Origin of the sequence: Microbacterium sp. T32 (genome assembly GCF_001619615.1) — a bacterium.
Classification (GTDB): domain Bacteria; phylum Actinomycetota; class Actinomycetes; order Actinomycetales; family Microbacteriaceae; genus Microbacterium.
The window spans coordinates 1-89,833 of sequence record NZ_LQQP01000045.1; the positions used below are offsets into that span (position 1 = coordinate 1).

At 72.2% G+C, this 89,833-nt stretch carries 73 protein-coding genes; 32 read left to right on the plus strand and 41 right to left on the minus strand.

Annotation, left to right across the window (positions count from 1 at the left end):
• Positions 1–1,485 (plus strand): glycosyltransferase family 2 protein (locus tag AVW09_RS14740; RefSeq protein WP_331709269.1); only part of this gene is annotated, 1,485 nt, incomplete at its 5' end.
• Positions 1,486–1,652: 167 nt separating this feature from the next.
• Complete coding sequence (locus AVW09_RS14745) at positions 1,653–3,293, plus strand: ABC-F family ATP-binding cassette domain-containing protein (RefSeq protein ID WP_063258776.1); 1,641 nt, start codon at positions 1,653–1,655, stop codon at positions 3,291–3,293.
• Between the two features lie 129 nt (positions 3,294–3,422).
• Here AVW09_RS14745 and AVW09_RS14750 read toward each other — a convergent pair whose 3' ends face one another.
• The 4 genes from AVW09_RS14750 to AVW09_RS14765 form a co-directional block, all read right to left on the minus strand.
• On the minus strand, positions 3,423–3,767 hold the full coding sequence (locus AVW09_RS14750; RefSeq protein WP_063258777.1) for a helix-turn-helix domain-containing protein: 345 nt from the start codon (positions 3,765–3,767) through the stop codon (positions 3,423–3,425).
• Positions 3,768–3,919: 152 nt separating this feature from the next.
• Positions 3,920–5,467 (minus strand): GMC family oxidoreductase, encoded by a 1,548-nt coding sequence (locus AVW09_RS14755; protein WP_063258778.1) that lies wholly within the window; start codon positions 5,465–5,467, stop codon positions 3,920–3,922.
• Entirely contained in the window at positions 5,464–6,843 is a 1,380-nt protein-coding gene (locus AVW09_RS14760) for an alpha/beta hydrolase (RefSeq protein WP_063258779.1), read from the minus strand. Before AVW09_RS14760 ends, AVW09_RS14755 begins: the two co-directional genes overlap by 4 nt.
• 266 nt (positions 6,844–7,109) lie before the next feature.
• Entirely contained in the window at positions 7,110–8,012 is a 903-nt protein-coding gene (locus tag AVW09_RS14765) for an SDR family oxidoreductase (RefSeq protein WP_063258780.1), read from the minus strand.
• 208 nt (positions 8,013–8,220) lie between these two features.
• Here AVW09_RS14765 and AVW09_RS14770 point away from each other — a divergent pair, with 208 nt between their 5' ends.
• On the plus strand, positions 8,221–9,270 hold the full coding sequence (locus tag AVW09_RS14770) for a glycosyltransferase (RefSeq protein WP_063258781.1): 1,050 nt from the start codon (positions 8,221–8,223) through the stop codon (positions 9,268–9,270).
• Between the two features lie 4 nt (positions 9,271–9,274).
• Here the strand turns inward: AVW09_RS14770 and AVW09_RS14775 are convergent, their stop codons facing one another.
• The 3 genes from AVW09_RS14775 to AVW09_RS14785 are packed head-to-tail and all read right to left on the minus strand — an operon-like array spanning position 9,275 to position 12,842.
• Complete coding sequence (locus AVW09_RS14775) at positions 9,275–10,063, minus strand: hypothetical protein (protein ID WP_063258782.1); 789 nt, start codon at positions 10,061–10,063, stop codon at positions 9,275–9,277.
• A 60-nt stretch (positions 10,064–10,123) separates the two neighbouring features.
• Positions 10,124–11,335 carry a glycosyltransferase gene (locus AVW09_RS14780; protein ID WP_063258783.1) on the minus strand — a complete coding sequence of 404 codons (1,212 nt, stop codon included), beginning with the start codon at positions 11,333–11,335 and terminating at the stop codon, positions 10,124–10,126.
• 49 nt (positions 11,336–11,384) lie between these two features.
• Positions 11,385–12,842 carry a lipopolysaccharide biosynthesis protein gene (locus tag AVW09_RS14785; protein WP_063258784.1) on the minus strand — a complete coding sequence of 486 codons (1,458 nt, stop codon included), beginning with the start codon at positions 12,840–12,842 and terminating at the stop codon, positions 11,385–11,387.
• A gap of 95 nt (positions 12,843–12,937) precedes the next feature.
• Here AVW09_RS14785 and AVW09_RS14790 point away from each other — a divergent pair, with 95 nt between their 5' ends.
• On the plus strand, positions 12,938–14,197 hold the full coding sequence (locus AVW09_RS14790) for an O-antigen ligase family protein (RefSeq protein WP_156496124.1): 1,260 nt from the start codon (positions 12,938–12,940) through the stop codon (positions 14,195–14,197).
• Here AVW09_RS14790 and AVW09_RS14795 read toward each other — a convergent pair.
• The 5 genes from AVW09_RS14795 to AVW09_RS14815 all read right to left on the minus strand — a co-directional run bounded on the left by AVW09_RS14795 (position 14,171) and on the right by AVW09_RS14815 (position 20,086).
• A complete protein-coding gene (locus AVW09_RS14795; RefSeq protein WP_082823009.1) occupies positions 14,171–15,334 on the minus strand; it encodes a nucleotidyltransferase family protein in 1,164 nt (387 codons plus the stop codon). The two genes, AVW09_RS14790 and AVW09_RS14795, sit on opposite strands and share 27 nt — an antisense overlap.
• Complete coding sequence (locus tag AVW09_RS18070; protein ID WP_063258787.1) at positions 15,321–16,214, minus strand: hypothetical protein; 894 nt, start codon at positions 16,212–16,214, stop codon at positions 15,321–15,323. The genes AVW09_RS14795 and AVW09_RS18070 overlap by 14 nt, the downstream gene beginning before the upstream one ends.
• Positions 16,211–17,422: a glycosyltransferase family 4 protein gene (locus AVW09_RS14805; RefSeq protein ID WP_063258788.1), complete on the minus strand. Its 1,212-nt coding sequence runs from the start codon at positions 17,420–17,422 to the stop codon at positions 16,211–16,213. Before AVW09_RS14805 ends, AVW09_RS18070 begins: the two co-directional genes overlap by 4 nt.
• Positions 17,423–17,630: 208 nt before the next feature.
• On the minus strand, positions 17,631–18,884 hold the full coding sequence (locus tag AVW09_RS14810; RefSeq protein WP_063258789.1) for a D-arabinono-1,4-lactone oxidase: 1,254 nt from the start codon (positions 18,882–18,884) through the stop codon (positions 17,631–17,633).
• Between the two features lie 44 nt (positions 18,885–18,928).
• Positions 18,929–20,086, minus strand: a complete 1,158-nt coding sequence (locus tag AVW09_RS14815; protein ID WP_063258790.1) for an ROK family transcriptional regulator — start codon at positions 20,084–20,086, stop codon at positions 18,929–18,931.
• A gap of 171 nt (positions 20,087–20,257) precedes the next feature.
• Here AVW09_RS14815 and AVW09_RS14820 point away from each other — a divergent pair, with 171 nt between their 5' ends.
• From AVW09_RS14820 to araA, 8 genes are all read left to right on the plus strand, one after another.
• Positions 20,258–20,743 carry a glutathione peroxidase gene (locus AVW09_RS14820; protein ID WP_022879017.1) on the plus strand — a complete coding sequence of 162 codons (486 nt, stop codon included), beginning with the start codon at positions 20,258–20,260 and terminating at the stop codon, positions 20,741–20,743.
• Between the two features lie 162 nt (positions 20,744–20,905).
• Positions 20,906–21,802 carry a lipase family alpha/beta hydrolase gene (locus AVW09_RS14825; RefSeq protein ID WP_063258791.1) on the plus strand — a complete coding sequence of 299 codons (897 nt, stop codon included), beginning with the start codon at positions 20,906–20,908 and terminating at the stop codon, positions 21,800–21,802.
• A 102-nt stretch (positions 21,803–21,904) separates the two neighbouring features.
• On the plus strand, positions 21,905–23,092 hold the full coding sequence (xylA, locus tag AVW09_RS14830) for a xylose isomerase (protein WP_063258792.1): 1,188 nt from the start codon (positions 21,905–21,907) through the stop codon (positions 23,090–23,092).
• A gap of 183 nt (positions 23,093–23,275) precedes the next feature.
• Positions 23,276–24,667, plus strand: coding sequence for a xylulokinase (gene xylB, locus AVW09_RS14835; RefSeq protein ID WP_063258793.1), 1,392 nt, complete (start codon positions 23,276–23,278; stop codon positions 24,665–24,667).
• A 158-nt stretch (positions 24,668–24,825) separates the two neighbouring features.
• The gene (locus tag AVW09_RS14840; RefSeq protein WP_063258794.1) at positions 24,826–25,794 is read left to right on the plus strand and encodes a LacI family DNA-binding transcriptional regulator; all 969 of its coding nucleotides are present in this window, start codon (positions 24,826–24,828) and stop codon (positions 25,792–25,794) included.
• Positions 25,795–26,124: 330 nt separating this feature from the next.
• A complete protein-coding gene (locus AVW09_RS14845; RefSeq protein ID WP_063258795.1) occupies positions 26,125–26,841 on the plus strand; it encodes an L-ribulose-5-phosphate 4-epimerase in 717 nt (238 codons plus the stop codon).
• Positions 26,838–28,409 (plus strand): xylulokinase, encoded by a 1,572-nt coding sequence (locus tag AVW09_RS14850; RefSeq protein ID WP_063258796.1) that lies wholly within the window; start codon positions 26,838–26,840, stop codon positions 28,407–28,409. The genes AVW09_RS14845 and AVW09_RS14850 overlap by 4 nt, the downstream gene beginning before the upstream one ends.
• Before the next feature lie 20 nt (positions 28,410–28,429).
• Complete coding sequence (gene araA / locus AVW09_RS14855; RefSeq protein ID WP_063258797.1) at positions 28,430–29,941, plus strand: L-arabinose isomerase; 1,512 nt, start codon at positions 28,430–28,432, stop codon at positions 29,939–29,941.
• A 540-nt stretch (positions 29,942–30,481) separates the two neighbouring features.
• Here the strand turns inward: araA and AVW09_RS14860 are convergent.
• From AVW09_RS14860 to AVW09_RS14880, 5 genes are all read right to left on the minus strand, one after another.
• Positions 30,482–31,954, minus strand: coding sequence for a deoxyguanosinetriphosphate triphosphohydrolase family protein (locus AVW09_RS14860; protein WP_063258798.1), 1,473 nt, complete (start codon positions 31,952–31,954; stop codon positions 30,482–30,484).
• A 237-nt stretch (positions 31,955–32,191) separates the two neighbouring features.
• Positions 32,192–34,516, minus strand: a complete 2,325-nt coding sequence (locus AVW09_RS14865) for a beta-glucosidase (protein ID WP_063258799.1) — start codon at positions 34,514–34,516, stop codon at positions 32,192–32,194.
• Between the two features lie 5 nt (positions 34,517–34,521).
• Complete coding sequence (locus tag AVW09_RS14870; protein WP_063258800.1) at positions 34,522–35,403, minus strand: carbohydrate ABC transporter permease; 882 nt, start codon at positions 35,401–35,403, stop codon at positions 34,522–34,524.
• A complete protein-coding gene (locus AVW09_RS14875; protein ID WP_063258801.1) occupies positions 35,400–36,422 on the minus strand; it encodes a carbohydrate ABC transporter permease in 1,023 nt (340 codons plus the stop codon). Before AVW09_RS14875 ends, AVW09_RS14870 begins: the two co-directional genes overlap by 4 nt.
• Positions 36,423–36,432: 10 nt before the next feature.
• Positions 36,433–37,719 carry an extracellular solute-binding protein gene (locus tag AVW09_RS14880; RefSeq protein WP_063258802.1) on the minus strand — a complete coding sequence of 429 codons (1,287 nt, stop codon included), beginning with the start codon at positions 37,717–37,719 and terminating at the stop codon, positions 36,433–36,435.
• A 171-nt stretch (positions 37,720–37,890) separates the two neighbouring features.
• On the opposite strand from AVW09_RS14880, the gene AVW09_RS14885 reads away from it, so the two are divergent.
• The 4 genes from AVW09_RS14885 (at position 37,891) to mmuM (ending at position 41,716) form a co-directional block, all read left to right on the plus strand.
• The gene (locus tag AVW09_RS14885; protein ID WP_063258803.1) at positions 37,891–38,892 is read left to right on the plus strand and encodes a LacI family DNA-binding transcriptional regulator; all 1,002 of its coding nucleotides are present in this window, start codon (positions 37,891–37,893) and stop codon (positions 38,890–38,892) included.
• Positions 38,893–39,169: 277 nt separating this feature from the next.
• Positions 39,170–40,282 (plus strand): glycerate kinase, encoded by a 1,113-nt coding sequence (locus AVW09_RS14890; protein WP_063258804.1) that lies wholly within the window; start codon positions 39,170–39,172, stop codon positions 40,280–40,282.
• Between the two features lie 76 nt (positions 40,283–40,358).
• Complete coding sequence (locus AVW09_RS14895; RefSeq protein WP_063258805.1) at positions 40,359–40,868, plus strand: MarR family winged helix-turn-helix transcriptional regulator; 510 nt, start codon at positions 40,359–40,361, stop codon at positions 40,866–40,868.
• Positions 40,865–41,716, plus strand: a complete 852-nt coding sequence (mmuM, locus tag AVW09_RS14900; RefSeq protein WP_063258806.1) for a homocysteine S-methyltransferase — start codon at positions 40,865–40,867, stop codon at positions 41,714–41,716. Before AVW09_RS14895 ends, mmuM begins: the two co-directional genes overlap by 4 nt.
• Positions 41,717–41,726: 10 nt before the next feature.
• Here the strand turns inward: mmuM and AVW09_RS14905 are convergent, their stop codons facing one another.
• Positions 41,727–42,449, minus strand: coding sequence for a TetR/AcrR family transcriptional regulator (locus AVW09_RS14905; RefSeq protein ID WP_063258807.1), 723 nt, complete (start codon positions 42,447–42,449; stop codon positions 41,727–41,729).
• A gap of 85 nt (positions 42,450–42,534) precedes the next feature.
• On the opposite strand from AVW09_RS14905, the gene AVW09_RS14910 reads away from it, so the two are divergent.
• Positions 42,535–43,389 (plus strand): NAD(P)H-binding protein, encoded by an 855-nt coding sequence (locus AVW09_RS14910; RefSeq protein ID WP_063258808.1) that lies wholly within the window; start codon positions 42,535–42,537, stop codon positions 43,387–43,389.
• 33 nt (positions 43,390–43,422) lie between these two features.
• Here AVW09_RS14910 and AVW09_RS14915 read toward each other — a convergent pair whose 3' ends face one another.
• The 3 genes from AVW09_RS14915 to AVW09_RS14925 form a co-directional block, all read right to left on the minus strand.
• Positions 43,423–43,965, minus strand: coding sequence for a hypothetical protein (locus tag AVW09_RS14915; RefSeq protein ID WP_063258809.1), 543 nt, complete (start codon positions 43,963–43,965; stop codon positions 43,423–43,425).
• Positions 43,966–44,023: 58 nt separating this feature from the next.
• Positions 44,024–44,923, minus strand: coding sequence for a hypothetical protein (locus tag AVW09_RS14920; RefSeq protein ID WP_063258810.1), 900 nt, complete (start codon positions 44,921–44,923; stop codon positions 44,024–44,026).
• A gap of 63 nt (positions 44,924–44,986) precedes the next feature.
• Positions 44,987–45,460, minus strand: coding sequence for an Lrp/AsnC family transcriptional regulator (locus tag AVW09_RS14925; RefSeq protein WP_063258811.1), 474 nt, complete (start codon positions 45,458–45,460; stop codon positions 44,987–44,989).
• Between the two features lie 152 nt (positions 45,461–45,612).
• Between AVW09_RS14925 and ald the strand changes: the two genes are divergently transcribed.
• Positions 45,613–46,698 (plus strand): alanine dehydrogenase, encoded by a 1,086-nt coding sequence (ald, locus tag AVW09_RS14930; RefSeq protein ID WP_063258812.1) that lies wholly within the window; start codon positions 45,613–45,615, stop codon positions 46,696–46,698.
• Between the two features lie 153 nt (positions 46,699–46,851).
• Here ald and AVW09_RS14935 read toward each other — a convergent pair whose 3' ends face one another.
• Complete coding sequence (locus AVW09_RS14935) at positions 46,852–47,535, minus strand: response regulator (RefSeq protein WP_063258813.1); 684 nt, start codon at positions 47,533–47,535, stop codon at positions 46,852–46,854.
• Positions 47,532–49,136 (minus strand): sensor histidine kinase, encoded by a 1,605-nt coding sequence (locus AVW09_RS17785; RefSeq protein WP_197462660.1) that lies wholly within the window; start codon positions 49,134–49,136, stop codon positions 47,532–47,534. The genes AVW09_RS14935 and AVW09_RS17785 overlap by 4 nt, the downstream gene beginning before the upstream one ends.
• 133 nt (positions 49,137–49,269) lie before the next feature.
• Between AVW09_RS17785 and AVW09_RS14945 the strand changes: the two genes are divergently transcribed.
• Both AVW09_RS14945 and AVW09_RS14950 read left to right on the plus strand, forming a co-directional pair.
• Complete coding sequence (locus tag AVW09_RS14945) at positions 49,270–50,694, plus strand: cation:dicarboxylate symporter family transporter (RefSeq protein WP_063258815.1); 1,425 nt, start codon at positions 49,270–49,272, stop codon at positions 50,692–50,694.
• Complete coding sequence (locus AVW09_RS14950; RefSeq protein WP_063258816.1) at positions 50,691–51,521, plus strand: aldolase/citrate lyase family protein; 831 nt, start codon at positions 50,691–50,693, stop codon at positions 51,519–51,521. Before AVW09_RS14945 ends, AVW09_RS14950 begins: the two co-directional genes overlap by 4 nt.
• Before the next feature lie 92 nt (positions 51,522–51,613).
• Here the strand turns inward: AVW09_RS14950 and AVW09_RS14955 are convergent, their stop codons facing one another.
• From AVW09_RS14955 to AVW09_RS15020, 14 genes are all read right to left on the minus strand, one after another.
• Positions 51,614–52,162, minus strand: a complete 549-nt coding sequence (locus tag AVW09_RS14955; RefSeq protein WP_063258817.1) for a J-domain-containing protein — start codon at positions 52,160–52,162, stop codon at positions 51,614–51,616.
• A 198-nt stretch (positions 52,163–52,360) separates the two neighbouring features.
• On the minus strand, positions 52,361–53,185 hold the full coding sequence (locus tag AVW09_RS14960) for an oxygenase MpaB family protein (protein WP_442922750.1): 825 nt from the start codon (positions 53,183–53,185) through the stop codon (positions 52,361–52,363).
• A gap of 124 nt (positions 53,186–53,309) precedes the next feature.
• Positions 53,310–53,831, minus strand: coding sequence for a hypothetical protein (locus AVW09_RS14965; protein ID WP_063258819.1), 522 nt, complete (start codon positions 53,829–53,831; stop codon positions 53,310–53,312).
• Between the two features lie 2 nt (positions 53,832–53,833).
• Positions 53,834–54,241 (minus strand): DUF4383 domain-containing protein, encoded by a 408-nt coding sequence (locus AVW09_RS14970; RefSeq protein ID WP_063258820.1) that lies wholly within the window; start codon positions 54,239–54,241, stop codon positions 53,834–53,836.
• Between the two features lie 130 nt (positions 54,242–54,371).
• Positions 54,372–55,127, minus strand: a complete 756-nt coding sequence (locus AVW09_RS14975) for an SDR family NAD(P)-dependent oxidoreductase (protein WP_063258821.1) — start codon at positions 55,125–55,127, stop codon at positions 54,372–54,374.
• Positions 55,124–56,914: a DUF5605 domain-containing protein gene (locus AVW09_RS14980; RefSeq protein WP_063258822.1), complete on the minus strand. Its 1,791-nt coding sequence runs from the start codon at positions 56,912–56,914 to the stop codon at positions 55,124–55,126. The genes AVW09_RS14975 and AVW09_RS14980 overlap by 4 nt, the downstream gene beginning before the upstream one ends.
• Before the next feature lie 15 nt (positions 56,915–56,929).
• Positions 56,930–59,746 (minus strand): alpha-L-rhamnosidase, encoded by a 2,817-nt coding sequence (locus tag AVW09_RS14985; RefSeq protein ID WP_063258823.1) that lies wholly within the window; start codon positions 59,744–59,746, stop codon positions 56,930–56,932.
• Positions 59,743–61,257 (minus strand): glycoside hydrolase family 43 protein, encoded by a 1,515-nt coding sequence (locus tag AVW09_RS14990; protein ID WP_063258824.1) that lies wholly within the window; start codon positions 61,255–61,257, stop codon positions 59,743–59,745. Before AVW09_RS14990 ends, AVW09_RS14985 begins: the two co-directional genes overlap by 4 nt.
• Positions 61,254–62,378, minus strand: coding sequence for a serine hydrolase domain-containing protein (locus AVW09_RS14995; RefSeq protein WP_063258825.1), 1,125 nt, complete (start codon positions 62,376–62,378; stop codon positions 61,254–61,256). The genes AVW09_RS14990 and AVW09_RS14995 overlap by 4 nt, the downstream gene beginning before the upstream one ends.
• Complete coding sequence (locus AVW09_RS15000; protein ID WP_231901859.1) at positions 62,375–64,657, minus strand: beta-glucosidase; 2,283 nt, start codon at positions 64,655–64,657, stop codon at positions 62,375–62,377. Before AVW09_RS15000 ends, AVW09_RS14995 begins: the two co-directional genes overlap by 4 nt.
• A 195-nt stretch (positions 64,658–64,852) precedes the next feature.
• The gene (locus AVW09_RS15005; RefSeq protein ID WP_063258827.1) at positions 64,853–65,686 is read right to left on the minus strand and encodes an ATP-binding cassette domain-containing protein; all 834 of its coding nucleotides are present in this window, start codon (positions 65,684–65,686) and stop codon (positions 64,853–64,855) included.
• A complete protein-coding gene (locus AVW09_RS15010; RefSeq protein WP_063258828.1) occupies positions 65,683–67,545 on the minus strand; it encodes a dipeptide/oligopeptide/nickel ABC transporter permease/ATP-binding protein in 1,863 nt (620 codons plus the stop codon). The genes AVW09_RS15005 and AVW09_RS15010 overlap by 4 nt, the downstream gene beginning before the upstream one ends.
• Positions 67,542–68,483, minus strand: a complete 942-nt coding sequence (locus AVW09_RS15015) for an ABC transporter permease (RefSeq protein ID WP_063258829.1) — start codon at positions 68,481–68,483, stop codon at positions 67,542–67,544. Before AVW09_RS15015 ends, AVW09_RS15010 begins: the two co-directional genes overlap by 4 nt.
• 61 nt (positions 68,484–68,544) lie before the next feature.
• The gene (locus AVW09_RS15020) at positions 68,545–70,071 is read right to left on the minus strand and encodes an ABC transporter substrate-binding protein (protein WP_063258830.1); all 1,527 of its coding nucleotides are present in this window, start codon (positions 70,069–70,071) and stop codon (positions 68,545–68,547) included.
• Between the two features lie 186 nt (positions 70,072–70,257).
• Here AVW09_RS15020 and AVW09_RS15025 point away from each other — a divergent pair, with 186 nt between their 5' ends.
• The 5 genes from AVW09_RS15025 (at position 70,258) to AVW09_RS15045 (ending at position 75,749) form a co-directional block, all read left to right on the plus strand.
• On the plus strand, positions 70,258–70,923 hold the full coding sequence (locus AVW09_RS15025; RefSeq protein ID WP_063258831.1) for a TetR/AcrR family transcriptional regulator: 666 nt from the start codon (positions 70,258–70,260) through the stop codon (positions 70,921–70,923).
• Positions 70,920–73,349 (plus strand): glycoside hydrolase family 2 TIM barrel-domain containing protein, encoded by a 2,430-nt coding sequence (locus tag AVW09_RS15030; RefSeq protein ID WP_063258832.1) that lies wholly within the window; start codon positions 70,920–70,922, stop codon positions 73,347–73,349. Before AVW09_RS15025 ends, AVW09_RS15030 begins: the two co-directional genes overlap by 4 nt.
• 141 nt (positions 73,350–73,490) lie before the next feature.
• Positions 73,491–73,919 (plus strand): YdeI/OmpD-associated family protein, encoded by a 429-nt coding sequence (locus AVW09_RS15035; protein WP_022880531.1) that lies wholly within the window; start codon positions 73,491–73,493, stop codon positions 73,917–73,919.
• Between the two features lie 48 nt (positions 73,920–73,967).
• The gene (locus AVW09_RS15040) at positions 73,968–74,582 is read left to right on the plus strand and encodes a hypothetical protein (protein WP_063258833.1); all 615 of its coding nucleotides are present in this window, start codon (positions 73,968–73,970) and stop codon (positions 74,580–74,582) included.
• A gap of 48 nt (positions 74,583–74,630) precedes the next feature.
• Complete coding sequence (locus AVW09_RS15045; protein WP_063258834.1) at positions 74,631–75,749, plus strand: NAD(P)-binding domain-containing protein; 1,119 nt, start codon at positions 74,631–74,633, stop codon at positions 75,747–75,749.
• Positions 75,750–75,756: 7 nt separating this feature from the next.
• On the opposite strand, the gene AVW09_RS15050 is transcribed toward AVW09_RS15045, so the two are convergent.
• From AVW09_RS15050 to AVW09_RS15060, 3 genes are all read right to left on the minus strand, one after another.
• On the minus strand, positions 75,757–76,092 hold the full coding sequence (locus AVW09_RS15050; RefSeq protein WP_063258835.1) for a hypothetical protein: 336 nt from the start codon (positions 76,090–76,092) through the stop codon (positions 75,757–75,759).
• A 126-nt stretch (positions 76,093–76,218) separates the two neighbouring features.
• Positions 76,219–77,133 carry an alpha/beta hydrolase gene (locus AVW09_RS15055; protein WP_082823013.1) on the minus strand — a complete coding sequence of 305 codons (915 nt, stop codon included), beginning with the start codon at positions 77,131–77,133 and terminating at the stop codon, positions 76,219–76,221.
• On the minus strand, positions 77,130–78,131 hold the full coding sequence (locus AVW09_RS15060; RefSeq protein WP_063258837.1) for a LacI family DNA-binding transcriptional regulator: 1,002 nt from the start codon (positions 78,129–78,131) through the stop codon (positions 77,130–77,132). Before AVW09_RS15060 ends, AVW09_RS15055 begins: the two co-directional genes overlap by 4 nt.
• Before the next feature lie 133 nt (positions 78,132–78,264).
• Between AVW09_RS15060 and AVW09_RS15065 the strand changes: the two genes are divergently transcribed.
• The 7 genes from AVW09_RS15065 to AVW09_RS15095 all read left to right on the plus strand — a co-directional run bounded on the left by AVW09_RS15065 (position 78,265) and on the right by AVW09_RS15095 (position 87,018).
• Positions 78,265–79,149 carry an ABC transporter substrate-binding protein gene (locus AVW09_RS15065; protein ID WP_197462661.1) on the plus strand — a complete coding sequence of 295 codons (885 nt, stop codon included), beginning with the start codon at positions 78,265–78,267 and terminating at the stop codon, positions 79,147–79,149.
• A gap of 72 nt (positions 79,150–79,221) precedes the next feature.
• On the plus strand, positions 79,222–79,632 hold the full coding sequence (locus AVW09_RS15070; protein ID WP_063258839.1) for a hypothetical protein: 411 nt from the start codon (positions 79,222–79,224) through the stop codon (positions 79,630–79,632).
• The gene (locus AVW09_RS15075) at positions 79,629–80,576 is read left to right on the plus strand and encodes a carbohydrate ABC transporter permease (RefSeq protein WP_063258840.1); all 948 of its coding nucleotides are present in this window, start codon (positions 79,629–79,631) and stop codon (positions 80,574–80,576) included. Before AVW09_RS15070 ends, AVW09_RS15075 begins: the two co-directional genes overlap by 4 nt.
• Positions 80,569–81,528, plus strand: coding sequence for a carbohydrate ABC transporter permease (locus tag AVW09_RS15080; protein ID WP_082823014.1), 960 nt, complete (start codon positions 80,569–80,571; stop codon positions 81,526–81,528). The genes AVW09_RS15075 and AVW09_RS15080 overlap by 8 nt, the downstream gene beginning before the upstream one ends.
• 47 nt (positions 81,529–81,575) lie before the next feature.
• The gene (locus AVW09_RS15085) at positions 81,576–82,649 is read left to right on the plus strand and encodes a LacI family DNA-binding transcriptional regulator (RefSeq protein WP_063258841.1); all 1,074 of its coding nucleotides are present in this window, start codon (positions 81,576–81,578) and stop codon (positions 82,647–82,649) included.
• A 152-nt stretch (positions 82,650–82,801) separates the two neighbouring features.
• Positions 82,802–86,026, plus strand: a complete 3,225-nt coding sequence (locus AVW09_RS15090) for a glycoside hydrolase family 3 C-terminal domain-containing protein (protein ID WP_082823015.1) — start codon at positions 82,802–82,804, stop codon at positions 86,024–86,026.
• The gene (locus tag AVW09_RS15095; RefSeq protein ID WP_063258842.1) at positions 86,023–87,018 is read left to right on the plus strand and encodes a hydroxyacid dehydrogenase; all 996 of its coding nucleotides are present in this window, start codon (positions 86,023–86,025) and stop codon (positions 87,016–87,018) included. The genes AVW09_RS15090 and AVW09_RS15095 overlap by 4 nt, the downstream gene beginning before the upstream one ends.
• A 157-nt stretch (positions 87,019–87,175) precedes the next feature.
• Here the strand turns inward: AVW09_RS15095 and AVW09_RS15100 are convergent, their stop codons facing one another.
• Entirely contained in the window at positions 87,176–89,602 is a 2,427-nt protein-coding gene (locus AVW09_RS15100; RefSeq protein WP_063258843.1) for a hypothetical protein, read from the minus strand.
• Between the last annotated feature and the right edge of the window lie 231 nt (positions 89,603–89,833).

The window sequence follows — 89,833 nt, forward strand, 5'->3', positions numbered from 1 at the left end:
ATCCATCCCGTCCCCGTCGGCCCCGTCGACGTCGCCCGCGCGTACCTGGAGTGGTGGGCCGGTCTGCCCGCCCCCGCCGCGGCCGCCGCCGCCCCCGCCCCCGACGCAGCGCCCGCCGCTGCCGAGTGTCCAAGACACGCCGTTGCGACGCACCCGGATACGGCGTGTCCTGGACACTCGACGCCGGGCGATGCCCGGTGCGTCGTCGGGAACCGCTGGGACCTCGTCGCGGGACGCGAGCCCGAACCGCCGCGGGTGAGCGTCATCGTCACGCACTACGCGCAGCCCGCGGAACTCGCGCGCACCCTGGCCGCTCTCGCGCGCCAGGACCACCCCGCCGACCGCCTCGAGATCGTGGTCGCCGACGACGGGTCGCCGGAGGCGCCGGTCGTGCCGGACGGCGTCACCCTCGTGCGGCAGGAGGATCGCGGATTCCGCGCCGCCGCCGCCCGCAACCTGGGCGTCGCGGCCAGCACGGGCGACGTCCTGTGCTTCCTGGATGCCGACACGACCCCCGAACCCGGATACATCCGGGCACTCACGCGCCTCCCCGCGCTGCTGCCCGAGGCCGTGACCGCCGGGCGACGTCGGCACGCCGACTTCGCGGGCCTCGGTTCCGAGGTCCCGGTCGCCCAGGCGGGCCCCGCGCGCGAGCTCCCCGAACCCGCCTGGCTGCGCGAGGAGTACGCGCGCACCGAGAATCTGCTGCGCGCCGACGACCGCGCCTACCGGTTCGTGATCGGCGCGGTCCTGTCCTGCTCCCGCGCGTTCTTCGACGAGGTCGGCGGCTTCGACGAGACGTTCCGCGCCTACGGCGGCGAGGACTGGGAGTGGGTGCACCGCGCGTGGCAGGCCGGAGCCGTGCTCGCGCACGTGCCCGACGCCGTCGCCTGGCACGACGGTCCGGACTGGTCCGGCCGCGACCTCGACCGCGCGCGCGAGGGCAACCGGCAGACGCTGCGGCTCGCCGCAGACATCCCCGTCACCGGATCCGCCGGCCGCGGGCTCCTCCCCGCCACGCCCGACCTCGTCGTGCACCTCGCCGGCGCGCATCCCGAAGCCGCCGTGTTCGTGTGCGTGGATGCCGTGCTCGCGGCGTTCCCGCGGGCGACGGTGGTGCTCGATGAGCCCCCGTCCGCCGCGGCGCTCGCCGCTGACCCGCGCTTGCGGTCCGGGGCCGTGCCCGACGCCCGCGTGGTCTGGCATCTGGACCGTCCGATCCTGATCGAGGAAGCGGAGCCCCTGGCCGCGCGGCTCGCCGCCCTCGGCCAGGGCGAGGAGGGTCGGCTGCACGTGCGCGCCGCCGACGGAACGCCCCTCGGTACCGCCGTCGCCCGCCGCGCCCGCCGTCGCGCCGAGCGGTGGGGCGCCGAGGTCGGGTTCACGACCGGCGAGCTCGTGGCATCCGGGATCCACGTCCTCCGCGACGAACCGCACCTCGAAGCATGGGTGGGCGGCTGGGGCGGTCTCGAGCGCTTCGTCTGACGCGGACGTCGCGCCCTCCGGCGCCCGCCCCTGTCCCGCATAAACGCTTCGGCTCGGCGTAAACGCACGGAGGCGGCGTTTATGCCGAGCGCGAGCGTTTACGGACTTCGGGGCAGGTCGCCACAGGGTGAGCGGGCTGCCCGACCGGTGCCTGGGAGAATCGAGGCATGACCGCCACGCTCGTCGCCCAGGGACTCGCGGGAGGCTACGGCCACCGCACGCTGTTCGAGGGCGTCGACCTCACCGTCGCGCCGGGGGACGTCATCGGCGTCGTCGGGGCCAACGGCGCGGGCAAGTCGACGCTCCTCCGGCTGCTGGCGGGCGTCGACGAACCGCTCGCGGGCACGATCGCCCTCGCCCCGGCCGACGCCTTCGTCGGCTGGCTGCCGCAGGAGCACGAGCGCCTCGCCGGCGAGACCGTCGCGGAGTACATCGCGCGCCGCACGGGCTGCGCCGAGGCGACGAGGGAGATGGATGCCACGGCCGCCGCGCTCGGCGACCCCACGGTCGCGGGAGCCGACGACGCCTACGCGACGGCCCTCGAGCGCTGGCTCGCCAGCGGTGCGGCCGACCTCGACGAGCGGATGCCGGTGGTGCTCGCCGACCTCGGCCTGGAGGTGGGCCCCGATGCGCTGATGACCGGGCTGTCCGGCGGGCAAGCGGCGCGCGTGGGACTCGCGGCGCTGCTGCTGTCGCGCTTCGACATCGCGCTGCTCGACGAGCCCACGAACGACCTCGACCTCGACGGCCTCGAGCGTCTCGAGACGTTCGTGACAGGCCTCCGCGGCGGGGTCGTGCTCGTGAGCCACGACCGCGAGTTCCTCGCGCGGTCGGTCACCCGCGTGCTCGAACTCGACCTCGCGCAGAATTCGCACCGCGTCTACGGCGGCGGGTACGACGCGTACCTCGAGGAGCGCGCGACGCTGAGCCGCCAGGCCCGCGAGAAGTACGAGGAGTTCGCCGAGACCAAGGCCGACCTCGTCGCGCGCGCGCGGACGCAGCGCGAGTGGTCGAGCCAGGGCGTCCGCAACGCGATGAAGAAGGCGCCCGACAACGACAAGATCCGCCGCAAGGCCTCGATGGAGTCGAGTGAGAAGCAGGCGCAGAAGGTGCGGCAGATGGAGAGCCGCATCGCGCGGCTCGACGAGGTCGAGGAGCCGCGCAAGGAGTGGAAGCTCGAGTTCACGATCGGCGCCGCGCCGCGGTCGAGTTCCGTCGTCTCGACGCTCTCCGGCGCCGTGTTCCGGCAGGGCGACTTCACGCTCGGACCGGTGTCCCTCCAGGTCAACGCCGGGGAGCGCATCGGCATCACCGGCCCGAACGGTGCCGGGAAGACGACGTTGCTGCGTGGCATCCTGGGCCGACAGACGCCCGACGAGGGCTCGGCATCCCTCGGGTCCAGCGTCGCGATCGGCGAGATCGACCAGGCCCGATCGCAGCTGGTGGGGGAGCGGCCGCTGGCCGAGACGTTCGAGGCGCTCGTGCCCGAGATGACCTCGGCCGACGTCCGCACGTTGCTGGCGAAGTTCGGCCTGAAGGCCGACCACGTGACGCGCCCCGTCGACGGACTGTCGCCGGGCGAGCGCACCCGCGCCGGACTCGCGCTGCTGCAGGCCCGCGGCGTCAATGTTCTCGTGCTCGACGAGCCGACCAACCACCTCGACCTCCCCGCGATCGAGCAGCTCGAGCAGGCCCTCGAGTCGTACACCGGCACGCTGCTGCTCGTCACGCACGACCGCCGGATGCTGGATGCCGTCCGGACCGACCGTCACTGGCGCGTCGAGGCCGGGCGGGTGACGGAGCGGTAGCGCGTCCGGCGCTGAGCCACGTGCCTGGCATCCGCCATAAACGCTCAACCTCGCCGGAAACGCTCTGTTGCGGCGTTTCTCCCGAGCCCGAGCGTTTATGGGGAGGCACCCCCCCCGCGTCGGAAGCGGTCAGCGCCCCTGACGCTTCTTGTACGGCTTGGGCTGCCCCTTGACGATCGGCGCGCGGCCCTTGCCCTTGGATGCCTTGGCCTTCCCGCCCTGCGCCTTCGGCGCCGCGGTCGCCTGCGGCGGGGCATCGGCGATCCGCGCGTGCGCTTCGTCGAGCAGCAGCACGCCCGCCGGAGTGAGGCGGGTCGGGGGCGTGCGCGACACGAGCGGCTGCCCGACCTCCTCCTCGAGTTTGTCGATCGTGGTGTACAGCGACGCGAGCGGGATGCCGAGCTTCTCGGCCGCGCGCGGAAAGTGCAGCTCCTCGGCGAGGGCGGCGAACCGGACGAGGTGCACGAGCTTCATGGCATCCATTCTCCCGTGTCGGCCCGGTCGCGTCCGCCGGGTCGGCAGTCCAGCGCGCACGATCCGGCCGAGCGCCCACCTCCGGGTCGCCCCGATCGTGAGCGTTCGACCCGATCGTGGGCGCTCGACCCCGCGCCCCGGCCGAGGGGCCGTCACCCCGCCGCGAGGAACCGGTCCGCCGTGCGCAACGACAGCGCCATGATCGTCAAAGCCGGGTTCGCGGCCAGGGCCGAGGGGAAGACGCTGTTGTCGCAGATCCACAGGTTCGGGATCTCGTGCGAGCGGCCGTCGCCGTCCACCACGCCGTCCGCGGGGTCCGCCGACATCCGGGCGGTGCCGATCGTGTGCGCCGAGCGAGCGAGCACCATCGTCTCGCGAGCGCCCGCCGCCTCCATCACCCGCAGCAGGAACGCGGTCGCATGCCGGTCGAGAGCCTTCTCGTTCGGCCCCGCGGTGAAGGTCACCCGGGCGCGAGGGATGCCGAACTCGTCGGTCTCGTCGGAGAGTTCGAGCCGGTTGTCGTCCGACGGCAGGCAATCGCCGTTGATGCCGATGCCCGCCATGTGCTGCGCCTGATCGAGGCGCTGCATGAGCTCGCGACCCCACAGGCCCCCGCCGCGGGTGAGCGTCGTGGCGAAGGTGAGCGGCATCACGCCGAGGCTCTGCACGAGGTAGCCGCCGGCGAAGTCGGCGTCGTCCGGCCGCATCATGTCCTCGGTGATCAGCGACGACGGGTACCCGCGGTGCCCGCGCACCGGCTCGTCGAAGCGTCCCCACACCTGCGTCGCGCCGTGCGCGAGGAAGTTGCGGCCCACCTGCCCGGAACCGTTCGCGACACCCGTGTGCAGCAGCAGGCGCGGCGTCTCCACGCCGCCCGCGGCGAGTACCAGCGACCGACACCGCTGCCGCACGTCGACGCCGTCCTGCCGGTACACGACCGCGGCGACGTGTCCGCGCGCGTCGAGCTCGATGTCGTGGACCATCGCGCCGGTGCGGATCTCGGCCCCGTGGGCCACCGCGACCGGGAGGTAGGTGTTGGCGGTGGTGGCCTTGGCATCCACTCGGCATCCCTGGTGGCAGGCGCCGCAGTTGATGCACGCGCGGCGTTCGCCGTGATGGTCCTGCAGCCGGGCGCGGGTCAGCACCGCGGCCGGAGCGTCGGCGTACCGGATGCCGAGCGCCTCGCATCCGCGCGCGACGAGGTTCGCCGGCGCATTGCGCGCCGCCGGGCCGTAGGCGTAGGAACGGTCGGGGTCCCACGGGTAGGGCGTCTGGCCCGAGACGCCGATGTCGCCCTCGACCCGCGCGACGTACGTCAGCAGCTCGGCGGGGTCGAGCGGCCAGTCCCGGCCCTCCCCGGTCTCGGTGCGCAGCCGGAGGTCGCGGGCGTCCGGACGCGGCGTGAACGCGCCCCAGTGCAGGGTCGAGCCGCCGACGCCGCGGCCGCTGTTGTTGGGGCCGAAGGCGGTGGCATCCGTCCCCCCGCTGAGGCGCTCGGACATCCAGTTGATCTCGACGGCCTCGGTCTCGTCCGGCGTGAGGTCGTCGAGCGCGAAGTTCCGCCCGGCTTCCAGAGCCACGACCGACAGCCCGCGCCGCGCGAGCTCGGCGGTCAACGGAGCACCGCCCGCGCCCGTGCCGACCACGACGACGTCGACGATGTCGTCGGTCCCGTGCGTGCGCATCCCGTCGAGGTTCATGCGGCGTCTCCCGTCGCGATCGTGCCGCCGACGTCGGCGGGCTCCCAGTCCTCGCGCCGCCCGAGGGTCAGCTCGACGTACCCGCGGATCGGCGCGCGGCCGCCCGTGGCGAAGCCGTCGAATCCCGTGCGCGCCATGCTCGCGGGGTGCGCGAGCCACTGCCGCACCAGGTCGACGCGGGCGTCCTCGAGCCAGGCCGCGAGCAGGTCGGCATCCAGGGGTCCGTCCGCCGGACCGTGACCCTCGATCGCGGAAGCGAGCACCGTCTCGCGCTCGGCGGGGTCGGTCGGCCACGCGGGCGCGAGCGCGTCGAGCCCCGCGCGGTACGCCTCGGGGTCGGGCGGCAGGCCGTCGCGGCGCCATCCGTCGCCCTCGCCGCGGGCGAGCTGCGCGTCGATGCGCGCGGCGATGTCGATCGCGGGTCCGTCCTGCGGCACGACGAGATCGGCGATCTCCCGCAGCAGCGTGAGCTGCGCCAAGTCGAGCACGCGCGGCGCGTACCCGCGGTCGTCGGGCACCGCCCGGCGGTTCAGGATGCCGCGCACCCGGTCGTCCACGCGGTCGCCGGCGATGAGCCGCGCCCAGTCCTCGGGCACGACGGGGCCCGCGAGCACCTCGTCCGCCGTGAACGCGGCGATGAGGTCGGCGGCCTCGGCCGGACGCTCGAGCGGGATCATGTGCCCGGTGTCGGCGAGCGTGTGGAAGCGGGCGCGCGGGTAGACGTCGACCAGCAGCCCGGGCTGCGCGGCGGCACCGAGGTCGGCGTCGTCGTCGCCCGCGAGCACCAGAACGGGGAGGTCGAGCGTCCCCACGTCGGACCGCGCGTCCACGCGGCTCCCCTCCTCGAGCCACGCGCGCCACGCCGACGGCGACGTGCGGCGGAGGTCGGTGAGCGCGAGGCTCTGCGCGCCGGGGTCGAGGGGCCGCGCGGTGTTCTGGTCGATGAAGGTCTCGGCATCCGCCTCCGAGATCGCGCCGTCGGCGACCCACGACAGCATGCGCGCGCGCCGCTCCTCGTCCATCGGTTCGGGTCGCGGCGGCGACGGCGCGAGCAGGACCAGCCCCGCGAGCCCGGTCAGCGGAGCCTCGCCGCCCAAGACCTTCGCCGCGACGAGCCCCGCGATCTTTCCGCCCATGCTGTGCCCGCCCAGGATCCAGCGACCCCGCGCCCGCTGATTCAGGATGCCGATGACGTGCGCGACCGTGGCCTCGAGCGACGTGTCCGACGCGGCCGTCTCCGAGCCGAAGCCCGGCAGGTCGATGCCCTGCACGTCCACGCGGCCCGCGAGGGCGTCGCCGAGCCGCTGGAACGACCCCGCGCTCGCCCCGAGGGCGTGCAGGAAGTACAGGGTGGGGACGTCGTTCGGGCTCGGCATGTCTTCACGCTTTCGCACCGCCGTGGCCGGAACGGGCCGCTTGCGCCCCGAGCCGTTTTGCGCAAGGCGGCGGGGGCAGGGCACAACTCCTGCACTTTCGGCTGCGTGACGTCAGGGCGGCGGCGGGATGCGGCATCCGCCGGAGTTGTGCGCGTCGGGTCGCCGACAGCGCAACTCCTGCAGATGCGGTCGCGGGACTTTCGCGGGATGGGGGACGGCGGCATCCGCCGGAGTTGTGCCAGAAAGGCGGATGCCACGCCCCGGCGTTACGGCGTGACCATGCCGCCATTCACGTTCAGGGTCTCGCCGGAGACGTAGCTGGACTCGGCCGAGGCCAGGAACACGAAGGCGGGCGCGATCTCGGCGGGCTGTCCGGCGCGCTGGTAGGTGCTCTCGTCGTCGAAGTGCTCCATCTGGTCGTCCGAGACGCCGTCGCTCACCTGGAGCGCCGACCACGTGGGCCCCGGCGCCACGACGTTGACCCGGATGCCACGGGGCGCGAGCTGCTGCGCGAGGCCCTTCGACAGGTTGTTGATCGCGGCCTTCGTCGCGGCGTAGTCGAGCCGGTCGGGGGCGGGGACGTACGCCTCGAGCGACGCGGTGTTGATGATCGTGGCGCCCTCGGGCAGGTGCGGAAGCGCGGCCTTGGTGATCCAGAACGGGGCGAACACGTTCGTGCGGAACGTCAGTTCGAACTGCTCGTCCGACAGGTCGTCGACCTTTTCGACCATGATCTGCTTCCCGGCGTTGTTCACCACGATGTCCAGGCCTCCGAGCGCCTCGACGGCCTCGGCGACGAGGGCGCGGCACGCGGCGGGGTCGGTGATGTCGGTCGCGATCGAGACGCCGGTGCGGCCGGCATCCCGGATCTGCTCGAGGACGTGGTCGGCATCGCGCTGCTCGGCCGGCAGGTGCACGATCGCGACATCGGCGCCCTCGCGCGCGAACGCGATCGCGACCGCGCCCCCGATTCCCGAGTCGCCGCCGGTGATGAGGGCCTTCCGGCCGGTGAGGCGCCCGAGGCCGCGATACGTCTTCTCGCCCAGGTCGGGGACGGGTGTCATGTCGGCCTGCACGCCCGGTTCCGGCTGGTGCTGCAGCGGCGGTTCGACGCGGGAGTAGCGCGTGACGGGGTTGTCGAAGGTGAACTGGTCGCGATCGGTGGTCATGCGCCCGACGATAGACAGGCGGCCTGGACCCCTGCGGGGCCTTGACGATTCCGGATGCCGCGTCGCAGGCGACGTGAGCTCGCGAGGCGAACATTCAGCGAGTGCGTCCGCGGATTCGGGTGAGCGCACGGACGAATCGAGCCGAATGTGGCACCGCCTGGACCGGCGCGGTCCCCAGGGCTGCGATCGAGGCACCTAGCCTCGCCCCGTGAGTCGCCCCGCATCTCCTCGGGTCGTCGCGCACATCGTCGATCGCCTCACCGGGGGCGTTCCGGTCGCCGTGCGGACATACGTCGAGAGTTCATCGTCGGCGTACACCCACACCGTGGTGGCGCCTTTCGTGGACGGTGCGCCCGCCCCGATCTGGCAGGGGCTGGACGTCCGGCACATCCGATGGGATGCCGCCTCGCCGGTCACGGCTCTGCGTGACCTGCGCCGAATCCTCGGAGCGCATCGCTTCGACGTGATCCACGCACATTCGAGCTACCCGGGTGCATACGTTCGCCTTCTGCGGGCCGGGCGGCGCACGCGTGTGGTCTACACCCCGCACTGCTACGCCTTCCTGAGGACGGATGTCTCGCCCGTGCTCCGCTCCGCCTTCCGCCTCAGCGAGCGGCTGCTCGCCGGAGGCGCGTCGATGGTCGCCGCGTGCGGTCCTGGAGAGCGCATTGAAGCGCTCGCGCTCGGCGTGCCGGGCGAGCGGACGACGGTGGTGCCGAATCTGCCGTCCATCCTCCCCGGGGAGGACCGCGCACGTCGCGGCGCAGGCGACCCATCCGTGCTGCGCGTCGGCATGCTCGGACGGTGGGCCCCGCAGAAGGACCCGGACTACTTCCTCGGCCGTGTGGAGCACCTGCGTGCCGCGCTGCCGGCGGTCACGGTGGCCGCGACCTGGATCGGTGACGGCCCGTCGTCGGCCCCGCGGGTCCGGGTCACCGGGTGGGCCGCTCGCGACGACGTCCGCGCGGAACTGGCCGAGCTGGACGTGTACTTCCACACCGCCGCGTGGGAGGGATTTCCCATCGCGATCCTGGATGCCGCGGCGATGGGCCTCCCGATCCTCGCGCGCCGCATCCCGGCCCTGCCTGACCTGCCCGACGAAGTGACGCTGGAGGGCGGCGCAGGGTCCTTGATCTCGGCCGTGCGATCGGGCGGGTTCGCGCCGTGGAGCACTCGAAACCGAGCGATGTGGGCCGACTATCTCGGTCCGCGGGATCCTATTTCCCAGCGTCGGGCCTTGGAACGGGCGTGGGGCTGACCGCTCACTCGTAGGCGAGTTCGCGGGCGATGTCGCGTGGATCGCTGTCCTGGTCGTACGGGTGGTCCGCGGTGGCGAAGCGTGCGCGCAGGCGCGTGCCGAGCCGCATCTTCCAGAGCTTCCACGGCACGCGTTCGAGTGGCGCGATGAGCGTCACCATCGGCAGGCGGGCAGCCCACTTGATCCGCACGTACCGGTGGCTCTCCGCGTATCCGCCTCCCAGCGACGTGAGGGGTTTCGCGTGGTGGACGATCTCGAGCGGCACGGCATATGACTTCCGCCCCTGCAGCCGACCCATCTGGACCAGATCGACCCCGTACAGGTGGAACCCGGGGAGTCCCAGGTCGACGAGGGACAGATCCCCCGCGCGGAGGATCAGGAGGCATTCGTCGAGACACTCCACGGGCGCGGGCGCGTCGATCTCCTCACCGACGACCTGGCCCCGATCGGTGCTCCACACCGTGCCGTGTGTCGCGTGCTCGGCATCCCTCCCGATCGCGCCCGCGACGGCCCACGTCGGATCGATCTCGGTCAGGCCAGAGAGAGCACGCGCGAGGCGTTCGAAGAAGCCCGTCGGAAAGTACACGTCCTGGTGTGCGTAGACGACGAAACCGTGGGCCCGCGAACGGAGCGCGTGCGCGATCACCTCGTTCGCGGAGCGGGCCCCGCGGACGACGTGCAGCTCGACGGCTCCCGAGACCATGTCGGGCGACGCGGCGAGGCAGCGGAGGAGGGTGCGCTCATCGTTGACGGGGGAGACGACGAGGAAGTCGGCGAGCTGTGGGTCGGGCACGGGCGCTCCTGGGACGAGGGACGGATTACGACGGGGAGGGGGCCGGGGGGTGCTCGCCGATCAGGCGGGCGAGCCGGTGGTGGAAGGTCTCGTCGGAGAACTCCTCTCGGGCCCAGATCTGCGCGGCCCGGGCGACGCGCGCGGCCCCCTCGGGATCGGCGGCCGCGGCCACGAGGCCCGCGGCGAGACCGGCCGCGTCGTCGGCCTGCCTCCAGATGAGTTCCGGACTGTCTGTGATGCCTTCGACCCCCACGCTCGTCGAGACGACAGGGACCCCCACAGCATCGCGAGAACGGTCTTGAACTTCACTCCCGCGCCCTGGCGAACCGGGATCACCGCCGCATCCGCCCGTGCGTAGAACTCGTCGAGGCTCTCCCGGTATCCGGTGATCGAGACGGACGGGTCCATCGCGGCGGCCTCGGCCATGGTGGCGGTCGGGTCCGCCCCCGCGAGGATGAGACGCGCGTGCGGGTACACGTCGCGGACGGACGGCCAGATCTCGCTGCACAGCCATTCGGCCGCCCGCGCGTTGTCGGGACGGCGGAACCATCCCACGTACAGCACGGTGAACGGCCGCGGACGTCCGTCCTCGAGTTCCGGCTCGCGGGGAGGGGCGTCGATGTCGGTCCCCGCGGCGAGGGGCGGCCGCAGCACCCGGACCTCCGCGGTGCCCGCCGCCAGGGCCGTGGCCGCGATGGCATCCTTCTCGCTGAAGACCACCGCGACGTCGACGGCCGCGATGGCGCGTCTCTCGGCGCGGCGGACCGCGAAGACCTTGAGCGAGCGGACGATCCGCGCCGCCGCACCGCCCGCGGCGGTGTCGCGCTGCCGTTGCACCTGCTGGGTCATGACGTCGTAGAGCACCACCAGGCGGCGTGCGTGCGGGGGAGCGTGGCGGGTGACCACGCGGCGGAGATCAGCGGCCTGCGTCCAGTGGAATTCCACGAGCTCCGCGCCGGCCAGAGCGACGTGTGCGCGCGAGGAGCGAGCGAGCGCCCGACGCTCCGCGGCGCTCACCCGGGCGGGGGACAGCCTCCGCCGCAACCGTTCGAACGGACCGGGATGCTCGAGCGTCGGGTCGCCGTAGAGCACGACGTCGCCGTGGTGCCCTCCGCGCTCGACGGCTCGGCGGTTCTCCTCGGTGTCGGGGGCGATGAACGTCACCTCGTGCCCCAGTTCGTGGAGCGCACGCGCGTGCCGCAGCGCGTATTCTCCTCCGGCATGGGGGATGCCGTCGAAGGGCACGGTGCGCGTGACGCTGACGATTCGCATGTTCTCCCCTGTTCCGCCCTCTCGAGGATGCGGCCTCGATGCCGCCGCCTCATCCGACGGCGACGCCCCGGGCGCGGATGAAGGAGGCCAGGACCGCCACGTCCGGACGGGCGATCACGGCGCACGCCACGGCTGCGGTCGTGATCCAGATCGCCACGAGAGCGGCGAGACGCGGAAGGGGATCCCACGCGGCTCCGACCGTCACATCGACGGTCGTCGTCGCCGCCCACGCGATCAGGAAGACGGCGACGCTGCGCCCCGCCGAGCGCGCCAGGAGGATGCCCGAGACTCCGGCGCGAGGCAGGAAGACGAAGGTCGACGCGAGCCACACCACGAGGTGGCCGACGCTGATCCCGACCGCCACCCACCCGGGCCCACTGCTCGCCCAGAGGATCGCGAGGACGATCATCGTCGTCCGGCCGATCGCCTCGGCCCCTAGCAGGAGACCGGGGCGTCCTTCGGCGACGAACGCCCAGTACCCGACGTAGCCGATGGTCTGGAAGACCGCGCCGACCGCCAGGATCGGGACGAACGCCGCGGCGGGTTCCCACTGCGCACCCAACACGACGTGGATCGCGGGGGCGGCGACCGCCGTCAGCAGGCTCACGTAGCCGAGGACCGGGTAGCACAGCAGGGTCTGGAACCGGCGGAGACGGCGCTGGACCTCGACGGTATCGCCGGCGACGGCGAGCGAGGGGATGACGATGCGGGTCAGCGGATTGGCGAGCTGATCGAGAGGCAGATTCACCAGTTGATTCGCCCGGCTGAAGAGGCCCAGTACCGACGACCCCGAGACGGCCCCTACGGCCATCGTGCCGATGTTGGCCGAGGCGTAGTTGAGCAGATGCACGGCGAAGGTGTTCCCGCCGAACGACAACAGCGAGCGGATCGGCACACCGCGTCGAGGCAGCCGTGGTGCCCAGTGCGCGCACGCGACGGACGCGGCGAGGGTGATCGCGGCCGCGACCGTCCCTTGCAGAGAGAGTCCGACGACGCCCCACCCGCTCAGCGCCAGCACCGCCGCGACCACGAGTCCGAGTGCGTCGCCGACGAACTCCACGACGGCGAGCGTCCCCCAGCGCCCTCCCCGGTTGAGTTCGACGCGGTACTGCACGCTCGCCGAGCGGAGCGCGAAAGCGGGAGCGAGCAGCGCCATGACCAGGACGAGCCGGGGGTCGCCGTAAGCGACGCTCAGTGGGAAGGCCGCGACGACGATCACGGCGGTGGCGACGACGCCGACGAGGGTGTTGATCCAGAAGAGCAGGTCGCGCTGATCGGCCGAGAGGGTCGGCGCCCGCAGCGCCGCAAGGCTCAGACCGAGATCGCCGAGGACCGCGGCGAAGCCCGACAGTGCGAGGCCGAGCGAGACGAGGCCGAAGTCGGCGGGGTCGATGAGTCGGGCCAGCAGGATGATGCCGCCGACCTGCACGGCGTACTTCCCCCACTGCGCGCCGAGCAGAGCGAGGGCGCCGCGTCGCCTGGGGGTCGTCGATCCGAGGGTGGACAAGCGCGTACTCCTCGCTCTGTAGCGTCTGGGCGATGAGCACGCTAACGACTTCCCGCGCGCGTCCGGACAGCCGCCGCGACAGACGGCGGGGGTTAGTGCGTGACGCGAGGTGGCGCCGCTCGGCCGTGCTGCTCCTGGCCCTCGCCTCGCTCGCGGAACCGGTCGTGGAAATGCTCACGACCGACCGTGCGCATTACGTCGAAGGCGCCGTGACCGCGCCACGTCCGCTCGTCGAAGCGACCACGGGGCTGTCCAACGCCCTGATCCCTCTCGTGGCGGTGAGCGTATTGCTCGCTGCTCTTCTCTGGTCGCGTGTGGACGGCGTCGCGCTCCTGCTCGTGAGCCTGCCGTCGCTGGTGATGACGGCCAATGAGTTCGTGCACGGTCGAACCGTAGGTCCCTCGCTCCTGCTGCCGGCGTTCGCCGGGGTGCTTCTCGTGACCGCGCGGGTGAAATTCGAGGATCTGAGGCTGCTGGGCCACCTCGGTGCCGTCGTGGCCGTGGGATCGATGCTGGGGTGGCTCGTCGCCCCCGCGATGGTTCTCATGTCCGCCGGTCTCGCGCACGCCGAGAAGTCGGTCACGGGAGCACCGCTCCTCGCGGGGATCTTCTCCCATTCCAATCTCCTCGGCCTGTTCCTGACCGCCTCCCTCCCCTTCGCCTTCCTCGAACGGCGCTTTCTGCTGCGTTGGGGGATGGCCCTGTCGATCGCTGCGGCGCTGGTGCTGACGTCCTCGCGTACCGCCCTGTTCGGTGCGGGGGTCGTGCTCGGCGTGATCCTCGTGGGCTGGCTCCTGCCGCGCCTCGCTTTCCGCGTCGTGATGGCGGGGGGACTCGTCGCTCTGGCGATCGCGCTCGTCCAGGTTCCCTTCACGGAAACCGATCCGTCCGCATACACGGAGCGCGGCGGGATCTGGATGTACAACATCGGCCTGCTCCCGGGGCACTGGCTCACCGGGCGGGGTGCGTGGTACTACTCCGACAATTACGCGCAGTTCGAGGCCGCGTTGTCGAGCGCGGCCAGCCACGCGCACAACAGCCTCTTGACCCTTCGCGTGATGGGTGGTCTCGTCCTCATCGGCGCCGTGCTCGTCCTGCTCCTGTGCGTGTGGCGCGGAATCGACGGCATGGAGGATCGACGGCACATGTTCGTCGCCGGAGCATTCCTCCTCGGGCTGCTGGCCCTCGGCGTGACGGAGACGACGATGCGGTTCGCCGCCTGGGGGCCTCTGTCGGCCTGCTTCCTCGTCCCGTTGTTCGTCCTGGTGTCGGAGTGGCGCGCACGTGTGGCGGGCGGTCGAACGGCGAGCGCCGGCCCCGTCGCCACGTCAGCCCTTGCGGAGCAGCCAGCCTGAGAGGAACGGGACGAGTCCGCGCCGCAGACGGCGAAGCCGTGCCGCGAGGGGGCGGTCGGTCTCCTCGCCGGCTCGGCGAGCCGATTCCCTGGCGACATCCGGTGCGGGCCAGACCAAGCGGAGAGCGACACGGAATCTGTCCGCGAGGTCGAGCTCACGCAGCGCGGCGGCGTACGCGCGCACCCGGTCGGGCTGAGCGCGCCAGAACCAATCCCGGGGGACGCCGTCGTCGACGAGAGTGACGCCCGGCCGACAGACGTCGAGCTCGTGGCGGAGTGCGGGGACGGCCCCCAGTCGTCGACAGGCCGTGACGGGGTCCGGCAGGCGCTGGAGCAGGTCGATCGCCACCCGTGACGGCGAGTCGGCCTCTCGAGGGCGTCCGATCTCGGGTCGTGCCGCGTGGAGCGCGGCGATCACGGCGTGCGACGTCCGCGAAGGGACGAGGACGGGAATCCCGGCCATGCGCACCGCGACCGTGTCGGCGACGACGAGTTCGAAGGCCGACTCGTCGTCGAACGTCATGCCTGGCATCCGTCGGTGGACGTCGATCTGGCAGCCCCACCCCGTCGGGGAGAGAGTCGCGGAGTGCCCGATCGGTGTGCCCCACCAAGGGTCGGGTTCTCGCTGCCATCCGCACTCCTGCAAAGCCTCGATGAGCTCCACCCACCGTCGCGGGTCGCACCACACGTCGACATCACCGGAGTGCTCGCGATCGCGAAGGCCCTGATCGTGCAGGGTCGGGCCTTTGATGAAGACGCACCGGATGCCGCGCTCCTCCGCCACGCGAGCGACGAGGGCCCACACGAGTTCGTGCAGAGGCGAACTCAGGTGGGGCGGTTCCAGGGTCCTCACGGCCGACGGGTGGTGCACGCCGAGAGCGACCAGGCCCGAAGCCGCGAGCTGTCGAGCGATGACGGCCTGCTCCGGGCTCAGGTCTCCGGTGGGGACGGGCATTGGGCCGGCGAGCCGTCGCCACACCTCCGCGCCGTCGCCCAGGAGTCCGAGGGGTTCGCTGCGATCGGTGGGCAGGACGATCACCGAAACGGGGGGGTCGAAGCCTTCCGTGTGACCCGTATCGAGCGCGGCCGTCGCGACCGCCATCCATCCCGCCGCGGGCGAGGGCTCAGAGGAGCTCATAGGGCGGGAGGGAGGGTTCGCGACCGGAGACGACCGCCCGCGCGGCGCGGACGATCCCGAGAAGGTGGGCGCGCGGCGGAGCGGAGGCGAACACGACGAGGGGAAGACGCACGATGAGGGCGGCCACCACGATGGCGCCGGCGAGACGGCCCGGGGTGCCGAGGACCTCCAGGTACCTCCTCGCCGAGAAGGCGACGGCCGGAAGGACCCGGGCGATGTGGTGGGAGGTGGTCGTGGATTTCTCGTGAGAGATGCCGACGTCGATCGAGACGGGTTCTGCTCCTCCCCGAGCCCGGTGGTTCCGGACGAACAATGCATCCTCGAAGCAGAAGATCAAACGCGCGTCGAGGCCGCCCGCCCGTGTCCAGGCGTCACGGTGGATGGCCACCGCGCTGAAGGACTTGTAGCCGAGCCGTGCGCGGGGGCGGACACGAACCCGCCGAGCGAAGCGCACGCCCAGGGCTTCGAGCAGCGAGACGGAGACGAAGACGCCCCACCGGCCGGGGAGGGGGCGCATCGGCTCCGGGTCGAAGTAGAGGAGGTCGGCCGGATTGTCGCGGCGGTCGGCTGCCCCGGCGATGGCGCTCCGCAGGTGCGCGGCCACCCCATCGCCCAGGATCAGATCGTCGTTCAAGAGGACGACCCAGTCCCACTCGTCCACGGCGGCGAGTGCGGCGAGGATGCTCCGGGCGAAGCCCGGGTTGGCGCCCGTGTCGATCACGGGTGCGTCCAACTCGGTCGCGGCCGCGGCGACGGATGCGGCGTTGGCGACGATCCGCACGTCGATGCCCTCCCGACGCAAGGCGCGAAGCCAGGGCGAGGCTGCCACGACCCGCGATCGGCTGATCGTGGGGACGAGAGCCAGGACGCGGGGAGTCATCGCAGGCCCGGTACGTGTCGGTAGAGGTCGAGGTGCTGCTCGACGACGGCCGACCAGGCCCAGCGGGGATGCACGTGCTCACGTGCCCGATCGCGGAGGGCGTCCAGATCGGGATCGTCGAGGACCCGGACGATGGCGTCGGCGATATCGGTCGGTGCGGCGCTGCGCGCGACCAGCGCGGGGGAGAGTCCGTCGACGACCTCGGGGTTGGCGCCGATGGGAGTGACGACCGCGACCGTCCCGCACGCGAGGGCTTCGGCCGTGGACAGCCCGAAGCCTTCCAGCGCGGTGGTCGGGGTGATGGCGAGATCGGCCTCCCGGTACCGTTCGCGCAGTTCTTCCTCGGGGATGCGGCCGAGCAGTTCGATCCGCGAGCCGAGACCGAGATCCGCGATGCGCTGGGCGAGTGCTTCGCCGAGGGGACCGGAGCCGGCGATGTGCAAACGGGCACCGGGGATTCGCGAGAGCACCGACGGCATGGCATCCACGAGAGCGTCGACTCCGGTGCGCTCGACGAGCCGTCGGGCGGTGAACAGGACGGGGGAGAGACGGTCGAGGCGGTGAGCTGGGGCGTCGCCGTCGGGGCGGAACCACTCCGTGTCGAGTCCGCCCGGTATCTGCACGACGCGCTCGCCGGTGCGGCGGTCGAGCGTCGCGACCTCCGACCGGACGAACGCGCTCAGCGTTACGACCGTGTGGGCGCGGCGCAGGACGTGGCGCTCGGCGCGGCGGAGGCCGCCGACGGCCGCGCGCCGGAACGGGGCCGGGAGTGCGTAGGAGCCGCGGCGCTCGGAGAGCAACTCGCGATACACGGGCGCGTGGCAGGTGTAGACGTAAGGCGATCGAGACAGGGCCGGCTCGATCATCGGAACGGGGAAGTGCCCGTGCAGGAGGACGCGCCGGGTTCCCCCGTCGCGCACCGCCCGCGCGATGCGATCCCGCACGCCGCGGACGATGTCCAGTGGATAGCGCACGGCGAAGAGCGGGTCCGTCTTGCGGGGTGGGTCGAATCGGCGGATCAGGACGCCGTCGGCTCCGCGTTCCTCATCCGGCTGCTCCGGAGCCGTCCGCTTGGCGATCACCGTCACGCTCGCCTCGGCGGCGACGAGGCCCGCGGAGAGCTCGCGGACGTACCGCTCCAGACCGCCGAGCTTGTCGGGTGCCACGGCGTTCGTGACCATGATCACGTGGGGCGGGGTCCCGTTCACCGGTGGCCCCTCTCGACGACGAGCGCGGCCGCGCACGGCGGGACGAGGCGGGGGCAGGACGGGACTCGTATCGCGTCGGTCATCGGATCGACTATCCCGCGCGGATCCGCAGTCACGACCCGTGTGTGCGCTCAGGAACGGCCTAGGCGGCGCTAGTTCGCCCGACGATTCACCCCTGGGACACTCGGGCTCCGTCGTGCTATCGGTGTCACAACCCGAGAGTGCGCCGCAGGTACGCGTTGCGGAAGACCCCGCGGGGGTCGGCCTCCCGCGCCGCGGCGAGGAAGTCATCGGCGTGGGGGAGGGTCGCGCGGATCGTCCCGCCGGGCATCGTGAACGCCTTGCCCCAGTGCGGGCGGGCGTCGAAGGGGGCCAGTGCGGCCTCGATCGTCGGTAGCACCGCGGCCACCCCGGCGTTGTCGTTGCGCCACGTGAAGTGGATCGCCAGCACGTCCCGCCGGTACGCCGGGCTCAGCCACAGGTCGTCGGCCGCGACGGTCCGCAGCTCCGTCACGAGTAGGACGGGATCGATCGTGGATGCCACGGCCCGCACCGCCGCGAGCGCCTCGGCCGCGGCATCCAGGGGGACGAAGTACTCGGACTGGATCTCGTCGCCGTCGCTCGGGAGGGCCTCGGCGCGGAAGTGCGGGAGGCGCGTGTGCCACGGGCCGGGGGTGCCTCGCTCGGTGGTGTTGCCGACCGTGCGGATGCGTCCGAGGTGCAGGTCGTCGCCGATCGGACGGCCGCCCAGGTCGGTCACGTAGCCCGGTTCGACATCGGCATCCGTCGTCTTGATCCACACGAGGTCGTGCGCGGGGTCGCCCCACGTCGTGAAGACGCTGACGCTGCGCGCACTGGCGAAGAGGCGCCGCGGGTCGGCGACGATGTCGTCCCACGCGACACCCGTGTACGCCTCGGCGGTCACGGTGTAGGTCGGGACGGTGTGCAGTTCCACGGCCGTAACGACCCCGAAGGCGCCGAGGCCGAGCGCGGCCGCCGGGAACCACGGGTGCTCGGCGTGGACGAGGTGGCGGTCGCCGTCGGCATCCATGATCTCCAGGGCCGTGACGGCGCTCGAGAGGTTGCCGTTCGCGGTGCCGGAGCCGTGCGTGCCGGTCGCGGCGGCGCCGGCGACGGAGATGTGGGGGAGCGAGCCGAGGTTGTGGAGGGCGCGTCCCTCGGCCTCGAGCACGGGCGCGAGCCGCGCGAACGTGACCAGCCCCTCGACGCGGACGCGGTCGCCGTCGACCTCGATCGCCACGGGCATGTTCTCGAGCGACAGCAGCGCCCCGTCGGTGTCGCCGACGTCGTTGAACGTGTGCCGGGTCGCCTGCACGCGGAGCGACTCCGCCCCCGTGATTGCGGCCGCGAGCTCGTCGAGGTCGGCGGGCAGCAGGGTCTCGGCGGCGCGGTAGCGGTGGTTCCCGGACCAGTTCGTGCCGGAGGGACGGGTGTGGGTCATGGGGTCCATCCTGCCCCGCGCGGGTCGCGGCGGGGCCGTCGGGATCAGGGCGTCGGGAAGAGCTCGGCCTCGAACACCGCTTCGGCCGCCCCGACCAGCAGGCGGTTCTCGCCGAGTTCGGCGACGCGCAGCCGCAGGCCTTCCGCGCACGCGGGCATCGTCTGCGTGCGCACGGCCGCGTCGAGGCCGTCGAGGTCGAGAGCGGCGAGCGTCGCGAGGAACCCGCCGAGCACGACGACCGCGGGATTGAGCACGTTCGCGGCGTTCGCGAGCGCCGTGGCGAGGATGCGCCGCTGTCGGGCGGTCTCGGCCCGCACGTCCGGATCATCGGTGGATGCCAGCGCCTCTGCGAGCGCGGAATCGTCCACCGCATCCAGGCGCAGGGCCGACAGGAGCCGCGCGCGGCTGACCTCGTCCTCGAGTACACCGTCGGCGGCCCGGCGGTCGGTGGCATCCACGATCCCGGGACGGTTCTGACCGAATTCTCCCGCGTAGCCGCCCGCTCCGCCGAGCGGGACTCCACCGACGATCACGGCCCCACCGATGCCGCTCGCGCCGCCGTTGAGGTAGACCACGTCGTGCGCGCCGCGGGCGGCGCCGAAGAGATACTCGGCCAGCGCGCCGAGCGCGGCGTCGTTGCCCACGCGGGCGGGGAGACCCGTCGCCCGGGTGATGAGGTCGCCGATCGCGGCATCCGTCCACTCCAGGTGCGGCGCGGTGCGGACGAGGCCGTCGGCGGCGCGCACCGGTCCGGGCACGGCGACGCCCACACCGACCGTGCGGCGTCCGCGGAGGGGGCCGTCGGCCCACCCGGTGAGGCGCTCGTGGACGAGTTCGGCCGTGCGCTCGGGCGTCAGCAGCTGAGCCTGGGGGAGGCGCTCGCGCGCCACCGGGGTGCCGTCCAGGGCGAAGGCGCCGATATCGAGCGCATCGACCTCGGGGTTGACGCCGATCGCGACGACGCGCGGATCCGGGGCCACCGTCGGCGAGGGGCGGCCGACGCGTCCGACCGGGTCGGGGGCGCGCTCCACGACGAGGCCGTCGCCCACGAGCTCGCCCACGAGGTCGGCGATCGTCGAGCGGTTCAGACCCGTCGCTTCGGTCAGTGCGGCGCGGGAACGCGGGCCCTCGCGATGCACGGTGCGCAGCACGAGCGCGAGATTCGCGCGGCGCATGCCGTCGCCCCTGCTCGCGGTGACCATCCGACCACTGTGCCACGGCGGCGGGTTCCGTGCCGGGAGCGCCCCCGCGTCCCGTCCGCGCGCCATAAACGCTCCCGCTCGGCGGAAACGCCCTGAGACGGCGTTTCCGCCGAGCGGCGGCGTTTATCGACCGTTCACGCCACGCATAGCACCCGGTGCCAGAATCGGAGCATGGACCTGTCTGGCATCCCGATCACCACCATCCGTGGCGAGCAGACCACCTTCGGTGCCCTCACCGAGGGCAAGGCGGCGCTCGTCGTCAACGTCGCCTCCCGCTGCGGCCTCGCGCCGCAGTACGAAGCGCTCGAGGCGCTGCACAAGAAGTACGCCGACCGCGGTTTCACGGTCATCGGCTTCCCGAGCAACCAGTTCCTGCAGGAACTCAGCGACGAGGAGAAGATCGCCGAGTACTGCTCCGCCACGTGGGGCGTGACCTTCCCGATGTCCGAGAAGGTCAAGGTCAACGGGCGTAGCGCGCACCCGCTCTACCAGGAGCTCACCCAGACCCCGGATGCCGAGGGCAAGAAGGGGCGCATCTCCTGGAACTTCGAGAAGTTCGTCGTCTTCCCCGACGGTCGCGTCGTGCGCTTCAGCCCCCGCACGCAGCCCGACGCCCCCGAGGTCGTCGCCGCGATCGAAGAGGCGCTGCCGAACTGACGCGGCGGCGCGCGGCGCGGTGGACGCCGCGTCGCGTTTCGGTGTCCAAGACGCGCGGACCGCACGCCGTGGCATCCGCGTGTCTTGGACACTGAACGGCGACCGTATGGGCGCGGGGCGTCTCGATAGTCTGAGCGCGCACCCGAACCCGAAAGGCGCCCCATGGTCGATGCCGTCGTCCTCGTCTCCGGCGGAGCCGCCGTCACCCCCTTCACTGACCCGGACCACGCGGCCGCGACGGGTCTCGCGGCGGGCAACACGATGACCGCCCTCCGCGCGCACTTCCTCGCCCGCGGCATCCGCGTCTTCACCGCTCCCGCCCGCATCGGTGCGGGAGAAGTGCGGGAGGATGCCGGATGGCAGGGCTTCTCCGACGTGCCGGTCGTGCTGCCCGCCGAGGTCACGATCAATGCCGTGGGCCGTGTCGACGACGCCGGCGTCGCGCTCGCCGGGTTCTTGCGGTACCTCGCCGCGGAGGAGGGCGTCGGCAGCGTCGCGCTCGTCGGGCATTCGATGGGCGGGCTGTTCTCGCGGGCGGCGATCCGCGAGCTGGGTTCCGGCGCTCCGCGCGTCGAGCGCCTCGTGACGCTCGGCACCCCGTGGGACGGCTCGGTGCTCGGCGACCTCCTCGACGACGAGATCTCCGAGGCCGACGCCCACGGCGACCCGGCGACGCTGAAGATCTTCGCCGAGGCGCGTCCGTACGCGGATGCCAACTCCCAGGGCGCCGCGGCCGAGGTGTCGCGGCGGTTCCTGCGGAACTGGAACGATGCGCAGGCCGGGGTGCTGGACGGCATCCCGGTGACCGCGATCGGTGCCGGCTACTTCGCGGCGGCGGCCGAGCCGGTGCAGCTCTGGCCGCACGACGGCCTCGTGTCGATGACCAGCGGACGCGCGGACGAGGTGCCCGCCGCGGTGCTGCCCGAGGTCGAGCGGCACTCCTTCCCCGACCACGTGCACAGCATCTTCTTCGCCGACGCGTTCGGCCTTCCGTGGGAGCGCGCGCTGACCTGGGACCCCGCCGTGTTCGCGGTGGTGGACGGAGCGCTCGGGCTCTGACGCGGGGGCTGGACGCCGCGGCATCCGGGGTATATGTTGTGAGAACCAACAAAACCTCGTGCGGCGGCGAACCACCGTGCGCATCCATGCGAAGGAGCAGGAATGCCCACCCCCACCCGTGACGACAAGTTCTCGTTCGGTCTCTGGACCGTCGGCTACAACGGCACCGACCCGTTCGGCGGACCCACGCGCAAGCCGCTCGATGTCGTCCACGTCGTCGAGAAGCTCGCCGAGCTCGGTGCCTACGGCCTGACGTTCCACGACGACGACCTGTTCGCCTTCGGCTCGACCGATGCCGAGCGCCAGACCCAGATCGACCGCTTGAAGGGTGCCCTGGATGCCACGGGCCTCATCACCCCGATGGTCACCACCAACCTCTTCTCGGCCCCGGTCTTCAAGGACGGCGGCTTCACGTCGAACGACCGCCAGGTGCGCCGCTTCGCGCTCCGCAAGGTGCTGCGCAACCTCGACCTCGCCGCCGAGCTCGGTGCGAAGACGTTCGTCATGTGGGGCGGCCGCGAGGGCGCCGAGTACGACTCCGCGAAGGACATCCGCCAGGCGCTCGAGCGCTACCGCGAGGCCGTCAACCTCCTCGGCGACTACGTCACCGACAAGGGCTACGACATCCGTTTCGCCATCGAACCGAAGCCCAACGAGCCCCGCGGGGACATCCTGCTGCCGACCCTCGGTCACGCGATCGCGTTCATCGACTCGCTCGAGCGCCCCGAGCTCGTGGGCCTCAACCCCGAGGTCGGGCACGAGCAGATGGCCGGTCTGAACTTCGCGGCGGGCATCGCCCAGGCGCTGTACCACGGCAAGCTCTTCCACATCGACCTCAACGGTCAGCGCGGCATCAAGTACGACCAGGACCTCGTGTTCGGCCACGGCGATCTGCACAACGCGTTCGCGCTCGTCGACCTCCTCGAGAACGGCGGCCCCGGCGGCATCCCGGCGTACGACGGCCCGCGTCACTTCGACTACAAGCCCTCGCGCACCGAGGACGAGTCGGGCGTGTGGGACTCGGTCTCGGCCAACATGAACACCTACCTGCTGCTCAAGGAGCGCGCCGCGGCGTTCCGCGCCGACCCCGAGGTGCAGGAGGCCCTGGAGGCCGCGAAGGTCCTCGAGCTCGCGCAGCCGACGCTCAACGAGGGCGAGTCGTACGACGACCTCCTCGCCGACCGCTCGGCCTACGAGGACTTCGACACCGACGCGTACCTCGGCGGCAAGGGCTTCGGCTTCGTCCGTCTGCAGCAGCTCGCGACCGAGCACCTGCTCGGCGCACGCTGATCCCGGGAGGGGCCTGGATGCCAGGCCCCTCTCCTCAGCGTTGAGTGTCCAAGACACGCGGACGCGGTCGCGCGCGATCCGCGTGTCTTGGACACTGAACGGTGGTGGGGCGCCGACCCGGCGGGGCGGTGACGGAACGGAGTGCCGACGCAGAGCCGGGCGGCGCGAACAGAGGGAGTGAGCATGGCGCTCGTCGTGGGAGTCGATTCGTCGACGCAGTCGTGCAAGGTCGTCGTGGTCGATGCCGACACCGGGCGCGTGGTCCGCGAGGGGCGCGCGTCGCACCCGGCGGGAACGTCGGTCGACCCCGAGGCCTGGTGGATCGCGCTCCAGGATGCCATCGCGCAGGCCGGCGGCCTCGACGACGTCGCGGCGGTCTCGATCGCGGGACAGCAGCACGGCATGGTCGCGCTGGATGCCGACGGGCGTGTGATCCGCGACGCGCTGCTGTGGAACGACACCCGCTCGGCGCAGGCCGCGGCCGACCTCATCGCCGAGGTGGGAGCGGAGGCGTACGCCGGCCGCACCGGCGTCGTGCCCGTGGCATCCTTCACCGCGACGAAGCTCCGGTGGCTGCGGGATGCCGAGCCCGAGAACGCGGCGCGCGTCGCCGCGGTGGCGCTCCCGCACGATTGGCTGACGTGGCGGCTGCGCGGCTTCGGCCCCGGCAACGCCGACTTCGCGGAGCTGACCACGGACCGCTCGGATGCCTCGGGCACGGCGTACTGGGGTGCCGACGGTTACGACCGCGAGCTGCTCGTGCGCGCGCTCGGGCACGACGCGGTGCTGCCGCGCGTGCTCGAGCCGTGGGAGAGCGCCGGGACGCTCGCGAGCGGCGCGCTCGTCGGCCCCGGTGCCGGCGACAACGCCGGAGCGGCGCTCGGCCTCGGCGCGGGCGTCGGCGACGTCGTGGTGTCACTCGGCACGTCCGGCACGGTGTTCGCCGTGACCGACCACGTCGTCCGCGATACCTCGGGCGCGGTCGCCGGATTCGCGGATGCCACGGGCCGGTTCCTCCCGCTGGTCGCGACGCTCAACGCCGCCCGCGTGCTCGACGCGTTCGCCGGGCTCCTCGGCGTCTCGCACGACGAGCTCGGGGCGCTCGCGCTGCAGGCGGAGCCGGGTGCCGACGGCGTCGTGCTCGTGCCGTGGTTCGAGGGCGAGCGCACCCCGAACCTGCCGCATGCGAAGGCCTCGCTGACGGGTCTGACCCTGGCATCCACGAACCGCGCGAATTTCGCCCGCGCGGCGATCGAGGGGATGCTCAGCGGCCTGGCCGTGGGGCTCGAAGCGATCCAGACGCAGGGCGTCGAGGTGCGGCGCGTGCTGCTCATCGGCGGGGCCGCGGCGAACGAGGCCGTCGCGCGCATCGCCGCGCAGGTGTTCGACGCCGAGATCGTCGTGCCGGCCGCGGGCGAGTACGTCGCGCTCGGCGCCGCGCGCCAGGCCGCGGGGGTGCTCGCCGGTGGTCCGGTGGACTGGACCGTGGCGACAGCCCGCGCCGTCGATCCGGACTTCCGTCCCGGAATCCGCGCGCGCTACGACGAGGTCGCCGCGCTCCGCGCGCGGGAGTGACGCCGCCCTCCGCGGTGGCGGACTACGAGACGGCAGCGGGCTGACCTCCGTTGCCGCAGCCTGCAGCGGTCTTCTCAACTGGGTGCAGTCTCGGCGTCCACGGTGCGCGAGCCCATGGGTGCTCGTCGGTGCTCTGCGCGCCGCTACTGTGAGGGACCATGAGCGGCGACGGCGGGGTGAAACGCATCGGCATGCGTGACGTCGCCGATGCCGCCGGCGTCTCGACGCAGACCGTGTCGCGCGTGCTGAACGACTATCCCGGCATCCGGGATGCCACCCGCGAACGCGTGCTCGCGGCGGTCGCCGCGCTGGACTACCGCGTCAACAACGCCGCGCGCGCCCTCGGCACGAGTCTCACGCGGACCGTCGGGGTCGTGGCATCCGATGCCGTCCTGCACGGTCCGTCGGCGGGAATCGCGGCGCTCGAGCGGGCGGCGCGGGCGCGGGGGCGGTGGATCTCGACCGCATACACCGACTCGGACGACCCGGCCGACATCGACGCGGCCGTGCGCCATCTGCTCGACCAGGGGGTCGACGGGATCGTGCTCGTCGCCGCTCATGGAGCCACTCCTCTCGAGGGATACGACGTTCCGCTCGTCCCGCTGTACGGCGAGTCGGGGATCCGCCAGCGGGACGCGGCCGCCCGCGTCGTGGATCATCTCGCCGACCTCGGACATCGCCGCATCGTCGAGGTCGCCGGCCCCGCGGATTGGCGCGAAGCCCTCGCCCGCACGGCCGGTGTCGCCGATGCCATCGCCCGGCGCGGGCTCGCGCGGGAGGGGCGCGTCGAGGGGGACTGGAGCGCCGGCTCCGGTGCGGCCGCCGCCGACGCGGTCGCCGCGCACGTGCGCGCGGGCGCCACCGCGGTGGCCGTGGCCAACGACCAGATGGCGCTCGGACTCATGGCCGGGCTCGCCGCACGCGGGCTCGCGGTTCCGGCCGACGTCTCGGTCGCCGGATTCGACGACAACCCGGATGCCGCCTTCTACACGCCCGCGCTCACCACCGTGCGCCTCGACGTCGAGGGCGAGGCCGCCGAGGCGGTGGCGCGCGTGCTGGGCGATGAGCCGACGCTCCCCGCCGATCCCGTGCTGGTGACGCGCGCGTCGACGGCCGCGCCGCGCTGAGGCCCGGTGCCCCGTGGCGGCGGGCACAACTCCGGCGATCCGGGCCGGTCGTGGAGGGTGTGGCATCCGCGGACCGGTTCTGCAGGAGTTGTGCGGGGCCGCGACGCGGGCCGGGATCGGCCACGCGCCGAGCGAAACTCCGGAGATTCCGCGCCGGGCGGCCGTGTGCCCCGCGGAAAACCGGGCACGGGTCGGCCCACCCTCCCGAAAACTCAGGAGTTCGGCCCGCGCACGGCCCCGAGGCAGTGGCATTCGCCCCTCGCGAACGCGGGATGTTACCGGTAACATGACTCGGGAACCCGCCACCGACAGAGTCGAAGGAGACCCCGCGTGTCCGATGCCGTCACGTTCACGCCCGAGGTGCAGGAGGCGATCGACGCCGTCCGCGCCGACGTCGCGAAACTGCACGCCGAGCTCGTGCGCTACAACCTCATCGTCTGGACCGGCGGCAACGTCTCGGGCCGCGTCCCCGGGGCCGACCTGTTCGTCATCAAGCCCTCCGGCGTCTCGTACGACGACCTGGCTCCCGAGAACATGATCCTGTGCGACCTCGACGGCAACGCGATCCCCGGCACCCCCGGCTCCGAGCGCAGCCCCTCGAGCGACACCGCGGCGCACGCGTACGTGTACCGCCACATGCCCGAGGTCGGCGGTGTCGTGCACACGCACTCCACGTACGGCGTCGCGTGGGCGGCCCGCGGCGAGGAGATCCCGTGCGTCATCACGGCGATGGCCGACGAGTTCGGCGGCCCCATCCCCGTCGGCCCGTTCGCGATCATCGGCGACGACTCGATCGGCCGCGGCATCGTCGAGACCCTGCGCGGCCACCGCTCGCGCGGCGTGATCATGCAGAACCACGGTCCCTTCACGATCGGCGCGAGCGCGAAGGACGCCGTGAAGGCCGCCGTCATGCTCGAGGACGTCGCCCGCACGGTGCACATCGCGCGCGAGGCCGGCCCCCTCATCCCGATCCCGCAGGACAAGATCGACGCCCTCTACAACCGCTACCAGAACGTCTACGGACAGAGCACGGACGACCGCCGATGAACGCCCTGATCACCGAAGGCCGCGCCTCGCTCGGCATCGAACTCGGTTCCACCCGCATCAAGGCGTGCCTCATCGGCCCGAACGCCGAGGTGCTCGCGGTGGGCTCCCACGAGTGGGAGAACGTCTACGCCGACAAGCTCTGGACCTACTCGCTGGATGCCGTGTGGTCGGGCCTGCAGGCCGCCTACGCCGCGCTCGTCGCCGACGTGCAGCAGAAGCACGGCGTCACCCCCGAGCGGTACGCCGCGATGGGCGTGTCGGCGATGATGCACGGCTACCTCGCGTTCGACGCCGACGGGGAGCTGCTCGCCCCCTTCCGCACGTGGCGCAACACCAACACCGGCGTCGCGGCCGCCGAGCTCACCGAGCTCCTAGGCGTGAACATCCCGCTCCGTTGGTCGATCGCGCACCTGCACCAGGCGGTCGTGGATGCCGAGCCCCACGTGCCCGAGATCCGCTTCCTCACCACGCTGGCCGGGTACGTCCATTGGAAGCTCACCGGCGAGAAGGTCCTCGGCGTCGGCGACGCGTCGGGCATGTTCCCCATCGACTCCGCGACCCGCGACTACGACGCCGAACTGGTCGCGCGCTACGACGGCCTCGCCGCCGGACGCGTCCCGGCGCTCGCCGACCTGCTGCCCGAGGTGCTCGTCGCGGGGGCCGCGGCCGGGGAACTGACCGAGGCCGGCGCGGCCCTGCTCGACCCGACGGGCGCCCTGCGTCCCGGCATCCCGTTCGCTCCGCCCGAGGGCGACGCCGGAACCGGAATGGTCGCGACGGGTGCGGTCGCGCCGCGGACGGGCAACGTCAGCGCCGGCACGAGCATCTTCGCGATGGTCGTGCTCGAGCGTCCGCTCGGCGAGGTGCACCACGAACTCGACCTCGTGACGACCCCCTCCGGCGACGCCGTGGCCATGGTGCACTGCAACAACGGCGCGAGCGAGCTGGCGGCGTGGGCGAACATGTTCACCGCGTTCTCGGCCGCGGCCGGCATGGAGCAGACCCCGGATGCCACGTACGCGGCGCTCTTCGCCGCGGCGCTGGAGGGTGAGGCCGACGCCGGCGGGCTGCTGGCCTACAACCACCTCGCCGGGGAGCCGATCGCGGGACTCGACGAGGGCCGCCCGCTCGTCGTCCGCACACCCGACAGTCGCCTGACGCTGTCGAACTTCATCCGCGCGCAGCTGTACGGCGTCTTCGGAACGCTCGCGCTCGGCATGGACGTCCTCCACCGCGAGGGCGTCGGCCTCGACAAGATGTACGCGCACGGCGGCATGTTCCGCACCGCGGGGGTCGCGCAGCGCTTCCTCGCGGCGGCGCTCGACGCGCCCGTCGCCGTCGCCGAGACGGCGTCCGAGGGCGGGGCGTGGGGCATGGCCGTGCTCGCGGCGTACGTCGCCGACGGCGCCGGCCGCGACCTCGACACCTACCTCGGTGAGGTCGTGTTCGCCGACGCGGCGCTCGTCACCGCCGACCCCGTCCACGCGGACGTCGTCGGATTTTCGGCCTACCTCGACCGTTACCGCGCAGGCCTCGCCGTCGAGGCCGCCGCCGTGGCATCCCTCTGATCACCCGAAAAGGAACAGTCATGACCCGCACGAAGCTCAAGAACGACCTCGACGGCTACGAGGTCTGGTTCGTCACCGGCAGCCAGAACCTCTACGGCGAGGAGACCCTGAAGCAGGTCGCCGAGCAGTCGCAGGCCGTCGTCGACGGCCTCGCCGGCCTGCCGGTGAAGGTCGTCTGGAAGCCCGTGCTGAAGGACTCCGACAGCATCCGCCGCATGGCCCTCGAGGTCAACGGCCGCGACGACGTCATCGGCGTCATCGCGTGGATGCACACCTTCAGCCCCGCGAAGATGTGGATCGCGGGCCTCGACGCGCTGCGGAAGCCGCTGCTCCACCTGCACACGCAGGCCAACGTCGAGCTGCCGTGGAACGACATCGACTTCGACTTCATGAACCTCAACCAGGCCGCGCACGGCGACCGCGAGTTCGGGTACATCCAGACCCGCCTGGGCGTCGCCCGCAAGACGGTCGTCGGTCACGCGTCGAACCCCGCCGTCCGCCAGCAGATCGAGGACTGGGAGCGCGCCGCCGCCGGCTGGACCGCCGCCCGCACCCTCAAGCTCGCGCGCTTCGGCGACAACATGCGCTTCGTCGCCGTCACCGAGGGCGATAAGACCGAGGCCGAGCTGCGCTTCGGCGTGCAGGTCAACACGTGGGGCGTCAACGAGCTCGTCGAGGCCGTCGAGCAGGCGGCGGATGCCGACATCGACGCGCTCGTGCAGGAGTACATCGACAGCTACGACGTCGTCGACGAGCTGCTCCCCGGCGGCGCGCGCCACCAGTCGCTCCGCGACGGCGCCGCGATCGAGCTGGGCCTGCGCTCGTTCCTCGAGGAGGGCGGCTTCGGCGCCTTCACGACGTCGTTCGAAGACCTCGGTGCGCTGAAGCAGCTCCCCGGTCTCGCGGTGCAGCGCCTCATGGCCGAGGGCTACGGCTTCGGCGCCGAGGGCGACTGGAAGACGGCGATCCTCGTGCGCGTCGCGAACGTCATGGGTGCGGGGCTCCCCGGTGGCGCCTCGCTCATGGAGGACTACACGTACGACCTCGTCCCCGGGAACGAGCGGATCCTCGGCGCCCACATGCTCGAGGTCTCGCCGTCGCTCACGAAGAAGAAGCCCCGGCTCGAGATCCACGAGCTCGGCATCGGCGGCAAGGAAGACCCGGTGCGTCTGGTCTTCACCGCCGACCCCGGCTCCGCCCTCGTCGTGGCGCTGAGCGACATGCGCGACCGTTTCCGCCTCACCGCGAACGTCGTGGAGAACGTCGAGGCGCCCGACCTCCCGAAGCTTCCCGTCGGCCGCGCCGTGTGGAAGCCGGCGCCGGACTTCGCGACCTCGGCCGCGTGCTGGCTCGCCGCCGGTGCCGCCCACCACACCGTCATGACGACGGCGGTGGGCATCGAGGTGTTCCGCGACTTCGCCGAGATCGCCAAGACCGAGCTCGTCGTCATCGACGAGGACACGACGGTCCGCGGCTTCCAGAGCGAGCTGCGCTGGAACCAGGCGTACTACCGCCTGGCCCAGGGCATCTGATCCCCGCCGCCCCGGGCTGCCCTTCGCCGGCCCCGGGGCGGTGCGGCACTCGCGCGCCTCGCTCTCTCGGGGCGCGTGCCGTGCATCGGTTCTCCCGGCGCACGAACCGTGCCCCGGGTCCGCGTCGGTGGTGGGACGCCTGCGGGTCCGGGGCATTCGTGCGCCTCGTCCCGCTTCTGCCGGGGCGTGTCCCACTTTGTGCGGTTTTGGGGGCGCGGCGTCGCACGAAGTGGGACACGGCTGCTGTGGCATCCGTCGCCTCGTCCCACTGGTGACGAGGCGTGTCCCACTTTGTGCGGCCTGAGGCTGTCGCACGCAGCCGTAAGTGGGACATGGATGCCGTGGCGTGAGTGCTGCGGCGGGCGGCCGGGTGCGCGTGTCCCACTTTGTGCGGTTTTGGTGGCGCGGCGTCGCACAAAGTGGGACATGGATGCCCTAGCGGCGGCGCCGCGGCGGGCGGCCGGGTGCGCGTGTCCCAGGATGTGCGGTTCGGAGCGTGCTCCATCGCACGAAGTGGGACATGGATGCCGGGCCGGCGCGCTACAGCCGCTGGCCCAGCGACCACAGGCGGTCCGCGCGGCCGGAGATCGCCTCCGACAGCGTGAACGCCTGGGCGTCGGTGAGGGATGCCACGTAGTCGACGATTCCGCGGGAGCGCGCGAGCGTCTCGGCTTCGGCATCCGTGGGTCGACGGTCGGCGGGGAGGGCGGCGTACTGCTCGCGGGCGAGCGCGATGAGCTCGCGGAGGCGGCGCGGGGTGCGCGCGCGGTCGAGGTCGTCGTCGAGCCACTCGCCGAGCGCCCGCACCGAACGCGCGAGGATGCGACTCATGCCGCGCTGCTGAATCGCGAGGTCGGGGCGGCTGAGGACGAACCGCTTATGCACGAACTTCAGCACCTCGACGTGGTGCCAGGCCGACGGCGACAGCGCGACCGGCCCCGACCGCGGGGTGTCGAGCGGCCGGAGCTGCGCGGATTCCTGGAACCGGCGGATCCACCGGTCGGTGAACGACGCCAGACGTCGCTCGGCCGTCAGCGACCCGTCGAACGGTCGAGCGAGCAGGTCGGTGACGAGTTCGGCATCCACGTCGCTGACCGCGGCGAGGAACGCCTCGTCGTCCGCGATCCACGGGTCGTCGCGGCGCATCTTGCGGCGCAGGCGTTCGAGCGCGGCGCCGGGCACGAGCTCGGCGCGCACCTCCGCATCGTCGCGTGAGCGCCACTCGAGGACGTCGTCGAGCCACCCGCGGAACTCCGCCGCGATGGGGGCGTGGTCGAGGATCCCGGCGCGGTAGAAGTCGTCGACGTCGTGCACCGAGTACGCGATGTCGTCGGCGAGGTCCATGACGGCGCCCTCGATCGTCTGGCGGAGGGGCTCGGCATCCATCCCCTCCCGCGCGTGATCGAGGTCGTCGACGTCGAGGTCGTACACCGAGTACTTGTGCACCCGGTAGGCGCCGTCAGGTGCGCGACGGATGCCACGGGGCGGGCCGATCCGCTCGATCTCGGCCGCGGACACCGACGGCGACCAGGGGTATTTCGCCGACGCGGCGCGCACCGCGGCGGTGAGGTTCAGCCCGCGCGGCGCGTTCTCGACGACGTCGAGGGCGGTGAGGATGCGATACGTCTGGGCGTTGCCCTCGAAGCCGTCGGGGAGGCCCAGCTCGGTGCGGGCGAGGCGGTCGAGCGTCGTCTCGCCGAGGTGTCCGAACGGCGGGTGGCCGAGGTCGTGGGCGTAGGCGGCGGCCTCGACGACCGTCGGGTTGCACACGTCGCGGCCGGCGCGGGTGTTCAGCTGCAGCGCGACGACCCGCGCGATCGCGCTGACCTTCAGCGAGTGCGTGAGGCGGTTGTGCACGGGTGCGCCGGAGATCGACGGCGACACCACCTGCGTCACGGCCGAGAGTCGCGAGAAGTACGGCGAGAACTGGATCCGCTCCAGGTCGATCGACCAGGGGTCGGCGCCTTCGGTCTCGCGTTCGTCGTACACGCGGGAGGCGGTGGGGAGCGTCATCCGTCCACGCTATCCGCCGCGGGCCGTGCGCGCGGCGCGGCGCGTTCCGCAGGTTCAGTGTCCAAGACACGCGGATGCCTCGAGGCGCGGTCCGCGTGTCTTGGACACTGAACGTGGGCGGAGCCGCTGCCCGCGGAGCCGCCCCGCGGTTGCTCAGACTTCGGTGTCCAAGACACGCGGACGCCGACGCGCGTGGTCCGCGTGTCTTGGACACTCAACGGGGGGAAGAGCCCCGGGTCAGCCCCGGCGCACCTCGACCCCGACGATCCGCGCGTCGTCCGGGCGCAGCTCGTACGCGGGGCCTGTCAGGTGCAGCGTGACGGCCTCGTCGGTGTCGGCGCACGACGGGCCGACGCGCAGCTCGACCTCGCCGGGTTCGACAACGCGGCGGAGCGTGCGGTCGCTGTACGCCAGACGGGATGCCGGGATCGTGAAGCGCACCTCCGCGCTCTCGCCGGGCTCCAGCTCCACGCGGGCGTAGGCGACCAGCTGCGCGACGGGCCGGGTCACGCTCGCGACCCCGCGGTGCGCGTACAGCTGCACGACGTCGGCTCCGCGCACGGCGCCCGTGTTGGTCACGCGCACCGACGCCGCGAAGGCGTCGCCCGCGCGCACCTCGATCGTCCCGGATCCCGCGCCCCCGGCGTCCACCTCCAGCCCCTCGCGGACGAACGCCGTGTACGACAGCCCGAACCCGAACGGGCGCACGGGCGTCGGATCGGTGCTCGTGACGTCGCTCCGGCCGCCGAGGATCGGGTGCAGGTAGGAGTACGGCTGCGCGCCGGACGACCGGGGGAGCGAGACGGGCAGGCGCCCCGAGGGCGTGGCATCCCCGGCCAGGAGCGCGGCGAGCGCGGTCCCGCCCTCCTCGCCCGGGAAGAACGCCTGCATCACGGCGGCCGGACCGGCAGCCGCGTCCAGCGCCCAGCCCAGGGCGTACGGGCGTCCGGTAAGCAGCACCATCACGACGGGGGTGCCCGTGGCGATGATCTCCTCGACGAGCCGGCGCTGCAGGCCGGGCAGCTCGAGCGAATCCGCGTCGTTGCCCTCGCCGACCGTGCCGCGGCCGAAGAGCCCCGCGCGGTCGCCTACGACCACCACGGCCACGTCCGCGGACCGCGCGAGTTCGACCGCGGCAGGGATGCCGTCGGCATCCGTCCCCTCGACCGTGACCCCCTCGGCCTGCACGACGTCGCCGAACCGCGCCGCGAGCGCTTCGCGCACGGTCGGGATGGCGAAGCCCATCGGCGTGCCGGGGTGGTGCGCGAGCACGTGGTTCGCGAACGAGTAGCAGCCCATCAGGGCCTCGGCGCTGTCGCCGTTCGGGCCGATCACCGCGATGCGTCCGGGCGCGGCCGCGAGCGGCAGCACCCCGTCGTTGCGCAACAGCACCGCGCTCTCGACCGCGAGCCGGTAGGCCAGCGCGCGATGCTCGGCGTCGTCGAGGTCGACACTCGACGGGGGCGTCGAGAAGTCGGCATCCAGGAGTCCCAGGTCCTCCTTCTCCGCGAGCAGCCGCGCGACGGCTCGGTCGATCAGGGCCTCGGAGAGATCCCCGGATGCCACCCGCTCGGCCAGGTGCGGATACGCGTCGGCGCCGGGGAGCTCGACGTCGATCCCGGCCTCGAGTGCGATCTGCGCGGCTTCGCCCGGTGTCGCGGCGAGGCCGTGCATCGAGCGGAGGAAGTCCACGGCGAAGTAGTCCGACACGACCGTGCCGTCGAAGCCCCACCGCCGGCGCAGCAGATCGGTGAGCAGGTCGCCCGACGCGGCCACGGGGACCCCGTCGATCTCGGCGTACGAGTTCATCACCGAGCGCACGCCGCCGTCGCGGACCGCCATCTCGAACGGCGGGAGGAACACGTCCTGCAGCTCGCGGGGACCGGCGTGCACCGGGGCGTGGTTGCGGCCGGCCTGCGAACCCGAATACCCGACGAAGTGCTTCAGCGTCGCGTGCACCCCGGCGGACTGCAGCCCCCGGACGTACGCGGTGCCGATCGTGCCGACGACGTACGGGTCCTCGGCGATGCACTCGTCCACCCGTCCCCACCGCGGGTCGCGCACGACATCGAGTACGGGCGCGAGGCCCTGGTGCACGCCGACCTCGCGCATCGAGCGTCCGATGGCGGATGCCACGAGCTCGACGGTCTCCGGGTCGAACGAGGCGCCCCACGCGAGCGGGGTCGGGAAGGTCGCCGCCTTCCACGCCGCGAAACCGGTGAGGCACTCCTCGTGCACGAGCGCCGGGATGCCCAGCCGCGTCTCGGTCTGGAGCCGCCGCTGCTCGCCCCACAGCCATGCGGCGCGCTCGACCGGGTCGACCGGCCGGGTGCCGTAGACGCGCGTGAGGTGGCCGAGGCCGTGGACCGTGGCATCCGCGTATCCGGTCGAGGTGACCTTCTCGCCGGACAGGGGTGCGACGACCTCGTCACCCTGGTCGACCCAGTACCCCACGAGCTGCGCGAGCTTCTCGTCGAGGGTCATCTCCGCGACGAGCGCCTGCACGCGGGCCGAGACCCCGGGGGTGAGCGCGGCGCCGACGTCGGTTCTGTGGATGGTCATGCGGGTCAGCCCTTCACGGCGCCGGTGAGGCCGCCGACGATCCGTCGCTCGAACAGGCTGAAGAACACCAGAGCGGGGATCATCGACAGCGAGGTGAACGCGAGCACGCGTGCGGTGTCGACGGAGTACTGCGACGCGAACGCCTGCGTCCCGAGGGGCAGGGTGTACGTCGCTTCGTTGTTGAGGATGAACAGCGGGAGCATGTACGAGTTCCAGCTGTTGACGAAGGCGAGGATGCCGACGGTCACGACCGCGGGGACCGCGAGCGGCAGCACCATGCGCCAGAAGAACCCGAGGCGTCCGAGCCCGTCGATCGACGCGGCCTCCTGCAGCTCGCGGGGGATCGCGGAGAGGAACGGCGACAGGATGATCACCGTGATCGGCAGGGCGAAGGCGATCTGCGGAAGGATCACGCCGACGAGGGAGTTCGTCAGCCCGAGGTTGCGCACGAGGATGTACAGCGGGGTGATCGCCACGGTCATGGGGAACATCAGGCCCGCGGTGAACAGCGCGTAGAGCGCTCCGCGTCCGCGGAAGCTGTAGCGCGAGAGCCCGTAGGCGGCCATGAGTCCGAGAGCGACGACGAAGAGGGTCGTCGCGATCGCCGCGATCGTCGAGTTGACGACCTGCCCCCAGAAGGTGCCGCTCGTGAGGACCTCGGTGTAGTTCTCCCAGTTCCAGCGCGTCGGGAACCCGGCCGGGTCGACCGTGATCTCGGAGTTCGAGCGGAAACCGCCCAGGATGATGTAGATCACCGGCCCGAGCATCAGCGCGATGAGGACGAGCGCGATGAACCCGACGACAGCGCCCGAGAAGCGGCTGCGACCGGCCGGGCGGCGCGGCGCTTTCGCGGCGCGGGGGGCGACGAGGGTGGCGGTGGCGGTCATTTGGTGCCTCCCGTGAGGGCGCCGGCGGTGTCGCGGCGGAGCACGAAGCGCTGGTAGAGCAGCGCGACGGCGAGCGAGATGAGGAACATGACCACGGCGACGGCGCTGCCGTACCCGTAGCTGCCGGCGTTGCGCCCGTTGGCCACCATGTACGTCGCCATCGTCGAGGTGCCGGCGGTGGACGCGACGTACTGGCCCCAGATGATCCACACGAGGTCGAAGAGCTGGAGCGACCCGATGATCGACAGGAACGCCCAGATGCGGATCGTCGGTCCCATGAGCGGCAGCACGATGTGACGCTGGATCTGCCAGTACGACGCGCCGTCGATGGCGGCGGCCTCCGACAGCTCCTCCGGGATGCCCTGGAGTCCGGCGAGGAAGAGGATGACGGCGAAGCCGATGTACTTCCACGTGATGATGATGAGCAGGGTCCAGATCGCGAGCGCCGGGTCGGAGATCCAGTCGGCGCGGAGGGCCCCCAGCCCGATCTTGTCGAGGGCGCCGTTGAGCGCGCCACCCGACTGCAGCATGAGGCCCCAGCCGAGGCCGACGACGACCTCGGAGATGACGTACGGCACGAAGATCAGCACGCGGATGAGCGACTGGAACCGCATCTTGCGGTTCAGCAGCAGCGCGAGGCCCAGGGCCAGCGGTCCCTGCAGCACGAGGGAGCCGACGACGATGAAGGCGTTGTGGCCGAGGGCCTCGTGGAAGGCCGGGTCGGTGAGGATCGTGACGTAGTTCCGGATGCCGACGAACTCCGTCGGCGTGCCGAAGCCCGACCAGCTGTAGAAGCCGTAGAAGGCCGCCAGGGCCACCGGCAGGATGACGAACGAGACGAACACCACCAGGGCGGGGCCCAGGAGGATCGCCAGTTCCCCGCGGATCTTCCAGTTCTCGCGGCGCCGCCGAACGGGCGACCGCCCGGCCGAGGAGGAGCGGGGAGCTCTCTCCTCGGCCGAGCGGCGACCGACGACGTCGTCCGACGCGGTGGCGACGGGATGACGCACGGTGGTCATGTCGGTTCCCTCAGGAGCGCGCGGCGGCCGCGTTGACGGCGTCGACGATGCTCTGCGGGGTGCCCTTGCCGGCGAACATGTCGACCACGGCGACGTTCAGCGCGTTGCCGACGTTCTGGCCGTAGAGCGTGTCGAGCCACACCGAGACGTACGGCGCCTTCGAGTAGGCCTCGAGGACCGACTGCAGTGCGGGGGTGGTCACGGCATCCGTCGCCTCCGAGGACGCGGGGAGCGTCTGGAAGGCCGTGGCGTAGGCCTCCTGGTTCTCCTTGTTCACCAGGAAGTTCAGGAAGTCGGTGCACTGCGCGGGTGCGTTGACCCAGCACGAGTACCCGTCGACGCCGCCCATCATGGCGCCGGGCTCGCCGTCACCGCCGGGGACCTCCGGGAAGGGGAACCAGCCGAGGTCGGGGAGCGGCTTCTGGTCGGGCGTGAGCGAGGCGATCACGCCCGGGTCCCACGCGCCCATGAGCTCCATGCCCGCCTGCTTGTTGGCGAGGAGACCGGCGGACGAACCGGCGCCCTGCTGCGCGGCGGTGGTGAGGAAGCCGTCGTTGAACGGCTGCGTCTTGAGGAACGACTCGAGGTCCTCTCCGGCCTTGAGCCAGCAGGGGTCGTCGAAGCTGCGGCTCGCGGCCGCCGCGTCGAGCACGTCCTTGGAGCACGCGCGCAGCGCGAAGTTGTAGTACCAGTGCGCGGCAGGCCAGGCGTCCTTCGCGCCGACGGCGATCGGGGCGACCCCGGTGGCCTTGATCTTGGCGTTGGCGGCCTCGAGCTCGTCGATCGTCTTCGGGGCCGTGGTGACGCCCGCGGCGGTGAGGACGTCCTGCGACGTGAAGATGCCGGACGGCAGCACCGCGACCGGCATCCCGTAGTTCTTCCCGTCGATCTCGAACGCCGACAGCGACGAACCGAGGGCGGTCTTGGCATCCGAGGAGATCTTGTCGGTCAGGTCCATGACCTGACCCGCCTTGACGATGTCGGCGAGCTTGCCGCCGCCGCGCGCCATGAACAGGTCGGGGGCGTCGCCGGAGTTCAGGGCGGTCTGGAGCTTGCCGTCCATCTCCTCGTTCTGCACGGCCTGGATCTCGATCTTCACGTTGGGGTTGGCCTTCTCGAAGGCCGCCGCGGTGTCCTCCCAGTACTTCTTGCCGTCGCCGGTGGTGGAGTTGTGCCACAGCGTCAGCGTGACGCTCCCGTCGGCGTTCTGTCCGCCTCCGCCGCCGGCGCAGCCACCGAGGGCCAGGGTGCCGGCGACCGCGAGGGCGGCTGCGGCGAGGAGTTTCCTCGTGTTCATGTGATTCCCGTTTCTCTTCGTCGAGGTGCGTCCCGTGCGGGATGCTCCGGTGTCGGCATCGGTGCCGGTCGTTCACGTCCGGGTGTGCGGCCCGGGTGGGAGCAGTGTCACCCGGGCGCGAAGCGTCGTCAAACGTTTTCGAAAATGATTTCCACGCTAGGGTCGGATGCCATGACCCGGCGTTCCACCATCCGCGACGTCGCCGCGGCTGCCGGTGTGTCGGTCGCCACGGTGTCGAAAGCCGTCAACGGCCGCTACGGGGTGGCGCCCGAGACCGTGGGCCGCGTCCTGGATGCCGTGCGCGCCCTCGGCTACGAGTCGAGCCTCGTCGCCAGCAGCATGCGGTCGCGGCGGACCGGGGTGATCGGCGTGCTCGTCGCCGACATCGAGCCCTTCTCGGCCGAGATCCTCAAGGGCGTCGGGGGAGCGCTGTCCGACACCGGATACGACCTGCTCGCCTACACCGGCGCGCGCCGTGACGGCGAGGGGTGGGAGCGGCGGTCGCTGAGTCGCCTGAGCGGCACGCTCATCGACGCCGCGATCCTCGTGACCCCGACCGTCGTGAACGTCGCCGCCGAGGTGCCCATCGTCGCGATCGACCCACACACCGGCCGCGCCGACCTCCCCACCGTGGAGTCGGACAGCTTCACCGGCGCGCAGCAGGCCGTCCACCACCTCGTACAGCTCGGCCACCGCCGCATCGGCTTCATCGCGGGGCGTCCCGATCTGCGGTCCGCGGTCGCCCGCGCCTCGGGGTATCGCGAAGCGCTGTCGGCCGCCGGCATCCCGTTCGATCCTGCACTCGTGGGGCAGGGGCACTACGAGCAGGACGTCGCGCGCGAGGCCGCGCAGGCGATGCTCTCGCTGCCCGACCCGCCCACCGCGGTGTTCGCCGCCAACGACCTGTCGGCGCTGTCGATCGTCGAGGTGGCCGCCGCCCGCGGGCTGCGCGTGCCCGACGACCTGTCGGTCGTCGGCTTCGACGACGTGCCCGAGGCGGCGCGGGCGCAGCCGCCGCTGACGACCGTGCGCCAGCCCATGAAGCTCCTCGGCGCGGAGGCCGTGCGCATCGTCCTCGCGCTGCTCGCCGGCGAGGAGCTGCCCGAGACGCACCTGCAGCTCGCGACTCGTCTCGTCGCCCGCGGCACGACGGCGCCCCCGCCGCAGCGCTGAGCCGGCGTCGAACCACGGCCGCGCGCCGGTGCGGCCCGGTCCCCGTCCGGCTGGGCGTTGAGTGTCCAGGACACGCGGATGCCGCGCGGCGCGGTCCGCGTGTCTTGGACATCGAAGAGGAACGGAGCCCTGCCCTGGCCCGATGCCCGTCTCGCTCTGAGTTGAGTGTCCAGGACACGCGGATGCCGCGCGGCGCGGTCCGCGTGTCTTGGACACCGAACGCTCGGATGACGGAGGTGACGAGGGCCGGCGCACACCGGCGCGGTAGGGTCGGCGCGTGACGCGCGTGCTGCTCGCCCCGGACGGGTTCAAGGGATCGATCTCCGCGGCGGCCGCCGCCACTGCGCTCGCCGCGGGGTGGCGTGCCGTCCGCCCCGGCGACGCGATCGTCGAGCTCCCCGTGGCCGACGGCGGTGAGGGCACCCTCGACGCCTTCCTCGTCGCCGTGCCGGGAGCGCGACGGATGCCGGTGACCGTCACCGGTCCGCACGGGCGTGGAGTCGTGGCATCCTGGGTCCTCCTCCCGGCGACGGCGGACGCGCCGCACGGGACCGGGGTCGTCGAGCTGGCGTCCACGTCGGGGATCGAGCTGCTCGCCGGCGATCTGCGCCCCTTCGACGCCGACACGCGCGGGTTCGGGCAGGCGATCGCCGCCGCCCTCGATCACGGCGTTTCCCGGCTCGTGCTCGCGATCGGGTCGAGCGCCTCGACCGACGCCGGTTTCGGCCTGCTCACCGCCCTCGGCGCGCGGATCGTGGATGCCGAGGGCCACGACGTTCCGCCCGGATTGCGCGGCGTGCAGACCGCCGCGCGCATCGAACGCGACGGGCTCCGCGCGCTGCCGGCGGGCGGGGCGCTCGTGCTGACCGACGTGCGCAGCCCTCTCACGGGCCCGACCGGCGCGGCCGCGGTGTTCGGGCCGCAGAAGGGGCTCGGCGCCGAGGACATCCCCGCGGCGGATGCCGCCCTCGCTCGCGCGGCGGACCTGCTCGCCACCGACGCCGCCTTCCCCGGCACCGGGGCGGCTGGCGGCACCGGTGCGGCCCTGGGGGCCTGGGGCGCGGAGCTGGTTCCCGGAGCCGAGCGCATCGCCGACCTCCTCGGTCTCGCCGACGCCGTGGCCGCGGCCGAAGTGGTCATCACGGGGGAGGGGTCGTTCGACGCGAGCTCCGCGACCGGCAAGGCTCCCGCGCGCGTCGCGGCCCTCGCCCGCGCGGAGGAACGCCGGGTCGGACTCGTCGCCGGTCGGATCGCTCCGGATGCCGACACCTCCGGGTTCGGCGCGGCGGTGGCGCTCGTGCAGCTCGCCGGGTCGACCGAGGCCGCTCTGGCCGAGCCCGCCCGATGGCTCACCGCCGCGGGAGAGGCGCTCGCCGAGCGCCTCGGCTGAGGCGCGCGAGCCGGATTTTCGCGGCAGAAGCGCCGTCGGGGGCCGAGGGGCATCGCGGCTCCGGTACCGTCGTGGTGTGTCCACACTCTCCAGCAACAAGGACGACGAGGTCGATCTCCTCATCGACGCCTGGTCGCAGTTGCTGCCCGAGGTCGACCTGACCCCCCTCGACGTCATGTCGCGGCTGCGCCGCGCGGCGTTCCACCTGTCGAAGCTGCGCGCCCGCGCGTTCGCCAGTGCCGACATCGCCGTGTGGGAGTTCGACGTCCTCGCCGTCCTCCGCCGGGCCGGGACCGAGCTCAGCGCGACGCGTCTCATCGCGGCGACGATGATCGGCAGCGCGGCGATGACCAACCGTCTCGACAAGCTCGCCGACCGCGGGCTCGTCAATCGCCGCCCGAACCCGTCGGACGGCCGCGCGATCCTCGTCGCCATCACGCCCGAGGGCATCGAGCGCGTGGATGCCGCCATGACCGAGCTCGTGCGCCTCGAAGCCGATGCGCTGCGCGACGTCAGCCGCGCGGATCAGGCCATGCTCGCCCGGGTGCTGCGGGTCCTCGCCGCCGGCGAGACCCACGAGGCGTGATCGATCTCACCGCCGGGCCGCTGGTCCTGGACGGCGGCCTCGGCACGCTGCTCGAGAGCCGCGGCAACGACGTGGCGTCCCCGCTGTGGTCGGCGCGCGTGCTGCGCGACGACCCCGACGAGGTGCGCGCCGCCCACGCGGAGTTCGCCGCGGCCGGTGCGGACGTCCTGATCACGGCCTCGTACCAGGTGGGCTTCGGCGGTCCGATCCCGGATGCCGAGGTCGAGATGCTCCTCCGTCGTTCGGTGTCGCTCGCCCGGGAGGCGGGGGACGGCCTGGTCGCGGCATCCGTGGGGCCGATCGGCGCACTGCGCGCCGACGGCAGCGAATACACCGGCGCGTACGGACTCGACGTCGCTGCGCTGCGCGCGCAGCACCGGCGGCGTCTCGGCGTGCTCGCGGACGCGGGGGCCGACCTGCTCGCGGTCGAGACCGTCCCGTCGCCGCTCGAGGTCGAGGCGCTCGCGCTCGAGCTCGCCGACCTGGGCGTCCCCGCGTTCGTGAGCCTCTCAGCGGACAGCACGGGTTTCGCCGCGCCGGGGTCGCGGGCCGCGGCGCTGAGGACCGCGGCATCCGTCCCGGGTGTCGTCGCGGTCGGCGTGAACTGCTGCGCTCCCGGCAGCGTCGGGCCCGCGCTCGCCGAAGCGCCCGCCGTCCCGCTCGTCGCCTACCCCAACACCGGGGAGCGATGGGATGCCACGACCCGGACGTGGCACGGGGGCGCAGCTCCGCTCGCCGAGGACGCGGCGGGGGTAGCCGCGGGCGCACGGCTCGTCGGCGGATGCTGCCGTTCGACCCCGGCCGACATCGCCGGGATCGTCGCGGCCGTCCGGCCGCATCGGCCCTGACGTCGGATCGTCACTGGGGAGCGTCGATCACCCGATCGAGCCACTCGGCCAGGAGCGCCCGCTCGGCAGGGGAGAGGGGAGCGAGGTCGCTCACGGCTGCCCGGAGGGTGACGGCTGCGACGCGGGTCGGCGCATCGGTGCCGCCCTCGCGGGGCGTCGCGTCCGTGAGGATGCGCGCGAGCACGGCATCCAGGAGGGGTTCGGCGAGGTCGTCGCGGCGAACCGCGGGATCCTGTTCGAGGAGGGCGAGCACGGCTCCGGTGCCGGCGGCGTGGACCAGGGTGACGGCGTCCGCCTCGGGAATCCTGAGTCGCCCCGCCGCCGCGACGCGGCGGAGGCGCTCCTCGAGCACCCTCGTCCCCGCGACGAGGGCGGGGGAGTCGTGCCCGCGTCGAGGGTTGCTGATGATGAGGAAGATGTCGGGGTGGGCGAGCCCGAAGCCCACGACCTGGTGCCAGCTCGCGCGGAGTTCCTCGATCGGGTCCACGGCGTCGGCGAGAGGGGACAGTGCGGACGCCTTCGCGGCGCTGAAGTGCGCCATCGCGTGTTCGGCGACGGCGTCGAGGAGCCCGTCCTTGTCGCCGAAGAGCCGGTAGATCGTGGGGGCCTGCGTACTCGCGCGTTCGGCGACGGCCCTCGTCGTGACCGCTGCGGTGCCCCCGTCCTGCAGCAGGTCGGCGGCGGCGGCGATGATGCGCTCGCGCACATCGTCGCGCGACCCGGAGGATGCCATGAATCAACGATAACAGTCCATTGCTAACGTCGTGTATCGGTGATAACTTCTAGCTGTTTCCAACGATATCAACAGGAGGTCCGCCATGATCACCATCACCGGAGCAACCGGCGCGCTCAATGGGCGCACCGTCGAGCATCTGCTTCGCCTCGTGCCCGCCTCGGAGCTCACGATCGTAGCGCGGGACCCCTCGCGCGCCGATCGATTCGCTCGCGCCGGGGTCGCGGTGCGCCGGGGAAGCTACGACGATCCCGCGCGTCTCCGCGAAGCGTTCGCGGGGACGGATCGTGTGCTGCTGGTCTCGTCCAATGATCGCGGTGCCGACACCGTTGCGCTCCATCGGAACGCGATCGAGGCCGCGGTGGCCGCGGGCGTCGGTCACGTGTTCTACACCAGCCACCAGGGCGCGCACGAGGATTCGCCGTTTCCCCCGGCCCGTGTCCACGCCGCGACCGAGGCGATCCTGGCGGATTCCGGAGCGGGCTGGACGTCGCTCCGCAACGGCTTCTATGCGCACAGCCTCGACTGGCTCCTCGGGCCGTGGCGTTCGAGCGGCGTCATCTCGGTGCCGGCGGACGGACCGGTCTCGTGGACGTCGCGCGACGACGTCGCCGAGGCTGCGGCGCTGCTTCTGCTGGGCGCGGCCGTTCCGGACGGACCCGTGACCCTCACGGCCCCCGAGGCCCCGCGGTTCGTCGATCTCGCGGAGCGCGCATCCGACCTCGCTGGGAGGTCGATCGCGTACGAGACCCTCGATGCCGAGGAGTGGGTGCGGCGCGCGGTCGAGGCGGGTCAGCCGGAGCCGCAGGCCCGCTTCTCCCTGTCGATCTTCGCTGCGGCCGAGCGGGGATTCTTCTCCGGCACCGATCCTCTTCTCGGCGAGCTGCTCGGAAGGGCGCCGATGGCGGCACGCGACGTGCTCGCGGTCGAGGGCCGGTAGCGAAGCGTCGCGCTCGTCTGGTCGCCGCTGCCCCTACGCCTTCGCGGCGTCGGAGGGCCGTGCGGCCGGGCTCGGCGACCGCACCGGTCGCGCGAGGGGCTCCGGCGTCCGCAGCAGCGCGAAGTGCTCGGGTCCCCATCCGTACGTCTCGCGCAGCACCCTGCTCACGGTGGGAAGCGCCGAGGGGCACGGCACGTCCACGCCCCGGTGCACGTCGACGGACGCGGGGTCGAGGTCGCGCGCGGCGCTGCGGAGCTCGGAGACGAGCGCGAGTGCGGTGGGCGTGCCGTGGGCCCGGATCGCCGCGCGCCAGTCGCCGACCACAAGCCGTGTCCAGGATGTGCCGCCGCCGGTCAGGGCGGGGTGCGGGGAGCGACGCACCAGGACGACGGCGACGCCGATCAGGAGAACGCACGCCGTGGCGACTCCGGCGCTGGCGGCGGGCGAGAACACCGTTTGAGCGACATCGGACGTCGCCGCGGGGCTGAGGGCGACGACCGTCCGGGCCAGGGAGTACGCGGCGTAGGTGGTCAGCGACACGACGATCGTGGCAGCCGACCGCCGCGGGACGGTCACCGACGCGTCCGAGTCCCCCTCGCCGTCCCCGGGGTCGCGTGTGTGCGGCGGGGCGCCGTCAGTCGTCGTCGGTGCGTGCGCGCGCGGCCGCGGGTTCGGTGAGGAGGGCGATCTCCTCCGGGTTCCACGCGAAGGAGTGCTGCATCTGATGCTCGAGCGTCGCGAGGGCCGAGGGGAGGGCCGTCGCGACGCCGTGGCGGACGTCGAAGGCGTGGTCGTCGAGGGCCCGCGCGGCGGCGCGCAGTTCGTCGACGAGGGAGCGCAGACGCTCGTTGCCGTAGGCCTGGGCCAGCAGCCGAGCGTCATCCATGACGACGACGGAGAGCGCGTTCGGGCCGTCCGCGGCGACGCGCCGCGCGGGGTGGATCGTGACGATGACGGCCGCACCGCACACGAGGACCGCGAGGGTTGCCACCGCCGTGGCGAGTTCGGGGGAGAAGAGCGCAGAGGTGTGCCCGCCGAGCGCCCGTGCTCCCGAGTAGAGCGCGTACCCACCCATGGCGCCGGCGATCAACCGCGCCGGAATCGGAGCCACGGTGGTCGTGACGAGTGCGGCGATCGCGCAGCCAGCGCACACGAACGTCAGAATCGCGGATTTGATGACGAGCGCCGCGTCCGGGTCGGACAGCGCGGTGCAAGCGCCGACCGCGGCCGCGACCGTGACCGCGAGGCCCGCGGCGACGCGCCGCGCGCGGGGAGAGAACCCGCGGACCCCGACCGCCATGAGGGCCGGCGAGAGCGTCATCGCGCCGTCCGCGACGACGAGCGAGCCGCGTCCGCCATCGGAGGCGTGGACCGCGTACATGACGATCGAGCCCACGGCCAGGACGCCCGCGATGGTGGCGTAGCGGAGGAAGGGGGTGAGGGGGACGGGCATGGACACGCGGGGCAACGCGACACTGACGATGCCGACGGCCACGCCGAGGCACATCGCCAGCAGCCCGATCGTCAGCAGCAACGGGATCTCCGGGGTTCGCGGTTCGCTTTCCGGCTGAGTGTATCGTTTCAGCCTGGGGCTCTATCAGTCGAAATCCGCAGCGAGCGCGTTGCGGTGGTACTCGAAGATGATGCTCGTGCGGGTGGATGCCACGCTGTTCCGCGCGGAGAGCTGATCGACGACGAACCGACGCACGGCCGAAGAATCGTCGACCGCGATGTGTACGAGGAAGTCGTCGGAACCGCCGAGGAAGAACAGCTGGATCACGTCCGGGTGGCGCCGGATCTCCTGCGCGAACGCGCGGATGCTCTCGTGTCGCTGCCCCGGGCGGAGCGTCACGCCGACGATCGCCTGGAGTCCGCGGCCGAGCCTGCTCTGGTCGACGGCGGCGTGGAATCCCGTGATGAGTCCGCGGTCGACGAGGCCCCGGACGCGGGTGTGAGCGGTGGATGCCGCCACCCCGAGCGCGTCGGCGAGGGCGGCGTTCGTCATCCGTGCGTCCGCCGAGAGCAGTTCGATGATCCGGGCGTCGAGTGGGTGAAGGTCGTCGTCGGACATCGTAGATCCTTCGGTTTCGCGATCGGGTGCGGCGTCTCTCAGCCGACGATACCGGGGAATTTGGCATCCATTCCGAAGGATCTGCGGGTTTACGCCACGGAAACATGGATTCCTGCGATTCTTCCTGCCACCAGCATTCCGAGGAGAGACCGATGCGCGTCGCCGTGCCCACCGAGATCAAGAACAACGAGAACCGTGTCGCGATGACGCCCGCGGGCGTCGACGCTCTGGTCCACCGCGGCCACGAGGTGCTGGTGCAAGCCGGCGCCGGCGAGGGCAGCGGCTTCTCGGACGAGCAGTACCGCTCGGCCGGCGCCGAGATCGTGGCGACCGCCGACGAGACATGGGCGCGCGCCGAGCTGCTCGTCAAGGTCAAGGAGCCGATCGCGTCCGAGTACGGGCACCTGCGTCCCGACCTCACGCTCTTCACGTACCTGCACCTCGCGGCCGACCGGCCGCTGACCGACGCGCTCATGGCCGCGGGGACCACCGCCGTCGCGTACGAGACCGTGCAGACCACCGACCGTGCGCTGCCGCTCCTCGCCCCCATGAGCGAGGTCGCCGGGCGCCTGTCGATCATCGAGGGCGCGCACCACCTGCTGCGGGCCTCGGGCGGTCGCGGCCTCCTGCCCGGCGGCGTTCCCGGGACGCCCAAGGCGAAGGTCGTCGTGATCGGCGGCGGTGTCGCGGGCGAGCACGCCGCGGCGAACGCCCTCGGCCTCGGCGCGAACGTCACCGTGATCGACATCTCGCTGCCCAAGCTCCGTCAGCTCGAGGAACGCTTCGGCGGGGCCATCCAGACGCGCGCGTCGACCCGCCTCGAAATCGCCGAGCAGCTCGCCGACGCCGATCTCGTCATCGGCTCGGTCCTGATCCCGGGTGCCGCGGCACCCAAGCTCGTCACGGACGACATGGTCGCCGCGATGAAGCCCGGCTCAGTGCTCGTCGACATCGCGATCGACCAGGGCGGCTGCTTCGAGGGCTCGCGCCCGACCACCCACGACGCACCGACGTTCCGCGTCCACGACTCGCTGTTCTACTGCGTCGCGAACATGCCCGGCGCCGTGCCGCACACCTCCACGCGCGCGCTGTCCAACGCCACGCTCCCGTACATCACCCGCATCGCCGACGCGGGCTGGGAGGCCGCGGCATCCGCCGATCCGGCCCTCGCGAAGGGCCTGAACGTGCGCGCCGGCGTCGTGGTGAACGAGGGCGTGCGGGCCGCTTTCGACCTCTGACGCGGCCGCGCGCCGCTCCGCCCGTTCACGCGGCGCGGCGGGCCCCGGCGTACCGGAGTTCAGTGTCCAAGACACGCGGATGCCGGCGCGTCACGTCCGCGTGTTCTGGACACCGAACGGGGGAGGGCGCCGCGGCGCGGCGCGGGCCGGGCGTCAGCCGCGGACCCAGGCGTACGTGATCTCGGGGCGGCCGGGGCCGCCGTACCGCGGCTCGCGGCGCACGCGACCGACGTCGGCGAGGTGCTCGAGGTACCGGCGCGCGGTGACGCGCGACATGCCCTCGCGCTCGCCGACCTCGGTGGAGGACACCGCGGTGGATGCCGTGCGCACGCGTTCCGCGACCGCTTGCAGCGTCTCATCGCTCAGGCCCTTCGGCAGCGCGGGGGCCGCGACGGTGCGCAGGGTCCCGAGCAGCGCGTCGACCTCGGACTGCGTGGCATCCCCGGCGGCCCGGTCCAGCCCCTCGACGTACGCGCGGTACGCCTCGAGGCGCTCGCGGAACGCGGCGAACGTGAACGGCTTGATGAGGTACTGCACGACCCCGGTCGACACCGCGGCGCGCACGGTCGCGGCATCCCGGACCGCCGTCACGGCGATGATGTCGACGCCCGCGCCCATCGCGCGCACGCGTCGGGCGACGTCGAGGCCGCCGCCGTCGGGCATGGTCATGTCCAGCAGCACGAGGTCGATGGGGCGGGCCGGATCGGCGATCGCCGTGAGCGCCGCGCGCGCCCCCGCCGCCTGCCCGACGACCTCGAACCCCGGGACGCGTCCGACGTACGCGGCGTGCAGCTCGAGCGCGAGGGCGTCGTCGTCGACGACGAGCACCCGGATCACGCGGGCACCGCCTCGACGGGCGCGGGCAGCATCACGCGCACCGTCGTCGGTGCGCCGCTGACCGAGAGCGTCCCGCCGTGCGCCGCGACGATGTCCCGCACCAGTGCGAGGCCCACGCCCCGGCCGCCGGGAGCCGCCGCGGGCTTGGTCGACGCGCCGAACGCGAACGGGTCGGCGAGGTCGGGGTCGAACCCCGCGCCGCTGTCACTCACCTCGATGGCCACGTCGGGTCCCTTCCGCGTGAGGGAGACGCGGACCCAGCGCGGCTCGTCGCCGGTGGCCGCGGCATCCATCGCGTTGTCCACGAGGTTGCCGACCACCGTGACCGCCTCGGCGGCGGCCAGCGGGAGCGCGGGCGTCGGTTCGGCGACGTCGAGGTCGAGGGCCACGCCGCGCTCGGCGGCCTCGTCGAGCTTGCCGAGCAGGAGCGCGACGACCACCGCGCCGTCGTTGCCGGACACGATGCGGTCGGCGAGATCCTGGCGGCCCTCGGTGGATGCCGCGATGAGCCGCCGCGCGTCGTCGATGCGCCCGAGTTCGAGCAGGGCGAGCAGCGCGTGCAGCCGGTTGCCGTGCTCATGCGTCTGCGAGCGCAGCGTTTCGCTGAGGGTGCGGACCCCCTCGAGCTCCCCGAGCAAGGCCTGCAGCTCGGAGCGGTCGCGGAGGGTCATGACGCGCCCGCGCTCGGGGGCGCGGCGCCCGTTCAGGTCACGCGCCTCCTCCTGGTTGACCAGCAGCACCCGATCGCCGGTGGCCACGGTCTCCTCCACCATGCGGCGTCCGGTCGCGATCGCTTCGGCGAGAGCGGCATCCATGTCGGTCTCCCGCGGGTCGAGGTCGACCTGGCCCTCGGTCGCCGGAGGGAGGCCGAGGAGGTCGGCGGCTTCGTCGTTGTAGAGCACGATCCGCCCGCGGCCGTCCGTGACGACGAGCCCCTCGCGCAGCGAGTGCAGCACGGTCTCGTAGCTCTCCACGAGCCGGGCGAGTTCGCGCGGCGTGTACGACCCGGTGACGCGGCGCGCACTGCGCCGGACGTACAGGGCACCGAGGATGCCGATGCCCACGATGCCGGCCGCGGCGGCGACGATCATCGGGACGCGGGCGGCGAGGTCCGCCTGCACGGCGCCGAGGGTCACACCGACCGAGACGAGCCCCGCGATCTCGCCGGCGTCGGTGCCGCCGTCGCGGATCGGCGTGATCGTGCGCACGGACGGTCCGAGCGTGCCGTCGTACACCTCGGTGTACGTCCGTCCCGCCAAAGCCTCCTCGCGCGAGCCGAGGTACGGCTGGCCGATCTCGGAGCGATTGGGGTGGGTGAGTCGGATGCCGTCGGGCGTCATGATCGTGACGAACGACAGATCGCCCTCGGCGAGGATCGCCTCCACCATCGGCTGCAGCGTGTCGGAATCGCGCGCCCGGACGAGCGCCGCGACGTCCGGTTCGTGCGCGAGCGTGTCCGCCACCGAGCGGGTGACCTGCTCCGCCTGGCGCTGCCCGGAATCGGACAACTGCACCGACAGGAGCGCCGCGAGTACCCCCGCGACCAGCAGAACGACGCCGAGCGACACGATCGCCAGTCGTCCGCCCACGCTCAATCGCACGTCGCTTCCTCCTTCGGCCTGCCGTGAACAATACGACCACAAATCGCCCCGTGCGCCGCGCTCCCGCAAAGTCGTCACATCTCCGGCGGCCCCGCCGGACTCAACAAAGACGTTAGAAAAGGGGAAGTCGCGAATGTCTCTCTCACTCCGCACCACACGCGACGGTCGTCCTCGCAAGAAGGTCGACCGCAACCACTGGCTCTACATCGCCGTCATCGTCGCCGTCGTGGCGGGTATCGTCGTCGGCCTTGCCGCCCCGCAGTTCGCCGTCGGCCTTGAGCCCGTCGGCAAGGGCTTCGTCAACCTCATCAAGATGATGATCGCCCCGGTCATCTTCTGCACGATCGTCGTGGGCATCGGCTCGATCGCCAAGGCCTCCACCGTCGGCAAGATCGGCGGCCTGGCGCTGGTCTACTTCCTCGTGATGTCGACCTTCGCGCTCGGCATCGGCCTGCTGGTGGGCAACATCATCCACCCCGGCGAGGGCCTGAACATCGCGGGCGCCCAGTACGACGCCGTCCCCGAAGCGACCACGACGCAGGACTTCATCCTGGGCATCATTCCGACGACGTTCTTCTCGGCCTTCACCGGCGGCAGCATCCTCCAGGTGCTCTTCATCGCTCTCCTCGTCGGCTTCGCTCTGCAGGGCATGGGCGAGCGCGGCGCGCGCATGGTCGAGGGCATCCGCAACTTCCAGGTGCTCGTGTTCCGCATCCTCGGCATGATCCTCTGGCTCGCCCCGATCGGTGCCTTCGGTGCGATCGCCGCCGTCGTCGGCAAGACCGGCTTCGGGGCCGTGATCAGCCTCGGCATCCTGATGGGGTCGTTCTACCTGACGTGCTTCCTCTTCATCGCCGTGGTCCTGGGTCTTCTCCTGTTCGCCGTTACGCGGGTCAACATCTTCTCCCTCATGAAGTACCTCGGCCGCGAGTACCTCCTCATCGTCGGCACGTCGTCCTCCGAGGCCGCGCTGCCGCGCCTCATCGCGAAGATGGAGCACCTCGGCGTCTCGAAGCCGGTCGTCGGTATCACCGTCCCGACCGGGTACTCCTTCAACCTGGACGGCACCGCGATCTACCTCACGATGGCGTCGCTGTTCATCGCGACCGCCATGGGCGCCCCGATGTCGATCCCCGAGCAGATCGGCCTCCTGATCTTCATGATCATCGCCTCCAAGGGCGCGGCCGGCGTCACCGGTGCGGGCCTCGCGACGCTCGCCGGCGGCCTCTCCGCCTACCGCCCCGACCTGGTCAACGGCGTCGGCGTCATCGTCGGCATCGACCGGTTCATGTCCGAGGCCCGCGCGGTCACGAACTTCACCGGCAACGCCGTGGCGACCCTCCTCATCGGAGCGTGGACCAAGCAGTACGACCGCGAGCGCGTCGGCGAGGTCCTCGCGGGCCGCATCCCCTTCGACGAGACGCTCCTCACCGGTCACGACCACGCCGCCACCCCGGCGGCGGACGCCGCGCCCGCTCTGGCGTCGGTGGACACGCAGGCGCTCAACGCCTTCCGCGCCCAAGCGGAGGCGGAGGCGGCGGCCCGGAGCCGTTCGTGAGTCTGACGCAGCACTCAGCGGGGGCGGCTTCGGCCGCCCCCGCCCCCGCGCGCGTGGACCTCGCCCGCACCTGGCTGCTGCGCTCGCCGTTGGCGTCCGGCGGCGACAGCGCGGCCGATGTCCTGGTCCTCGACCTCGAGGACGGTCTGCCCGCCGCGCGCAAGACCGAGGGTCGCGAACGCGCCCGCCGCGCCGCCGAGACCGCGCCCGTGTGGCTGCGGATCAGCGCCGCGGGCACGCCCGACGGCGAAGCCGACCTGGAGCTGTGCCGCGAGCTGGATGATCGTCTGGCTGGCATCGTGCTGGCGATGTGCGCCGGACCCGCCGACGTCGCCCACGTCGCGGCATCCCGACGGGTGGGTGTGCCGATCGTCGCGATGATCGAATCGGCCGCGGCACTGCTCGCGGCTCCCGCGATCGCCGCGCACCCCGCGACGCGGCGCCTGGCGTTCGGCACCGGCGACTTCCGTCGCGACACCGGCATGGCGGACGACCGCACCGCGCTGTCGTGGCCCCGGGCGCAGCTGGTCGTGGCGTCGGCGGCCGCCCGGATCGCCGGACCGATCGATGGTCCGTGCGGTTCGGTCGAGCAGGCTCGGGATGCCGCCGAGCACGCCGCCGCGATGGGGTTCACGGGCACGCTGGCGCTGCGGGATGCCGCGATCCCGGGTGCCCACGCCGGCTTCACACCCGCGCCGGCCGAGGTCTCGGAGGCGCGCGCCCTCCTCTCGGCGGTTCCCGACGGCCCGGTCGACGGCTCGTACGCCCCGGCGCTGGCGCGTGCCCGCGCGCTGGTGGCCCGCGCCGAGGCGCTCGCGCGGCTCTGACCGCTGCCGAACGCCCACGATCGGGTCGAGCGCCCACGCTCCGGTCGACCCGACCGTGGGCGCCCGACCGGATCGTGGGCGATGGCCGCAGGTCAGCGCCCGAACCACCGACGACGACGCGGCGGGGGCGCAGCGGCGGAAGCTGCCTCGCGAGCGCGGCGACGGGACGCCCACGCCGAGAGCTCGGCATCCACGTCCACCGTCGGCGTGACCACGGGCGGTCCGCCGAGCAACTGCCGGCGGGCTTCGATGACGCGGCGGTTGAAGTCCTCGAGCGCTTCGCGGACGTCGGCTTCGCGCGAGATCGCGTCCATCCGCTGCGCGAGTTCGGCGTGTTCGACCCGCAGCGTCAGCGCGGGCGGCCCCAGCCCCGACAGCTTCTCCGTCTCGATCTTGCGGCGGATCCACCAGTCCGGGTCGTGACTTCCGCCCAGGTCGGGCAGCGGTTTTCCGGCCCCGGGCAGGTTGTCGAAATCCCCGCGGCGGATCGCCTGCTGTATCGACGTCTCGACGAACGCGGCCCGCTCGGCGGCCGTCGAGCCGCGCGCCGGCGCCTTCGCGGATTCCGGTTCCAGACCGGCATCCCGCATCCGCCGGTCCAGACGGTACTGCTCCGCCGCCTGTCTCGGGTCGTCGCCCATGTCGCCTCCGCCGTGTGCTCGGGTGATTCCAGGCTACGTCGGGGTGGGGCGGGTGGCGCCGGACGCCGTCGCCGATCGAGGGATGCCAGGGCGTCCGGCCGTGTCCTCCCCGGTTGAGTGTCCAAGACACGCGGATGCTCTGCGAGCGCGTCCGCGTGTCTTGGACACTGAACCTAGAGGGACGCGCACCCCGCCGGGCTACAGACCGAGGCGCCGGAGGCGCAGCCGCGCCATGTCCTGCGCGCACGGGCCGGAGCCGAGCGCCCGCTCGGTGATGCGGAGGATCAGGCGGGTCGCGGTCTTCACCGGCAGCCAGGAACGCCGCACCCCGAGGAGCCGCCGGAAGCGCGGCGGGAACGTCGCCACGGCGGCGGCGAACAGCACGCGGTACGCCACGCCCATCATTCCGGGGAACGGGGGCTTCCGCAGGAACCGCACGACGTCGTCGACGCGCTCGTCGCGGCGCAGCTCGCCGCGGTCGAGGAACCCCTCGAGCTCGGCCCGGAGCTCCGCCTCGGTCAGCGGCGGGTCGGGGATCCGCATGAGCCGTCCGGCCGTGGCCCAGTCGGCGACGTACGCGTCGGCGCCGCCCGGGATCGGTCCGCCGTACGCCTGGTGGCTGCGGAGGAACGCGTCCGTGAAGGCGATGTGCACCCACCGCACGAGGTCGCGGTCCTCGGCGGTGTAGCTGCGCTCGGCGCCGTCGCCGGCGACGTACGACCCCTGCACGCGCCGGTGGAAGCGGCCGACGCGGGCGGTCTCGGCATCCGCTTGGCTTTTCGATCCGTACGTGAGGGTGATGACCCACCGGACGGTGCCGGTGAGGCGTCCGATCGGGTCTTCGCGGTACCGCGACCAGTCGTGCACGCCCGCGAGCGCTCCGGGGTGCAGCGCCTGGAGAAGAAGGGCACGGATGCCGGCGACCAGGGTGCCCATTCCGGCATGGACGGTCCACGCCGGACCGTTCTCGACGAAGTAGCCGCTGTCGTCGCCCTCGGCGATCGCCCGGACGTACGGCGCCATGCCGGTCGGGTCGCCCGCGAGGGCGGTGAGGAGCTTCGCACGCAACCGTGCGACGGGCGCCGGGACCGGAGGTGAGGACGTCACGCTGTCCAGCGTGCCATCTCCGGTCGGCGCGAGGGCCGGATCAGTGGCCCTCGTGGGTGATGACCGGCACGGATCCGTCGTCGCGGATGAGCACGGCATCCTGGGTCGCGCCGAGAGCGGGGGTGACGACGACCGCGATGATCGACGCGGCCACCAGCAGGCCGATCACGCTCATCGGCTGCGCGGTGCGCGGGGCCGTGTCGGCTCGCCGCACCCGTCCGGCGACGGAGGCGCCGACGACGATGAGGAGGAGCGCCGCCGCGGCGATCGCGATGACGCTCGTGTGCGCGGGCAGGACGAACATGAGGGCGGCGGCCAGCACGATGCCGGCGAGGACCCCCACCAGCGTCGCCCGGGGAGCGATGAGCCGGCCGAGGGCGAGGACGGCCCCGCCCCAGACCAGCGCGCCGACACCGAGGACGACCAGACCCGCTCCGAGGCCGCGCGAGGCGGCCCCGGAGCTCGGTCCCACGATTGCGCCCGCACCGAGGGCAGCGAGGATCAGCCCGGCCCCCCATGCGGACACGGAGGGCCACGACCGGACGAAGGTCGCGGCGTTCACGGTCAGACCGCCGCGGTGCGCGGGATGTTGCGCTCGGCGCCGAGGCCGACACCGAGGAGCACGACGGCGCTCGCGAGGTGCAGGAAGTGGTCGGGCACGTTGAGCGCGAGGATGTTGGCCGGACCCGTGAGGAAGAAGCCGACGATACCGAGGAGCAGGTAGACCGCACCGACGGTGGTGTTGACGCCCTTGGCAGCACGCGCGTTGGCGAGACCAGCGACCAGCAGCGCGGCACCGATGAGGAGGTGCGCGATGTTGTGCAGCGGGTTGACGGCGAAGATGCCGAGCAGCAGGTTGCCCTCGCTGCTGGCGAAGCCGACGCCGCCGGTGACGGCGAAGCCGAGCAGACCGACGAGCAGGTAGACGGCACCGAAGACGGTGGCGACGATGCGGTTCGGTGACGAGCTCATGATGAACCTCCCAGAGTTCTTGCAGCGACCACTCGGCCGCCTTTGACACATCTTCGGAGACACTGGGTGTTTCGGATTGGGCTTTGCACGCCGGGATGCCATGCGGTAAGCGCGTGCGCTCTGCCCGGAATCAGAGCGTCGTCATTCCGCCGTCCACGACGAACGTGCCGCCGGTGGCGAACGCCCCCTCGTCGCTCGCGAGGTAGACCATGATGCCCGTGACGTCGTCGGCGGTGCCGGCCCGACCGACGGGGATACGTCCGACGATCGCCGACCGCGCCGCCGGATCGTCGGAGATCGCGCTCACCAGCGGGGTCTCGGTGTAAGCGGGTTGGACGGTGTTCACGCGGATGCCGCGGTCGGCATATGCCGCGGCGGCGGCGCGCACCAGTCCGTGCGCTCCGGCCTTCGACGCGCTGTAGGCCGTGAAGTCCTTGCCTTCGCCGCTGACGGCCGTCGGGCTGCCGGTGAGGATGATGGCGCCGCCCCCGCGAGCGAGCAGGGCGCGCACGGCGTGCTTTACCGTGAGAAACGTGCCGGTGAGATTCACGTCGACCGTGCGCTGCCACACCGCCAGGTCGAGGTCGGCGATGGGGGCGTCGCTGCCGAAGAGCTGCACGGCGGCGTTCGCGACGACCACGTCGGGGGTCCATCCGGCTGCCGCCAGGTCGGCGAACGCCGCCGCGACGTCGTCCTCGGCGGTGACGTCCATCGCCACCGCCCGGGCCCGCGGACCCAGGCGCGCCGACTCCCGCTCGACCCCCGCGGCATCCCGGTCGGCGAGCACGACGCGCGCTCCCTCGGTGACGAAGCGGCTCGCGACCGCGAGCCCGATCCCGCGGGCGGCGCCCGTGACGAGCGCGGTCTTGCCCTCCAGCCGAGTCATGCGTCCACCCGCGTCGCCCGCACGGCCATGTACTGCCGACCGGGAAGGTCGACGCGCACCGTCCCGGAATGGATGCCGTCCACCCGGTCGATCGTCATGTTCCACGTGTCGATGACGTCGACGGTCCACTCGCCGTCGCCGAGGAGCACGGTCCGGAAGCGCGGGCGGTTGAAACCGAAGTAGGCCACGCGCACCGTGGCATCCGTCGACTGCGCCCACGGCACGTCCCAGTCCGACGGCGCGGGGTCCAGCACGCCCCCGGGGACGTCGGCGAGGACGCGCTCGAGGAAGCCGATCCGCGCGGGGGAGGAGCCGTGCAGCACGCCGCCCTTCGCCCACCACAGCACCTCGTCGTCGGAGCCGGCGGCCGCGGGCATGATCGCCTCGCCGACCGGCGCGGGCAGGTAGGTCTCGCCATGGCCGACGTACCCGCCGCGGACCGCGCCCTCCCAGAACCGGCGGGTCATCTCCTCGCCGGTGACGTTGCCCCAGCCCTGGTCGATGTCGCCCTCGTAGGCGCACTCGTCGATGACGACGGGCTTGCCCCACCGCTCGCGCCACTCGTCGGTGTTCTCGGCCGTGCGATAGACATCGACGCGCTGGACGCTCGCGTGCGTGATCCACGGCCGGCCGTAGTCGTAGAACGGGCGGCAGTTGTGGATCGAGAGCAGATGATCGAAAGGGTCCTCCTCGCCGACGATCGCGGCGAGGCGCTCCCAGTCGTCCTCGTCCTTGCTCCAGACGAGGTCGTACTCGTTCGCGAGCGACCACCACACGTTCGAGAACGCCGCGAGTCGGCGCACGACGTGCCGGACGTACCGGTCGTCCACGGCGGGACCGAGGTCCGCGAATCCCCAGCGGTCGTAGGCGTGGAACAGGATGAGGTCGGCCTCGATCCCGAGGGCGCCGAGCTGAGCGATGCGGCGCTCGAGCCGGCGGAAGTGCGCCGGATCGAAGCGTTCGAGGTCGAAGCCGTCGGCCAGCGATCCGGGGAAGACGAAGTCGTCGGGCTCGTTGGCATTGAACAGGTACGACTTCGGGAACAGGCACATGCGGAGCTTGCGGAACGGTCCGTCGGCGAGCGTCTCGAGCGTCCGCTCCTGCAGCGCCTCCGGCTGGTGCGTCCACGCGTACGCCGTCGTCCCCAACGGCCGGTGGCGCTCGCCGTCGGCGTGTCGGAAGTGGAAGCCGTCCACGCGCACCGGACCGTGGGCGCCGGATGCCGGGCCCCCGACGTCCGCGCTTCCGGTCAGGCCGTCGAGCGAGGGGGTCGTGGCATCCGTCTCGAACGACCAGGTGCCCTCGGCGTCCGCCAGTGCTCGGAACACCCACTCACCGTCGCCGTCGTAGAACCCGCCGACGCGGACGGCCGAGCCGTCGGGGCGGCGGAAGGTCGCGTGCGCGTCGACGTCGACGAACGGGTTGCCGTGCGAGGGGCCGTCGACGCGTACCTCGAGGACGCCCCATAGGGTCGTCGCGGCGACGGGACGCACACGCGCGGAGCCGCGCGCGACCTCGTCGCCCTCGTAGGTCGGCGAGGGCGCGATGGCCGGGGCGTAGGGCGGCCGCTCATCGCCGTCGCCGATCTCGGCGAGCGCGGCCCAGAACCGTGCGCGGTGGTCGGGGTCCTCGAGGCTCGGCACGATCGCGACGAGCTGGCCGAGGCGGCCGCCCCGGAACTGCGTCGCCATCGGGGAGGCGGCGACGCCGGGGAGGAAGCGCTCGAGCACGGCACGGGCGCCGGGGTGGTCCAGGGCTTCGCCGAAGGTGGAGCGGCGGTCGAACATTTCGGTCCTTGCGGGTCAGACCGCGCCGGTGGCGGCGCGGACGGCGTGATCGACGCGGTCGAGCACGTCCGGCGGGGTGAACATGAGGGCGCTGGCGAGCGGCCGGTTCGCGCCCCAGACGGTGTCGGCACGCACGGCCGCGACGCGTTCGGGGGCGCTCTCGGCGAGCGTCTCGAGGAGCGCGGCGTACGCGCGCGGGTCGTCGATGACGGCCGCGAGCGGCGCCTCGAGACCCGGGAGCGGGGGAGCGGGTGGAGCGGCGGGCAGGACGACCGTCCAACGGTGCGTTCCCGAACCGACGGCGGCCGGCACGGTCGTCCCGTCCGCCGGGACGCCGGGGAGGTCGACGTCGGCGGTCGTGTTCGGGGGCACCACGGCGGTGATGCGCACGGCATCCCCCTCCCGACGCCACTCGACCGCGGCCTCGCCGTAGGGCGTCTCGTGCCGCGCGGAGGCGTGCTCGAGCGACGCGAGCGGGCGCGGGGCGATCCGCACGCGACGGTAGCCGGGCGCGGCGGGGGCGAGGCCCGCCACGGTGCGGTGCAGCCAGTCGGCGACGGCGCCCAGGGCGTAGTGGTTGAACGAGGTCATCTCGCCCGGGTTCACCGACCCGTCCGGCAGCATGCTGTCCCAGCGCTCCCACACGGTCGTGGCCCCCATCGTCACGGGGTACAGCCAGGACGGACACTCGGTCTGCAGCAGCAGGCGCTCGGCGGCGGCGAGGTGGCCGCCGTCGGTGAGCGCGTTGGCGACGAGCGGCGTCCCGACGAAGCCGGTGCCGATGCGATACCCGCCCTCGCGGACGAGCGCGGCGAGACGGTCGCTCAGGGCCTGCCGGGTGGCGGGGTCGTCGACGAGGTCGAACGTGAGCGCGAGCGCGTAGGCGGTCGGTGCGTCGCTCATCATGCGTCCGGCGGGCGTGACGTACTCCGCCCGGAACGCGCGGCGGCTGCGATCCGCCAGGTCGCCGTAGAGTGCGGCGTCCTCGTCGAGACCCAGGATGCCGGCCGCCTCGGCGACGAGCCGCAGGGACCGCGCGAAGCACGCGGTCGCGACGATGTCGGCATCCACCTTCGCCTGGCCCGGCTTGTCGGGCGGGGCGGCCGGATCGAGCCAGTCGCCCAGCTGCATGTGCCCCGCCCACAGTCCGCTCTCGCCGGCGTCGCGGCGGACGGCCTCGACCCACGCGCGCATGCTCGGGTACTGCGCGGCGAGCACCTCCCGGTCGCCGAAGCGGTCGTAGAGCACTGACGGGACGACCGTGGCCGCGTCGCCCCACGCCGCGACGGGACCGCCGCCGGCGAAGGACGGCAGCGCCGCCGGGATGACGAGGGGGACGACGCCGTCGTGTCGTTCCTGTTCGAGCGCCAGATCGCGCAGCCAGGACGTGAGGAACCCCGCGCTGTCGTACAGGAAGCTCGCGGTGGGCGCGAACACCTGCAGGTCGCCGGTCCACCCGAGGCGCTCGTCGCGCTGCGGGCAGTCGGTCGGGATCGACAGGAAGTTGCCGCGCAGGCCCCACACGACGTTCTCGTGCAGGCGGTCGAGCAGCGCGTGCGACGACGCGAACCAGCCCGTGCGCACGAGGTCGGTGTGCAGCACGACCGCCTCGACGTCGGCATCGTCGACGTCGACCCCGTCGATCTGCGCGTACCGGAAGCCGTAGAACGAGAACCGGCTCTCGAGCACGTCGTCGCCACCGGAGAGGAGGAAGGATGCCTCGGCCCGGGCGTTGCGGAGCGGGCGGAGCGCCAGCTCCCCGTCCTCGAGCACCTCGGCGTGGCGGATCGTGACGCGGGTACCGGCGGCGCCGCGCACCCGCAGCTGCAGACGCCCGACCAGGTTCTGCCCGAAGTCGAGGATCGTGCCGCCCGACGGCGCGGTGAGGCGCGCCCGGACGTGCAGCGTCTGCGTGCGACGGACCGGCGGGGCGATCCGCGCCTCGGGCACGGGCACCGTCTCGTAGCCCGGGCGCGCGACGGCGCCCACGCGGGCCGGTGCCCACCGCGAGCCCGCCGTGACGGTCTCGCCGGTTCGGCCCAGGTCCTGTTCCTCGCCGGCGTAGATGCCGCTCGCGCGGACGGGCCCGTCCGGGGACGCCTCCCACCCCGCGCCGGTCGCGGCGAGCGTCGCGACCTCGCCGTCCTCGTACGTCACGCGCAGTTGCGCGAGGAAGGACGGCTGGTCGCCGTAGACGCGGTCGGTGAACGTGAAGAAGCCGTACTTCTCGGTGTACCAGGCGCCCGCGATCGTGGCACCGAGGACGTTCTCGCCGGCGCCGACGAGGGCGGTGACGTCGACCGTCTCGTGCACGAGCCGGTCGCGGTACGACGTCCACCCGGGCGACAGCACGTCGTCGCTCACGGGCGTCCCGTTGATCTCGGGCTCGGCGACGCCCAGGGCCGTCCAGAACAGCACGGCGCTGCGCACCGGCCGCTCGAGGTGGAACGTCGTGCGCACGAGGGCGGGCTGCGCCGGCACCGAGGCGTCCGCGAGACCGATCGGTTCGGCGACCCACTCGCCGTCACCGAGAAACCCCGCGACGACCGGCCGGGGCGGGCTCCACGGGCTCGTCCCGCCGTCGGTTCCCGTGACGCGGACGCGCACGTCGCGGCGCTCGCCCGGGGCGAGCGGGCGGAACGGCCAGTCCACGAGGACCGCGTCGTCGCCTTCGGCGGCGATCGTGTCGATGCCGTCCGTCAGCTCGGCGCGGACCTGACGCCAGTCCGGCGTCTCCGTCCGCACGCGCCACGACAGGCGGGGGCGGGCGACCGCGACGAACACGGTGTCCTCCCGCAGCTCCGCATGGAGCGTCACCTCTGCCTCGCTCATTCGTCGTTCCCCTCGGAGATCCAGTTCGTGGCATCCACTCGTCCCTCGCGGGCGTACACGCCGATGACGCGGCCGGTGAACGACTCCGCCGTCTCCGACGACAGGAACCTGCCGTCGACGTCGGCGAGATCGATGCGGCGGCCCGCCACCGTGGCCGCGAAATGGAAGACGTCGCTCGTGCGGGCGAAACCCTGTTCGGTCTCGGGCCGGCGCGAGTCGATGTGCAGCGTCACGCGGTCGGCGTCGACGGATGCCACCCACTCCTGGACGAGACCCGCGACGTTCGCGCGGGCGACGACGCGACCGCCGCCCGCCTCGACCTCGACGTGGAAGTCCTCGTCGTAGCGGACGGCCAGCCCGCCGATTCCGGCGGTGCAGTCCAGGTCGACGGAGGTCGACTGCGTCAGGTGCTCCTGGCGACGACCGACGAACACCGGTCGCGGGTCGTCGAGCGTCGACCCGTCGGCGCGCAGGACGAGCCACCCGGGGCGGGTCGTGCGGTCGGACACCTGCTCCGGCAGCCGGCGCGGGGTGATCCACTCGCCGTCCAGCGGGGTGTCGGGCGAGAACGTCGCCTCGACGTGCGTTCCGGGACGCGGGTTCAGCCCGACCGGTTCCATCGTGGGCCAGCCGTCCGCGTGCCACCGCACGCGGGTGACGAACGTCTCGCGTCCGAGCGCGGAGAACGCGCGCGTCATGCTGCGCGGGCGCACGCCCAGCAGCACGCACAGCCACTCGCCGTCCGGGCCGATCACGAGGTCGCCGTGGCCGGTGTTCTGCACGGGGCGGATCGTCGACCGCGCCGACACGATCGGGTTCGCGGGTCCGGTCTCGAAGGGCCCCTCGGGGCGGTCCGCGCGGGCGATGGACACGCCGTGTCCGCGCTCGGTGCCGCCCTCGGCGATCAGCAGGTACCAGCGCCCGTCGATCTCGTAGAGGTGCGGCGCCTCGGGGAACTGCCCGCCGGTGCCCGACCACAGCGACCGCGGCTCCTCGAGCGCGCGGTGCGTACCGAGGTCGACCCGGGCCTGCAGGATGCCGAGGTGCCGGCCGGCCCCCTCGCCGCCGAGGATCAGCCCCGAGTACGTGATGATCGCGACGCCGTCGGCATCCCACGCGATGTCGGGGTCGATGCCGTCGAGCGAGGCCCGGCCCGCCGAGTCGGTGATCAGGTCGCCGTCGCTCCACGGCCCCGCGGGGTCGGTCGCGGTGAAGTGCAGCATGCCCCGGCCCATGGCATCCGTCACGACGAGGTGGAAGACGCCGTCGCGGTGGCGCAGGGTCGGCGCCCACGCGCCACCCGCCGTGCGCACGTCCTCGACACCGAGCTGCCCGGGACGCGTGGCGACGTGGCCGATGAGCTCCCACGTGACGAAGTCGGTGGACCGGTGGATCGGGATGCCGGGAAGGTACTCGAACGTCGAGGTCGCCAGATACCACGCGTCGCCGACGCGCACGGCCGACGGGTCGGGGTGGAAGCCGGGGATCAGGGGGTTGGGGTAATCGGTCATGCGCCGGCTCCCAGGACGCGCCCGATCTCCGCTGCTAGGGCGATCGCGCGCGGATCACCGCCGCCGGGCCACGGGCCGCGCACGATCGTCCACGCGAACGCGACGCCGGTGTCGGGGTCGACGCACGCGAAGCAGCCCGCCGCGCCGTCGTGCCCGAAGGCCCGCGGTCCGCCGAACGGCATCGCGGCCGAGGGCTTCTGGAACACGATCCCGTGGGCGCGGTCGTGCTGGCCGAGCACCTCGTCGAAGCCGCGCACCTGCTGCTGCCCGATCGCCGCGACCGTCTCCGCGGAGAGGAACGGCGCCACTCCCTCGACGCCGGTGACGGCGGCCGCGAGCAGGCGCGCGATGCCGCGGGCGCTCCCCGTCGCCGAGGTCGCTGGGTGCCCGTAGCCCCAGCTGCGGCGGTCGTTCGCCATGTCGACGCTCGAGCGTCCCGGGCCGAACACGAGGGCGCCGAGGGGCGTGGCGCGGCGCTCGCCGACCCCGGTCGCGGGCGGGATCATCGGGAGGACGTCGACGCGCCGCGCCTCCTGGTCGGCGGGGAGGCCGAGGAAGAAGTCGACACCGTGCGGCGCGCGGATCTCCTCCTCGTAGAAGGCGTGCATCGACCGGCCGCTCGCACGCTGCACGAGTTCGGCGCCGAGCGTTCCGATCGTCGTGGCGTGGTAGCCGAAGGCGCTTCCCGGATGCCAGAACGGCACGCTCGCCGCCAGGCTCGCCGCCGCGGACTCCTGGTCGAGCATGTCGACGAAGTCGAGCGCCGGGGTGGCCTGGGGGAGTCCGGCCTGGTGCGAGAGCAGCTGGCGCACCGTGACGGCGGCCTTCCCGGACGCGGCGAACTCCGGCCAGTACCGCGCGACCGGGGCGTCGAGGTCGAGCAGCCCCCGTTCCACCAGCAGGCCGACGGTGATGCCGATCGTGTTCTTCGACACCGAGTAGGGCACGAGGACGCTGTCCTCACCGAGGTGCGGTCCGCCCCACACGTCCAGCACGGGCGTGCCGCGGTGGAACGCCGCGGCCTGGAACGACAGGTCCGGGTCGGCCGCGAGCGCGGCCTCCAGGCGGTCGCGCGCGGCCGCGAGGCGCGGGTCGATGGAGCCGTGCAGGAGGCCGGTCATCCCTCGACCTCCCACGCCACGGAGAGCGGCGTCTCCGCGACGGACGCTCCCACGCGCAGCGTGTAGGTCCCGGATTCGACCTCCCACCCGGCATCCCAGTGGGCCAGTCGGCGACGGGGCACGGACACGCGCGCGGTCACCGTCTCACCGGCATCCGCGCGGACGGCGGCGAAACCGACGAGCCACCGGACGGGACGGTCGACCGTGGATGCCGCGCGCTCGGCGTACACCTGGACGACCTGGCCGCCGGCGCGCGCCCCGGCGTTGGTGAGCGTCACGACGACGTCGTCGCCGTCGCGCTCGGCGCCGTCCCACGCCCAGGTGGTGTACCCCAGGCCGTGACCGAACGGGAAGGCCGGACGGACTCCGGACTTCAGCCACGCGCGGTATCCGATGTGAATGCCTTCGCTGTAGCGCAGCACGCCGTCCCGGGGCGTCACGTCCTGGACGGGGACGTCCGCGAGCGTGGCGGGCCACGTCGTGGGGAGGCGTCCGCCGGGCTCGGCGGCACCGGTGAGGACGTCGGCGAGGGCGGTGCCGAACTCCTGGCCGCCGAAGTAGCCCTGGACGATGGCCGCGACGTCGCCCGCCCACGGCAGCACGACGGGGGAACCGGCGTTGACGATCACGACGGTGCGCGGATTGGCGGCGACCACGGCGCGCACGAGGTCGTCCTGCCGCCCCGGGAGGTCGAGCGACTCGCGGTCGTAGCCCTCGGACTCGACCTTGGAGTTGGTGCCGACCACGACGACGGCGACATCGGCCGCGGCGGCCGCGGCGGCCGCGCGGGCGATGAGCTCGTCGGCATCCGTGTTCTCCGGGGCGATGCCGAGCGTGACGCTCATCGCGCCGGGGATGCCGGCCTCGTCGTTCCGCGCGAACTCGGCGCGGACGGCGATCTCGCGCCCCGCCTCCGTACGGACCGCGACGGTGAGCGACGGCGGGTTCAGGAACGCGGCCCCGAGATCGGTCCCGGCGAGGACGGGGGTGTCGTCGAGGACGAGGGCGCCGTCGAGGAAGAGACGGCCCGCGTTCGCGCCGGCGAAGCCGAGCTGGATCTCGCCGCTCGTCTCGGGCGTGTAGACGGTCTCGAGAACGACGGTGCGCGACTGCGCGATCGGGGCGTCGCCGCCGAACCACACCAGCGCGGTCGCCCGGCGGTCCTCGGCGTAGAGGTCGCGACCGTCCTCGCCGACGAACGTCACCCGCATCCCGGGGTCCCCGGTCGCGGGGTTGCGCAGCTGCGCGAGCGGGATCTCGGCCACGCCCTCCTGCACGACGGCGCCGAGCTCGTAGGTGACGCGGTCGGATCCGTAGGCGCGGCGCAGGCCGTCGAGGGGCGAGACGATGCGCTCGGGCACGACCGTCGCGCTGCCGCCGCCCTGCGTGCGGGCGTCGCGGGCGTTCTGGCCGATGACGGCGATCGAGCCGATCGTCGAGGGGTCGAGGGGCAGGATGCCGTCGTTGGCGAGCAGCACCGTGCCGGCGACCGCCGACTCGCGCGCGAAGGCCGTGGCATCCAGGGGAGCGGGCTCGATCGCGGGGGCGTCGCCCAGCGCTCCGACGCGCTCGGCCAGGAGCAGCATGCGCAGGACCTTGCGGTCGAGGTCGGCCTCGGGGACGCGTCCGTCGCGGACGGCGTCGGCGAGATCCGCCCACGCCGGAGCGGGGCCCGGCATGGCCAGGTCCTGCGAGGCGGTGGCGGCGTCCAGCGAGCGCACTGCGGTCCAGTCGCTCATGACGACGCCGTCGAAGCCCCACTCGGAGTTCAGCGGCGTCTCGAGGAGGTCGTTCTCGGTCATCGTCACGCCGTCGACGGAGTTGTACGCGCTCATGATCGACCAGGCGCCGGCTTCCACGGCACGTTCGAACGGCGCGAGGTACAGCTCGCGCAGAGCGCGCTCGTCGACCTGCACGTCGACCGTGAAGCGGTCGGTCTCGGAGTCGTTCGCGACGTAGTGCTTCGGCGTGGCGGCGACGCCGTTGTCCTGCAGGCCGCGGACATAGGCCGCACCGAGTTCCGCGGAGAGCTCCGGGTCCTCGCTCAGGCACTCGAAGTGTCGGCCGCCGAGCGGTGAGCGGTGCAGGTTGATCGTCGGTCCGAGCACGACGTCGACGCCCTTGCGACGCGCCTCCGCGGCGGCGGCCGCGCCGTAGCGGTAGGCGAGCTCGACGTCCCACGAGGCCGCGAGGGCCGAGCCGGACGGCATGTTCAGCGACGGCTCGCGCTCGTCCCACCGCGGCCCGCGCACCCCGGCGGGACCGTCCGACAGGGTCATGGCCCGCAGACCGATCTCCGGCAGCGGAACCGTCGTCCAGAAGTCGGCGCCCTGCACGAGGGCCGCCTTCTGCTCGAGGGTCAGCTTCTCCAGGAGGGGGAGGAGGTGGGCGGTCGTGGGCGCGGCGACAGAAGGCAGGGTCACGATGTTCTTTCCGGGTGCGAAGGGGAGGAGTCGGGCAGGATGCCGGGGCGGTCAGGCCGATGCGGCGAGGAGCGCACGGCGGGCGGAGCGGCGCTCCTCCTGCCGGTCGGGGTCCGGGACGGGCGCGGCCATGAAGAGTCGCTGTGTGTACGGGTGCTCGGGCTGGGACGTCACGCGGTCGGCGGGACCGGTCTCGACGATCTCGCCCTTGTACATCACGGCGACGCGGTGGCTGATGTGCCGCACGACGGCGAGGTCGTGCGTGACGAAGAGGTAGGCCACCCCGGTGCGGTTCTGGATGTCGATGAACAGGTCGAGCACGCGCGCCTGCGTCGACAGGTCGAGAGCGGAGACGGGCTCGTCGCACACGATGAGCCTGGGCCGCAGGGCCAGCGCGCGGGCGATCGCGATGCGCTGACGCTGTCCGCCGGAGAACTCGCGCGGGAGGCGGCTGCGCGCGTCCGAGGGGAGACCCACCTGATCGAGCAGGTCGCGCACGCGGGACCGCGCCTCCGACCCGGCCACGCCCGACGCCGTGAGGGGCTCGGCGAGGATCTGCTCGATCGTCATCGACGGGTTGAGCGACGAGTACGGGTCCTGGAAGACGACCTGGATCTCCGAGCTCAGCGCGCGCCGCGCGGCGCGGCCGAGGTGCGAGATGTCGCGGCCGTCGTAGGTGACGGTGCCGCCGCTGACCGGGGCGAGTCCGAGGACCGCCCGCCCGAGCGTCGTCTTGCCCGAGCCGGACTCGCCGACCAGGCCCATCGTCTCGCCGGGCAGGATGTCGAGCGACACTCCCTTGAGCGCCCGAAAGGGCTGTGCGCGGAAGCCCTTGCCCGGGTACTCGACGACCAGGTCGTCGACCGTGAGCAGCGGAGCGGTCATGCCCGTACTCCTTCCTCGGCGCCCAGCGGCGGCCGTGCCGGACCCTCGTCGAGGATCGCGTCCAGCAGCGCCCGTGTGTACGGGTGCTGCGCTTCGGTGAAGATCGCCCGAACCGGGCCCTGTTCGACGAACACGCCGTTCTGCATGACCGTCACGCGGTCGCAGAGGTCGGCGACGACGCCGAAGTTGTGCGTCACGAGCAGCATCGCCATGTGACGTTCCTCCTGGAGGTCGCGCAGCAGGTCGAGGACCTCGGCCTGCACGGTGACGTCGAGGGCGGTGGTGGGCTCGTCGGCGATGATCAGCTCGGGATCGGTCGAGACGGCGCCGGCGATCAGCACGCGCTGCGCCATGCCGCCGGAGACCTCGAACGGGTACGCGTCGAACGTGCGCGCCGGGTCGGGGATGCCGACGCGGGCGAGGAGCGCGAGCGCGCGCTCGCGCGCCTCCTTCTTCGACAGCCCCAGATTCTTGCGCAGCGGCTCGACGAGCTGGCTGCCGATCGTGAAGGACGGGTCGAGGTTGCTCATCGGCTCCTGCGGGATGTAGGCGATGCGCTTGCCGCGCACGCCGCCGTAGACCTTCTCGTCGGCGTCCGCCAGGTCGGTGCCGTCGAAGAGGATCGAGCCGGCGGTGACCGAGCCGCCCCGCGGAAGGAGGCCCAGGACGGCGAACGCGGTCTGCGACTTGCCCGAACCGGACTCGCCGATCAGGCCGTGCACCTCGCCGCGGCGGACGTCGAGCGAGACGCCGTGGACGACCTCGATGTGCGAGCCGTCCGCCTGGTCGTACCCGACGTGGAGATCGCGGACGCGCAGAAGCGTGTCGGTCGCCTTGCTCCGCGTGTCGTCGGCGTGGACGATCACGTCGCTCTCGACGATCGGGAGTTCGTCCGGGTCGACGACGTCGCCGCCGCTCAGCGAGACCGAGGTGGTGACGGCCGCGATCGAGCCGGTGCGGCTCGACACCGCGCGACGGCGGCGCCGACGCACCGTGACCGTGCGCTCGAGTTCGTCGCGGAGGACGTTGGCCAGCAGCGTCAGCGCGATGCAGGTCAGGGCGATCGCGAGCGAGGGCCACACCAGGCCGACGGGGTTCTTGTAGATGTTCTTGAAGGCGTCGGTGAGCATCGATCCCCAGGTGGGGACGTTCGCGTCGCCGAGCCCCAGGAACTCGAGCCCCGACTGGATCGCGATCGCGATGCCCGAGACGATCGCCGCCTGGATGATGATGGGCGCCCGCACGACCGACAGCACGTGCCGGCCGATGATGCGCGCGTCGCTCAGTCCCGACACGCGGGCCGCGTCGACGTAGAGCTCGCCGCGCACGGCCGTGACCGAGGCGAAGACGAGGCGGAAGAAACCGGGGGAGAGCAGGATGCCGAAGATGACCATCGACAGCCACACCGAGGGTCCGAGCACGGCGCGCGCGGCGAGCAGCACGACGATGCCGGGGAGGGCCATGGTCAGCTCGGTGACCCACGTCGCGACGGTGTTGAACCAGCCCTGGTAGTACCCGGCGACGAGGCCGCTGACCACGCCGATCAGGACGGCCACGGCGACCGCGACGAGGGCGGCCGCGATGCTCGTCTGCGTCGCCGCGAGCAGGCGCGACAGCACGTCGCGACCGCTCCCGTCGGTGCCCAGGAGGTGCGCGGGGCTCGGTCCGGACAGGATGCTGCGGATGTCGGCGAAGTTCGGGTCCTGCGGGGCCACGAGCGGACCGATGAAGGTCAGGACGACGACGATCGCGAGGAAGACCAGGGACACCAGGCCGACCGGCCGGCGGACGAGCCGACGGAACAGCGCGACCCGGACGGGGGCGACGGGAACGGCGGGAGGGACGGCGATGGCGGTCATGCGAGTCGCACCTTCGGGTTGAGGGCCGCCTGGGCCAGGTCGATGAGGAGGTTGACGACGACGACGATGATCGCGAAGGCGATCACCAGGCCCATGACGACCGGGATGTCGCCGAGGGTCGTCGCGCGGACGCTCAGCTGCCCCATGCCCGGGATCGCGAAGATCTGCTCGACGATGACGGCGCCGCCGAGGAGCCCCACGAACTGCACGGCGAGGACCGCGAGCGCCGGACCGCCGGCGTTGCGGAGCACATGCGTGTAGATGACGGAGCGCTCGCTGAGACCGCGGGAGCGGAGCGTGCGGACGTAGTCGCGCGACGTGGCATCCAGGACGGACCCGCGGACCTGCTGAGCCACCGTCGCGATCGCGCCGATCGAGAGCGCGGCGATGGGGAGGATCACGGAGGAGAGCCAGCCGGTCACGGAGGTCGTGATCGGCGTGAAGCCGGTCGCCTTGAACCAGCCGAGGTTCACCGCGAAGACCAGGACCAGGACGAGGGCGATCAGGAAGCCCGGGACGGCGAAACCGACGAGCGAGAGGAACTGCACCGTGGCATCCACCGCCCCTCCGCGGCGTGCGGCGAGGACGCCCAACAGCACGGAGAGGATGGCGGACACGAGCGTGGCGCCGATCACGATCGAGAGCGTCACCCCGAGGCGTCCGGAGACGCTCGTCGAGACGAGCTCGCCGTTGAACCAGCTCCGTCCGAGGTTGCCGGTCAGTGCGGAGCCGACCCAATCGGTGTATTGCGTCCACAGCGGCCGATCGAGACCGAGCTCCGCGGTCTTCTTGGCCACGGTCTCGGCGGTGGCGGTCTCGCCCAGGATGCGGCGGGCGATGTCCCCGCCCGCGGCGTAGAGGAGCGTGAAGGCCAGCAGGGAGATGACGGCGACGAGGACGACGCCGGACAGGAGCCGGCGCACGATGAATGCGAACATGTGTGGTCCCTCGGGGCGGACCGGGCCCACCCGATGCGTGCGGGTGGGCCCGGTCGGTGGGTCAGTTCTTCGGCGAGAAGTCGAAGATCGACGGGTAGGCGTTGGTCGGCCAGAACTCGAGGTTCGTGTTCGGGTCGGTGGCGAAGGTGCCCTGCACGCGGAAGAACGGGGCGAACCAGGCCTGGTCGACGATGTACTTGTTGAGCTCCTTGAGGGCGGCGTCGGACTCCGCCTGCGAGCCGGTCTGGATCGTCGAGATGAGCGCGTCGACCTTCGGGTCCTCCGACTTGAAGGGGTTGAAGGTGGCGTTCGGCGCGATCATGAAGTTGATCAGCTGCCAGTCCGGGTTCTGCTCGAGCGCCATCCACGTCGCCGGGAACTTCGGCGCGAGCATGTCCGCGATGAAGTTGGCCGCACCGGGGTCGGTGTAGTTCACGGTGATGCCGATGTCGGACAGCTGCTGGGCGACCAGGTCGAACGTCTGCTGGAACGCCGGGGTGGTCGGCATGCTCAGCGTGAACCCGTTCGGGTAGCCGGCGTCGGCGAGGAGCTTCTTCGCCGCGGCCGGGTCGTACTTGTACGTCGAATCGAGCGACGCGTCGTACGCGACCGAGGTCGCGGGGAAGACCTGCTCGGTGACGGTGCCGTAGCCGGTCTGCAGCGACTGCAGCAGCGCGTCGCGGTCGAACGCCATGTTGATGGCCTGGCGCACCTTGACGTTGCCGAGCTCGGGCGCCATGGTGCCGGCGCGGTCGAGCAGCAGGAGTCCCTGGAAGTCGAGCTCGTTGGACTCGATGGTCCAGCCGGCGCCCTCGACCTCGGTGATGGTGTTGTTGTCGGCGACCTTCGCGCCGTTGAGCTCGCCGGCCTTGATCGCGTTGATCATGGCGGTGGTGTCGTCGAAGACGTTGATCGTGAGCTTGTCGTACTTGACGGCGTCCTTGTTCCAGTAGTCGGGGTTCGCCGTGTAGTTGTACGTGGTGCCCGTCACCGAGGAGGCGGTGTCGAGGATGTAGGGGCCCGAGCCGACGGGGTTCGTGGACACGTCCGGGTTGTCGAACGAGGACGGCGCCTCGACCAGGCCGGGCGCGATGGACAGCAGGTTGATGAGCGAGGGGTCCGGCGCCGACTGGGTGATGGTCACCGTGGTGGCATCCGGGGCGGCGAAGGTCTTGCCGGCGAGCGTCGCGGCCTGCGGCGAGGTGCCGTCGCGGAAGCGCTCGAGGCTCTTGACCACGGCGTCGGCGTCGAGCTTGGTGCCGTCCGAGAAGGTCACGTCGTCGCGGAGTGTGAGGGTCAGGACGGTGTTGTCCGCGTTGTACTCCCACTCCGTAGCGAGCCAAGGCTCGATCTCGCCCTGGGCGTTCTTCTGCAGGATCGTGTCGAACACGGCCTGGAAGAACGGGCTGCGGTTGCCGTACTCGGCGCCGGCGCCGATGTCGTAGCTGGTCGGCGCGGCGATCGCGCCGAGCGTCAGCTGTCCGCCGCTTCCGTTGCCGCTTCCGCCGCCGGTGTTGTCAGCGGCGCATCCGCTCAGGGTCAGCGCGGCGACGACGGCGAGGGCTGCTGTGGCCTTCCATCGGAACATCCTTGTCCTCTTCTCTCTGGCTGGGCTCGGGTGAGTGGCCCTGCCGCGAGAACGTAACACCAAATACGAGCGGTCGCTAGATTTTCAGACCAAAAAACTAGCGACCGCTAGAAATTCGTTGTAGAACGGTTCGTGAGAGGGCTCCCACGCGTCGCGACCGCGGCGGTGGGGCGTTACGGTGATGCGATGACGGAGACGGCGCAGACTCCCCGCCGACAGCGGGGCGAGTATGCGAAATCCGAGGCGACTCGGCAGGCGATCCTGGATGCCGCCCTCGAGGTCTTCGCCGAGGCCGGATATCGGTCCGGGTCGCTGCGCGAGATCGCGCAGCGGGTCGGCATGAGCGAAGCGGGTCTGCTGCACCACTTCCCGCGCAAGAGCGCGCTTCTGCAGGCGGTGCTCGACCACCGCGACGAACTCGCCCGGTCGATCGTGGACTTCACGAAGGACGACGGGGTCGAGACCCTGCGCAACCTCGTCGACCTCGCGCGCCACAACGCCTCGGTCCCCGGGGTCGTCGAGCTCTACTGCACGGTGTCGGCCGAGGCCACCGCGCCCGATCACCCCGCCCACGACTACTTCCGCCGACGCTACGAGCAGGTGCGGCAGAGTACCCGCGAAGCCTTCGAGCGCATCCAGGCCGCCGGTCGACTGGCCCCCGGCCTCGACCCCGGCCGTGCGGCGGTCGCCACGATCGCACTCATGGACGGCCTGCAGGTGCAGTGGCTGCTCGAACCCGCGTCGACCGACATGGCCGAGGCGCTCGCGGAGTACTTCCGGACCATGGTCCGTGGATTCGACCTGACCGCGTTGGAGGACCTTCTCGACACCGTGGCCGAGGACGCCCGGTGATCCGCGAACACTTGCTCGACGGCTGGACCGTCGGGCCGAAGCTCGGCGCGTTCGAACGGCGCGACGCGGCCACCGCCTTCGTCCCGGTGCTGCTCCCGCACGACGCGCTGCGGGATCTGCCGCGCGACCCCGCGAGTCCGCAGGGGGTGACGTCGGGGTACTACCCGGGCGGGGTGTTCGAGTACGTCCGCGAGCTCGACGTGCCCGAGGAGTGGCGCGAGAAGACGGTGCTGCTGGAGTTCGAGGGCGTCTACCGGGACGCCGTCGTCTTCGTCAACGGCGACCGTGCGGCGCACGAGGCGAGCGGGTACGCCGCGTTCGCGGTGCGCCTCGACGCCTATCTGCGCTTCGGGCGCACGAACCGCATCACCGTCGAGGCGCGCGTGCACAAGGACTCGCGCTGGTACACGGGGGCCGGCATCCATCGTCCGGTGCACCTCGTCGTCGCCGATCCCGTGCATCTCGGCCTGGATGCCACGCGCGTGGCCACCCCCGACATCGACGACGAACGCGCGGTCGTCGCCGTCTCCTCGACCGTCGAGAACGGCACCCGCCACACCCGCACCGTCCGCGTGCGGTGGGAGGTCGAGGACCCTGACGGGGCGGTCGTCGCCGCGGGCGATTCGCCCGTGTCCGTCCTGCCGGGGGAGAGCGCCGTCGCCCGGCAGCGCCTCCTCGTGCAAGACCCGCGCCGGTGGGGGATCGACGACCCGCAGCTGTATCGCCTGCGCACGACGCTCCTCGACGAGGGGCGTGCAGAGCCGCTCGACGAGGAGACGGTGGCGTTCGGCATCCGGTCGCTCCGGCTCGACCCGGTGCATGGCCTGCGGATCAACGGCGAGAGCGTGACGCTGCGCGGAGCCTGCGTGCACCACGACAACGGCCCCCTGGGCGCCGTCGCACTGCCCGCCGCCGAGGATCGGCGGGTCCGGCTGCTCAAGGAAGCCGGGTTCACCGCGATCCGCAGCTCCCACAATCCCGCGAGCCGTGCGCTGCTGGACGCGTGCGATCGCCACGGCATGGTCGTGATGGACGAGCTCGGCGACGTGTGGACGCGCGCGAAGAGCGGCTTCGACCACTCCGTCGGCTTCGCGGACCACTGGCGTCGCGACGTCGAGGCGATGGTGGCGAAGGATGCCAATCATCCCAGTGTCGTCCTGTATTCGATCGGCAACGAGATCCTCGAGCTGGGCAGCGCGCACGGTGCGATCTGGAGCCGTCGTCTCGCGGAGGCCGTGCGCGAACTCGACGACACCCGGTTCGTCACCAACGGCATCAACGGGATCATCGCCAACCTGGACCGCATGGCCGAGGCGCAGGCCGAGGCGGCGGCGACCGACCCCAACACGCTCATGGCCACGATGGGCGAGCAGATGGCGCTCATGAACGCGTCGGAACTCGTCACCCGCTCCATCGAGGAGTCCGCCGCCGTCCTCGACGTCGTCGGGTTCAACTACGCGGAGTCGCGGTACGTCCTGGACGCCGAGCTGTTCCCGAACCGGGTCATCGTCGGGTCGGAGACGTTCCCCGAGCGGATCGGCGCGCTGTGGCCGCTGGTCTCGAGCCTGCCGCACGTGATCGGCGACTTCACCTGGACCGGCTGGGACTACCTCGGGGAGGCCGGGATCGGGCGGGTCGATTACACCGACGCGCCAGGCTACGTCCCCACCGGCACGGCCGGACCGTACCCGTACCTCGCGGCCGAGTCCGGCGATCTCGACATCACCGGCCACCGGCGCACCGTGTCGTACTTCCGCGAGATCGTCTACGGCCTGCGCACCGAGCCGTTCCTCGCGGTCCACCCGCCGCGCCATCACGGCAGGCCCGTCGCGGTGACGCCCTGGTCGTGGGATGACACCGTCGCCTCGTGGAGCTGGGACGCGGCGCCCGGAGCGCCCGTGACGGTCGACGTCTACGCGGATGCCGACGAGGTCGAGCTGTTCCTCGACGGCGTCTCGCTCGGTGTCGCGCCGGTGGGGACAGTGCGCGAGTACACCGCGCGCTTCGAGACCGCGTACGTCCCCGGCGAGCTCATCGCGATCGCCCGACGCGGCGGCGCCGAGACCGGCCGGACGACCCTGCGGACGGCGGGAGACGGCATCCATCTCGTCGCCCGCGCGGAGGAGCCGACGATCGGCGCACATCCGGACGCGCTCGCGTTCCTCCGGATCACCCTGGAGGATGCCGCGGGCATCGTCCCGTGCGATCGCGACGTCCGCGTCACCGTCGACGTCGATGGACCCGCTGTGTTCGCCGGGCTGGGAACGGGCCGCGCGGCGACCGAGGAGCCGTTCTCCGCGGCATCCGTGACCCTGTTCCACGGGCGGGCGCTCGCGATCGTGCGTCCGACCGGCGTCGGGGACATCCGGGTGCGGGTGTCGGCCGAGGGGTTCGACGACGCGGAGGTCTCGGTCCGAGCGGACTGACCCCGGATACGACAGAAGGCCCCCGAGTACTCTCCGAGGCCCTCCGCAACGAATCCGACCCTACGGAGGCGAACGGGGCGTGTCGGGGGGATTGCGGATCCGGCGCTGTTCCCCTACGCGTGTCTCTGGCACACTCACCGCATGAGGTTCGAGACGACGCTGTTCCAGATGGGCAACAACACCGGCATCGAGGTGCCGCCCGAGGTCGTCGAGGGGCTGGGCGGCGGCAAACGCGCCTCGGTCACCGTCACCGTCAACGGGTACGTGTACACCAGCACGCTCGCGGTGATGGGCGGGCGGCAGCTCATCCCGTTCTCGGCGGACAAGCGCAAGGCCACGGGACTCGCGGGCGGTGACCCGATCACCGTGGAGCTGACCCTCGACACCACCGAGCGCACGGTCGAGCTTCCCGAGGACCTCGCCGCCGCCCTCGACGAGGCGGGTGTCCGCGCCGCGTTCGATGCGCTCGCCCCCAGCACCCGGAAGGCGCACGCCGGCAGTGTGGCGGAGGCGAAGGCGGCCGAGACGCGGGCCCGTCGCATCCACAAGATCGTCGCCGCCCTGGTCTGAGCGGGGTCGCTCGCGCGGCGCGACCGATAGCCTGGAGAGGGAGGTCGCGTGGGCCGGACGAAGGATGCCATCGCCGAGGGGCTGTCGATCGCGACGGCCGCGGCGCGGCTCACCGTACGCAACCGCATCCTCGTCGAGACGATCGCGCGCGGGGGGCAGTTCGACGGCGAGGTGTTCGCGGACTTCGCCCGCGAAACGCTGCGCGCCCTCGCGGAGGAGCAGGATCAGGCCGCCGACCGCGTGACGGCGCAGCGCAAGCGCGCATGGGGGCGGTTCTCCGACTCTTCGGGCACCCACGACTACCGGGACCGCGACACACGCAACCTGCGCCGACGCGCCCGCCAGTCCCGCGGCGTCGCGAAGGAGCTGCGCGAGTTCGCTGCCGACCCCGAGCGCGTCGGCATCCTGGTCGCCGCGGCGCGCGAGGCCGCGTGGGGGGACGTCGAGGCGAACCTGTCGCAGCGGCTGGACGTCGAGGGGATGACGGCGGATGCCGACCCCGACTACGCCACGATGCGGCGCGCGCGCATGGATGCGCTGCGCATGGTCGATCTCGCGCGTCTCGCCTCGCAGGCGAAGAAGCGGGCGAAGGAGCAGGCCGCGGCCAGGGGCGACGATTCGGAAGCCCCGGCGCCCAAGAAGAAGAAGTCCTCCCCGGCCTGACGGCTCCCAGCCCCACCGACCCCGGGTGATCGGTGCCGATAATCGAGGGTGACGAATTTCGCGGGTGATCGGCGTCGGGCGAGCGTCGTGGTCATCGGCGCGGGGCAAGCGGGGCTCTCGGCCGCCTACCACCTGGCCCGGTCCGGCTTCGTGAGCGCCCTGGACCCCTCGCGTGACATCGACGCACCGTCGTTCGTGGTCCTGGATGCCGAGCCCGAGCCGGGCGGCGCGTGGCGGCATCGGTGGGAATCGCTGACGATGTCGACGGTCAACGGGATCTTCGACCTGCCCGGTTTCCCGAAGCCGCCGATCGACGCGACCGCGTCGAGCCGGGACGCGGTGCCCGCGTACTTCGCCGCTTACGAAGCGCACCTGCGGCCGCCGATCCTGCGCCCGGTCACGGTGACCGCGGTGCGGTTCGCGGATGCGGCCCCCGACGGCGACCTGCTCGTGGAGTCGAGCGCGGGGGTGTGGGAGACGCGCGCGGTGATCAACGCGACCGGCACGTGGAACAACCCGGTGCTCCCGCGGTACCCCGGGCAGGACACCTTCCGCGGTCGGCAGCTGCATACGCGCGACTACGTCTCGCTCGACGAGTTCGCCGGGCTCCGCGTGGCGATCGTGGGCGGCGGCATCTCGGCGGTGCAACTCCTGGAGGAGATCTCCCGCGTGGCGACGGTGTTCTGGTACACGCGGCAAGAGCCCGTGTTCTGGGAGGGCGAATTCACCCCGGAGACGGGGCGGGACGTCATCGCGAAGGTGGTCGCGGACGTCGAGGCCGGGAATCCCTCCGGTAGCGTCGTCTCCTACACGGGACTGTCCTGGCTGCCGTACGCGGTCGCGGCGCGGGAGCGCGGTGCTCTCGTGCGTCGTCCGATGTTCACCGCGATCGAACCCGACGGTGTGCGGGAGGCGGACGGCTCGTTCACGGCGGTCGACGCGATCCTCTGGGCGACGGGTTTCCGGGCGGACCTCCACCACCTCGACCCGCTCCACCTTCGGAACGCGCGGGGCGGCATCCGGATGACCGGGACGCAGGTCGCCGAGGAGCCGCGCGTGCACCTGATCGGGTTCGGTCCCTCGCAGTCGACGGTGGGCGCCAACCGCGCCGGTCGCGAGGCGGTCCGCGTCCTGCGGAAACGCCTGATCCCGGCGCCCGCGGCCTGAGAGTGGCCTACCAGGACGCCGGCTGCGCGGCCACGGTGCGCGATCGTTCCTCGGTGGAGGCCCGCATCGCCCGCGACTTCTCCCCCCGACGCGACAGGATCTCGGGCGGGGCGGTGCACACGGCGTCGTGACCCTCGCGGTGCGCCCGCCACAGCGCCCGCTTCGCGTCCTCGACGTCGGCGAAGACGCCGAGGGGACGGGCCTCGTCGTCGAAGGCGGACCACGCGCTCTGTGCGCATCGCGTGGCGTACCCGAAGATGCGGCGCGAACAGCTGCCGAGCAGGAAGTCGCCCTCGATGGACTTCCACGTGATCTCTGGCGTGGTGCGAGTGAAACCGAACATCGGGAGCCCCTTTGCTGACCCGTGTGAGTGTGACCGAGAAGCTACCCGGATGCAGCGGGGCAGGGGAGGGACCAAAGTCCCCTTTTGCGCGAATCGGCCGAAAGTCGCCGCTCCGGGCACCGGCGGCTACGACCCCGTCGCGGCGAGCACGCTCGCGATCGCGTCGAGCGTGCGCGCGACCTCGGGCAGGGTGGCGACGGGCGGGATGTTGAGGTGCCCGTGCGGCATCCCCGCGGCGACCTCCACGCGCACGGGAACGCCGGCGTCGCGCAGTTGCACCGCGAACAGCTCGCCGGAGCCCCGCAGTTCGTCGATCTCGCTGAGCGCGAGGAGTGTGGCAGGGAAGCCCTCCGGATGCCGGCTGCCCGGCACGGCATCCCCGGGAAGGTCATCGATCCGGCCGACGTACGCGCGCATCACGTCGATGTTGTGCGCGAGGCCGAAGCGCAGGATGTCGGGCAGGTCGTCGACTCCGTCGATCTCGACGCCCGGGACGGGGAAGTGGAGGAGCGGGTACCCCAGCACCAGGGCGGCGGGCTGCGGACCACCCCGGGCGACGAGCCGGGAGGCCGTCGCGGCGGCGAGGTTGCCGCCGGCGGAGCACCCGCCGAGGCTCAGGCGCGCCGGATGGATGCCGAACTCCCGCGCCCGTTCGGAGAGCCAGGTCCACGCGGCATCGACGTCGTCCAGCGGGGCGGGGAAGAGCGTGGTGGGGCCGGCGAGACGGTAGTCGACGCTCGCGACGACCGCGCCCGCCCGGGCGGCGAGCTCGCGCGCCACGACGTCCGACTCGGCCATGTCGATGTCGCCGGCGGTGAAGCCGCCGCCGTGCACCCACAGCAGTCCCGGTGCATCGGTCGGCGCCTCGAGCGGCCGGTAGACGCGGACGCGCACGGGTCCGAGAGGGCCCGTGGCGGAGTGCTCCGACACGTCGACCGGCGGCGCGACGTAGGCGGCGGTCAGCTCGGCGACGGCGACGGCGTAGTCGTCCCAGTCGAGCACGTCGCGCAGGGCGTGGGCCATGACGGCATCCAGGCTCATGAGCGGGGCTCCCGGACGATGAGCTCCACGGGAAAGACCTGACGCACGCGGGCGCGGCGGGGGTCCTTGCGCTCGGCGAGGAGGATGTCTGCACCCTGGTAGCCGATCGCCGTGAGCGGCGTCCGGATGGCCGGGATGCCGAGGGCCTCGGTCACGTCCGAGTCGTGACCTGCGATCACCAGCGCGCGTCGCCCGCCGTTCGCGTCGCCGTCCTCGGCCAGTCGTCGCCAGGCTCCCGCGGCGGTGCGGTCGTCGGGCAGGATGATCGCGTCGAAGCTCATCCCGCGCTCCCCGAGGAACTCCACCGCCGCGCGCCCGGCGGCGCTGTCGTGACCCAGGGCGTCGTGCTCGCTGAGCACCTCGGCCGGATCGAACCCGGCCGCGCGGACCGCGTCCCGTGCTGCCGTGCGCCGCAGCTCGGCGCCGGTCCGATCGTGCGGCGGGTGGACCAGGACGATCCGCCGGCGCCCGCTGTCGAGGGCGTGCGCGACCGCGAGGGCGACCGCGGCCGCGTGGTCGGCGGCGACGGAACTCAGCTCGGAGGTCGCGGGCGAGCCGATCACGGCGACCGCCACACCGCGCTCCGCGGCCTGCGCGGCGACGGGCTCGGCGCCGGCGGTCAGCTCCAGCAGGATGCTGCGGACGCCGGCCCGCTCGAGGGCGCGGACGGCGTCGTCGAGCCCGGTGGGCTCGTCGGTGGGGAAGGTCACGAGCGGGTGCGCGCCGCCGACGGCCAGTCGGCGACGGATGCCATCCAGGAGCGCCGCCCGGTGCGGTTCCGCGCCCGCGAGCACGACGCCGACGAGGTCCGGACCCGCGGGGGCGCGCCGTCCGCGTCCGGTCGGGCGCCACCCGAGCTCGTCGATCGCCGATCGCACGCGACGCAGCGTCGGTGGGGCCACGATTTCAGGCTTGTTCAAGACGTTGGAAACCGTCCCGATCGATACGCCTGCGACGCGGGCTACGTCGTGCATCGACGGAAAGTCCTGGTCTGTCATCGCTCGCCCTCCTTCCTTGGTGGCTGAGATCCATTATGTTCATCCTTGCACGAATTGAAATATTTCAACTAGCATCACAGCGTCGCGATCCGAAGATCCGATCCAGCACTAGAGAGAGCTCGAGGTTTCAATGATGAATCTCCGTACCCGCGTCGGTCTCGGCGCGATCGTCGTGGGCGCGCTCGCCGTGTCCGCCACGGGGTGCGCCGGCGCACAGCAGCAGCCGACCATCGATCCCAGCGCCAGCGTCACCATCACCGTCGGTGACCTGCCCAGCACGAAGGCCGAGGCGGCTCGCAAGAACTTCCTCGACGCCGTCGACCAGTTCGAGAAGGCGAACCCCAACATCACCATCGAGCCCAGCGAGACGCGCTGGGACAACGGGTCGTTCTCCGCTCTCGTCGCCGGCGGCACCATGCCCACCGTCATGGGTGTCCCGTTCACCAACACGCAGCAGGTCATCGCGAACGGTCAGGTCGCCGACCTCACCGACGTCGTGAACCAGCTCGGCATGCTGGACCGGCTCAACCCCGACACGCTGAAGCCCGCGCAGGCCGAGGGCAAGACCTATGGCATCCCGACCACGGTCGACACCGTCGCGTTGATGTACAACCGCGACCTGTTCAAGAAGGCCGGCCTCGACCCCGACAAGCCGCCGGCCACGTGGGACGAGGTCCGCACGGCGGCCAAGGCCATCACGAAGGCCACGGGCAACCCCGGCTACCTGCAGATCACGCAGGAGGGCCAGGCGGGCTGGATCTACACCGCGTCGGTCTACTCGCGCGGCGGCACGATCGAGAACGAGGCCGGTGACCAGGTCACGATCGACAACCCGGCGTCCATCGCCGCGCTCCAGGGCCTGCGCGACATGTTCTCGACCGACAAGTCCATGGGATCCTCCGTGATCATGGACCTGAAGACCATCATGCAGGAGTTCGCCGCCGGACGAGCGGGCATGTTCGTCGCCCCCGTGGCGTCGTACGAGTGGCTGAACAACGTCTACGACATGGACCTGTAGGTCATCGGCGCCTCGCACCTCCCGCAGGGGGACACCGCCGGATCGGGCACCCCGCTCGGCGGCACCGTGCAGATGACGAACCCGAAGTCGACGCCCGAGCAGCTGCTCGCGGCGGCGAAGTGGGTCGACTTCTACTACTTCGGCAAGTTCACCAGTAAGGACACGGCCACAGCCAACGCCCAGGCCCTCATCAAGGACGGTGGCATCGTCGGTCTCCCGGGCCTCTCGCCCCTCAGCGCGGACGTCTACAAGCAGTACCGCGAGTGGATCGCCGACGACACGAACGTCGACGCGTCGCACTTCACCAGCTACACCGACTCGCTCACCAAGATCCCGTTGATCCCCGAGCCCACCACGCGGGCGCAGGAGGTCTACGCCGATCTGGCGTCGACCGTCCAGGCGGTGCTGACCGATCCCTCGGCGCCGATCGAGCCCCTCGTGAAGGACGCCTCTTCCCGCATCGAACGGATCATCTCGCAGTGACTCGAGTCCTCTCGGTACCGGTCGGGGTCCCCGCGCGCCAGGCGCGCGGGGGCCTCCTCCCGCGTGTGCAGCGCTGGGTGCGCGGCGGGGGACTGTGGTCCATCGCCTTCGGCGCGCCCCTGGTGCTCGTCTTCGCCTACTTCTCCTGGGGTCCGATCGTGCGCGGTCTCGTGCTGTCGTTCCAGAAGACGAACTTCCTCACCAGCAAGTGGGTGGGCCTGACGAACTTCGAGTACGTGCTGACCGATCCCGTGCTGCCCCGCGCGATCCTCAACACGGTGCTCTTCACCGCGATCGGTCTGCTCGTCGGTGCCCCGCTGCCGCTCGCGCTCGCCGTCGTCATGTCGGAGCTGCGCCGGTGGAAGGGGCTCTACAGCGCGCTCGCGTATCTCCCCGTGGTCATCCCCCCGGTGGTGGCGATCCTGCTGTGGAAGGTGCTCTACATGCCCGGCCCCAGCGGGCTGTTGAACTCGCTGCTCGGGACGGTGGGTCTCGGGCCCTTCGCGTGGCTGGACTCGGAGCAGCTCGTCATCCCGTCGATGGTGCTCGCGGCGACGTGGGCGGGCGCCGGCACGTCGGTCATCATCTACCTCGCCGCGCTCGGCGGCGTCCGGCCCGACCTCTACGAGGCGGCGGAACTCGACGGCGCGGGCGTCTGGAGTCGCGTGTGGCATGTGACGCTGCCGCAGATCCGGGGCGTCATCCTCGTCCTCATCCTCCTGCAGCTCATCGGGACCATGCAGGTGTTCAACGAACCGAAGCTCCTCACCGGCGGCGGCCCGAACAACGCCTCGATCTCGATCCTGATGCTCATCTACCAGTACGGGTTCGTGAACTCGAACTACGGAGCGGCGGCCGCGCTCAGCGTGATGCTCGCCGTGGTCCTGGCGATCGTGTCGATCGTGTACCAGTTCGCGACGCGGAGGCTCAACGACAATGACTGACACCTACACCCTCACGCAGCCTCCCGTGGCGCCGTCGTCGCGGCGGCGCCTCCGCCGGGAGGAGGAGCCCGAAGAGGTCCCGCGCTCGGTCTCCTCCTGGGGTGACCGTCGCCGCCCCGTCGTGCGCTGGACGCTGCGGATCGTCCAGACGCTCGTCCTCATCGGGCTGATCGTCGCGGCGGTGCTTCCGCTGGTGTGGTTGGCCAAGGCATCCGTCTCCACGACGACCGAACTCGTGACCGACCCGCTGACGTTGATCCCCTCGGTCTTCGACTGGTCGAACTACGCCGCGGTCTGGAACGACCTCGGGATCTGGCGCTACCTGCTGAACACGCTCCTCATGGCGCTCGGCAGCGCGGCCGTCACCCTGTTCGTCTGCGTGACCGGTGCCTACACGCTGTCGATCCTCCGCCCGCGGTGGGGCAACGTCGTCTACTGGGCGGTCCTGGCGACGCTGTTCATCCCGGGGATCGTCTCGCTCGTGCCGCTCTACTTGACGGTGCTCGATCTCCCGGGCCTCGGGATCAGCCTCCTCAACACGCTGTGGGCGGTCTGGCTCCCGGCCGGGGCGAGCGCCTTCTCGCTCGTGCTCGCCAAGCGCTTCTTCGACTCCATCCCGCGCGAACTCATCGAGGCCGCACGCATCGACGGCGCGGGTCCCGTGCGGGTGCTGTGGTCACTGGTCATCCCGCTGTCGCGCCCGATCCTGTCGGTGCTCGCGCTCCTGAGCGCCGTCGCGGCCTACAAGGAGTACCTGTGGCCGCTGCTCGTCCTGCAGGACCCGGGGGTGCAGCCGATCTCGGTCGCCCTGCCCCGGATCGAGCCCGCGCTGGAGTACTCGGTCATGATGGCCGCGCTGTTCCTCTCGATGGTCGTCCCGATCGGGCTGTTCCTGATCTTCCAGCGGCAGTTCCTGCGGTCGGTCGGTCTCGCCAACGGCATCAAGGGCTGACGGAGACGGCCCTGAGCTATCTTCGGAGGTATGGAGCGCGAGACTCGATGAGTGCGCCGGACGACACGGGTGTCCGCCGGGCGAATCTCCGCGAGGTCGCGGCACTGGCCGGGGTGTCGGTCTCGACGGCATCCCGCGTGCTGTCGGGGACGTACCCGATCGCCGAGGCGACCCGCGGGCGCGTGGTCGCCGCGATGCGCGAACTCGGATATTCCGAGGCCCGGGCCCGTCGGCGCGAGGCGACGCGGACCATCGGCGTCATCGTCCCGGACGTGCGCTCGTCGCTGGTCTCGGGGGTGCTGGGCGGTATCGACGCCGCGGCCGTCGAGCACGGGCGCATCAGCATGATCTTCCCGACCGAGGGGGACGTGGATCGCGAACGCGACATCGTCCGCCTCGTCGCGCGTCAGCGAGAACTGGATGCCGTGGTCTTCGTCGGCGGCGTCTACGCTTCGGCCGACTACGCCGACCGGCTGGGCGACTACGCGACGATGCTCGAGGAGATCGACGCGCGTCTGGTGATGTGCGCGCGTCCGGGCCCGATGCCGGCGGATCGCGCGCTCGCCGCGGGCTACGACAACTCCGGCGGGGCGTTCGCGATCACCAGTCACCTGCTCTCGCGCGGTCACACGCGCGTGGCGTGGGTCGGCGGCATCGAGGAGTACTCCACGACGGAGGGGCGTATCGCCGGCATGCGCGCCGCGCTCGCCGCCCACGGGTTGGATCCGGCCGCCGTCTACACCGACCCCTCGCCGCGGCGGTCGCGTCGCAGCCCCGCGCCCGATCAGGCGTACGCCCACACCGTCACGCTGCTGCGCGAGCATCCCGACGTGACCGCGATCGTGGCCAACAGCGACTTCCACGCCCTCGACGTGGTGCGTGCGCTGACGGATGCCGGGTTGTCGGTGCCCGAGGACATGTCGGTCGTCGGCTACGACGACGACCGCGTCGCGCAGCGCCTGCACCCGCCGCTGACCACCGTGCACCTGCCGGTGTTCGACCTCGGGTGGGAGGCCGCGCGCCTCGCGGTCGAGAAGCCGCTCCCCGGCCACGCCGGCTCGGTCGTCGAGCTCGGCACGCACGTCGTCGTGCGCGATTCGGTGGCCGCCCCGCGCCGCTGACGCCCCCGCGCTGAGAAACGAGCCCCGCCGTCCTGGCGGGGCTCGTTGCCGTTTCGTGGCCTGTCCGCGCTTGCGTTCGCAACTTGTTTCTGTAATGTTGCTACGCGAGAGCAGCATTGTTGCTGTCCCGCCGGCTGCCGAAGGAGTCCTCGATGATGCGACGACGCGCTTTCTCCACGCTCGGAATGACCGAGGCCTCCCTCGTCGAGGTGGTCGCGGTCGCGATGGAGTCCGGCTGGACCGGCGTCGAGGTCGGCTCCGCCGAAGACCGCGCGGTGAACGTCCACCTCTCCGCCGCGCAGCGCGCGGACGCCCGTGCCGTCCTCGCCGAGGTCGATCGGGTGTGTCTCGCCACCTACGTGAACGTCGCCGACCCCGCCGCGACGGACGCCGACGTGCTGGCGCGCGTGCGTGCGGAGGCCCTCCTCGCCCGCGACCTCGGCTTTCCGGCGATCCGGGTGTTCCCGGGTGGCGCGGACGACGCCGTGCTGGCGCGTCGCCTCCGCGCGGCGACCAGCGTCGCGCGCGAGACCGGGGTGGACGTCTGGCTCGAGACCCACGACTCGCACCCGACCGGCCTGGCCGTCGCGCGGGCCCTCGACGCCGTCGACGACGAGCACGTCGGCGCGATCTGGGACATCGCGCACCCGTGGGTCGCGGGGGAGCCCGTCTCCACCACCGTCGCGCTCCTCGCGCCCTGGCTGCGGCACGTCCAGGTGAAGGACGTCGTCGGACGCGGCGACGGACGCCCGGTGCTGCCCGGGCAGGGTGGCATCCCGCTCCACGAGATCCTGCTGCAGCTCGACGCCCGCGGGTACGACGGCCACCTCAGCCTCGAGTGGGAGCGGCGCTGGCATCCCGAGCTCCCGCCCCTGCGCGACGCGCTCGCGGCGGCGACCGCGTGGCTCGATGCGCACCCCGTGCCCGAGCGGGTGCCGGTCGTCGGCGTCGAGGGGGCGCTCGCCGCCCTGACGCTCGACGAGAAGATCGCGCTCGTCACCGGCCGTGACTTCTGGTCCACCGCCGCGGTGCCGCGGATCGGTCTGCGGCCTCTCGTCCTGTCCGACGGGCCCGTCGGGGTGCGCGGCCCCACGATGGACGAGCGCCAGCCGTCGGTCGTGTTCCCGTCCGCGGGCGCCCTCGCGGCGACGTGGGATCCGGCGCTCGCCCGCGACGCCGGAAGCGCCCTTGCGGACGAGGCGGTGCGCCACGGCGTCGACGTCGTGCTCGGCCCCACCGTCAACCTGCACCGCAGCCCGCTCGGCGGCCGCACGTTCGAGTCGTTCTCCGAGGACCCGGTGCTGTCGGGCGAGATCGCCGCCGGTTACGTCCGGGGGCTGCAGGACGGCGGGGTGGTCGCGTGCCCCAAGCATTACGTCCTGGGCGACTCCGAGACCGAGCGCATGACCGTCTCCGTGGATGCCGATGACCGCACGCTTCACGAGCTCTACCTGGAGCCGTTCCGCGTCGCCCTGGAGGCGGGCGCGGGGGCGATCATGAGCGCGTACAACGCCGTCGACGGGGTCACGATGAGCGAGAACCGTCTCCTCGACGACCCGCTCGTCACGGCGTGGGGTTTCGACGGCGTGGTCGTCTCCGACTGGTCGGCGGTGCGGTCGGTGGCGGCTGCGGCGGCGGGGCAGCACCTCGAGATGCCGGGGCCGCGCGGCGCGTGGGGCGACGCGCTGCGCGCCGCGGTCGAGGCCGGTGAAGTGCCCGAAGCGCTCATCGATGAGAAGGTGCGGCGCATCCTGCGTCTCGCCGAGCGCACGGGCGCGCTCGGGGGCGGGCTCCGGCCGCGGCTCTCGCCGCTCGATCCCGGCATCCTGGCCCGCACCGTGCTGACCCGCGGCGCCGTGCTGCTGCAGAACGACGGCATCCTTCCCCTCGCCGTAACGCCCGAGGCGCCGCTGCGGGTTGCACTTCTCGGGCCGGGCGCGACGCGTCCGCGGGTGCAGGGCGGCGGGAGCTCCGAGGTGTTCCCCGTGCGCGTGTCGACACCGGCCGAGGCGCTCGCGGGGGAGGCCGGCATCCATCTCACCGTCGTCGACGGGACCGTGCCGGATCGGGTGGAACCGTTCGAGCCGGGCGAATTGCGGGCCCCCGACGGGACCGTCGGGGCCGTGCGCGCGCGACTGTTCGACGGCGAGGGCGCGGTGTTGTCGGACGAACGACGCTCGACCGCGCGCGTCATCTGGCTGGGCGATCTGCCCGACGCCGCGCGAGCGCTGGAGATCGAGTTCGACGTCGTCCCGTCGCGTTCGGGGAGGCTGCGTCTGGGGATCGACGTCCCGGCCGCGGGCACGCTCTCGATCGACGGCGTGCCCGTGGCCGCTGCGGACGGCGGAGCACGCGTCGAGGGGGCGCACATCGCGCACGCCGATCCGCTCGCCGCTGTGGTCGACGCGGTCGCGGGGCGGGCCATCCGCGTCCGCGTCTCGGCGGAGGCGCCGGAGGATCTGCCGCTGCGCATCCTCGATGTCCGCCTCGGCCGCGCGTACGAGGTCGACCCCGCGTCCGCGCTCGAGGCGGCCGTGGCCGCGGCGCGGGACGCCGACGTCGCGATCGTGTGCGTGGGCACCCCCGCCGGAGGAGAGTCCGAGGGGCACGACCGCACCGACCTGAAGCTGCCGCCCGAGCAGGACGCGCTCGTCGCCGCGACCCTCGCGGCCAACCCCCGCACGATCGTCGTCGTGGCCGCGGGTGCGCCGGTGGAGACGCCGTGGCGTCACGACGCGGCGGCGGTCCTGCTGACGTGGTTCGGCGGGCAGGAGCTCGGCACCGCGCTCGCGGACGTCCTCCTCGGCCGCGAAGAGCCCGGCGGTCGCCTGCCCACCACGTGGCCCGCGCGCCTCGAGGACGCCCCGGTCTCGGACGTGGTCCCGCGCGACGGCATCCTGAGCTACCGGGAGGGCCTGAACATCGGGTACCGCGCGCGGGCGACCGCGGACACGGCCCCCGCCTACCCGTTCGGGCACGGACTCGGCTACACGGCGTGGGCGCTCGGCGCCGTGCGCGTGGAGGAGGTCCGCGACCGTCTCTTCCTCGTGGCGGACCTCACCAACACCGGGCGCCGCCGCGGGCGGCACGTGCTTCAGGCGTACCTGTCCCGCGGCGAATCCGACGTGCAGCGCCCGCCGCTGTGGCTCGCGGCGTTCGCCACCGTCGAAGCGGACGCGGGGGTCCGCAGCACGGTCCGCATCGAGATCCCTTCGCGCGCGTTCGCGCACTGGTCTGCGGACGCCGGATGGATGACGGAACCCGGGGAGTTCACGGTGTCGCTCGGCTTCTCGGCCGAGGACCTCCGCTGGACCGGACGCGTGCAGCCCACCGTGCGTGCCGTGCTCGGCGGCGTCGTGACGGGGGCCGGCGCGTGAGCCGGCGCCCTCGGGTCCTGCTGTCGATGTGGGAGAACGTCGTTCCGGAGGTGTTCCCGCCGCGCCTCCAGGCCGCGCTCCATCGCACCGTCGACCTGCTCGACGAACGGCCGCTGCACTCCCTCACCGACCCGGTCGCCGAGCACCTGCCCGAGGCGGAGCTGCTCATCACGAGCTGGGGTGCCGTCCACGTCGACGAGGCCCTGCTCGCGCGGGCGCCGCGGCTGCGCGGGGTGTTCCACGCGGCGGGCTCGGTGAAGAGCGTCGTGGGGGAGGCCGCGTGGCGCGCGGGGCTCGACGTGACGTCGGCCGTGCGGATCGGTGCGGCGCCGGTCATCGACTACACGGTCGCGATGGTGATGCTGAGCGCCCATCGCGCGCTGCCGCTCGCCCAGGAGTACCGGGTCGCCGGGTTCCCCGCCGTGCGGGGCCGCCGCGGGCGCTTCGGTCTGCGGATCGGCGTCGTGGGGGCGTCGGCGATCGGCCGCGGCGTGATCCAGCGACTCGTCGCCGACGGCTGGGACGTCGCCGTGTACGACCCGGTCGTCGATCCCGCCCTCGTGCAGGCGCTCGGGGCGCGGCAGCTCGAGCTCGACGAGCTCTGCGCGCACAGCGACATCCTCACGCTCCACGCGCCGAGCCTCCCCGCCACGCGCGGCATGATCGACGCGCGGCGCCTCGCGCTGCTGCCCGACGGAGCGACGCTGATCAACACCGCGCGCGGTGCCCTCGTCGACCACGACGCTCTCCGCGCCGAATGTCTCAGCGGACGCCTGGATGCCGTCCTCGACGTGACCGAACCCGAGCCGTTGGAGCCGGGAGACGTGCTGCTCAGCCTCCCGAACGTCGTGTGCACACCGCACGCCGCGGGCGTGCAGGGCGGCGAGATCGGCGAGATGGGGGCTTTCATCCTCGAGGAAGTGCAGCGCTACCGCGCCGGCCAGCCCCTCACCGGGGCGGTCGATCCGGGGCTGCTGCCGACGCTGGCCTGAGCCGGGGCTTTCGCGCCCCTGCCCCCTCCACCGATCGCGTTTTTCGCTGAGCGGGTGCCCTCATCGCTGCGCGGCGCGCCCGGCTCCCGGCATCCGTCCCGCACACGGAGGAACTCCCGCCCGCGCACCCCCGGTTCGGCGCGGGCGGGAGTTCCGGTCAGGGGCGCGGGACGAGAACCTCGTGCCGGTCGGCCGGCGTCAGCGTGACCGTGACCTTGCCGTCGCCGCCCACCGTGAGGTGTCGGACCGTTCCATCGACCGTGATGTCGATCGCGCCGGGCGTGAGCTGCCCGAGCACGAGGTCGGCCCCCGGCAGGTCGTCCGGCAGTACCCCGGCGAGAGTGATCCGGAGGTCGCTCGTCTCGACCGTGAGGCGGAGGTTCCGACGTCCGCCCTGCACGGCGACGCTGACTCCCGCGACGACGGCGGAGGCGGCATCCACGACGGTCAGGACGCTGGGGTCCGCCGAGGTGGAGGCGCGGCGGACGACGAGCGCGCGGGCGTCCGCCTGGGCCCCCGGCACCGTGAGGGTGCCGCGGCCGTCGGTGGTCGACGCGACGGCTACCGTGTCGATCCGCCCGGGGCGGGCGAGGTCGGCGCTCAGCTGCCCGGTCGCGGTGGTCGAGGCGAGGGTGGCGGCGTCGGCCGCCGACCGCTGCGGGACGAGCGCCGCGGCGAAGTGGGCGGCGGTGGTGGACGGGACGGTCGACCGCCACGTCGTTCCGAGCACGGCCAGCGTGTCGGCCGCGTGCGAGAACGTGGCGCCGCTGTCGGGCGACGACTGCAGGTACCGTGCCGTCACCGTGCTTGAGCCGATCGTCTGCGCGATGTCCGACCCACCGGTGACGTCGGTGACCGTGCCCTTGCTGTGGAACAGCGAGTGGATGTCCTTCGCGGTCCCGGCCGTCACGTCGTCGAGCACGATGGCGGCCTGCCGATCGAGGAACGCGATCGTCCGGCGCGCGCGGGTGATCCCGGACGTGCTCGGCGAGGCGTACAGCCCGGAGACGTCGGCCGCGATGATCGTGTCGGCCCCGAGGCTGCTCACCGCGGGGATCGACGCGCGGTCGCGCATGTCGGCGTACGGCTGGGTGAATCCGGTCGCGCGTTCGCCGGCCTGCCCGACGTCGGCGCCCGCGACGATCGCGTTCGTCTGCTTCGTGAGGTACGCACCGTACGGGGCGTACGCGCCGAACACGGCCCCGCCGAACGACATGCTGAAGTGCCCGCCGTCGGGGTGGTCGTGACCGACGTTGATGTACGTCGCGTTGGGGCCGAGCCGGTCGCGCCACTGGTTCAGGCGCCGACCGCCCATGACCCCGGCCTTCACGTGCAGCGAGACGTCGGTGCTCGCCCATCCGGACCGGGATGCCACGATCCCGAGGTCGCTGTACAGGCGTGTGGTCGGCCGGTCGTCGAGTCCCGTCGCGGCGAGCGAGTCGTCGAACCACAGCAGGTTCCACGCGTTGTAGAAGAAGGAGGTCGCCCCCGCGCTGCCGGACGTGTAGAGCCGGTGCAGGAAGTCCTGCAGCTCCCCGTCGCCGTACTTGCCCGCGATCCGCCACAGGAACGGGTTGAAGTAGTACTGGCTGCCGTCGGTGTCGCCGTACCAGAACTGCGCCGGGAACCCCGGCAGGGACATGTCGACCTTGAACGAGCCCATGCCCGGCAGCTCCGGCTCCGCCCACAGGTCGCCCCCGCCGATGCCGTCGAAGACGTCGACGGCGCGGATGATGTGCTCGTTGCCGTAGACCGCGTAGGTGATGCTCTCGTGCTGCGACCCGTCGGGCGAGATCCAGTTCAGCACGTGGCGCAGCTGGGAGCGCGCGAACTCGAGGCGGTAGTCGTCGCTCTCGCCGGAGTCCGCCGCGCCGTCGCCGTGGATCGCGGCGGCGGCCGCCGTGATTCCGTCGACGCGGAAGTGGCGGTGGTTGGGCTGCGGGTCGTTCTTCCAGTAGGCATCCGTCGCGACCGAGGTGTTGCCGAACTGGTCGATCAGACGATCGGCCTGCAGCGCGAGCTTGTCGCGGATGGTGGCGCGCTCGGCGGGGGAGAAGAGGTCGTAGCACCAGTCGTACGCGACGGAGACGCCGATGAGGCCGGCGGCGTTGCCCATCGACCCGCCGTTCTCGCCGCCCCACTGGGGGCGGGTGGTCGGGTCGCAGACGTACAGCGTCCAGTTGCGGAGCTTCGTCGAGTACGTGGAGTTGCCGGTGATGAGGTACGCCATCGCGAGCTCGGGGAGGGCCCAGTAGACCGACTGCCACTGGTTGTCGTCGCCGTTGCCGGTGATGGTCGGCAGGGCGGCGCGGCCGTTGGCGTAGTTGATGAGGGTCGTGACGAACGGGGCGTAGGCGGGTGCGGCGGCTCGGCGCTGCAGTTCGGTGAGGGACACTCGCGTGCCCAGGATCAGGCGCGGGTGCACGCCCGCCAGGGCCGGGTCGATGAGCCCGGTGGCGGCGGGAACGGTGCCCACGGCGGGGCGGGTGAGGCCTCCGCCGAGCGCGGCGCCGGCGGCAGCGGCGCCGACGAGCGACCCGAGCAGCATGGAGCGCCGCGAGAAGGCACGACGGGGAAGGGGCATGGACGGCTCTGTCACATCAAGTCCTTAGTCGCAGAAACAATAGGAATTTGTTGCGCAAACTAGCGCGAACACGCCGCGCGGGTCAAGAGTGTGGTGCGTCCGGTGGCGCACAACTCCGGCGGCAACGCCTCGCACACGTCGGCGGGTACCCGTCCGGTGCGGATCTGCAGGAGTTGTGCCCGGCCGAGGGTCGCAGAGCGGGGGTTATAGGCAAGAACGTGTGGATGGGAT

Bases quoted from the DNA above. Each gene is read 5' to 3' on its own strand.
- AVW09_RS14745 (WP_063258776.1), top strand. From the start codon at position 1,653: ATGACCGCCACGCTCGTCGCCCAGGGACTCGCGGGAGGCTACGGCCAC.
- AVW09_RS14750 (WP_063258777.1), bottom strand. From the start codon at position 3,767: ATGAAGCTCGTGCACCTCGTCCGGTTCGCCGCCCTCGCCGAGGAGCTG.
- AVW09_RS14755 (WP_063258778.1), bottom strand. From the start codon at position 5,467: ATGAACCTCGACGGGATGCGCACGCACGGGACCGACGACATCGTCGAC.
- AVW09_RS14760 (WP_063258779.1), bottom strand. From the start codon at position 6,843: ATGCCGAGCCCGAACGACGTCCCCACCCTGTACTTCCTGCACGCCCTC.
- AVW09_RS14765 (WP_063258780.1), bottom strand. From the start codon at position 8,012: ATGACCACCGATCGCGACCAGTTCACCTTCGACAACCCCGTCACGCGC.
- AVW09_RS14780 (WP_063258783.1), bottom strand. From the start codon at position 11,335: ATGCGAATCGTCAGCGTCACGCGCACCGTGCCCTTCGACGGCATCCCC.
- AVW09_RS14795 (WP_082823009.1), bottom strand. From the start codon at position 15,334: ATGAGCTCCTCTGAGCCCTCGCCCGCGGCGGGATGGATGGCGGTCGCG.
- AVW09_RS18070 (WP_063258787.1), bottom strand. From the start codon at position 16,214: ATGACTCCCCGCGTCCTGGCTCTCGTCCCCACGATCAGCCGATCGCGG.
- AVW09_RS14810 (WP_063258789.1), bottom strand. From the start codon at position 18,884: ATGACCCACACCCGTCCCTCCGGCACGAACTGGTCCGGGAACCACCGC.
- AVW09_RS14815 (WP_063258790.1), bottom strand. From the start codon at position 20,086: ATGGTCACCGCGAGCAGGGGCGACGGCATGCGCCGCGCGAATCTCGCG.
- AVW09_RS14820 (WP_022879017.1), top strand. From the start codon at position 20,258: ATGGACCTGTCTGGCATCCCGATCACCACCATCCGTGGCGAGCAGACC.
- AVW09_RS14825 (WP_063258791.1), top strand. From the start codon at position 20,906: ATGGTCGATGCCGTCGTCCTCGTCTCCGGCGGAGCCGCCGTCACCCCC.
- xylA (WP_063258792.1), top strand. From the start codon at position 21,905: ATGCCCACCCCCACCCGTGACGACAAGTTCTCGTTCGGTCTCTGGACC.
- xylB (WP_063258793.1), top strand. From the start codon at position 23,276: ATGGCGCTCGTCGTGGGAGTCGATTCGTCGACGCAGTCGTGCAAGGTC.
- AVW09_RS14840 (WP_063258794.1), top strand. From the start codon at position 24,826: ATGAGCGGCGACGGCGGGGTGAAACGCATCGGCATGCGTGACGTCGCC.
- AVW09_RS14850 (WP_063258796.1), top strand. From the start codon at position 26,838: ATGAACGCCCTGATCACCGAAGGCCGCGCCTCGCTCGGCATCGAACTC.
- araA (WP_063258797.1), top strand. From the start codon at position 28,430: ATGACCCGCACGAAGCTCAAGAACGACCTCGACGGCTACGAGGTCTGG.
- AVW09_RS14860 (WP_063258798.1), bottom strand. From the start codon at position 31,954: ATGACGCTCCCCACCGCCTCCCGCGTGTACGACGAACGCGAGACCGAA.
- AVW09_RS14865 (WP_063258799.1), bottom strand. From the start codon at position 34,516: ATGACCATCCACAGAACCGACGTCGGCGCCGCGCTCACCCCCGGGGTC.
- AVW09_RS14870 (WP_063258800.1), bottom strand. From the start codon at position 35,403: ATGACCGCCACCGCCACCCTCGTCGCCCCCCGCGCCGCGAAAGCGCCG.
- AVW09_RS14875 (WP_063258801.1), bottom strand. From the start codon at position 36,422: ATGACCACCGTGCGTCATCCCGTCGCCACCGCGTCGGACGACGTCGTC.
- AVW09_RS14880 (WP_063258802.1), bottom strand. From the start codon at position 37,719: ATGAACACGAGGAAACTCCTCGCCGCAGCCGCCCTCGCGGTCGCCGGC.
- AVW09_RS14885 (WP_063258803.1), top strand. From the start codon at position 37,891: ATGACCCGGCGTTCCACCATCCGCGACGTCGCCGCGGCTGCCGGTGTG.
- AVW09_RS14905 (WP_063258807.1), bottom strand. From the start codon at position 42,449: ATGGCATCCTCCGGGTCGCGCGACGATGTGCGCGAGCGCATCATCGCC.
- AVW09_RS14910 (WP_063258808.1), top strand. From the start codon at position 42,535: ATGATCACCATCACCGGAGCAACCGGCGCGCTCAATGGGCGCACCGTC.
- AVW09_RS14925 (WP_063258811.1), bottom strand. From the start codon at position 45,460: ATGTCCGACGACGACCTTCACCCACTCGACGCCCGGATCATCGAACTG.
- ald (WP_063258812.1), top strand. From the start codon at position 45,613: ATGCGCGTCGCCGTGCCCACCGAGATCAAGAACAACGAGAACCGTGTC.
- AVW09_RS14945 (WP_063258815.1), top strand. From the start codon at position 49,270: ATGTCTCTCTCACTCCGCACCACACGCGACGGTCGTCCTCGCAAGAAG.
- AVW09_RS14955 (WP_063258817.1), bottom strand. From the start codon at position 52,162: ATGGGCGACGACCCGAGACAGGCGGCGGAGCAGTACCGTCTGGACCGG.
- AVW09_RS14960 (WP_442922750.1), bottom strand. From the start codon at position 53,185: ATGGCGCCGTACGTCCGGGCGATCGCCGAGGGCGACGACAGCGGCTAC.
- AVW09_RS14970 (WP_063258820.1), bottom strand. From the start codon at position 54,241: ATGAGCTCGTCACCGAACCGCATCGTCGCCACCGTCTTCGGTGCCGTC.
- AVW09_RS14975 (WP_063258821.1), bottom strand. From the start codon at position 55,127: ATGACTCGGCTGGAGGGCAAGACCGCGCTCGTCACGGGCGCCGCCCGC.
- AVW09_RS14980 (WP_063258822.1), bottom strand. From the start codon at position 56,914: ATGTTCGACCGCCGCTCCACCTTCGGCGAAGCCCTGGACCACCCCGGC.
- AVW09_RS14985 (WP_063258823.1), bottom strand. From the start codon at position 59,746: ATGAGCGAGGCAGAGGTGACGCTCCATGCGGAGCTGCGGGAGGACACC.
- AVW09_RS14990 (WP_063258824.1), bottom strand. From the start codon at position 61,257: ATGACCGATTACCCCAACCCCCTGATCCCCGGCTTCCACCCCGACCCG.
- AVW09_RS14995 (WP_063258825.1), bottom strand. From the start codon at position 62,378: ATGACCGGCCTCCTGCACGGCTCCATCGACCCGCGCCTCGCGGCCGCG.
- AVW09_RS15000 (WP_231901859.1), bottom strand. From the start codon at position 64,657: ATGACCCTGTCGGACGGTCCCGCCGGGGTGCGCGGGCCGCGGTGGGAC.
- AVW09_RS15005 (WP_063258827.1), bottom strand. From the start codon at position 65,686: ATGACCGCTCCGCTGCTCACGGTCGACGACCTGGTCGTCGAGTACCCG.
- AVW09_RS15010 (WP_063258828.1), bottom strand. From the start codon at position 67,545: ATGACCGCCATCGCCGTCCCTCCCGCCGTTCCCGTCGCCCCCGTCCGG.
- AVW09_RS15015 (WP_063258829.1), bottom strand. From the start codon at position 68,483: ATGTTCGCATTCATCGTGCGCCGGCTCCTGTCCGGCGTCGTCCTCGTC.
- AVW09_RS15020 (WP_063258830.1), bottom strand. From the start codon at position 70,071: ATGTTCCGATGGAAGGCCACAGCAGCCCTCGCCGTCGTCGCCGCGCTG.
- AVW09_RS15025 (WP_063258831.1), top strand. From the start codon at position 70,258: ATGACGGAGACGGCGCAGACTCCCCGCCGACAGCGGGGCGAGTATGCG.
- AVW09_RS15035 (WP_022880531.1), top strand. From the start codon at position 73,491: ATGAGGTTCGAGACGACGCTGTTCCAGATGGGCAACAACACCGGCATC.
- AVW09_RS15050 (WP_063258835.1), bottom strand. From the start codon at position 76,092: ATGTTCGGTTTCACTCGCACCACGCCAGAGATCACGTGGAAGTCCATC.
- AVW09_RS15055 (WP_082823013.1), bottom strand. From the start codon at position 77,133: ATGAGCCTGGATGCCGTCATGGCCCACGCCCTGCGCGACGTGCTCGAC.
- AVW09_RS15060 (WP_063258837.1), bottom strand. From the start codon at position 78,131: ATGACAGACCAGGACTTTCCGTCGATGCACGACGTAGCCCGCGTCGCA.
- AVW09_RS15065 (WP_197462661.1), top strand. From the start codon at position 78,265: ATGAATCTCCGTACCCGCGTCGGTCTCGGCGCGATCGTCGTGGGCGCG.
- AVW09_RS15070 (WP_063258839.1), top strand. From the start codon at position 79,222: ATGACGAACCCGAAGTCGACGCCCGAGCAGCTGCTCGCGGCGGCGAAG.
- AVW09_RS15080 (WP_082823014.1), top strand. From the start codon at position 80,569: ATGACTGACACCTACACCCTCACGCAGCCTCCCGTGGCGCCGTCGTCG.
- AVW09_RS15085 (WP_063258841.1), top strand. From the start codon at position 81,576: ATGAGTGCGCCGGACGACACGGGTGTCCGCCGGGCGAATCTCCGCGAG.
- AVW09_RS15090 (WP_082823015.1), top strand. From the start codon at position 82,802: ATGATGCGACGACGCGCTTTCTCCACGCTCGGAATGACCGAGGCCTCC.
- AVW09_RS15100 (WP_063258843.1), bottom strand. From the start codon at position 89,602: ATGCCCCTTCCCCGTCGTGCCTTCTCGCGGCGCTCCATGCTGCTCGGG.